At 62.5% G+C, this 115,343-nt stretch carries 94 protein-coding genes (2 of these 94 only partly in view); 48 read left to right on the forward strand and 46 right to left on the reverse strand.

Annotated features, from left to right (window positions below; genetic code table 11):
- Together QTJ18_RS06260 and QTJ18_RS06265 are read right to left on the reverse strand one after the other, a co-directional pair.
- On the reverse strand, positions 1–104 hold the beginning of the coding sequence (locus QTJ18_RS06260; RefSeq protein ID WP_252754988.1) for an SIS domain-containing protein. Its footprint begins 448 nt before the window's first position; the window shows 104 of its 552 coding nt (coding positions 1–104); the start codon lies at positions 102–104; its stop codon lies beyond the left edge, outside the window.
- 105 nt (positions 105–209) lie between these two features.
- Positions 210–1,559, reverse strand: coding sequence for an ABC transporter substrate-binding protein (locus QTJ18_RS06265; protein ID WP_252754987.1), 1,350 nt, complete (start codon positions 1,557–1,559; stop codon positions 210–212).
- Between the two features lie 316 nt (positions 1,560–1,875).
- Between QTJ18_RS06265 and QTJ18_RS06270 the strand changes: the two genes are divergently transcribed.
- Positions 1,876–2,679: an inositol monophosphatase family protein gene (locus QTJ18_RS06270; RefSeq protein ID WP_252754986.1), complete on the forward strand. Its 804-nt coding sequence runs from the start codon at positions 1,876–1,878 to the stop codon at positions 2,677–2,679.
- 69 nt (positions 2,680–2,748) lie between these two features.
- Complete coding sequence (locus QTJ18_RS06275; RefSeq protein WP_489667265.1) at positions 2,749–3,891, forward strand: tyrosine-type recombinase/integrase; 1,143 nt, start codon at positions 2,749–2,751, stop codon at positions 3,889–3,891.
- 118 nt (positions 3,892–4,009) lie between these two features.
- Here the strand turns inward: QTJ18_RS06275 and QTJ18_RS06280 are convergent, their stop codons facing one another.
- The 4 genes from QTJ18_RS06280 to QTJ18_RS06295 all read right to left on the reverse strand — a co-directional run bounded on the left by QTJ18_RS06280 (position 4,010) and on the right by QTJ18_RS06295 (position 8,083).
- The gene (locus QTJ18_RS06280; protein ID WP_489667264.1) at positions 4,010–4,987 is read right to left on the reverse strand and encodes an aliphatic sulfonate ABC transporter substrate-binding protein; all 978 of its coding nucleotides are present in this window, start codon (positions 4,985–4,987) and stop codon (positions 4,010–4,012) included.
- A gap of 38 nt (positions 4,988–5,025) precedes the next feature.
- Positions 5,026–5,796 (reverse strand): ABC transporter ATP-binding protein, encoded by a 771-nt coding sequence (locus QTJ18_RS06285; RefSeq protein ID WP_252754984.1) that lies wholly within the window; start codon positions 5,794–5,796, stop codon positions 5,026–5,028.
- A complete protein-coding gene (locus QTJ18_RS06290; protein WP_252755035.1) occupies positions 5,793–6,527 on the reverse strand; it encodes an ABC transporter permease in 735 nt (244 codons plus the stop codon). The genes QTJ18_RS06285 and QTJ18_RS06290 overlap by 4 nt, the downstream gene beginning before the upstream one ends.
- Positions 6,528–6,646: 119 nt before the next feature.
- The gene (locus tag QTJ18_RS06295; RefSeq protein ID WP_252754983.1) at positions 6,647–8,083 is read right to left on the reverse strand and encodes a sulfatase family protein; all 1,437 of its coding nucleotides are present in this window, start codon (positions 8,081–8,083) and stop codon (positions 6,647–6,649) included.
- A gap of 159 nt (positions 8,084–8,242) precedes the next feature.
- Between QTJ18_RS06295 and QTJ18_RS06300 the strand changes: the two genes are divergently transcribed.
- Complete coding sequence (locus tag QTJ18_RS06300) at positions 8,243–9,274, forward strand: LacI family DNA-binding transcriptional regulator (RefSeq protein WP_252754982.1); 1,032 nt, start codon at positions 8,243–8,245, stop codon at positions 9,272–9,274.
- Between the two features lie 15 nt (positions 9,275–9,289).
- Here the strand turns inward: QTJ18_RS06300 and QTJ18_RS06305 are convergent, their stop codons facing one another.
- The 4 genes from QTJ18_RS06305 to QTJ18_RS06320 form a co-directional block, all read right to left on the reverse strand.
- On the reverse strand, positions 9,290–10,789 hold the full coding sequence (locus QTJ18_RS06305) for a sulfatase family protein (protein WP_252754981.1): 1,500 nt from the start codon (positions 10,787–10,789) through the stop codon (positions 9,290–9,292).
- A 44-nt stretch (positions 10,790–10,833) separates the two neighbouring features.
- Complete coding sequence (locus QTJ18_RS06310; RefSeq protein WP_252754980.1) at positions 10,834–11,841, reverse strand: LacI family DNA-binding transcriptional regulator; 1,008 nt, start codon at positions 11,839–11,841, stop codon at positions 10,834–10,836.
- A 166-nt stretch (positions 11,842–12,007) separates the two neighbouring features.
- A complete protein-coding gene (locus tag QTJ18_RS06315) occupies positions 12,008–12,892 on the reverse strand; it encodes a formylglycine-generating enzyme family protein (RefSeq protein WP_252754979.1) in 885 nt (294 codons plus the stop codon).
- A gap of 265 nt (positions 12,893–13,157) precedes the next feature.
- Positions 13,158–13,814, reverse strand: a complete 657-nt coding sequence (locus QTJ18_RS06320; RefSeq protein ID WP_252754978.1) for a GntR family transcriptional regulator — start codon at positions 13,812–13,814, stop codon at positions 13,158–13,160.
- 91 nt (positions 13,815–13,905) lie between these two features.
- Between QTJ18_RS06320 and QTJ18_RS06325 the strand changes: the two genes are divergently transcribed.
- The 4 genes from QTJ18_RS06325 to QTJ18_RS06340 all read left to right on the forward strand — a co-directional run bounded on the left by QTJ18_RS06325 (position 13,906) and on the right by QTJ18_RS06340 (position 17,996).
- Positions 13,906–14,532, forward strand: a complete 627-nt coding sequence (locus QTJ18_RS06325) for a TRAP transporter small permease (protein WP_252754977.1) — start codon at positions 13,906–13,908, stop codon at positions 14,530–14,532.
- A gap of 1 nt (position 14,533) precedes the next feature.
- A complete protein-coding gene (locus QTJ18_RS06330; protein ID WP_252754976.1) occupies positions 14,534–15,802 on the forward strand; it encodes a TRAP transporter large permease in 1,269 nt (422 codons plus the stop codon).
- 36 nt (positions 15,803–15,838) lie between these two features.
- On the forward strand, positions 15,839–16,837 hold the full coding sequence (locus tag QTJ18_RS06335; RefSeq protein ID WP_252754975.1) for a TRAP transporter substrate-binding protein: 999 nt from the start codon (positions 15,839–15,841) through the stop codon (positions 16,835–16,837).
- 187 nt (positions 16,838–17,024) lie between these two features.
- A complete protein-coding gene (locus tag QTJ18_RS06340) occupies positions 17,025–17,996 on the forward strand; it encodes a dihydrodipicolinate synthase family protein (RefSeq protein WP_252754974.1) in 972 nt (323 codons plus the stop codon).
- A 316-nt stretch (positions 17,997–18,312) separates the two neighbouring features.
- Here QTJ18_RS06340 and QTJ18_RS06345 read toward each other — a convergent pair whose 3' ends face one another.
- On the reverse strand, positions 18,313–20,484 hold the full coding sequence (locus tag QTJ18_RS06345; RefSeq protein WP_489667263.1) for a TonB-dependent siderophore receptor: 2,172 nt from the start codon (positions 20,482–20,484) through the stop codon (positions 18,313–18,315).
- Between the two features lie 190 nt (positions 20,485–20,674).
- A complete protein-coding gene (locus tag QTJ18_RS06350; RefSeq protein WP_252754973.1) occupies positions 20,675–21,556 on the reverse strand; it encodes a helix-turn-helix domain-containing protein in 882 nt (293 codons plus the stop codon).
- Between the two features lie 224 nt (positions 21,557–21,780).
- Here QTJ18_RS06350 and QTJ18_RS06355 point away from each other — a divergent pair, with 224 nt between their 5' ends.
- Positions 21,781–22,596 carry an ABC transporter ATP-binding protein gene (locus QTJ18_RS06355; protein WP_489667262.1) on the forward strand — a complete coding sequence of 272 codons (816 nt, stop codon included), beginning with the start codon at positions 21,781–21,783 and terminating at the stop codon, positions 22,594–22,596.
- A 16-nt stretch (positions 22,597–22,612) separates the two neighbouring features.
- Here the strand turns inward: QTJ18_RS06355 and QTJ18_RS06360 are convergent, their stop codons facing one another.
- A complete protein-coding gene (locus tag QTJ18_RS06360; protein ID WP_252754972.1) occupies positions 22,613–23,545 on the reverse strand; it encodes a LysR family transcriptional regulator in 933 nt (310 codons plus the stop codon).
- Between the two features lie 197 nt (positions 23,546–23,742).
- Between QTJ18_RS06360 and QTJ18_RS06365 the strand changes: the two genes are divergently transcribed.
- The 8 genes from QTJ18_RS06365 (at position 23,743) to QTJ18_RS06400 (ending at position 33,368) form a co-directional block, all read left to right on the forward strand.
- Positions 23,743–25,854, forward strand: a complete 2,112-nt coding sequence (locus tag QTJ18_RS06365; RefSeq protein WP_252755032.1) for a TonB-dependent siderophore receptor — start codon at positions 23,743–23,745, stop codon at positions 25,852–25,854.
- Between the two features lie 61 nt (positions 25,855–25,915).
- On the forward strand, positions 25,916–26,752 hold the full coding sequence (locus QTJ18_RS06370; RefSeq protein WP_252754971.1) for an ABC transporter substrate-binding protein: 837 nt from the start codon (positions 25,916–25,918) through the stop codon (positions 26,750–26,752).
- A complete protein-coding gene (fhuB, locus tag QTJ18_RS06375; RefSeq protein ID WP_252754970.1) occupies positions 26,745–28,733 on the forward strand; it encodes a Fe(3+)-hydroxamate ABC transporter permease FhuB in 1,989 nt (662 codons plus the stop codon). Before QTJ18_RS06370 ends, fhuB begins: the two co-directional genes overlap by 8 nt.
- Before the next feature lie 53 nt (positions 28,734–28,786).
- The gene (locus tag QTJ18_RS06380) at positions 28,787–29,761 is read left to right on the forward strand and encodes a siderophore-interacting protein (RefSeq protein ID WP_252754969.1); all 975 of its coding nucleotides are present in this window, start codon (positions 28,787–28,789) and stop codon (positions 29,759–29,761) included.
- Between the two features lie 418 nt (positions 29,762–30,179).
- Positions 30,180–30,821: a response regulator transcription factor gene (locus QTJ18_RS06385; protein ID WP_252754968.1), complete on the forward strand. Its 642-nt coding sequence runs from the start codon at positions 30,180–30,182 to the stop codon at positions 30,819–30,821.
- Between the two features lie 84 nt (positions 30,822–30,905).
- Positions 30,906–31,277: a response regulator transcription factor gene (locus tag QTJ18_RS06390; RefSeq protein ID WP_252754967.1), complete on the forward strand. Its 372-nt coding sequence runs from the start codon at positions 30,906–30,908 to the stop codon at positions 31,275–31,277.
- 45 nt (positions 31,278–31,322) lie between these two features.
- Positions 31,323–31,628 (forward strand): UBP-type zinc finger domain-containing protein, encoded by a 306-nt coding sequence (locus tag QTJ18_RS06395; protein WP_252754966.1) that lies wholly within the window; start codon positions 31,323–31,325, stop codon positions 31,626–31,628.
- 54 nt (positions 31,629–31,682) lie between these two features.
- Positions 31,683–33,368 (forward strand): FAD-dependent oxidoreductase, encoded by a 1,686-nt coding sequence (locus QTJ18_RS06400; RefSeq protein ID WP_252754965.1) that lies wholly within the window; start codon positions 31,683–31,685, stop codon positions 33,366–33,368.
- 180 nt (positions 33,369–33,548) lie between these two features.
- Here the strand turns inward: QTJ18_RS06400 and QTJ18_RS06405 are convergent, their stop codons facing one another.
- A complete protein-coding gene (locus QTJ18_RS06405) occupies positions 33,549–34,127 on the reverse strand; it encodes a helix-turn-helix domain-containing protein (RefSeq protein ID WP_252754964.1) in 579 nt (192 codons plus the stop codon).
- Positions 34,128–34,461: 334 nt separating this feature from the next.
- Between QTJ18_RS06405 and QTJ18_RS06410 the strand changes: the two genes are divergently transcribed.
- Together QTJ18_RS06410 and QTJ18_RS06415 are read left to right on the forward strand one after the other, a co-directional pair.
- Positions 34,462–35,097 (forward strand): response regulator transcription factor, encoded by a 636-nt coding sequence (locus tag QTJ18_RS06410; protein ID WP_252754963.1) that lies wholly within the window; start codon positions 34,462–34,464, stop codon positions 35,095–35,097.
- 109 nt (positions 35,098–35,206) lie between these two features.
- Positions 35,207–35,560 carry a response regulator transcription factor gene (locus QTJ18_RS06415; RefSeq protein WP_252754962.1) on the forward strand — a complete coding sequence of 118 codons (354 nt, stop codon included), beginning with the start codon at positions 35,207–35,209 and terminating at the stop codon, positions 35,558–35,560.
- 117 nt (positions 35,561–35,677) lie between these two features.
- Here the strand turns inward: QTJ18_RS06415 and QTJ18_RS06420 are convergent, their stop codons facing one another.
- Complete coding sequence (locus QTJ18_RS06420) at positions 35,678–36,433, reverse strand: AraC family transcriptional regulator (protein ID WP_252754961.1); 756 nt, start codon at positions 36,431–36,433, stop codon at positions 35,678–35,680.
- A gap of 323 nt (positions 36,434–36,756) precedes the next feature.
- On the opposite strand from QTJ18_RS06420, the gene QTJ18_RS06425 reads away from it, so the two are divergent.
- Positions 36,757–38,352 (forward strand): sensor histidine kinase, encoded by a 1,596-nt coding sequence (locus QTJ18_RS06425; protein WP_252754960.1) that lies wholly within the window; start codon positions 36,757–36,759, stop codon positions 38,350–38,352.
- 44 nt (positions 38,353–38,396) lie between these two features.
- On the opposite strand, the gene QTJ18_RS06430 is transcribed toward QTJ18_RS06425, so the two are convergent.
- From QTJ18_RS06430 to QTJ18_RS06455, 6 genes are all read right to left on the reverse strand, one after another.
- Positions 38,397–39,653: a glycerate kinase type-2 family protein gene (locus QTJ18_RS06430; RefSeq protein ID WP_252754959.1), complete on the reverse strand. Its 1,257-nt coding sequence runs from the start codon at positions 39,651–39,653 to the stop codon at positions 38,397–38,399.
- Positions 39,654–39,828: 175 nt separating this feature from the next.
- A complete protein-coding gene (locus tag QTJ18_RS06435) occupies positions 39,829–41,115 on the reverse strand; it encodes an MBL fold metallo-hydrolase (RefSeq protein WP_252754958.1) in 1,287 nt (428 codons plus the stop codon).
- 93 nt (positions 41,116–41,208) lie between these two features.
- Complete coding sequence (locus QTJ18_RS06440) at positions 41,209–42,714, reverse strand: tripartite tricarboxylate transporter permease (protein ID WP_252755031.1); 1,506 nt, start codon at positions 42,712–42,714, stop codon at positions 41,209–41,211.
- A gap of 15 nt (positions 42,715–42,729) precedes the next feature.
- Positions 42,730–43,197, reverse strand: a complete 468-nt coding sequence (locus QTJ18_RS06445; RefSeq protein ID WP_252754957.1) for a tripartite tricarboxylate transporter TctB family protein — start codon at positions 43,195–43,197, stop codon at positions 42,730–42,732.
- A gap of 71 nt (positions 43,198–43,268) precedes the next feature.
- On the reverse strand, positions 43,269–44,354 hold the full coding sequence (locus QTJ18_RS06450) for a tartrate dehydrogenase (protein ID WP_252754956.1): 1,086 nt from the start codon (positions 44,352–44,354) through the stop codon (positions 43,269–43,271).
- A 146-nt stretch (positions 44,355–44,500) separates the two neighbouring features.
- Positions 44,501–45,469, reverse strand: a complete 969-nt coding sequence (locus QTJ18_RS06455; protein WP_252754955.1) for a tripartite tricarboxylate transporter substrate-binding protein — start codon at positions 45,467–45,469, stop codon at positions 44,501–44,503.
- A gap of 146 nt (positions 45,470–45,615) precedes the next feature.
- On the opposite strand from QTJ18_RS06455, the gene QTJ18_RS06460 reads away from it, so the two are divergent.
- The 4 genes from QTJ18_RS06460 to dinB all read left to right on the forward strand — a co-directional run bounded on the left by QTJ18_RS06460 (position 45,616) and on the right by dinB (position 50,550).
- On the forward strand, positions 45,616–46,347 hold the full coding sequence (locus QTJ18_RS06460) for a GntR family transcriptional regulator (protein ID WP_252754954.1): 732 nt from the start codon (positions 45,616–45,618) through the stop codon (positions 46,345–46,347).
- A gap of 321 nt (positions 46,348–46,668) precedes the next feature.
- The gene (locus tag QTJ18_RS06465) at positions 46,669–48,735 is read left to right on the forward strand and encodes an ATP-dependent helicase (RefSeq protein ID WP_252754953.1); all 2,067 of its coding nucleotides are present in this window, start codon (positions 46,669–46,671) and stop codon (positions 48,733–48,735) included.
- A 13-nt stretch (positions 48,736–48,748) separates the two neighbouring features.
- Positions 48,749–49,420: an SOS response-associated peptidase gene (locus tag QTJ18_RS06470; protein WP_252754952.1), complete on the forward strand. Its 672-nt coding sequence runs from the start codon at positions 48,749–48,751 to the stop codon at positions 49,418–49,420.
- 92 nt (positions 49,421–49,512) lie between these two features.
- Positions 49,513–50,550 (forward strand): DNA polymerase IV, encoded by a 1,038-nt coding sequence (gene dinB / locus QTJ18_RS06475; protein WP_252755030.1) that lies wholly within the window; start codon positions 49,513–49,515, stop codon positions 50,548–50,550.
- Positions 50,551–50,592: 42 nt separating this feature from the next.
- Here the strand turns inward: dinB and QTJ18_RS06480 are convergent, their stop codons facing one another.
- From QTJ18_RS06480 to QTJ18_RS06495, 4 genes are all read right to left on the reverse strand, one after another.
- Positions 50,593–52,458, reverse strand: coding sequence for a YbhB/YbcL family Raf kinase inhibitor-like protein (locus QTJ18_RS06480; RefSeq protein WP_252754951.1), 1,866 nt, complete (start codon positions 52,456–52,458; stop codon positions 50,593–50,595).
- A gap of 229 nt (positions 52,459–52,687) precedes the next feature.
- Positions 52,688–54,286, reverse strand: coding sequence for an MFS transporter (locus QTJ18_RS06485; RefSeq protein ID WP_252754950.1), 1,599 nt, complete (start codon positions 54,284–54,286; stop codon positions 52,688–52,690).
- Positions 54,283–54,726: a DoxX family protein gene (locus QTJ18_RS06490; RefSeq protein ID WP_252754949.1), complete on the reverse strand. Its 444-nt coding sequence runs from the start codon at positions 54,724–54,726 to the stop codon at positions 54,283–54,285. Before QTJ18_RS06490 ends, QTJ18_RS06485 begins: the two co-directional genes overlap by 4 nt.
- A gap of 212 nt (positions 54,727–54,938) precedes the next feature.
- Complete coding sequence (locus tag QTJ18_RS06495) at positions 54,939–55,628, reverse strand: hydrolase (RefSeq protein WP_252754948.1); 690 nt, start codon at positions 55,626–55,628, stop codon at positions 54,939–54,941.
- A 345-nt stretch (positions 55,629–55,973) separates the two neighbouring features.
- Between QTJ18_RS06495 and QTJ18_RS06500 the strand changes: the two genes are divergently transcribed.
- Positions 55,974–56,873: a LysR family transcriptional regulator gene (locus QTJ18_RS06500; protein WP_252754947.1), complete on the forward strand. Its 900-nt coding sequence runs from the start codon at positions 55,974–55,976 to the stop codon at positions 56,871–56,873.
- Positions 56,874–56,889: 16 nt separating this feature from the next.
- On the opposite strand, the gene QTJ18_RS06505 is transcribed toward QTJ18_RS06500, so the two are convergent.
- Both QTJ18_RS06505 and QTJ18_RS06510 read right to left on the reverse strand, forming a co-directional pair.
- On the reverse strand, positions 56,890–57,630 hold the full coding sequence (locus QTJ18_RS06505; protein ID WP_252754946.1) for a gamma-glutamylcyclotransferase: 741 nt from the start codon (positions 57,628–57,630) through the stop codon (positions 56,890–56,892).
- Between the two features lie 180 nt (positions 57,631–57,810).
- On the reverse strand, positions 57,811–58,647 hold the full coding sequence (locus tag QTJ18_RS06510; protein WP_252754945.1) for an alpha/beta fold hydrolase: 837 nt from the start codon (positions 58,645–58,647) through the stop codon (positions 57,811–57,813).
- Positions 58,648–59,126: 479 nt separating this feature from the next.
- Here QTJ18_RS06510 and QTJ18_RS06515 point away from each other — a divergent pair, with 479 nt between their 5' ends.
- Complete coding sequence (locus tag QTJ18_RS06515) at positions 59,127–60,098, forward strand: AraC family transcriptional regulator (protein ID WP_252754944.1); 972 nt, start codon at positions 59,127–59,129, stop codon at positions 60,096–60,098.
- A gap of 33 nt (positions 60,099–60,131) precedes the next feature.
- On the opposite strand, the gene QTJ18_RS06520 is transcribed toward QTJ18_RS06515, so the two are convergent.
- A complete protein-coding gene (locus QTJ18_RS06520; protein ID WP_252754943.1) occupies positions 60,132–61,121 on the reverse strand; it encodes a mannonate dehydratase in 990 nt (329 codons plus the stop codon).
- Positions 61,122–61,321: 200 nt separating this feature from the next.
- On the opposite strand from QTJ18_RS06520, the gene QTJ18_RS06525 reads away from it, so the two are divergent.
- Entirely contained in the window at positions 61,322–63,211 is a 1,890-nt protein-coding gene (locus tag QTJ18_RS06525; RefSeq protein WP_252754942.1) for a diguanylate cyclase, read from the forward strand.
- Positions 63,212–63,372: 161 nt separating this feature from the next.
- The gene (locus tag QTJ18_RS06530) at positions 63,373–65,064 is read left to right on the forward strand and encodes an FAD/NAD(P)-binding protein (protein ID WP_252754941.1); all 1,692 of its coding nucleotides are present in this window, start codon (positions 63,373–63,375) and stop codon (positions 65,062–65,064) included.
- A 9-nt stretch (positions 65,065–65,073) separates the two neighbouring features.
- Here the strand turns inward: QTJ18_RS06530 and QTJ18_RS06535 are convergent, their stop codons facing one another.
- Positions 65,074–65,811, reverse strand: coding sequence for an MOSC domain-containing protein (locus QTJ18_RS06535; RefSeq protein WP_252754940.1), 738 nt, complete (start codon positions 65,809–65,811; stop codon positions 65,074–65,076).
- 164 nt (positions 65,812–65,975) lie between these two features.
- On the opposite strand from QTJ18_RS06535, the gene QTJ18_RS06540 reads away from it, so the two are divergent.
- On the forward strand, positions 65,976–66,458 hold the full coding sequence (locus tag QTJ18_RS06540; protein WP_252754939.1) for a pyridoxamine 5'-phosphate oxidase family protein: 483 nt from the start codon (positions 65,976–65,978) through the stop codon (positions 66,456–66,458).
- A 104-nt stretch (positions 66,459–66,562) separates the two neighbouring features.
- Here QTJ18_RS06540 and QTJ18_RS06545 read toward each other — a convergent pair whose 3' ends face one another.
- A complete protein-coding gene (locus QTJ18_RS06545; protein WP_252754938.1) occupies positions 66,563–67,276 on the reverse strand; it encodes a GntR family transcriptional regulator in 714 nt (237 codons plus the stop codon).
- Positions 67,277–67,511: 235 nt separating this feature from the next.
- On the opposite strand from QTJ18_RS06545, the gene QTJ18_RS06550 reads away from it, so the two are divergent.
- The 6 genes from QTJ18_RS06550 (at position 67,512) to QTJ18_RS06575 (ending at position 73,400) form a co-directional block, all read left to right on the forward strand.
- On the forward strand, positions 67,512–68,603 hold the full coding sequence (locus tag QTJ18_RS06550; protein WP_252754937.1) for an ABC transporter ATP-binding protein: 1,092 nt from the start codon (positions 67,512–67,514) through the stop codon (positions 68,601–68,603).
- 36 nt (positions 68,604–68,639) lie between these two features.
- On the forward strand, positions 68,640–69,926 hold the full coding sequence (locus QTJ18_RS06555) for an ABC transporter substrate-binding protein (protein ID WP_252754936.1): 1,287 nt from the start codon (positions 68,640–68,642) through the stop codon (positions 69,924–69,926).
- Between the two features lie 116 nt (positions 69,927–70,042).
- Positions 70,043–70,948 carry an ABC transporter permease gene (locus tag QTJ18_RS06560; protein ID WP_252754935.1) on the forward strand — a complete coding sequence of 302 codons (906 nt, stop codon included), beginning with the start codon at positions 70,043–70,045 and terminating at the stop codon, positions 70,946–70,948.
- Position 70,949: 1 nt separating this feature from the next.
- Positions 70,950–71,768: an ABC transporter permease gene (locus QTJ18_RS06565; protein WP_252754934.1), complete on the forward strand. Its 819-nt coding sequence runs from the start codon at positions 70,950–70,952 to the stop codon at positions 71,766–71,768.
- Positions 71,769–71,787: 19 nt separating this feature from the next.
- Positions 71,788–72,534, forward strand: a complete 747-nt coding sequence (locus QTJ18_RS06570; RefSeq protein WP_252754933.1) for an aspartate/glutamate racemase family protein — start codon at positions 71,788–71,790, stop codon at positions 72,532–72,534.
- On the forward strand, positions 72,531–73,400 hold the full coding sequence (locus QTJ18_RS06575; protein ID WP_252754932.1) for a GNAT family N-acetyltransferase: 870 nt from the start codon (positions 72,531–72,533) through the stop codon (positions 73,398–73,400). Before QTJ18_RS06570 ends, QTJ18_RS06575 begins: the two co-directional genes overlap by 4 nt.
- Positions 73,401–73,456: 56 nt before the next feature.
- Here the strand turns inward: QTJ18_RS06575 and QTJ18_RS06580 are convergent, their stop codons facing one another.
- Positions 73,457–74,368, reverse strand: coding sequence for a LysR substrate-binding domain-containing protein (locus QTJ18_RS06580; RefSeq protein ID WP_252754931.1), 912 nt, complete (start codon positions 74,366–74,368; stop codon positions 73,457–73,459).
- Positions 74,369–74,650: 282 nt separating this feature from the next.
- Between QTJ18_RS06580 and QTJ18_RS06585 the strand changes: the two genes are divergently transcribed.
- From QTJ18_RS06585 to QTJ18_RS06600, 4 genes are all read left to right on the forward strand, one after another.
- Positions 74,651–76,255: an ABC transporter substrate-binding protein gene (locus QTJ18_RS06585; protein WP_252754930.1), complete on the forward strand. Its 1,605-nt coding sequence runs from the start codon at positions 74,651–74,653 to the stop codon at positions 76,253–76,255.
- A 62-nt stretch (positions 76,256–76,317) separates the two neighbouring features.
- The gene (locus QTJ18_RS06590; protein ID WP_252754929.1) at positions 76,318–77,424 is read left to right on the forward strand and encodes an NAD(P)/FAD-dependent oxidoreductase; all 1,107 of its coding nucleotides are present in this window, start codon (positions 76,318–76,320) and stop codon (positions 77,422–77,424) included.
- A gap of 84 nt (positions 77,425–77,508) precedes the next feature.
- On the forward strand, positions 77,509–77,865 hold the full coding sequence (locus QTJ18_RS06595; RefSeq protein WP_252754928.1) for a RidA family protein: 357 nt from the start codon (positions 77,509–77,511) through the stop codon (positions 77,863–77,865).
- A 63-nt stretch (positions 77,866–77,928) separates the two neighbouring features.
- Positions 77,929–79,053 carry an alpha-hydroxy acid oxidase gene (locus tag QTJ18_RS06600; RefSeq protein ID WP_252754927.1) on the forward strand — a complete coding sequence of 375 codons (1,125 nt, stop codon included), beginning with the start codon at positions 77,929–77,931 and terminating at the stop codon, positions 79,051–79,053.
- Between the two features lie 72 nt (positions 79,054–79,125).
- Here the strand turns inward: QTJ18_RS06600 and QTJ18_RS06605 are convergent, their stop codons facing one another.
- The 10 genes from QTJ18_RS06605 to QTJ18_RS06650 all read right to left on the reverse strand — a co-directional run bounded on the left by QTJ18_RS06605 (position 79,126) and on the right by QTJ18_RS06650 (position 94,461).
- Entirely contained in the window at positions 79,126–82,278 is a 3,153-nt protein-coding gene (locus QTJ18_RS06605) for a PAS domain-containing protein (protein WP_252754926.1), read from the reverse strand.
- A 102-nt stretch (positions 82,279–82,380) separates the two neighbouring features.
- Entirely contained in the window at positions 82,381–83,436 is a 1,056-nt protein-coding gene (locus tag QTJ18_RS06610) for a response regulator (protein WP_252754925.1), read from the reverse strand.
- A gap of 1 nt (position 83,437) precedes the next feature.
- The gene (locus tag QTJ18_RS06615) at positions 83,438–84,004 is read right to left on the reverse strand and encodes a chemotaxis protein CheB (RefSeq protein ID WP_289852195.1); all 567 of its coding nucleotides are present in this window, start codon (positions 84,002–84,004) and stop codon (positions 83,438–83,440) included.
- The gene (locus tag QTJ18_RS06620; RefSeq protein ID WP_252754924.1) at positions 84,001–84,840 is read right to left on the reverse strand and encodes a CheR family methyltransferase; all 840 of its coding nucleotides are present in this window, start codon (positions 84,838–84,840) and stop codon (positions 84,001–84,003) included. Before QTJ18_RS06620 ends, QTJ18_RS06615 begins: the two co-directional genes overlap by 4 nt.
- Complete coding sequence (locus QTJ18_RS06625; RefSeq protein ID WP_252754923.1) at positions 84,837–88,271, reverse strand: response regulator; 3,435 nt, start codon at positions 88,269–88,271, stop codon at positions 84,837–84,839. Before QTJ18_RS06625 ends, QTJ18_RS06620 begins: the two co-directional genes overlap by 4 nt.
- 393 nt (positions 88,272–88,664) lie before the next feature.
- On the reverse strand, positions 88,665–90,194 hold the full coding sequence (locus QTJ18_RS06630) for a sulfatase (RefSeq protein WP_252754922.1): 1,530 nt from the start codon (positions 90,192–90,194) through the stop codon (positions 88,665–88,667).
- A gap of 28 nt (positions 90,195–90,222) precedes the next feature.
- The gene (locus tag QTJ18_RS06635) at positions 90,223–91,278 is read right to left on the reverse strand and encodes an ABC transporter ATP-binding protein (RefSeq protein ID WP_252754921.1); all 1,056 of its coding nucleotides are present in this window, start codon (positions 91,276–91,278) and stop codon (positions 90,223–90,225) included.
- Positions 91,279–91,288: 10 nt separating this feature from the next.
- Positions 91,289–92,119, reverse strand: coding sequence for a carbohydrate ABC transporter permease (locus tag QTJ18_RS06640; RefSeq protein WP_252754920.1), 831 nt, complete (start codon positions 92,117–92,119; stop codon positions 91,289–91,291).
- Positions 92,119–93,000 carry a carbohydrate ABC transporter permease gene (locus tag QTJ18_RS06645; protein WP_252754919.1) on the reverse strand — a complete coding sequence of 294 codons (882 nt, stop codon included), beginning with the start codon at positions 92,998–93,000 and terminating at the stop codon, positions 92,119–92,121. Before QTJ18_RS06645 ends, QTJ18_RS06640 begins: the two co-directional genes overlap by 1 nt.
- A gap of 99 nt (positions 93,001–93,099) precedes the next feature.
- Complete coding sequence (locus QTJ18_RS06650) at positions 93,100–94,461, reverse strand: extracellular solute-binding protein (protein ID WP_252754918.1); 1,362 nt, start codon at positions 94,459–94,461, stop codon at positions 93,100–93,102.
- A 176-nt stretch (positions 94,462–94,637) separates the two neighbouring features.
- Here QTJ18_RS06650 and QTJ18_RS06655 point away from each other — a divergent pair, with 176 nt between their 5' ends.
- Together QTJ18_RS06655 and QTJ18_RS06660 are read left to right on the forward strand one after the other, a co-directional pair.
- The gene (locus QTJ18_RS06655) at positions 94,638–95,624 is read left to right on the forward strand and encodes a LysR family transcriptional regulator (RefSeq protein WP_252754917.1); all 987 of its coding nucleotides are present in this window, start codon (positions 94,638–94,640) and stop codon (positions 95,622–95,624) included.
- A 96-nt stretch (positions 95,625–95,720) separates the two neighbouring features.
- Positions 95,721–97,106 (forward strand): sulfatase family protein, encoded by a 1,386-nt coding sequence (locus QTJ18_RS06660; RefSeq protein WP_252754916.1) that lies wholly within the window; start codon positions 95,721–95,723, stop codon positions 97,104–97,106.
- Positions 97,107–97,235: 129 nt separating this feature from the next.
- Here QTJ18_RS06660 and QTJ18_RS06665 read toward each other — a convergent pair whose 3' ends face one another.
- Positions 97,236–98,189, reverse strand: coding sequence for an alpha/beta hydrolase family protein (locus QTJ18_RS06665; protein WP_252754915.1), 954 nt, complete (start codon positions 98,187–98,189; stop codon positions 97,236–97,238).
- A 92-nt stretch (positions 98,190–98,281) separates the two neighbouring features.
- Between QTJ18_RS06665 and QTJ18_RS06670 the strand changes: the two genes are divergently transcribed.
- The 8 genes from QTJ18_RS06670 to QTJ18_RS06705 all read left to right on the forward strand — a co-directional run bounded on the left by QTJ18_RS06670 (position 98,282) and on the right by QTJ18_RS06705 (position 111,086).
- Complete coding sequence (locus QTJ18_RS06670) at positions 98,282–99,175, forward strand: AraC family transcriptional regulator (RefSeq protein ID WP_252754914.1); 894 nt, start codon at positions 98,282–98,284, stop codon at positions 99,173–99,175.
- 164 nt (positions 99,176–99,339) lie between these two features.
- Complete coding sequence (locus tag QTJ18_RS06675) at positions 99,340–100,905, forward strand: sensor histidine kinase (protein WP_252754913.1); 1,566 nt, start codon at positions 99,340–99,342, stop codon at positions 100,903–100,905.
- Positions 100,898–101,575 (forward strand): response regulator transcription factor, encoded by a 678-nt coding sequence (locus QTJ18_RS06680; RefSeq protein ID WP_252754912.1) that lies wholly within the window; start codon positions 100,898–100,900, stop codon positions 101,573–101,575. The genes QTJ18_RS06675 and QTJ18_RS06680 overlap by 8 nt, the downstream gene beginning before the upstream one ends.
- 351 nt (positions 101,576–101,926) lie before the next feature.
- Positions 101,927–102,859, forward strand: coding sequence for a cellulose biosynthesis protein BcsN (gene bcsN / locus QTJ18_RS06685; RefSeq protein WP_252754911.1), 933 nt, complete (start codon positions 101,927–101,929; stop codon positions 102,857–102,859).
- Positions 102,860–102,929: 70 nt separating this feature from the next.
- Positions 102,930–105,110, forward strand: a complete 2,181-nt coding sequence (gene bcsA, locus QTJ18_RS06690; RefSeq protein WP_252754910.1) for a UDP-forming cellulose synthase catalytic subunit — start codon at positions 102,930–102,932, stop codon at positions 105,108–105,110.
- A 437-nt stretch (positions 105,111–105,547) separates the two neighbouring features.
- A complete protein-coding gene (locus QTJ18_RS06695; protein ID WP_252754909.1) occupies positions 105,548–107,701 on the forward strand; it encodes a cellulose biosynthesis cyclic di-GMP-binding regulatory protein BcsB in 2,154 nt (717 codons plus the stop codon).
- Positions 107,701–108,747: a family 8 glycosyl hydrolase gene (locus QTJ18_RS06700; RefSeq protein WP_252755028.1), complete on the forward strand. Its 1,047-nt coding sequence runs from the start codon at positions 107,701–107,703 to the stop codon at positions 108,745–108,747. The genes QTJ18_RS06695 and QTJ18_RS06700 overlap by 1 nt, the downstream gene beginning before the upstream one ends.
- 59 nt (positions 108,748–108,806) lie before the next feature.
- The gene (locus QTJ18_RS06705; protein WP_489667267.1) at positions 108,807–111,086 is read left to right on the forward strand and encodes a tetratricopeptide repeat protein; all 2,280 of its coding nucleotides are present in this window, start codon (positions 108,807–108,809) and stop codon (positions 111,084–111,086) included.
- A gap of 142 nt (positions 111,087–111,228) precedes the next feature.
- Here QTJ18_RS06705 and paoC read toward each other — a convergent pair whose 3' ends face one another.
- The 4 genes from paoC to QTJ18_RS06725 all read right to left on the reverse strand — a co-directional run.
- Complete coding sequence (gene paoC, locus QTJ18_RS06710) at positions 111,229–113,427, reverse strand: aldehyde oxidoreductase molybdenum-binding subunit PaoC (RefSeq protein WP_252754907.1); 2,199 nt, start codon at positions 113,425–113,427, stop codon at positions 111,229–111,231.
- A gap of 3 nt (positions 113,428–113,430) precedes the next feature.
- Positions 113,431–114,381 carry an FAD binding domain-containing protein gene (locus QTJ18_RS06715; protein WP_252754906.1) on the reverse strand — a complete coding sequence of 317 codons (951 nt, stop codon included), beginning with the start codon at positions 114,379–114,381 and terminating at the stop codon, positions 113,431–113,433.
- Positions 114,378–115,028, reverse strand: coding sequence for an aldehyde dehydrogenase iron-sulfur subunit PaoA (paoA, locus tag QTJ18_RS06720; RefSeq protein WP_252755027.1), 651 nt, complete (start codon positions 115,026–115,028; stop codon positions 114,378–114,380). The genes QTJ18_RS06715 and paoA overlap by 4 nt, the downstream gene beginning before the upstream one ends.
- A gap of 157 nt (positions 115,029–115,185) precedes the next feature.
- A protein-coding gene (locus QTJ18_RS06725; RefSeq protein ID WP_252754905.1) for a sugar-binding transcriptional regulator crosses the window boundary here: on the reverse strand, positions 115,186–115,343 show its 3' end. 844 nt of this gene lie beyond the right edge of the window; only the last 158 of its 1,002 coding nucleotides appear in the window; the start codon falls outside the window, past its right edge; it ends in the stop codon at positions 115,186–115,188.

Consider the following 115,343-nt stretch of genomic DNA (forward strand, 5'->3'; position numbering starts at 1 on the left):
CGGGCCTCCGCAATCTCTGCGACGGCCTCTTGGAACCCTGCCTGGCCGATGTGGCCGAGGCAAGTCGCAAGTTCGGCCAGCGCTTTCTCATGAAGATGAAGCATGATGTGGTTTCGCTCGATGATGCTGAAGGCAGGGGCAGATGGCGGCGAGCCTGTCGCCGCCATCTGCCCCGCTTTGCGCCCGGGAGATGGGAGGCGCGCGGCGGACTATTGGAGAAGCTTCTTCTTGCCGTCGTAATAGCCTTCCTGCTTCAGGATATCCTCCATGCGCGTGCCGATCTCCTTGGCGCCCGCCTCGACGGAGACTTCGCCCAGCATCATCTTTGAGCCCCATTCGGCGACCACTTCCGAAATGGCCGGCCAGGCAGGGAAGCGCGGACGGAATTCCGGGACGCCCTTCTGCCAGGAGGCGACCATGGGTTCGACGAACTTGTACTTCGCCTGGATCGCCGGATCCTTGTAGATGGACATGCGGCCGGAAACGCCGCCTGCTTCCACATAGGCCTTTGCGATATCTTCGGAGGTGGCCCATTGGATGAAGAGCCAGGTTGCCTTCTTCTGCTCTTCGGACGCCTGCGAGGCCACAGCGAGCGAGAAGCCGCCGAGTGCCGGCAGACGACCCGCCGGCCCGGCCGGCTCCGGCGCAACTGCCAGGCAATCGCCGATCTTCGACGTCGCCGGATCCACCAATGTGCCGTAGAATGCGGACCATTCGGTGATCATCGCGACCTGACCCTGTGCCAGCGCATTGACCGCTTCGGCATGGTCGAAACTGACAATGCCGGGCGGCATGTATTTCATCAGCGCCTGGCGGAAATTCAGCCCGGCCTGGCTTTCCTTGCTCATCAGATTGGACTTGAACTGCGCGTCCAGCAGCGAGCCGCCGAATGGCCACAGGAACCGCATGAAGCTGTCGGCGGACTGCGTCTCGCCGCGCAGCGACTGCAGGGCGAAAGCATACTGGTTCTTGGAGGCGTCCGTCAGCTTGGGCCCATAGACATTCATCACCTCGTCCCAGGTCGCCGGGGGCTTGTCGAAACCTGCCTCCTTGAGCTTGCACGAATTGTAAAACAGCAAACCGGAATAATTGTCGAAGGGCAGGCCGTAGGTCTTGCCGCCCCAGGAGCCGAACGCATTGAGAAGAAGCGGGAAGAAACCGTCCAGCTTCAGGTTCGGATCGGTGATCGAGGCATCCTTGGTAAAGGTCTCGATCGGCTCGATCCAACCGTTCTCAGCGAATTCGCCGATCCAGACCAGATCGACCAGGGCCATGGTCAGGTCGCCCTGCGAGGTGAAATTGAGGACCTCCTTCTCACGCGTATTCTCGTAAGGGACGATCTCGTAATTGACCTTGATGCCGGTTTTCTTTTCGAACTCCGGCAGCAGCTTGATGATCGCGCGGTAGCCCGGCCGGTCCAGGAAAATGCCGCTGATCTCTGTTCCCTTCAAGGGCTTGGCAGCATCCTCCAGCCAGTCGGCCTGCGCTGCCACCGGCAGGCTTGCCGTCGCGGCGGCGAGAGCCAGAACGCTTGCGCATACAGTCCACAGACGTTTCATTCCATTCCTCCTCAGGTGCCGGCCGCCCTGCGGCAGCCATTGGTGTGGCATGCGATTGACGGAGCCTGACCTGTCGCAAGCGGCGATGACCTGGGCAGGCCTCCCCGTTCCTTGGACGCCGTTTCGGCGTCCCCCGACCGAATTACAGGCATAGCTTCGCCCTTCGCTGAAGGGCGAAAACATTCAAGATTACAATGCATTAGGTTTTGCGCCTTCCTCCGACAGCGCATTCAATCGATACATCTGTATTTTTCATTTTGCAATAGCATTTTTCGCGCCGCTATGGTCTTCTTTGGTCAAACGGTAAGGGGGAACCATGGGCGAGCAGCAACCGCTTCCTGCTGACATAGAGGCACGCGGACATGTGGCGGCGCGGATCGCGAAAAGCGCTGGTGTCAGGGCAAAAGCTTTCCTGAAGGACAGGAGCAGCCTGACACCCTCCCAGAAGTCGTCGTCGCAAGACCTCGTCAGCGCGGTTGACCGAGCGACGGAGGCACATTTGCGGCGGATGATCCGCAAGCATTTTCCGCAGGACGGGATTGTGGGTGAGGAGGCTGGACGAAGCGAGGGAACGACCGAGTTCGTCTGGGTGATCGACCCGATTGACGGGACGATGGCCTATCTCGTCGGCCAGCCGAACTGGACCGTCTCGATCGCCGTGCTCCACCGGGATCAGCCCGTCATCGGCGTTGTTCATGCGCCCATCCTGCGCGAACTGTATGTTGCAATGAAAGGAAAGGGGGCCACGCTCAACGGCCTGCCGCTTGCGATCAACGAGAGCTGGTCCATACGGTCGACGACGATCGGTTATGGCGGAACCGAAAGGGCCGATCCGCGCGAGGTCGGCGCCTTCGTGACGCGGCTTTATGAGGAAGGCGGGGTGCTGTTCCGGGTCGGTTCCGGCGCGCTCATGCTTGCCTATGTGGCCGCCAACCGGCTGGCCGGTTATTACGATCCGACGCTTTTCTGCTGGGACTGCCTGGCGGGGATGGTGCTCATTCGCGAAGCGGGCGGAAAGGCGGAATTTGCCGGGGACCTGGCCTCGCCCGGACCGATCTGGGCCGGCAATGCGCAGGTCTTCAGCGACCTGAAACGCCTCAGCGGCGGAATGGAGGCCTGAGGGAACGGCCGGTTGCCCCCTTTGCCAAGGGCGTGGCAAACAGGCGGAGACATGCTAGGGTCGATCGAAATGAGCACCATGTCCCCAGACACAGGCAGGCGCGCCGAAGCGCTTGACACCATTGCCGCCGTACTCCCTGTCGAAAGACGGGACGAACTGGCCAAACTCCTGACGGATCAGGATATCGAGACCCTGCGCCATCTGGTGAACGAAGGCATGGGTGCCAATACCTTGCGGGCACTCACTTCAGACCTGGCTTACCTGCAGGCCTGGTGCCTGGCGGCGACGGGATCTCCCCTGCCCTGGCCGGCACCGGAAGCGCTCTTGTTGAAATTCGTGGCGCACCACCTCTGGAACCCGCAGGAACGGCTCGTGCAGGCGCAGCACGGCATGCCGGCGGAGGTCGAGGACATATTGCGCTCGCGGGGCTTTCTCAGGGCATTGGGCCCGCATGCGCCGGACACCGTCCGCCGCCGGCTTGCGAGCCTCTCCACGCTCACCAAATGGCGTGGCATGACCGGCGCCTTCGGCTCGCCGGCCCTTCGATCGGCCATCCGGCTCGCTATCCGCGCGACACCGCGGATGCGAAAGCGCAAGAGTGCGAAGGCCGTGACCGGGGATGTCCTGTCGCGCCTGCTCGCGACCTGCCGGAGCGACAGCCTGCGCGACAGGCGGGACAGGGCCATTCTGATGGTCGCTTTCGCCTCCGGCGGCCGGCGGCGCAGCGAAATCGCCGGCCTGCGCATCGAACAGATCAGGCTGGAGGATCCGATCACAAGCGAGGACGGCAGATCGCTTCCCTCGCTCGCCATTCATCTTGGCCGCACGAAAACCAGTGGATCGCAGAGCGACGAACTCGTCTATCTCACCGGCAGGCCTGTCGACGCGCTCAATGAGTGGCTCAAGGCGGCGCGGATCACCTCCGGCAGCGTGTTCCGCGCCATCGATCGCTGGGGCAATCTCTCCCGGCGCGCGCTGGAACCGAAATCGATCAATGACATGATCAAGCAGCGGGCGGTGCTGGCAGGGCTTGATCCAAAGGACTATTCGGCGCACGGGCTGCGATCGGGCTTCCTCACCGAAGCCGCCAATCGCGGCATTCCGCTGCCCGAAGCGATGGAGCAATCCCGCCATCGCTCGCTCCAGCAGGCATCCAGCTACTACAACAATGCGCAAAGGCGCAGCGGACGTGCCTCGCGGCTCCTCGACTGATCGACGTTTGCGACCCGGCCCCCGGACCTTGGCCCGCTTCGCTCGCGCCACGCGATCACCGGCACCCGGACATTGCCGGACACCGGTGATCGGTGCGCAATAGGGTGAAACGCCGGCGTCAGGCGCTGGTGAACAGGTCCGCCGTATAATAATCCTTCGGCGAGAGAGGCTCCTTCACCGTCCCGAATTCCTGGAACATCTTGTTGAAGTCGGTCAGCCAGTTGTTCACCGTGCCATCCTTGGTGAAACTGTCGAGCTCCTGCGATGTGAGGATCTTGCGGCTTCGGGCAACCTTTGCCGTCACTTCGGCCGGCGCATTCAGGAAGTGGGTGGTGATCTCGATCGACCGATCGAGATTGGCGGCCCGGTAATCCATGGCCTTCTTCATGACCCGCAGGAAGGACTTCACCACATCGGGCTTTTCCGCCACGATCTCGTTCCGCGCCACGAACGTATTGATGAACGAGGTCTGCGGATAGAAATCCTGGTTGGAGGCAAGCTCCTTCATGTCCGGCACGCGCGGCTTGATCGTGTCGATCAGCGGGTACCAGATTCCCGCGGCATCGATCTGCTTGGACGTGAAGGCGGCAACCACGGTGGACGGATCCATCGGCACCACTTCGATATCCTTGATCGACATGCCGGCTTTGGTCAGCGCCATGCGCAAGATCATGTCACCGGATGTGCCTTGCGGAACGCCGACCTTCTTGCCCTTGAGGTCCGTGATGGAATTGATGCCGGCCTGCGCGATCACCCGGTCAGAAAAGCCGATGTCGTTGACGCCGATCACCTTCGCCTTGCCGCTGGCCGGGAGCCAGAGGGCGCCGGGGCCGATCGTGCCGAAGTTCAGACTTCCAGCGCCCATGGCCTGGATCTGGATCGGCCCGTTGGTGAAGACCTTGACGGAAGGGGTAATGCCTTCCGCCTCCCAGAGCTTCTGCTCCTGCGCGATGGCCAGCACGCTGGCATTCGGGAAGTCGGCAATGTAGCCGATCGTCATATCAGCGGATTGTGCCAGCGCCCGCCCGCCAATGGCAAAGGTGCTTGCGGCCGTCATGGCCGCCGTCGTCTTCATAAGGTCTCGTCTCGTCAGCATGTTCATTCCTCCTCTAGACAGCCGATGAAAGCCAGGTGTCAGGCCGCGACCGGGTGATAGACCGATCGCCAGACCTCGTTGCGCAAAGCCGAAAATTCCGTGGATAGACGCATCTCCTCCGTCCGCGGATAAGGCAGATCGACGGGAACGATCTTGTGCAGCCTTCCCGGTCGGGCAGCCATCACGATGACCCGGCTCGCCAGATAGACCGCTTCGTCGACATCATGGGTGATGAACATGACCGTGCGGCGCTCCTGGCTCCATGTGGCGAGAAGCTGATCCTGCAACTGGACGCGGGTCAGCGCGTCGAGCGCGCCGAAAGGCTCGTCCATCAGCAGGATTTTCGGGTTGACGGCATAGGCGCGGGCAATGGCGCATCGCTGCTTCATCCCGCCCGACAGCGTCTTCGGCAGCGAATCGGAGAAATCGCTCAAGCCGACGAGGCGGATGAAATGATCCGCGATCCTGCGGCGCTCGGCGCGGGGGTGCCCGGCCACCTGCAGCCCGAATTCGACATTCTGGCGCACCGTCAGCCAGGGAAACAGCGCATACTGCTGGAAAATCACGCCGCGTTCGGGGCCAGGCCCGGAGACCGGCACCTGGTCGACCAGCACCTGCCCGGCAGTGGGCGCCGTCAATCCGGCCGCGATGTTCATGGCCGTCGATTTGCCGCAACCGGACGGTCCGACAACCGTGATGAACTCGCCATCCTCGATGTCGAGGTTCAATCCCTGCAGGGCCTGGAATGACGACTGTCCGGCGATGGTGAAGGTCTTCGATACGTTCTGGAATGAAATCTTGGGCGTCATAGCTTTTCCTGCCAGGCGGTCAGCACGGCATCGAGGGCCTGAACGATACGATCCATGGCAAGACCGAGAACGCCGATTGCGATGAGGCTGACGAAGATGGTGGGAAGATCGTAGTAGAGTTGCGCCTGCTGCATGCGGAAGCCAAGGCCGGACTGGGCGGCGATAAGCTCCGCGGCGACGACGGTGGCCCAGGACGAACCGAGCCCCACCCGCACGCCGACCATGATATAGGGCAGCGATGCCGGCACGATGACCCGGCGGAAAATGGTGAAATCATTGGCGCCCAATACGCGCGCCGCATTGATGAGCGTCTTGTCGACATTGACCACGCCCTGGAAGGTTGCGACGACGCTGGTGAGAAAAGAGGCGAGGAAGATGACGAAGATCTTCGGCGTTTCGTCGATCCCCATCGTCACGATGGCCAGCGGGATAATGGCCAGCGGTGGAATGGTGCGGAAGAACTGGACATAGGGCTCGATGAGCCCGCGCGCCAGCCAATACCAGCCCATCAGGAAACCGACCGGGATTGCCACCATGATGCCGAGCGCGAAGCCAGTGAAGACACGCGCCAGGCTGGACAGCGCATCCGTCCATAACAGGCCACTTTCGGCCTGGATGACGGCCTGCTTCGCAACGGCAAGCGGCGTCGGCAGCCCGACGACGCCTTGGGAGGTGACCAGGGCCCAGAGAAGGATGCCGAGCACGACCGCGGCAATATTGAGGGCGAACATGCCGAGAGGGCGCGACAGCAGCGATTTCTGCGGCATGGAGGAGGACAGACCGTCGGATGCATCGACGGAGACGATCGTGCCGCCGTTACGCCCTGCTTTGACAGGATCCTCGCGCATCGTCATCTTGCACCTGCCATCACGTCACGCGTGCGGAAATTGGATTCGATCAGCCAGTCGCGCATCACGTCAAGCAACTCGCGCTTCTGGTCGGCATAGGCCGGATCGTTCCACAGGTTTCGAACCTCCCCCGGATCTTTCTCCAGATCGAAAAACTGCCCGTCGGACGACCCCTTGAAATGGACGAGCTTGTAGCGGTCGCTGCGCACCCCGGTCATGAATTCGACGCCGCCGGCCATTGCGACATCGCCGATCTGTTCGCAGAAAACATGCGGTCGCGGTGTCCAGTCCCGCCCCTCCAGCGCCGGTTTCAGGCTTCGCGCCTCAAAGCTCTTCGGCGGCTCGATCCCCGCATATTCAAGAATGGTCGGGCCCAGATCGAAGAGCTGGCACAGGCCCTCGATCACCCGCCCGCCTTCGAACCGGCCCGCGGTGGACCAGATCACCGTCGGAACGCGGGTCACGACGTCATACATGGACCATTTCTGGATGAGGCCGTGTTCGCCGAGGCATTCCCCATGATCGGAGGTGAAGATGACAATCGCATCCTCCAGATAGCCGCGGGCCTGGAGCGAGGCCAGAAGCTCGCCGACCTTCTCATCGATCAACGTTACATTGCCCAAATAATGCGACCAAAGCCGGTGCATCTGGTCTTCCGTGGGCGCGAGATCCCAGACGACAGAATCGTGGTCGACCTCGACATCATGCTGCCGCTTGTCCTTCAGCTCCTGGTGCAGGCCATCCAGCTCCTCCTGCGTCGGCCTTGGCAGCGGCAGATCGTTGCGCTCGAGATAGGGTTGCGAGTAGCGCGCCGGGGGATCGAAGGGAGGATGCGGCCCGGGAAAGCCGACCTGCAGGAACAAGGGCTCTGTCGGCGGATAGGTATCGACCCACCATTTGGCCATGTTGCCGACAAAGGCATCAGAATGCAGCGCCTCGGGAAGCTCCCAGTCGAAACAGCCCAGGCGCTCGCGATAATCCGCGCGCTGGCGGTATTGCTCGCGCTGCTGCTTGACCAGGCCATTGGCGGCAAGCGCCTTGTCCCATTCGTCGAAATACCAGCGCCCTTCCATGTAGCGGTCTTTGTTTTCCACCACATACCGCTCGTGAAAGCCGGAATCCGAATTATAGGGAATGGTGTGCATCTTGCCGACATTGACGCAGCGATACCCTGCATCCCGCAATTGCTCGACCCAAGTTCGCTGCCAGGCCTGGCCATTGGCAAGGACACCCGTCGTATGAGGGTAATAGCCGGTGAACAGGCTGGCGCGTGAGGGTACGCAGCTCGGCGCGGTGATATGGCAATTAGCCAGCGCCACGCCCTTCTCGACAAGCGCATCGATATTCGGGGTCACTGCATAGGGAAAGCCGAGAGCGGCGATGGAATCGTAGCGCTGCTGATCCGTGATGATCAAGATGATGTTCGGCCTCTCAGCCATGCCTGCTTCTCCTCCTGCCGCGCAAGGGCCGACAGCCTCTCCGTTCGACTTCGAACAATCGTGTGCCCATCGTCTTCCGCTTGCCTCTCCCGCAAAACGATGGCACAAAGTGAACGTTAACGCAACGATCACTTTCGCCCGTTCTAACGTTTGGAATAGATGATGCGCCAGAGGGAAAAAGACGGCAAAATCGTGCCCACGCTGGCCTCCATCGCCGAACGGGTTGGCGTCTCGGTCAACACCGTGTCACGGGCAATGCGCGCGCCGAAAACTGTGCGGGCGGAGCTGCGCCGACAGATCAACGAGGCGATGGAGGAACTGAATTACGTTCCGAACCGGCTGGCAGGCGGCCTCTCGGGGACTCGCTCCGACATCGTCGGCGTTGTCGTGACCTCTCTCTATTACTCCGAATTCGCAAGCATCATCGATGGGCTCCAATCGGCATTGCTGGAGCACGATCTGCAGGTCATGCTCGCCAATACGCGCTATGATGCGGCGCAGGAATTGCGGCTCGTTCGCTCGATCCTCAGCTGGCGCCCGGCGGCCATGGCCATTATCGGCGTGGATCACCCGCCGAAGGTGGTTGAACTGCTCCAGGCCTCCGGCGTCCCGATCATCGAAATGTGGGATACCGGCGGGGCTGTCATCGACACCGCCGTCGGCTTCGATCACCGGCGGGTCGGCTTCACCCAGGCGCAACACCTGATCGCGAAGGGCTACAGGCGTCTGGCCTTTGTCGGCAGCCTGCGCGAGAACGACAAGCGGGCGCAGAAGCGGCTACAGGGGGCGCAGGAGGCCGTCCTTTCACACGGACTGCCCCCGATGGTCTGCCATACGGCACAGATGGGAGGGAGCCCGGAGCTTGGGGAGCGGCTGGCAGCCGAAGTGATGCAAGAGGAGCCGCAGATCGACGCGATCGTGTGCAACAGCGACGTCGTCGCGTTCGGCGTCCTGCGCAGCCTGAAGCGGCTTGGCCTGCATGTGCCGGAGGATGTCGGCGTCATCGCGTTCGGCGACAATGAGGCGGCCGCCTGCGTCTCGCCCTCGCTCACCACCGTGCGGCCCGCCCGCGAGCAGATCGGACGCCTGACGGCCGACGCGATCCTGTCACGCATCAATGGCGCAGCGCCCTTTACCGCGAGCGTGGACTGGACGCTCATGCAACGCGACAGCACGAACCGGGCCTCGTGACGTTTTGTTTTGACCCTAGCCCTGCCCGCCTTGTCTGGCCTGATTCTGCGGGGTCCGGCCGGAGCCTGGACCAAGCTGCATGCTGGCGAGCGTCCAGCCTTGCGTCTTCAACGCGCTCCGGATCCGCCATTTCAGGATCTCGTCGATCAGCTCCCGGCGTATCGACTGATGGGCAGGATCATCCCAGAGGTTCGCGCGTTCCTGCGGGTCGTCCTGCATGTCGAACAGCTGGCCCTCGGCACTGTCGACGAAATGGACAAGCTTGTAGCGGTGGCTGCGCACCATTGTCATGAAGGCGGCGCCATCGAAGATCCGGTCGCCGGCATGTTCGGAAAACACAAAGCGCCGCGGTTCGCACGCCTCTCCTTGCAGATAGGGCTTCAAGGATTGCGCCTCCATCCAGTCCGGCACCGGAAGCTCCGCCAGTTCCAGAATGGTCGGGGCGAAATCGAACAGCGAGACCAGGTCCTCCACCACATAGCCGGAGGCGACCCGGCCCGGTGCCCAGACAATTGCCGGCACCCGGACGCTTTCCTCATACATCGACCATTTCTGGCTATGTCCGTGATCGTTCAGGCTGTCGCCATGGTCGGAGGTGAAGATGAAGATCGTGTCTTCCAGAACGCCGCGTCGCTCGACCGCCTCGATCAGTCTGGCCATCTGCGCGTCGATCATCGACACATTGGCGAAATAATGCTGGCGCTGCCGGCGCAGTTGCTCCCTGGTCGGGTTCGGCAGATGCACCACCGCATCGTGATCGACCGAAAGATGCTGCTCGCGCAATCGTCGCAAGGCTGCCGGCTGGGCGGCGATATCCTCATCGCTCAATATGGGTTCGGGAAGATCCGCATCGGCATACATGTCGAGATAATCCTGCGTCGGATCATAGGGAGGATGCGGACCGGGAATGCCGATCTGCAGGAAGAAGGGTTCGGTGCCGGTATAGGAGTCCAGCCACATCCGGGCGAAGTCGGGCACGAAATTATCCGCATGCAGATCGGCAGGCAGTTCCCAGACGAAGGCGCCCAGAGCGCTGCGGTAATCCTCACGACGCCGATAAGTGACGCGGCTCGGTTTTTCGAAACCACGCGCCCAGATCGCCTTGTCCCAATGGTCCAGAAAGAATGGCAGACGTGCCGTCGCCCGGTCCTTGTTCTCCACCACGTGGCGCTCGTGGAAGCCGAATGAATCTTCGAAAGGCGACGTGTGCATCTTGCCGACATTGACGCAGCGATAGCCGGCTTCCGCCAGCAGCTGGACCCAGCTGAAGGCCCAGGGTTCGTCATTGCGGAAGACGCCGTTGGTGTGGGGATAGACACCGGTAAAGAGACTGGCCCGAGACGGCGCACAAGAGGGCGAGGTGACATAGGTCCGGCGAAAATAGGTGCCCTCCCGCACCATGCGATCCAGCGTCGGCGTTTTCATGTAGGGAAAACCGCCTGCGGCAATCGTGTCGTAACGCTGCTGATCGGTGATCACGAACACGATGTTCGGTCGCTTCTGGGTCTGGTTCACCTGTCTCTCCCTGCTATGCCGTTCCGTGACGTCCTGCCTGGTCTCTATCCGGAGGCGCGGACAATATGCTCGAAGCCGAGATTGATCGATTCCGGGCTACCCTCGCCGCGCACCCGTTGCAGCAGAAGCTCGCCCGCCTTGCGGCCGATCTCGCGATCGGGGGGCCGGACCGAACTCAGCGAGGGCCAAAGCGTTGCGGAAAAATCGAAATCGCCATAGCCGCAGAGCCTGATATCCTCCGGAACGCGGAGGGACAGACGCTGGGCCTGCGACAAGGCGCCGAGGCAGACCAGATCGTTGGAACAGAAAAGGGCCTGGGGCGGCTCGGGCCGCGCCATCAACTCTGCACACCCTCTGGCTCCGGCCGCTGCGGAGGCACGCTCCGCCAGGGTGAATTCGGCAAGATGCGCCCCTGCTTCGTCCACCGCCTCCCGAAAGCCGCGGGCGCGATCGGCGGCGCGGCCATCTCCCGGCACAGCCACCAGCACCTGCGCTAAATGCCGGATGCCGAGAGCCAGGAAATGGCGCGCCACCATGCGGCCCACCGCCAGATGGGAAAAGCCGATGGCACTATCCATGGCAGCATCGACCTGATCCCCCACTTCGACAAGCGGCAGCCCATCTTCCAGAAGGACCCGCAGGCTGCCGCGGCTATGATGGCGGCCAACCAGAACCAGGCCCGCCGGCGACCAGGAGAGCAGGGATTTGACCAGTTCCTCCTCGCGCTGCAGATCATAATCGCTGGCCCCAAGCATGACCTGATAGCCGCCCGCGTTCAAGACGGCGGTCAACTCTTCCAGCATCAGCGCAAAGACGGAATTGTTCAGCGTCGGTACGATCACGCCGATCGTTCTGCTGCGGGATGCGGCGAGACTGCCGGCCAGGACATTCGGAACGTAGGCGAGTTGGCGCGCCGCCTCAGCGACCCGCTGTCGAACCGTCGGGGAGACCAAGTCGGGCTCGTTATAGACCCGTGACACCGTCGTCAGAGATACGCCGGCCGCACGGGCGACATCTGCCATTTTCGGCCGGCGCGACAAGGTTGACCTCATGTGGATCCGATTTCTGAAAACGCTTTCATAACCGAAAATGCAATGGCTTCTCTTTTAAGTCAAGCCACTGAAACAAGGTGGCGAGCTTCGATGAAAGCGCTTTCAGCCATCGGCCTGCTGGATGGTTCCAGTCATTCAACAGGGCGGCCGGCGTAACAGATCCGGCCTAGGCAGGGTGACGATCATAGGCGACGCGAAACCCTGTATTGCTGGAGGCACTGTCGGCGGACAAAGCCATGCGAGCGGCAATGCGGTATCTGTAGCAATAGCTCTTGTGGCACAGGAAGGAGCCGCCTTTCAGCACCTTGTCCCTGCTCTTGCGGGCAGCCTCATTGCGCAGTTTGGCCCGCCGCGACAGGGAGCGGATGCGGAACGCATCGCCCGTCCATTCCCAGACATTGCCGCTGAGATTGTAGAAGCCCTGCTCTGTCGGCACGAAACTGCGGACAGGTGCTGTGCCATAATAGCCGTCTGCGAGGCTATTATGCTGCGGGAAACGTCCCTGCCAGATATTGCACAGGATCGTCTCATCCGTCGGCTCTTCATTGCCCCAGGGAAAGCGCCGGCGCTGGTTGCCGCCGCGCGCTGCATGCTCCCACTCGGCTTCCGTCGGCAGACGGCCGCCCACCCAGGCGCAAAAGGCGAGCGCATCATGATAGGAGACCTGGGTCACGGGATGATCCATGCGAGTCTCGATCGAGCTGCCCGGCCCCTCCGGGGCATGCCAGGTCGCTCCGTCAACGCGCGCCCACCAGGGCGTCTGCGCGACATTCTGCGCCACCAGGGCCTTGTCTGCGAGAAGACCAGTGAAGACGGCCGCGCAGCCGAAACGTTCCGCTTCCGTGACATAACCGGTGTCGCGCACAAATTCCGCAAAACGGGCATTGGTGACCGTTTCCGCTTCCAGATGAAAATCGGCCAGGACGACTTTTCGCTCCGGCCCCTCCCCGTCGACGGAAAGGACGGGTTCATCTGTGCCGACATAGCTCTCACCGCCTTTCACGGCGATGACGGTGCCGGCCCTGCCGCGCATGTCGGCAAACGGAGCCATCGGCTTCTGCCCGGCGTCTGCCGTTTCGCTTTGCCCGCTACCGTCCGCATTGCGACTGACTGCCGAACAGCATCCACTCATCTCGTCGATCCCATTTGTCTGGCGAACCGCTCTGCGAGCGGCCGTTGTCTCGTGGTCTGATTCTGACATGCCAGACCCCTCCCAGCACGGTCGAGGGAGAATGTCGATATTCCCGAGACCGTGGGCGATTCTATGACACCCGTCCGGCTTCGGACCATTCACCCGCGACAGATCTCGAGATCCGTCAGCGCTTGGCCAGCAACTGGATCAGATCCTCCCTGACGCTGCCGATGTGATCGGCCAGAAGCGCGCAGGCCTGATCGAACTGCCCCTGGCGCAGCAGGGCAATCAGCTGCGCATGTTCCGCCATGGCCTTGGCCATTGCCTCGCCGCTCGATAGCTGCAGGCGCGTGTAGCGGTCGCTGGTCTGCAGCAGGGAGGCGACGATCTGCTGGCTGCGCGGCATGTCCGCCCGGTGATACATGGCCATATGCAGGTCCGCGTTCAGCCGGCCGTAATCATGCACCTGGCCTGCGGCAATCGCCTTTTCATAATCCGCCTGCTTCTCGTTCAGCGCCGCCAGGTCTTCTTTGGTCAGCAAAGGCGCCGATTTGCGGAGCAGGCGCGGCTCAAGCAGAATGCGCAGATCGAAGACGTCGTCGATCTCGGCCGGAGACAGAGCCGACACCACGGCGCCCTTCTGAGGCAGGATCTTCACCAGGCCCTCGGCCTCCAGCTGAAACAGCACCTCGCGCACCGGGATCCGGCTGACGCCATAGGCTTCGGCCAGCGCCTCCTGGCGCAGTTGCGTTCCCGCAGCGTATTGGCCCGACAGGATAGCCTGGCGGATTTCGTCGATCAGCGCCCCCGAAAGGGTCTTGTGTCGCAGCGTCGGTTTCATGGCATCCAGCTACACCAAATTCGTCAAAAAACCAGTTGACTCGAAAAATGTATACATTCTACATTATACACAACAAAAGGGGAAGCAGAGAATGACCAATCACGGCTCCACGGGGCGATCAGGAGGATCGCCCTCCCTGCCGGCGCGAGGGCTGATTGCCCTGTCCGAAGGGGTTCTGGCACTGGAAAAACTGGTTGTGGGAGGGTTCATGGCACTGCTGCTCGGATTGATCCTCATCAACGTCATCACGCGCTACGCCGGCGCGCCGCTCTACTGGGTCGACGAAGCAGCGGTCTACAGCACCGTCTGGCTGACCTTTATCGGCGGCTCGGCCCTCACCAGACTGCGGCTCGATTTCGCGGTCACACTGCTCAGCGAAAGACTGTCTCAACGTCACGCGGAACGGCTGCAAATGCTGGCCACCTTCATCGCCTTTCTCTTCTCCCTGTCGCTCGTCGTCATGTGCTGGAACTGGATGGACCCGCTCGGCATTGCCGCCGCCGGCTTCGACGCCCGCGAATATGCAAGCGAGAGCTTCAACTTCCTCTACACGGAGCATACCCAGACGCTGAACTGGCCGACCTGGATTGTCAGCCTGGTCGTGCCGCTATTTGCCGTCACCATGTCGCTTCATACCGCCGCCAATCTGGTCGAGGAGATGGGGCTTGTGCCGAAGAAGGCGCGGGCCGGCTTCAGCGCGGCGGAAGGGGTGAACTGAGATGATCACGACTGCAGCCTTCCTCGCCGTGATGCTCGTCGGCGTTCCGATCGGTCTCTGCCTCTGCATCGCGGCGGCGATCTACATCTGGGCCACGGGCAATACGCTGCTGTTCCAGAGCTTTCCCGTCCAGCTTTTCGGCGGTGTCGACAATTACGGCCTGATCTCCATCCCGCTTTTCGTGCTGATTGGTGAAGTGATGAATGGCGGCGGCATTACCCGGCGCATCATCGACATGACCATGGCCATGATCGGCGCGATGAAGGGCGGTCTCGCTTATGTCAACCTGATCGCCAACATGTTCGTCTCGTCCATCCTCGGCTCGGCCACCGCGCAGGTCGCCATCATGGCGCAGATGATGGTGCCGGAAATGGAAAAGAAGGGCTATGACAAGACCTTTGCCGCCGGCCTGACGGCCTATGCGGGCATGCTCGGCCCCATCATTCCGCCTTCCATCATGTTTGTCGTCTATTCGGTTCTGGCGCAGGTCCCGGTTGGCGACATGCTGGCAGCCGGAATGATCCCGGGCGTGCTGCTGACGCTGATCTTCTGCCTCATCATCGCCGGCATGGGCTGGTTCGTCTATGACTACCCGCGCGGCGAGCGCCGCACCCTTGGCGAACGGGCAAGGATCATCCTCGGCGCACTCCCCACGCTCTCCATTCCGATCATCATCGTCGGCTCGATCCTTGCCGGCATTGCCAATCCGACGGAAGCGGCTGCCGTGGGCGTCGTCGCCGCAATCCTGGTCGGCCGGTTCTGGATCGGCGAGCTCTCCCTGGCGCAACTGCCGAAAATGCTGCTGCGCGCCGGCATCTATTCCGCCGTCGTCCTGCTGCTTGTGGCGGCTGCCGCGGTGTTCTCCTGGGTCCTGGTCTACGGAATGGTGCCGCAGAAAGTCGCGGAATGGGTGCAGACGATCGCTTCTGATCCGATCACCTTCATGCTGCTCGTCAATGTCATCCTGCTGATCATCGGCACGGTCATCGATGGCGCACCGGGTCTGATCATGACGGTACCGATCCTTCTGCCCATTGCGACGGAGGTCTATGGCATCGATCCGGTCCATTTCGGCGTCGTCGTCGTCATCAACCTGGTGCTCGGCTTCCTGTCTCCGCCGGTCGGCCTGTGCTTCTTCGTCGCTTCGGCGGTCACGGGAGCCAAGCCCGGCAAGATGTTCATCGTGACGCTTCCCTTCTTCTTTGCCGCCTGCGGCCTGCTGATCCTGTTGTCGATCTTCCCGTCGATCTCGACCTTCTTCGTCAAATAAGTGCCAGAACAACCACAAACTTCAGAGGATGAACGAATGACCCTTTCACGCAGAACCTTTCTTCGCACGGCCTCGCTTGCGACCGCAGGCGCCACGACGCTCTTCCTGCCGAACATCACCCGGGCGCAGGAGGCCCGGACCTTCCGGCTCGGCATCACCACGCCGCCCGGCCACCCCTGGAACAATGCCGCCCTGAAGGTCGGTGAAATGCTGAAGGCCGAGACCAAGGGCCGTCTGGACATCGCCGTCTTCCCGGCCAACCAGCTGGGCACCGAAGCGGCCATGCTGCAGCAGATGCAGGCCGGCTCGCTGGACTTCGGCTGGATCATGACCGCCGAACTGGGCTCACGCATTCCGTCCATCGCCGCGATCAACGCGCCCTATCTCGTCGATTCGACGGCGAAGGTCGCCAAGCTCGTCCGCGACCCGCTGGCGATGAAGATGCTCGATGTGCTGCCGAAGGAAACCGGGACCTTGGGCCTTGCCTGGGGCATCACCACCATGCGCGTCGTCTTCTCCGCCAAGGAGATCGGCGGCCTGGACGATCTGAACGGGATGAAGCTGCGCATCAACACCACCCCAGCCTATCGCGATTTCTACCAGCTGCTCGGTGCCGCGCCGACGCCGATCCCGACGCCGCAGGTCTTCGACGCCATGTCGAACGGCCAGGTGGATGGGCTTGAAGCCGATCTCGACTTCTCCTGGAACCAGCGCTTCGACCGGGTATCGAAGACGATGTTGAAGATGAACGCGATCTTCATGCCCTGCGTTGCCCTGGCATCCGGCCGCGTCTGGAAGGATGTCCCGGCAGCCGACCGGGAATTGATCACCCGGCTCACCAAGCAGGCGCTGGACGACCAGATCGATGCGACCGTTGCCAATGAGGCGAAGCTGCTGGAAGAGTTCCGCAAGGCCATTACCGTCAAGGAAGTCCAGGTGGCCGATGCCGGCAAGGTGATCGCCGAATATGACAAGATCTGGATGCCGAAGGCACCGATCCTCGCCGATCTGCGCAAATTGGGCGCGACGCTCTAATCGCGACGACCCAAACGCGGCAAATACCACTTCATGCAGGAAGGCGCGCCGGTCATTGGCGCGCCTTCGATCCGACCAAGGCCACTGCGCACCATGCGGCACCATCCGGCATGGCGCGGCGGGGCCTCCCAACACCCACCGATGGAAGCGGCCACGAAAGGCCGCCCTCTTGTTCAAGGACGAGACAATGAAAGCTAGTATATTCTCAGGTGTCGTTCCGGCACTCATGACCCCCTGCAAGAGCGACCGGACGCCGGATTTCGACGCGCTTGTCGCCAAGGCGAAGCAGCTGATCGCCACCGGCATGTCCGCCGTCGTCTATTGCGGCTCCATGGGTGATTGGCCGCTCCTGACGGATGCCCAGCGGATGGAAGGCGTTGAGCGATTGGTGAAAGCCGGAATTCCGGTCATCGTCGGCACCGGCGCCATCAATTCCGCATCGGCCGTGGCCCTTGCCGCCCATGCCCAGAAGGTCGGCGCCCAGGGCCTGATGGTAATCCCGCGCGTGCTGTCGCGCGGTTCGGTCATCGCCGCCCAGAAGGCCCATTTCAAGGCCATCCTCTCGGCTGCGCCGGACCTTCCTGCGGTGATCTACAACAGCCCCTATTACGGCTTTGCAACGCGGGCCGATCTGTTCTTCGCCCTGCGGGCCGACCATCCCAATCTCGTCGGCTTCAAGGAATTCGGCGGGCCGGACGACATGCGCTATGCTGCCGAGCACATCACCAGCCGCGACGATGACGTCTCGCTGATGATCGGCGTCGATACGGCCGTCTTCCACGGCTATGTCAATTGCGGCGCAACCGGCGCGATTACCGGTATCGGCAATGTTCTTCCGCGGGAGGTTCTGCACCTGTGCAATCTTTCGCAGGCCGCCGCCCGTGGCGATGCCGATGCGCGGGTTCGCGCCAAGGAACTGGAAAGCGCCCTTGCCGTTCTGTCTTCCTTCGACGAAGGTCCGGATCTGGTTCTCTACTTCAAGCACATGATGGTGCTGAAGGGCGATGCGGAATATGCCCTCAACTTCGTGGAGACCGACGTGCTGAGCGACAGCCAGCGCGGCTACGTCGAGGCGCAGCTCACCCTGTTCAGCAAGTGGTATGCCGACTGGAGCAAGCTTCCGGGTGCGGTTCAGTCCTATGCGGCCAAGGCCGCCTGAGGCAGCGCGATCGTCCCCGCAAGCCCGCTGGCCTGCGGGGGCAATCCCTGGAGCTTTCCCGATCGAAGCGGGATCACATGAACGGCTCCATCTGTTCGTTTAGCGAGGGTCCATCGCCCTTCGGCGTCGCCCAGCCTCTCCGTCGTCCGCAAGGCACATTGCGAGATCGTCCAGCATAGGCGCGCAGTCGATGTCGTCGCGAGCGAGGATGCGGTGCGCGGCCATTCATCCGGGACGCTGGCAGAAAGAGCACTTCTGGCGCCGAGTTGGCCTTGCCGCTGAGGCGCGGCAAGGGGAGTCGGGCGCTTGACGCGACCTACCAGGTCTTGCTGATCTTCAACGTGACGGTGCGGGCCTCCCCGTAGCCGCAGGTGAATTCGCCACCGCAGCCGCGCACATAGTCCTTGTCGAAGACATTGGCGACGTTCAGGGCAGCCTCCCAGCCGTTCTTCTTGTAACGGATCGCCGCATCGAAAACGGTGGCATCGGGGACACTACGGCTGTTGAGACGATCGGCATAGCTTTCGCCCTGGTAGCGAATTCCAGCGCCGAGGCTGAGGCCATCCAGAGGACCTTCCGTCACCGCATAATCCAGCCAGAGGGACGCCTGCGATTCCGGGACCAGGTAGGGCGATTTGCCGACATAGGCCGAGACGATATCCTCCTTCACCTCAAGATCAGTGTAGCTATAGGAGGCCAGCATTTTCCAGTTGTCGTCGAGGTTCACCTTGCCCTCCAGCTCTATCCCGCGCGACTGCACTTTTCCGATCTGTTCGGCCAGGAAGGTGGCGGGATCCGTCACCACGACATTTCGGCGCTCAAGGTGGAAGAGCGCGGCGGTGAAACTGCCGTCGAAAGCGGTGGGCTCGTATTTGAAGCCGATCTCATACTGTTCGCCTTCTTCCGGCTTGTTGTTGGGTGTCGCGCTCGGGGCAATCGTCGGATTGAAGAAGGTCCCGATACTGGCATAGGGCGTCAGGCCATTGTCGAACTCGTAGGCCAGACCGGCGCGGCCGCTCAAGGCCGTCTTGTCATAGTCATAGGATGATACGAGGCTGCTATAGGCTGTTGCGCCATTATCCGTTTGCGTATGGACGTAGTCGGCGCGGCCGTTGAGCGTAACCAGCCAGCCGTCACCGAACCGGATCTGGTCCTGCACATAAGCACCAACCTGCTGCTGGGTGATGTCCTGATCGAGATAGACCGCTGTCGGCCCCTGCGGCGTGCCGTAGATCGGGTTGATGGGGCGGATGGGTGTTGCCCCGCCGCTCGCCTGCCGGTGGTCGAGCCGGTAATATTTATAGTCCAGGCCGAGCATGATGCTGTGCTCCGCCCCACCCAGATCGACGACTGTTTCCGCCCGATTGTCCAGCGCCAGGCTATCGACCTTGGAGGTCTCTTCAAAACCGATGCGGTTGAGCGGGTAATCGGGCGCGGTCGGCGCACCGCCGACATAACCAAAGAGGTAGGGTCCGATCTCATGCTTGTAGAGATAGCTGTAGCGGGCATTGGAAGAGAGCGTCCAGCCGGTCTCGAATTCATGGCTGAAATCATAGCCGACCATTTCCTGGTTTGAGCGGCCCTCGTCGAGGGACGGCTCGCCATAGAAGGAATCGCGGGACAATTTCCCGAACGGCGCATCGACCACAGTCCCGACATAAGGGAAGAACCCATTGCCGGTATGAACCTGGTCGAGCGCCGATACATAGGCCCAGAGATTGAGTTCGGTCGCGTCATCCGGCTGCAAGGTCACTTGCGGCATGATGAACCCGCGCAGGTCCTCACTATAGTCAGAGTAATTGTCGCCACCGGCAATCTTGCCGGTCAGGCGATAGCGGGCACCAGCAATGTCGGAAAGCGGCGCCGACAGGTCGAAGCCGAAAAAGGCATTGCCATTCGAATTAATGCCCGCCTCCGTGTAGAAGTAGGGCTCACCGGTCGGCCGCTTGCGCACCAGATTGACGATGCCGCCGGCATTGCCGCCCCCATAAAGGACCGACGACGGCCCTTTCAGGACATCCACGCGTTCCAGCGCGAAGGGGTCGATCTGGAAGCCGCCAAAGCCGTAGGAATAGAGATTGAGACCGTCGAAGAATATGCCGGTCTGCGTCGCGTCGAAACCGCGGATATAGATCCAGTCCGTGTCCGGGTCACTGCCGAAGGGCTCGGTTGCAACGCCGGGGGTGTAGCGCAAGGCCTCATCCACCTTGTTGACGACGCCGCGGTCGTCGAGCTCGTCCCGACCAATCACCGAGACCGATTGCGGGATATCCCGCAGCACCGTATTGGTTTTCGATCCGGCGCTCGATCTGCGCGCCACATAGCCGTCCACCGGTGCATCGGCTCGCTTGGCTGAACCTTCCACGGCAATGCGCGGCAAGAGCAGGCTTGCCTCCTGCGCCAGGGCGCGCCCTGCCCCCATCACCGCGGCAACCACTACTAAGCCGTGTGCAACGCCTCTCGTCTTCATGCCATTCATCCCCATCATGTCGCAGCGGCTCCAGGATCCGCATAACATGAGTCAATAAATCCGCTATTCCTGCCATGCTTGTCCGGATCGGCGAGAATTGAACTTTTCTGGGCCGCAGGCTGTCAAAAGAGCCGAAACCGTTGCCCGATTGCCGCGATCATGCCCTTAGGCCTTTTCGTTGGAGCCTTCGACCCTGAAGCAGGCCCTCTCATCGGCGGGCGTTTTTCCACCGGGCCGGGGTCGTGCCGACAAGCTTGCGGAAGGAGCGGGTAAAATGGGCCTGATCAGCAAAACCGGCTTCCGATGCGACAGCCGCAAGCGGCATATGCTCCTCCGAAAGAAGCCGCTTGGCATTTTCGATGCGAACCAGCATCTGCCAGGCATGCGGCGCGACACCGGTGGAGGCCTTGAAGGCATGGCTGAAATGCGAAAGAGACAATCCGGTCAGGTCTGCAAGCTCCTGAAGGCGGATGGCGCGGCTGGCATGGGTGCGGATATAGTCCTGCACGCGCCGCAACTGCCAGGATGAGAGGCTGCTGCGCTGGCGGGACGCGGTCTTCACGACATTCAGCAGATCGATCAGCACGGCGAGCGCCAGCCCGTCGCCATAAAGATCGTGCAATGGCGTGTCCGAACGCATCTCTGCGGCCAGCAAAGCGGCAAGCGCCATGGCCTTCTCGCTGTGAAACAACAGTCGTGGAGTACGAATCTGCACGGGGTCGAGCTCCTCCCCCAACCGGGAGGCGATAAGATCCGCGTCGAAATGAATATCGAGGTGTCGCAGGCCCCGGACACCGGCAATATCGACCCACAATTCCATGCCGGCCGGCACATAGGAGATCGGGCTCGTCCGGCTGTCCTGCTGGCCGCCGGCGCTTGCGGGCGACATCTTGACCTGCGGGCGGCCGCTGCCCGACTGATCGAGAAGGATGAACAGCCGGGGATCCCGCGCGACATAGCGCCCACCGGCATAGGCGGCGCATTCGACATCCCAGAGATCGGCCACCATGCCGTTCCAGGCGCGGCGTCGCAGACCTCCGATGACGGAAAATCCCTGGATGCTGTTTTGCATCTGCGGCTGAAACGTCATGACGCCCGTCCTTTAAACATGTATGGCATTATCAAGTTTGCTCATGTTTGCAAATCCCGTCGGCACTACGAGCGGTGAAAAGAGCAGGATGTTCTGCTCAGGCCGGCGGGTCGGGGATCGGGCGATGGAAATCGGGCGATAGAAGCGGGCGGTGGAAATCGTGCGGTGGAAATTGTCGGAAAGCTGAGTTAGATGCTCTGGAATAACGCGATACGGATAGTTCCATGACGATGATGTCGCCCGCAATGACGGCCACGGCCCGCACCAACCCCGCCTTCACGCTGGAGGAGGTCGGTTTCCGCCTTGGCAGCCGCATGCTCGTTGAGGATGTGAGCCTTGTCCTTCCCGCCGGCCAATCCATTGCGCTGGTGGGGCATAACGGCTCGGGCAAGTCCACGCTTCTGAAAATGTTGGGCCGGCACCTGGTGCCGAGCAGCGGTCGGATCCGGTTTGGCGAACGGCCTCTCGACGACTGGCCGGGGCGGGCATTCGCCCGGCATCTGGCTTATCTGCCGCAGCATCTTCCGGCAACGCCCGGAATGACGGTGCGCGAACTCGTGGCGCTCGGCCGCTATCCCTGGCACGGCGCCCTCGGACGCTTCAGCGAGGAGGATGCCGGCCGCGTGGAGGAGGCCATGCAGGATACGGGCATTTCCGAATTCGAGGAACGGATGGTCGACACGCTCTCGGGCGGCGAGCGTCAGCGGGTCTGGCTTGCCATGCTGATCGCGCAGAATGCCGGCTGCCTGCTGCTGGATGAACCGATTTCCGCCTTGGACATCCGCCACCAGCTCGACGTGCTTTCCCTCGTCCGGAAGCTGACGGAGGAGCGGAGCATGACGGTGATCACGGTGCTCCACGATATCAATATGGCGGCACGCTTTTGCGACCGCATCGTTGCCATGCATTCTGGCCGGCTGATCGCCGACGGAACGCCGCACGAGATCATGACCTCCGCCACGCTTGCCCGCATCTACAATGTCGACATGCAGATCATCCAGAGTGCCGACAGCCGGCGGCTGACGGCGATTGCAGGCTGATCGCGGCCGTTTTTCCTCACGGTGACATCGACGCTATCGCACCGGATTCGGCCCGCAGATGCGCGAGAAATGCCCTCACCACCGGCGAAGTCTCCGCCCGCCGGTGGGCGACCGCCAGATCGGACGTGGTTGTCGTGGACGAAAGGGCGACATACCGGACGCCCGGCAATTGCAGACAGCGCAGCGACTGCGGAACGACCGCCACCCCGATCCCCAGCGCGACCATGCTGACAATGGTCGTGAAATCCCGTCCGACGGCGCTGACGCTTGGCTGGAAGCCGGCCTCTTCGCAGGCGCGTATGGTGTTGCTGTGAAAGCCGACATCCGGCGGCTGGCGCGGCGTGATGAATGTCAGGCTCTTGAGGTCGGCGAGGTCGAGGCCGGCCTGATAAGCCTGCGGATGATGCGCAGGCAGGGCGATCACCAAGGGCTCGCGGAGAATCGAATGCAGGGCGATGCCGCCGGGCAGCGGCGCCGGCGGGCGGATATAGCCGACATCGAGGCGGCCCTCTTCCAGCGACTGCAATTGCTGGCGCATCTCCACCTCCAACAATTGAAGCTCCACCTCCGGATAGTTCTTGCGAAACGAGGACAAGGTCTGCAGCAAGACCCCTGCATAGGCGGCGGAAGCGACATATCCCACGGAAATCCGCCCGCTCTCGCCACGTCCCACCCGGGTCAGCGCCGAAACGGTCGATTCCATCTGCGAAATGATCTTGCCCGCCTCCTCATAGAGCAATTGGCCGGGAACAGTGAGCTTCACGGCACGGCGCGACCTGTCCAGCAGGGACACGCCGAGGATTGTTTCGAGGTTCATGATCTGCTGGCTCAAGCCCGGCTGGGCGATGCCGAGACGCGCCGCGGCACGGGCAAAATTACGCTCTTCGACCAGAACGACGAAGTAGCGCAGATGGCGGATCTCCAGGCCGGGCGCCTTCTGTCTGATCAAGCGGTCATCCTCTCATAATCGTCACCGATGCCGGCAATCAAACTTCATAAGCCAAACTTCTGAAAAATCCATTCAGAACCTATTGGATTTCAATCCCTGATCTGACTATTGATGACTAATACAGTCTAGTATAAGCGACCCTTCATGGTCGCCCTGCACCGGAGACGTCAACCGTGTCACTTCTTCGCTTCCACACCATGATGCTCGCAGCCGGTGTTGCGCCCTATCTGGTTCTGGTTTCAACCACAGCGGCTGAGGAGCCGACCACGGTCCTGTCCCGGATCACGATCCAGGGTCAGGGCGGCGGGGACGCGAAGGGACCGACCCAGGGCTTCGTTGCCGAAAATAGCGTTTCCGCCACCAAGACGGGACGGGCCATCCTGGAGACACCCCAGTCGATCTCGGTCATCACGCAGGACCAGATCCGGCAGCGCGACGCCCAGTCGCTCGGCGAGGCGCTGAATTATACGGCCGGGGTGGTTGGGCAGCCTTTCGGCGCGGATCCGCGCTTCGATTCCCCCAATATCCGCGGCTTTGACGGCCGCCAGGCACAGTTCCTCAACGGCTTGCGGATGATGCGCACGTCCGGCGCGCCTGCGGTGGACGTGTATGGGCTCGAGCGCGTCGATGTGATCCTGGGGCCGAGTTCGGTCATGTATGGCCAAGGCAATCCAGGCGGCCTCATCAACATGATCAGCAAGCGGCCGCGATTCGAGAGTTTCGGCGAGGTGGGTGTCGGCGCCGGCAGCTTCGACAATTACCAGACCTTCTTCGATTTCGGCGGCCCGGTCTCCGAAGGCGGCAATGTTGCCTATCGCCTGACGGGCCTTGCCCGCAACGCCCACGCCCAGACCGACGGGCTGGACAATGACCGCTATCTCTTCGCGCCGTCGCTGACCTTCGAACTCGACGACGACACGAAGCTCACGATTCTGACCAGCGTACAGCACGATAATCCGAGCTCGCCCTCCGGCCTGCCCTATCAGCTGACGCTGGACGCCGGAGCTTACACCCTGCCACGCGACTTCACGGTGGGCGACCGCAGCATAGATCGATCCGACCGGACTTTGACCAATCTGGGTTACGAGCTGGAGCACCGCATCTCCGAGGATTGGACGCTGCGCCAAAACCTGCGCTACACCAAGTTCGACTGGGATTACACCGCGCTCGGCATGAGTTCGCTCGGCCTTGCCGCGGATGGCCGGACGATCCGGCGCATCGTGACGATCCAGAACGAAGACCTCCAGACCTTCAATGTCGACAACCACCTGCAGGGCGAGGTCTCCACCGGCAATGTCGATCACACGCTTCTCTTCGGTCTCGACTATCGCCACTTCGCCAATGACGTGACGACCCAATTCTGGAATGCAAGCTCGCTCGATGCCTTCACACCGCGCTATGGCGGACCGATCGCCCTCACCTCGCGCTCGGTCTACACGCATGTCAATTCCACGCTCAACCAGCTGGGATTTTACGCGCAGGATGAGATAGCGTTTGAGAACTGGCGCGCAACTCTCGGCCTGCGGCAGGATTGGGCAAGCACGCAAGGGACCTCCAGCAATCCCGCCACCGGAGCCACGCGACCGCTCAACAAGGATGACCAGAAGCTGACGGGACGGGCCGGCCTCAGCTATCTCTTCGACCAGGGCATCGCCCCCTATATCAGCTATGCGACATCCTTCGAGCCGGTTCCCGTCCCGTCCAGCGGCAATCTTCTGGAGCCCACCACCGGCGAGCAGGTGGAAATCGGCATCAAATATCGCCCGGAGGGATGGAATGCCCTGTTCACGGCCGCCGCCTATGATCTGCGGCAGAAGAATGTGCTGACGACCACCGTTGTCAACGGCGTGTCGCAGACGAGCCAGATCGGCGAGGTGCGGGTGAAGGGGCTTGAACTGCAGGCGGTGGCAAGCCTTGCCGAGGGCCTGGATCTCTCGGCCGCCTATACGCATGCCAAGGCGGAGATCGTAGGCGGCAGAGAGGACGGCAACCGACCCGACAACCTGCCGGAAGATGCTGCAAGCCTGTGGCTGAAATATACATTCCAGCCCGGCACCATGCTGGAGGGACTGGGTGTGGGCGGCGGCGTCCGCTATATCGGCCAGCGATACGGCAACACCGCCAATACGTTCGATCTCGATCACGTGACGCTGTTCGATGCCGGCCTGTCCTATGAGAGAAACGGCGTGCGCGCCTCTCTCAACGTGCAGAACATTGCGGACGAGAAATATCTGGCGAGCTGCAGCACGTTCGGATGCTTTTACGGCGACGGGCGCAGCGTGATGGGGAGATTGAGCTATTCGTGGTGAGACAGGTCATAGGCTGAGCCGGCGGCATTTTCTTGCGAGCGCTGCCGGCTCGATTCTTGCCATGCGGCCGACTTATGCTCCGGCATCCGCTGAGGAGCCCTTGCGCATTGCCGCCATCGACTGGGCCATGCTGGAGACGGTCATGGCCCTTGGTCTGATGCCGATTGCCGCGACCGAACTCATCCAGTTCAGGAAGGATGCCGTTGAACCGGCCATTCCCGACACTGTGACCGACCTCGGTCTGCGTGGCTCGCCGAATTTCGAATTGCTGCAACTCGCCGAGCCGGACCTCATCCTCAGCTCTCCCTTCTACACCCGCCATCAGCCGGCGCTGGAGCGGATCGCGCCCGTGTTTTCGCTTCCCTTCTATGTGCGCGGCGATCCGCCCCTTGCCAAGGCGCGAGATGCCCTGCAGTTGCTCGGCGACAGATTGGGCTTGCGGCAACAGGCGGACGACCGGCTGGTGGAGGTCGAGCGGCAATTCGACGGGATTGCTGCCCGCCTTTCACCCTACAGCCGGCGACCGACCTATCTGATCAATATCGGCGATGCCCGTCACTTCCGCGCCTTCGGCGCCGATAGCATGTTCGGCAATGTTCTCGACCGGCTCGCTTTGCCGAATGCCTGGACCGAGAATTCCCGCTTCAGCTTTGCGGCGCCCGTGCCGCTGGAGCAGATGGCGGCGGTGCCGGAGGCGCGCATCGCGATCATTTCCGACATACCGGTGGAAGCGCGCTCCGGGCTTGCCGACAGCATGATCTGGAACAAGCTCGACCCCGTGCGCGCCGGCCGCGTGGTAAACCTGGCAAATGTCAATCCATATGGCGGGATCACTGCTGCGATGAGGTTTGCGACACTTCTGGCGCAGGGGTTGGAAGAGGCGGGGCCAGATGTCTGACATCAGTCTCGTCCGATGGATCTGGCCCGCCTGTTTCCTCCTCGCGGCCTTCCTCTTCCTGGCCTCCCTCAATGCCGTCATTCCCTGGCCGGCCTGGCGCGCACTGTCGCTCGATCCCGGGCAGATGTCGATGGACGAGATCATTCTCGCTTACGCGCTTCTGCCAAGGGCAGCCGTTGCCCTGCTCGCGGGTGCGGCGCTCGGCCTTTCCGGCTTTCTGCTGCAGCAGGTCCTGCGCAATCCGATCGCCGATCCCTCCACGCTCGGCATTTCGGCCGGCGCCCAGCTTGCCATCGTCTCCGCAACGCTGTTCTTTCCGGCCTTTCTTGACGGTTACCGCTGGCTGGTGGCGACAGGCGGTGCCGCAGCGGCGGCCGCCATCGTCTTCTCCCTCGGCTGGCGGCAGCGCTTCGAGCCTGTCACGATGGTGATTGCCGGTATGCTGACCGGCATCGTCGCCGCATCCCTTTCGGCGGCCTTCACCCTCTCGCAGGGCGAATATCTGATGTCGCTGGTGACCTGGAACGGCGGATCGCTTACCCAGGCGGACTGGTCGCCGGCATCAAGCCTCTTGCTTCAACTGTTGCTCTTCGGAAGCCTTTCGCTGCTGCTGCTGCGTCCCCTTTCGGCGATCAGCCTCGGGGATGATGCGGCATCGTCCCTCGGCGTGCCTTTGGGTGTCATCCGCTTTGCCATCATCCTGATCGCCGTCGCGCTCTCCGCTGCCGTGGCCGCAACGGTCGGCCTGATCGGTTTCGTCGGTCTTGCAGCACCGGCCCTGGCACGCGCGACGGGCATACGCCGGCCGTTTCCCCTTCTCCTCGCCTCCGCGATGATCGGCGGCTTGCTGCTCTGGCTCTGCGACGGCGCAATCCAGGCTCTGGCGCGAGAAACGAGCGAGACATTTCCGACCGGCTCGGTGACGGCGCTGATCGGCGGGCCGATGATGCTGTGGCTTCTGCCGCGCCTGCGATCCTCCCACGCCGTATCGCCGAACACGGTTCTGCAGGACACACGCCGGCGAAATCTGCGCGCCATCGGGCTGCCGCTGCTCGGCGTTCTCCTCATAGCGGGTCTGTCGCTGCTCGTGGTGGCGCTTCCTCAGGGCTGGCGTCTTCTCGATCCCGGCGAGATGATGGAGCTCTTTCCCCTGCGCTGGCCGCGCCTGATCGGATGCGGCGCCGCAGGCGGCCTCCTGGCGCTCGCCGGCGCGATCCTGCAGCGGCTGACCGGCAATCCGCTGGCAAGTGCCGAAGTGATCGGCGTCAGCGGCGGTGCAGGTCTCGGCTATGCGGCGGTCCTGACCGGCTTCCCGGCAGCCTCAGCCCTCGGCCTCCTCGGCGGCGCGGCAACAGGGTCGCTTTGCGTCCTGCTTCTGGTGCTGCTCTTTTCCCTGCCGCGGCGCCTTCCGCGCGAGCATCTGCTATTGGCGGGAATCGCCATCGGCTCCTTCGCCACGGCCATCCTTTCCTCCCTGATGGCGCTGGGCGATCAGCGCGCCTGGCAGATCCTGGCGTGGATCGGCGGCACTGCCTCCGCCGTGACACCCGCGAGCGCCCTCATTCTCCTGGCGCTGCTGGCACTCTGCCTTTTGACCGCCTGCCTTTGCGCCCGATGGCTGACGGTACTGCCGCTCGGCGATTGCGTGCCCTCCTCGCTGGGCGTTCCCGTCAAAGGCAGCCAGTTGGTGCTGATCGTGACCGCCGCCTTGGCAACGGGCGCAGCCTCCATCCTCGTCGGTCCTCTCAGCTTTGTCGGCCTCGTCGCGCCGCATCTCGCCCTTCGCGCCGGCTTCCTGACAGCCCGCGACCATCTTCTGTCCTCGGCGCTGATCGGATGCGGATTGATGATCCTTGCCGACTTTGGTGCCCGCTCGGCAACGGCCCCCTACGAGCTGCCGCTCGGGCTTTTTGCCGCGCTGCTGGGCGGCCCCTACCTGATCTGGTCCCTCAGCCACTCCCGTCACAAAAGCTTAACTTGACAATTATAGTCATCTTTTTAGAAAGATCTTGCCGTGAAAAGGATGGGATCAACATGCATGGTTTGCTGAATACGAAAGGTTTTATTGAGGCCGATGCCGACGCGGTCTTCGACGCCCTTCGGCAGCGCGCCGCACTTTGGGACGTGCCATACGAGATGTCCGAGGATCTTGCCGTCTTTTCCGTCTGGAGCAGCGAAGCACGGCTGCAGAAGGTGGAGCGTGACGTGCATATCACCATCACCGCACCGGAGCGCCGCCTGCTTCTGACGCTCCAGGAATCGCTGGCGGAACTTTTCGACGAGAAAAAGCTCGCCGTGAAATGGGACGAGGTTGCGGATGGTGCGCTGGCGCCCGGCCTGTCTCTGATGTCGGTGAGTGCCGTGCAGCGTCGCTCGCCGAATTTCCTGCGGGTCTGCGTGGAAGCCGAGGATGCCGAGGATGCCGAGCGATTTGGAAGCGGCAGCCTGCATTTCCGCCTTCTCCTTCCGCCGAAGGGAAGGCAAGCGGTATGGCCGAGGATCAATGCATCCGGCCGCACCGTCTGGCCGGAGGGTGAGGATGCCTTCCACAAACCGGTCTACACGACTGTTGCACAGCAGGGGAACCGGCTGGAATTCGACGTTTTCCGTCATGATGGTAGCCCGACATCGGCCTGGGCGGAGAGCAACCCGATCGGCCAGACCGTCGGCATCATGGGGCCGGGCGGAGGATCCTGCCCGCCTGTTACGCCGCTCTTCCTGTTCGGTGACGAGACGGCGCTGCCCGCGATCATCCGCATGCTGTCGCTTTCCGCCCGACCCGTTGAGGCCTTTGTCCAGGCTTCGCCGGAGGATCTCTGCGAGCTGCGGAACGACCCGCGCGTCACGCGCGTGGACGACCTTCTGCAGGCGCTGGAAGCCTTCCCGCAGGACAGCGGCGGCTTCATCTGGCTCGCCGGCTCCGCCGAAGCGGCTCGCAGAGCCCGCATCATGCTGACAGAGCGGGGACTGACCAAGCGTGATTTCGCTGCGGCTGCCTATTGGTCCTGAGGCCCAGCCTCAGCAGACCTGACATCCTCGAATGGCCGGCGCAGGACCGGCCAGCGGTCGTCCCGCGCCTGCCAGGTCCTGCGGGGCTGCCCCGCCAGGCTATCCTGCCCCACAGTTCGGCGCGACCAATGGTGCCGGCCCGTCGGCTGACGATCCTCGGCCTTGCTCGCGCACCTTGGTCGCGCACCTTGATCCTCCGCCTTTATCCCGCACCTTGATCTTCCGACTTGATGCCGAAGCCAGCAACCCAAACCAATGTATAATGTCGTCGAGTTCTCGGTTCATTTAGCCTCCCGGAAGATAAAAGCTGTGCCTCTCTGCGTCTCGGCACGCATGCGAGGGAGCGCTTTCACAGAAGAAGGGATAGGCCATTGTCTGTCGTGCTTTTGAACCCGATCCGGGCCGGGAGAGGTTGTCGATGAATGATGCGCGAAAGCCTTCCCGTGGTCGGATGCAGGACGGCCCCGTCGTCTATGTCGTCGATGATGACCCCGGCATCCGCGAGGCGCTGGTCGATCTTTTCGCAACCATTTCGACGCAGGCCATTCCCTTCGAGACGGCACAGGATCTGTTGCAGAAGGCCGATCTGGAGCGGCCCGGCTGTATTCTGCTCGACGTCCGCCTGCCGGGCGGCAATGGCCTGGACGTCCAGCTGCATCTGGAAAAGCTCGGCAACCGGATGCCGATCATCTTCATGACCGGTCATGGCGATATTCCCATGACCGTGCGGGCCATGAAGGCCGGCGCCGTTGATTTTCTGGGCAAGCCCTTCCGCGATCAGGACATCATTGATGCGGTTGCCGCGGCCTTTGAGAAGGACCGCGAGAACCGCCAGCGCGCCGCCGCCAACAGCGCTGTCCTGGATCTTGCAAAAAGCCTGACGCCGCGGGAGCGGGAAGTCATGGCAGCGGTGGCGCAAGGGTTGATGAACAAGCAGATCGCTTTCCATCTCGGCATCAGCGAAATCACGGTCAAGCTTCACCGTGGCAATGTCATGCGCAAGATGGAGGCGCGGTCGGTCGCCGATCTGGTGCGCAAGGTGGAGATGCTGGGCCTATGACCAGCGGAACCTACACCCTTGTATGGTGCAAGGGCGGGATCTAAAGGCGCATAAGGGGGCAGTCAAACAAGAAGGCCCAAGCCATTGCCCAAGATACCCGTCATCGCCATTGTGGACGACGATCCGTCGATCAGGGAAGCCCTCGACGATCTCGTCCTGTCCTGCGGTTACGAAAGCCGGCTGTTTGCCTCCGCGGAAGCCTTTCTGGCCGATGCCGACCGCGCCCGGATCGACTGCATGTTGGTGGATGTCAGGATGCCAGGCCTTACCGGAATTGAGTTGCAGGCGGCGCTGAATGCGCAGACAGCGCCCAAGCCGCCGATGATCTTCATGACATCCTATCGCGACGAGCGGACCAAGGCCGCCGCCATGGATGGCGGCGCCTTTGCCTTTCTGGGCAAGCCCGTCGATTTCAATCAGCTGGTCCATTGCCTCGAACAGGCGCTGAGACATTGATGTTTTGGCGCTACGGTTGGGCGCCTCCAAGCAGGAGCACGGATCATGACCTACCGCTGTACCCATGTTGCGAGCATCGAAACCGTCAGTCCCCGGACGCTCGGCTGCGAGGAGTGTCTGAAGACGGGGCAGGTCTGGCTTCATCTGCGCCTCTGCCGAAGCTGCGGCCATGTCGGCTGCTGCGATCAGTCGCCCGGACGTCACGCCACCGCGCATTTTCACGCAACCGGCCATCCGATCATCGAAGGCTATGATCCGCCGGAAGGGTGGGGATGGTGCTATGTCGACGAGACTGTCATCGACCTCCCGGACCAGACGCCGCAGCGAGGGCCGATCCCCCGCTTCTATTGATCGGCCGGCAAAGCATTGGCCATGCGACGCGCAGACGAAAGTGAGGGACGACCGATGCCAGATCTGAGCTCACGGCACCACCAGATGTTTCCAGTCCTCACGCAGCAGCAGATCGAGACGGGAAAGCGCTTTGCAAGCGGCCCCGCGACGCGGTTTGAACCGGGCGCGTTCATCTACAGGGTGGGTGACAAGACGGCGCCCGCCTGGCTGGTTCTCGACGGCTCGATGGATGTCTTTCGGCATGAGGGGCTTTCCGGCGAGGCGCCGATCACCAGCCACGGCGCCGGCCAGTTGTCGGGCGAGGTCAACCAGTTGTCGGGGCGGCCGACATTTGCCGGCGCGCGTGCCGGAGCGAGTGGCTGCACGGCACTGCCTTTCGATGCCGCACATTTGCGCGCCCTGGTGATCAGCGCCGCCGAAGTTGGCGAGATCATCATGCGCGCGCTCATTCTGCGCCGCGTCGGCTTGATCGATGCCGGCGCCGGCTCGGTCCTGATCGGCGTCGCCGGCACTGCCGGGCTGTCGCGCCTGCAGGGTTTTCTGACGCGCGGCGGATTTCCCTACACGGTCCTCGACGCCTCTATCGAGGGCGAAGGCAAGGCGCTGATGGAACGGCTCGGCATCCAGCCGTCCGAATTGCCGCTGATGGTATGCCCGGACGGAAGCATCCTGAAAAATCCGGCAGATGCCGAAGCCGCAAGATCGCTCGGCATGACGCCTGACCTGCCGGCCGGCCGGATCTTCGATGTCGCCGTTGTCGGTGCCGGCCCCTCCGGCCTGGCGACAGCCGTCTATGCTGCATCGGAAGGGCTCGATGTCGTCGTCATCGATGAACGCTCCGTCGGCGGACAGGCGGGTGCCTCGTCACGCATCGAAAACTATCTCGGCTTTCCCACCGGAATTTCCGGCCATGCCCTGGCCGCCCGCGCCTACAACCAGGCGCTCAAGTTCGGCGCCGAAATGGTTCTCCCGGTGGCCGTCCAGAGCCTTCATCCGCCACAGGTGGTTGACGATCCGCTGACGCTGGAGCTTGCAGAGGGGCGCCGCGTTCAGGCCCGCTGCGTCGTGATCGCCTCCGGCGCCCGCTATCGACGCCCGGATGTGAGCGGGATCGCCGCTTTCGAAGGCGCCGGCGTTTCCTATTGGGCCTCTCCGATCGAAGCCAAGCTCTGCGCCGGTCAGGACGTGGTCCTGGTGGGCGGCGGCAACTCTGCGGGCCAGGCGATCGTGTTTCTGGCACCGCAGGTCAGAAACCTGCATCTTGTGGTGCGTCGGGGCCTGGAGGAAACCATGTCGCAATATCTGATCGACCGCATCCACGCCCTGCCCAACGTCATCTTCCACATACATTGCGAGGTGGAGGCTATCGCGGGCGAGCCTAGCCAGGGGCTGACTTCCGCCACGCTGCGCAATCGCCTCGACGGCAGCAGCACCACGCTGCCGATCCATCACATGTTCCTGTTCATCGGGGCCGATCCGAATTCCGGCTGGATCAGCGATCGCGTCCAGACCGATGCCAAGGGTTTCATCGTGACCGGCCAGTCCTTCGACAGCCAGTGCGGCCACAGCCGGCAGCCCCTCCCCCTCGAGACAAGCTTGCCGAATGTCTTTGCAATCGGCGATGTGCGGGCAGGCTCGACCAAGCGCGTCGCGGCGGCCGTGGGCGAGGGTGCGGCGGTCGTGTCACAGATCCATACAGCCCTCAGCGCGTCCAGTCATCGCACCGCATCGCATCCTTGAAATCCTGGGCGGCAGCGAGCAGGTGACGGTCGTCTCGGCGCGATTTGCCTTGTCGCCGATCAGCACAACGGGAAAGCCGCTCCTGCGGGGAGCGGCATGATCCAGAACGACAGGGATGGAAACCGTGGCTTTAGCCCGGCCGCCGGCGCGATGGGGCGGCAGCCTGGCCGGGCAGCGTCGTCAGGTCTCGGCTGCCCGATGGATCCTGCGCTGCCGCCTCCAGGCCGCTGGCGTCGTTCCCGTCACGCGGCGAAACACGCGCGAGAGGTGGGACTGGTCGGCAAAACCGCAATCGAGGGCGATTTCGCAAAGAGCGGCATTGCTCTCCAGCATCAGGTCCTTCGCACGCCCGACACGGCGGCGGCAGATATAATTGTGTGGCGACGTGCCGAACGAGACTTTAAAGGCGGCCGAAAAATAGCTCGTGCTCAGGCGGACAAGCCTCGCCAGATCATCCGAGGTCATGCGGGCTGCCGGATCGGCATCGATGAACCGTCTGACGCGCTCGGCCTGCCAGGGCGCAAGTCCGCCCTGCGGCTGGACGGCAGGGGCGACTGGACGATCAATGCCCGAATGCTGCCCGACAAGATTGGCCGCCCGCCTGACAAGATCCAGCGCGGCATCGCCTTCCCGCTCGGCCAGCGACATCGCCTTGGCCAGAAGATGGGCCACTTGATCGCCGGATCCCGTCAGCAGGGCCGCCGGATGGACCTCCCCGCCTCGTTCCATTTCGTTGACCCGGACGTGCATCGTGGACATGGTGACCTCCATTGGATTGTGGCTTATCTGCTGGAGATCATCCATGGTCCGGCCGGGCAAAGATATTGTACCGTGAGCGATAGACACCAGACGAGGGTGCTAGGCGCACATACCAAGGTATAGTTGCGGCACCGCAGGCCGGCGGCTAAGGAAAGATCTCTCGGCAAAAGGGCCTGGCGGGACCTGCCGGAATCCGGATCGCAGGCGGGGCTGAGGGCGCTGGCTCGCCGGGATCGGCAGCGATACCGGGACCTGCGATGGCTCACACTTTCCCTGTCGCGCGCGGACAGGGTGTCGCGCCACAGGCCAACCATCACGATCGATCGGTTCCAGCATGACGCAAACCCCTCTCGTTCTTGTTGTCGACGACGAACCGATCATACGAACCGCGATCGACAATCTGCTTCGATCCGTCGGCTACCGAGTGCGGTGCTTCGCCGCCACGGCGGATCTCTGTGACGACCCGGCCGGTCTGCAGGAGGCAGATTGCCTGATTCTCGACGTTCGCCTGCCCTTTACCAGCGGCCTCGATTTCCAGCAGACATTGGTTGCAATGGGCGTCGACATCCCGGTTGTTTTCGTGACGGGCCATGGGGATATTCCCATGTCGGTCAGGGCCATGAAGGCGGGAGCGGCCGATTTCCTGTCGAAGCCATATCGCGACCAGGACATGCTGGATGCAGTGGCCTGCGCATGCCGCAGGCGCGCCGCGACACGGAACGATATCCGTCTGGACGAGGAGCTCAGGGCGCGCTTCAGCTCCCTGACGGCACGGGAGCGGCAGGTCATGGAGCTGGTGACCAGCGGCCTGATGAACAAGCAGATCGCCGGTCATCTCGCCTTGAGCGAGATCACGGTGAAGGTCCATCGCGGCAAGATCATGCGCAAGATGCAGGCCCGCACATTTGCCGATCTGGTCAAGATGAATGAGGCGCTCACCCGTCTCAACGCAACGCCGGCGGCCGGTTAAACCCACGTATAATCGAAAGGCGTTTTGCAAGCGCATAAGGTGGCTGCAGAGGCAAACCGGCCACAGCCGGAGATTGGCAAACCAGGTGCAGATCCCCCGGCGCATTTGCGTGATCGATGACGAGGCCGAGCTTCTCCGCGCCACCAGCAGCCTGCTTCGCTCCTGCGGCTATTGCGTTGCGACATTCGTCTCGGCGGAAGATTTCCTAGCAGCCGGCCCTGTAGGCCAATGGGATTGCGTCATAGCGGACGTCCAGATGCGCGGCATGAGCGGTCTGGATCTTTACGCGGTGCTGCGCTTCCGGCAAGAGCGCGTGCCGTTCATCGTCATCACAGCCATGGCCGAAGGCGCGATCCGCGGCGCAACCCATGGCGGGTTATGCGTGCTGCAAAAGCCGTATCCTGCGGAACGTCTCCTCGCCTGCGTCGAAGAGGCCATTCGTTCATCAGGCAGCAGACCGTGACCAGGCCCTGTCACTTGAGAGCGAAGCATGCTTCGGCGACGGCTCGGCAGCCTTGCAATTCGAGCATGCGGGAAAACAGGAGGCGGAGGGAGCCGTTCGGCAGGATCATGACAGGCGTCAGCGCTTCGTCCTGCGATAGGCTCCGGGGGTCAGTCCGACATGACGACGGAAGGCGCGGCTGAAAGCGGCCTGCGAGGAAAAGCGACAGCGAAAGGCAATATCCGAGAGGGAGATGCCTGGCTCTTCAAGCAGCAACCGGGCATGGTCCAGGCGTCGGTCGGCAACATAATCGGACGGCGTCTTTCCCAGTGTCGCCTTGAAGGCCCTGGTGAAATGGTACCGGCTGAGGCAGGCAACGCTCGCAAGTTCGGCGACGGTAAAATCCGTCTCCAGATACGTCTCCACATAATCGATCACACGCTGCCGGCGCTCCTTGCTCAAGGCGCCGGCGCCTTCCTGCTGCGGGGCCCTGGGCAGGAAATTGCCCGAATAGGATGACAGGAGGTGAAGCGTCAGCGCCATCGACAATTGCTCGACGAGCATGTCGCCGGCCGCCGTTTCGCAGCGCATCTCGAGCAGGATCCGCTGACAGATCTGGCGGACGAATTCATCCTGCACATCCGCAAGATAGGCGATGCTGTCACAGCCGCCGGGCCGCGATGCAAGCTCGGATGCCGCGCGAAAGGGCTCTTCCGGAAGATAGAGATGCAGGACCTGCGGGATCGCCTCGGTCAACCGGATTGAATCCTCCTGAACGCCGACCGGACAAAACCACAGGGTTCCCGTCCGGGCAGGTGTCTTCTGGAGATCGCCATTGCCGCATCTCTGCACGATGCCGGACCGCGTGCCCTGCAGGGCCAGGGTGATCTCCATCTGGCTCCCACAAATCGCGGGTAATTCGCCTGCCGGGTGATTCCGCACTTCGGCGGCGAGGTTCCTCCATTGCCGGCTTCCCGAGGAATCGAGGACCCCGGCTTGGGGAAACTTCATTCTGCCATGATCATGCAATGACGACATCGGGGTGCCCGGAGTGAACCGGACGATCATAATGGCCCAAGGCTGGCGCCGCAATGCCGATCACCCCTCGGCATCAACAAGCAAACCGGGATCAAACATCAGCACATAAGGCAAAGACGCCGCCCCCCGGCTGGATGGTACAGATAGGGCCCGATTGTCCTGCCCCAGGTCGTGATGACATGCAGCCCCTGATCGTGTTTGGCGAAGACCCCGACGAGACCCTGCTCCGGACCGGCACCTGGAAGCCGGTGGCCGAGGGTGCGGACTGGGTTCTCTACGACATAGCACTGCCGCGCAAGTCCAGGCATCTAAAAGCCTTGGTCATGCCGTCCGATGCAAGCCTTGCCTCTCGTTTCGCCGAGGAGGCGGCCTCCCAGACCGGATCGAGCCGGCCTGGCGGATCGCCGGGCGCGGCAGGCCAGCCATTGACCCGGGCATCCGGACAGGAAAACTGTTTAGCAGACGGCGCGATGAGCCCTGCGCGCCGGGACACCGATGTCGAGACGGCGCTCGACATCGCGCTGACGCTAACGGAGGACATCCACCTCGACCGGTTGATCGAGACGCTGATGACCAAGATGCTTGACCATTCGGGCGCCAGCAGCGGCTGTCTGTATCGGATCTGCGACGGCAGGCTGCATCTGGAAGCAAGGGCCTTGCGCGACACGAACCGCATCCTTGTGAGCATGGCGGGGGACGAATGGCAGGCAGCCGAACCATCGCGAGCCCTGATCAGGGCGGCCCTGCAAAGCCGTACGCCCTTCATCGCAACGCGCTCCGAGCTCGGCTTTGCGGCTGCTGCAGAGAAGTCCGCCGCCGCCCGGGGCGATTTCCTCTGCGTGCCGCTGCTGCGTCGCGGCGACCTGACGGGACTTCTCTGCCTCCAGAATGACCGGCGCGACGGTGCCTTTGCCACGGATGCCCTCGCTTTGGTCAAGCTGCTCGCCTCGCAGGCCGCCATATCTCTCGAAAATGCCAGACTTCACGCGCGCCTTGTGCAGGAGAACGATTTGCGGGCGCGAAGCGAAGCAGCGCTTGCCTCTGCCAGAGGAGAGCTCGAAAGGAGCGCGCGCCTGACGATCCTGGGCGGCATAGCGGCGTCCGTGACGCATGAGATCGCCCAGCCCCTGGCGGCGATCGCCTCGAATGCGGGTGCCAGTCTCCGCTGGCTCCAGCGCGCGCAACCGGATCTCGAGGAGGCGGTCAGCAGCCTGAGCGCCATCTCTGCGAGCGTCGACCGTGCCCATGACATTATTCGTGCCCTGCGCGCGCTTGCAAAACAGGCACCCGGTGACGAACGGCCCGTCTGCCTCGACGATCTGATCGCCGACGTCATCCGGATCGCCGGCGCGGAGGTCGAACGACAGGGCGTCGAGCTCCTATGCGAGCTTGCGGCGCGGCCGGCAAAAATATGCGGCGATGCCACGCAACTGAAACAGGTGGTTCTCAATCTGCTGACCAATGCCATGGAGGCGGTAGAAGCGCTACCCAGGGAAAGGCGGCGCGTCATCCTGTCATCGTCCCTCTGCCAGGACACCATTGTCGTTGCGGTGCGCGACTTCGGCACGGGGATAGCACCCGCCTCCGCCGAGCGGCTCTTCGAGCCCATGTATACGACCAAGGCGAGCGGCATGGGCATGGGCCTTTCGATCTGCCGATCCATCATCGAAACACATGGCGGGCATCTGAAAGCCCTGCCGCAGGAACCCGGGAGTCTTTTCTCCTTCGAACTGCCGATCCTGCGCCCGACAGCGCGGCAAGACCGGCCTGCATGACCGGCGGTCTCGGCCGGAAAGCCCGTTTTTCTGCCTCCGCGATCCTATTCGATGACAAGAGCTCGAAAATCATTGACATTAGTGCCCGTCGGTCCGGTCACGAAGAGGTCGCCGAGCGCCTCGAAGGCGGTATAGCTGTCATTGCGCGCCAGCACCTGGCGCGCATCAGAGCCCGCCGCCCGCAGACGCTGGACTGTCGTGCCGTCGGCAAAGGCGCCCGCATGGGTTCCCGAGCCGTCTATACCATCAGTATCGGCGGCCAATGCGGAGATGGCGCAGCCATCAATGCCGAGGGCAAGAGCCAGCGCGAATTCGCTGTTGCGGCCGCCCTTGCCGCCCTTGCCGCGAATCGTCACCGTGGTTTCGCCGCCCGACAGAAGCACGGCCGGCCTGCGGAACGGCTGATTGTTGACGAGAACCTCGCGCGCCATTGCGGCGTGTACCGAGGCGACATCACGGCTTTCGCCTTCCATCGCATCGGAGAGAATGAAGGGCGGGAAACCATGGGCCTCCGCCACCGCCGCGGCGGCGCGCAAGGAGACGCCGGCCGAGGCGATGACGTGATGCTGGTGGCGAGAGAAGACGGGATCGTCGGGACGCGGGGCATCGGCAGCCGCCGATTGAAGATGCGCGATCATCGCCGGCGGCAGCTCCAGCCGGTAATTCTCGACGATCGCCAGCGCATCCTGGCGGGTGGTGGAATCGGCGACCGTGGGGCCGGAGGCGACGAAAGCGGGATTGTCCCCCGGAATGTCGGAGACGATGAGGCTGACGACGCGGGCCTTGGTCGCGGCAGCCAGGCGGCCGCCCTTGATCGTGGACAAATGCTTTCGCACGACATTCATGGCCGAGATCGGCGCGCCGGATGCCAGCAGCATTTCGTTGAGCGCGATCTCGTCCTGCAGCGTCAGTCCCTCGGGCGGCGACGGCAGCAATGCCGAGCCGCCGCCGCAGATGAGGGCAATGACCAGATCCTCCGGCTGGAGGTGCCTGACCATATCCCGCAGACGCCGGGCAGCCACCAGCCCCGCCTCATCCGGCACCGGATGGGCCGCCTCGACAATATCGATGGCGCGGGTCTTGCAGCCATAGCCGTAGCGCGTCACCACCAGCCCCGAAAGCGGCCCGCTCCACAGGCTTTCCAGCGCCGCGGCCATTTGCGCAGCCCCCTTTCCGGCCCCGATCACCACCGTGCGCCCCTCCCGCGGTGGCTCCGGAAGATGCCTGGCAATTCCGACCCGCGGATCCGCCGCCTCGACAGCCGCCCGATAGAGTGTCTCCAATAACGCGCGATGCTTCATGACGCCTCAGTCTCTTTTGCCCGGCAAGAATGGTCGTCCCGTTCTCAGTGTCCATCCCGATCGGGACATGCATGTGGCGACATAGACAATGACCGCCCGGTGCTGACAAGTGCAAGACCGCCCAAATCCGTTCGCGGGCAAAAGGCAGACCAGCCGGCCGACGCGGCACTTCGGATCAATGGATATGCACCTCACCGCCCGGCTGCTTGCACAACTGGTCGATCATCGTCTCCTTGCGTGGATCGTCCCAGACCGGATCGGTGGTGTCGAAGACGATCGGCTTCAGATAATCGGTCGGGTCGATCAGCCAGCGGATCGCCGGGCGCTGGTCCTTCGGCATGTTCATCAGGTCCAACTGCTTCAGGTAACCGGCATAGACGGACATGGAAGAGGCCTCGCGCGTCGCCGTACCGGTGGTCAGATGGTTTGGAATATAGATCCTGGGCCTCAGCGCATCCTGATACTGGATGAGGTCGCGCAATCCATTATTGTTGAAATTGCCGCTGGATGCTGTGCCCATATGCAGGTCCGTCGGCGGCAGCGCCTTCAGGATTGCCACGATACGCTGCCCATCTTCCGGCGTGCCGTCCCAGCCCTGCCCCTTGCCTTCCTTCAGCGCGCCGGCGCTGTTGTGCCAGACAAAGGAAAAATGACTGCCATTGCGGAGGATAAAGCTGAAGAACAGGCTTTCGCTGCCGCCGGGCTTGCCGATCGTCTTGAGGTTCATCTGGCCGGTGAGCGGCGAGGACGCCTTGTCGTCCGGGGTCAGCGCGACACCCTTGGGAAACAGATCGGCATCGCGCGGATCGACGATGATCTTGACCGGGGTTGGCGGAAAGGCGTTATCCGGCGGCACCGCGACCGAATGCAGGTGGCGGAAGGCGATCGTGCAGGCATTCGGCTCCAGCACGTCCAGCTGCAGGATCTCCGTGCCCGGCGTCGATCCCGCCGAGGTGACGGAAACGCAATCCACTTTCACCGAGGGGTCGAGCTTTGCCACCGGATCCTGCATGATCGCGGGATCGGCCTGCATGCGCTCAAGATCGCTGGCCATGACGCCGCAGGTTTCGCTGGTCGCGAAAATGCGCGCACCGGTCTTGGCGGCAATATAGGCGGCATTGTCGGCGTGGTCGCCATGACCATGGCCGAGCAGGATGGATTCCGGATCGAGATCCACCATGTCCTTGATGACGATCGGCGTGCGGCCCGGTTCGACCTCCAGCCGCGTGACGAAGGTATCGAGATAGACCACCCGGCCTTCGACGGACGCGGCAAAGGTCGAATTGGACAGCCAGGAGAACAGAACCTTGTTCTTCGGCAGCTCGCCGCTCACCGGATCGACATGTTCGACGCCGAAGATCTTCTGCCTAGCGGCAATCGTCTCGGCCGAACCCGCCATGGCATGGTCTGGCGGGAAAGCGGCAAGGGCCAGCAGCCCCATCACAGGCAGAACGTGTTTCATAGAAATCTCCTCCCATAAAGTGATCATATGCAGACGGCGAGCGATGGCGAGCCGCCTCGGGGCCGCCACAGCCTGGACCGGGATCGCCGGCAATCAGTCATCCTCGACGAATACCTGGTCTCGCTTGGAGCGGATCGAGGGCAAGAGGGCGATGACGACGCAGACGAGACCGACGGCCAGAAGCGACGCGGCGATGGGATTGGTCAGGAAGACCGTGGCATCGCCGCGCGAAATGATCATTGCCCGCCGCAGGTGCTCTTCCAGAAGCGGGCCCAGCACGAAGCCGAGCAGAAGCGGCGCCGGCTCGCAGCCGACCCGGATCAGCGCGTAGCCGATGAGACCGGCGACGATGATCGCGTAGACATCGAAGGGATTGTTGTTGATCGAATAGCAGCCGATCGAGGCGAAGATGACGATGGCCGGAAACAGCGCGCGATAGGGGATGGACAGCATCTTCACCCAAAGCCCGATCAGCGGCAGGTTAAGGATGACGAGCAGCAGGTTGCCGATCCACATGGAGGCGATAATGCCCCAGAACAAGGCAGGCTGGCTGGTGATGACATCCGGTCCGGGGGTGATGCCCTGCAGGATGAAGGCGCCGACGATGAGCGCCATGCCCGGATGGGCCGGGATGCCGAGCGTCAGCAGCGGAATGAACGAGGTCTGCGCCGCGGCATTATTGGCGCTTTCCGGACCGGCCACGCCCTCGATCGCGCCATGGCCGAATTCCTGCGGCGTTCTCGACAGGTTCTTCTCCATCGAATAGCTGGCGAAGGAGGCCAGCACATGGCCGCCGCCGGGTAGCACGCCGAGAATGGAGCCCAGTGCTGTGCCGCGCAGGACCGGGCTCACGATACGCGCAAGATCGGCCTTGCTCAGCCAGAGATGGGTGACGTGCTTCACGCCGACCTCCCGCTCCTGATCGCTCTGCAGATTGCGGAAGATTTCCGCCAGACCGAAGACGCCGACCGCAACGGAGACGAAATTGATGCCCTGCGACAGTTCCAGATAGCCGAAGGTGAACCTTTCCTCGCCGGTATAGATGTCTTGGCCCACCGTGCCGAGCAGCAGGCCGATGGAGATCATGCCGAGCGCTTTCAACACCGAGCCGTGCGCCAGCGAGATCGAGACCAGAAGGCCCAGCACGATGAGGGCGAAATATTCGGGCGCGCCGAATTCCAGCGCCACAGAGGCGAGCGGCGGCGCGGCAATGGCAAGCAGCAGCGTCGCGACGCAGCCGGCAAAGAAGGAGCCGAGCGCTGCCGTGGCAAGAGCCTGGCCCGCCCGCCCTTTCCGCGCCATCTGGTAGCCGTCGATGGCCGTCACCGCCGAAGAGGATTCGCCCGGCAGATTGATCAGGATGGCCGTTGTCGAGCCGCCATATTGGGCACCGTAATAAATGCCGGACAACATGATGAGCGAGGTCACCGGCGAGAAGGTGAAGGTAATCGGCAAAAGCATGGCAATGGTCGCCGTCGGGCGGATACCGGGCAGGACACCGACCAGCGTGCCCAGCAGAACGCCGATGAAACACCAGAATATGTTGATGGGGGTGAGCGCGGTGTCGAAGCCGAGCGCCAGGTTGGACAGAAGATCCATCATGCGGCTTGCTCCCTAGAGTTTGAAGATCGGGCCGAAGCTCGGCAGCGATACCGCAAGCCCCAGCTTGAAGACGGCGTAGCAGAGCGCCGTCATGACAAGGCCCATCACGAGGGCCGAGAGCGGTGGGTTCTTGGGGCTGGCAAGCGCCGTCAGGACGGTACAGAGGAAGACGAGCGGAACGAGGCCCAGCGTGCGGGCACCGGCAGCGAAAAGCACGAGCGCTGCGCAAATGAGCAGCATGGCGCGATAAGGTATTGGACCGCCGGCCGCTTCCGGCGGCTTGCGCCAGCCGCCGGCCATGACGAAGCCTCCCAGGAGAGCGAGCAGGCCGGCGAGCACGATCGGGAAGAAGCCGGGCCCCATCTGCAGGGCTGTGCCGAATTCATAGCGCCACCCTTCGATGGCAAAGAACGCCGCAATGGCGATGAAGATCGCACCGGCGATGACATCGTGACGGGTGCGTTTTTCGGTTCTGTCCATGGCTGTTCCTCCCGGTCCGGCCGCCCTCTGCCGCGCGCCCTTGCGTTGTCTTCAGGTCTTGGGATCCAGGGTCACAACCCGGTCAGGATGTTGGAGCCGGCGATTGCTTCGCACACGGCCTCCGTCACTTCCCTTGTATTGGCGGTGCCGCCGACATCCGGCGTGAGTATCCCGGCGGCGGTCACCCGTTCCACGGCCTGCATCAGGCGGGCCGCCGCCTCGCGCTCGCCCAGGTGCTCCAGCATCTGCGCCGCCGTCCAGAAGGTGGCGATGGGATTGGCAATCCCCTTGCCCGTAATATCGAAGGCGGAACCATGGATCGGCTCGAACATCGACGGGAAGCGCCGCTCCGGATCGATATTGGCGGTGGGCGCCACGCCAAGGCTGCCGGCCAGCGCGCCGGCCAGGTCGGACAGGATGTCGGCGTGCAGATTAGTGGCGACGATCGTATCCAGGCTCTGCGGGTTGAGCGTCATGCGGACCGTCATTGCATCGACCAGCATCTTGTCCCAGGTGACATCCGGGAATTCGCGTGCCACTTCGGCTGCAATCTCATCCCACATCACCATGCCGTGGCGCTGGGCATTGGATTTGGTGACGACGGTCAGGAGCTTGCGCGGACGCGACTGCGCCAGCGTGAAGGCATAGCGCATGATGCGGGTGACGCCGACGCGGGTAAAGATGGCCACTTCCGTTCCCACTTCCTCCGGCAGCCCGCGATGGGCGCGACCGCCATGGCCGGAATACTCGCCCTCCGAATTCTCGCGCACGATCACCCAGTCGAGGTCGCCGGGGCCGCAATTGCGCAAGGGCGGCGTGATGCCGGGCAGGATCTTGGTGGGCCGCACATTGGCATATTGGTCGAAGCCCTGGCAGATCGGCAGGCGCAGCCCCCAAAGCGTGATGTGGTCAGGCACATCCGGCGCGCCGACCGCACCGAAATAGATGGCATCGAATGCCTTGAGCGTTTCAAGCCCATCGGCCGGCATCATCACGCCATGCTTTTTGTAATAGTCCGAGCCCCAGTCGAAGCTCTGCGTCTCGATCGTGAAGTCGCCGCTTCGCTTGGCAAGCGCCTCCAGGACCTGGAGTCCGGCGGCAATCACTTCTGGTCCTATGCCATCGGCAGGAATGGCGGCAATCTTGTAAGCGCGCATTTTCGTCTCGACTGTTGAAGTTGCTGTGGTCAATGGCCGCCGCAAGGCGGATCGGAAGAACCGGCCCCGCAACGGAACCGGCGAAGCGCAGGGCTCATAGTGCATGGCGGCATCGGGCAGCATATCCCGCCCGATGCCCGGATCGCTTATTTTCCGGCTGCCGCGATCAGCGTCGTCAGACGCTCGACCTCCGCCTTGAACTTGGCATCGAGGGCTGCAGGCGTTGCCTGGCTTTCGGCAACCGGCGTGGTGCCGAGGCTTGCCATGCGCTCGATGACCACCGGATCCTTGAGGGCGATCTTGAGCGCCTCGGACAGCTTGCCGCGTACCTCTTCCGGCGTGCCCTTCGGCGCCCATAGCGCATGCCATGCGCTGAGCTCGAAGCCTGCAATGCCGCTTTCGGCGACCGTCGGCAGGTCGGGCAGGATGGAGATGCGCGATGATGTGGTGACCGCATAGGGTTTCACTTCACCCGCCTTGATCTGCGTTACCGTGTTCGTTGTCTGGTCGCAGGCAAGATCGATGCGGCCACCGATGAGGTCGGTCATGGCCGGACCCATGCCCTTGTAGGGGACAAGCGTCATCTTGGACTGCGTCGCATCCTGCAGCAGCATGCCGCACAGATGCGACACGGCGCCGGTTCCGGCCGTGCCGAACGTGACGGTGGGGCCGTTTTCCTTCAGATAGGCCAGAAGATCCGGAAAGCTCTTCGGCGCGAGATCCTTGCGGGCCACCACCGTCATCGGGACTTCCGTAATCAGCCCGATGCTGGAGAAATCCTCGATCGGCTTGTAACTCAGATTGGGGTAGAGGGCCGCGAAGGTCGCGGTGCCGATATGGTAGAGCAGAAGCCGATAGCCGTCCGGTTCTGCCTGCGCCACCGTGGCCGCGCCCAAAGAACCGCCGGCCCCGCCCATATTCTCGATCAGGACCTGCTGACCAAGGGTCTGCGACATGGACTGTGCAACCAGGCGCGCCACCGCATCGCTCGGCCCGCCGGCCGCGGCAGGGACCATGATGGTGATCGGTTTGTCGGGGTAAACGGCCTGCGCTCCGGCGGTGCCGGCGGCACCCGTTACAAGCACCGCGGCCAATGCCATGCGAATTATAGTCATCCTCTCCTCCTGTGGATCGTGATCCGCTGCCTCCACACCGGATGTCTTCCATGCTATCTTGCATGCAAGAAAGAATTTATAGAGGATTGGCTGCTTGTCAACGGCGTTTCGCGTAGAAGATGAATGTGCACATGAACGAGGCGGCCATGATCAGACCCAATGAAAACCTGTATGCCCCGATTGGCGATCAGGATGCGCCGCCTGCCGAGGCCTCGAGCGCCGGGCGTGTCACGGCGGCCTATCAGGCCATACGCGAAGCGATCCGCTCCAATGTCTTTCCGCCCGGCTACCAGGCGGCCGAGGTTGAAATCGCCCGCCAGCTCGGCATGAGCCGCACGCCCGTGCACGAAGCCATGGCGCGCCTTCAGGAGGATGGGCTGGTCCGCATTCTTCCCAAAAAAGGCATCATCATCCGGGCCCTGTCGGCAACCGATATCGACGAGATCTACGAGGTGACCATCGCGCTGGAGGGCGCAGCCGCCGCCCGCATCGCCTCTTTTCCTCCCGAACAGAGACAGCCTGTGGCCGAGCAGTTGCGCCAGGCCACCTCTGCCATGGATAAGGCCCTCATGAAGGAGGACCTGAAGGAATGGGCGCTGGCGGACGAACATTTCCACGAGCTGCTGGTGGCCAGCAGCGGCAATCGCCGCCTGATGCGGATGGCGGGCACGGTGGCCGACCAGTTGCACCGGGCACGCATGTTTACCCTGACGCTCCGGCCTCTGCCGTCTCAATCATCCAAGGAGCATCTGGCCATCATCGCCGGCATCGAAGCGGGCGACGCGGAAAAGGCAAGCGGCGCGGCACGCCATCACCGCCAGCACGCGCGCGACCAGCTCCTGCCGCTGATCGCGCGGCTGAACCTGCGGAACCTTTGAGGAGAGGCGGCAGGCAAGCCGCCAAAGCCCTGCGTGCTTTCGCCCATGGTCAGGCGAATGCAGCGGCTTTTGTCCCGCGTCTCCGGCGCCTTTCCGCTCGCCGACTGACACACCTTCGAAGTCAGGGCTTTGCAGCGGACGGCCATCCTGCTATGTTCGTTATTTGTTCCGACTATTCTAACCGAGGATCCGGGACAGGCGGTCGCCGCTTGGCTTCGGCGTCGGCCGGGTCTGCGGCGCATCCGCCCGCGAACGGCATTCAGCTGGCGGGGCAGATAGGCCAATCCGGCGGGATTTGTAGAGAGTGCATTCTGGGGACACATGACGGCATATCTTGAAAAGCTCAATGACAGGCAGCGTCTGGCTGTGGAGCATGGTGTCGGCCCGGAAAAGGGCGTCATCGGCGGTCCCTTGCTGATCATTGCCGGTGCGGGCTCCGGCAAGACGAATACGCTGGCGCACCGGGTGGCCCATCTCATCGTCAACGGCGCGGATCCCCGGCGGATTCTGTTGATGACATTTTCGCGCCGCGCCGCCTCGGAAATGGGTCGACGGGTGGAGCGCATCTGCCGGCAGGTTCTGGGAGACAATGCCGCAATCATGACCGATGCTCTCGCCTGGGCCGGCACGTTTCACGGGATCGGTGCGCGCCTCCTGCGCATCTATTCCGAGCAGATCGGCCTCGATGTCGATTTTACCATCCATGATCGCGAAGACAGCGCCGACCTGATGAACCTCGTGCGCCACGAGCTCGGCTTTTCCAAGACCGAAAGCCGCTTTCCGACCAAGGGCACCTGCCTTGCGATCTATTCGCGCGTCGTCAATTCCGAGAGCCCGATCCATGCGGTGCTGAAATCCGCCTATCCCTGGGCGGTCGGCTGGGAAGCGCAGTTGAAACAGCTTTTCGCCGCTTATGTGGATGCCAAGCAGGCCCAGAATGTCCTCGATTACGATGACCTCCTGCTTTACTGGGCGCAGGTCATGTCCGATCCTGATCTGGCCGAGGATATTGGCGGGCGCTTCGATCACGTGCTCGTGGATGAATATCAGGACACCAACCGGCTCCAGGCCTCCATCCTGCTCGGTCTGAAACCGGCCGGCCGGGGCCTGACCGTGGTCGGCGACGATGCCCAGTCGATCTATTCCTTCCGGGCCGCGACGGTGCGCAATATCCTGGATTTTCCTGCGTCCTTCTCGCCCGATCCTGCCGATGTCATCACGCTTGACCGCAATTACCGCTCGACACAGCCAATCCTGGCCGCCGCCAACGGCGTCATCGATCTTGCCCGCGAGAGGTTCACCAAGAACCTGTGGACCGAGCGGCAGTCGGAGCAGCGTCCGCTCCTGGTCACCGTCAAGGACGAGACGGACCAGGCCGGTTACATCGTCGAGCAGGTTCTGGCCAATCGCGAAGTCGGCATGCCGCTGAAGCAGCAGGCCGTGCTGTTTCGCACCTCCAGCCATAGCGGCACGCTCGAAGTGGAACTCACCCGCCGCAATATTCCCTTCGTGAAATTCGGCGGCCTGAAATTCCTCGACAGCGCGCATGTGAAGGATCTGCTGGCGACCATCCGCTTCGCCCAGAACCCGCGCGATCGCGTGGCCGGGTTCCGTCTCCTTCAGATGCTGCCGGGAATCGGACCGCAGACGGCCGCTCGCATCCTCGACACGATCGCACAGGATCCGGAGCCCCTCCACTCGCTGTCCGAAATTCCGGCGCCGCCCAAGACCGGCGAGGATTGGCCGGCCTTCATTGCGCTGCTGTCTGGCCTTCGCAAGGCGGACGGCGGTTGGCCAGGCGAGATCGGCCTGGCTCGGCAGTGGTATGAACCGCATCTCGACCGCATTCACGAGGATGCCGATACGCGCAAGGGCGACCTTCTGCAATTGGAGCAGATCGCAGGTGGCTATCCGAGCCGCGAACGCTTCCTGACCGAACTGACGCTCGATCCACCGGATGCGACGAGCGATCAGGCCGGCGTACCGCTGCGCGATGAAGACTATCTGATCCTCTCGACCATTCATTCCGCCAAGGGGCAGGAATGGCGGGCGGTCTTCTTGCTCAACGTGGTCGACGGCTGCATTCCCTCTGATCTGGGCGCCGGCACGACGGCCGAACTGGAGGAGGAGCGGCGCCTGCTCTATGTCGGCATGACAAGGGCGCGGGACAATCTTTCCCTCATCACGCCGCAGCGGTTCTTCACGCATGGGCAGAATGCCCAGGGCGACCGGCATGTCTATGCGTCCCGCACGCGGTTCATCCCGGCGACGCTGCTGCAGTTTTTCGAGGCGACCAGCTGGCCGAAACTATCGGCGGCCGCCGCCGAGCGCAGCGCCCGGCAGATCAGGATCGATGTCGGCGCGCGCATGCGCGGCATGTGGCAATAGCAGGAGAAGGTGCTTGTGCAATCTCTATAACATCACCACGACCCGGGAAGCCGTGCTGGCCTTCACCAGAGCGCTGACCGATCGGGCCGGCTGGAACGCTCCCTCGCTGGATGTCTATCCCGGCACGCTGGCCCCCATTGTTCGCCAGAGCGCCGACGGCAGTCGAGAGATCGCCAGTGCCACCTGGGGCATGCCGACGCCACCGGCCTTCATCAAGGGCAATTACGATCCCGGCGTCACCAATATCCGCAATGTCAATTCGCCGCATTGGCGCCGCTGGCTTGCGCCCGCCAGCCGGTGCGTCGTGCCCTTCACCTCCTTTGCCGAACCGGATCCCGCCGCCAAACAGCCGGGCGGTCGAACGCCGAATGCCTGGTTCGCCGGCGATGAGAGCCGTCCCCTGATGTTTTTTGCCGGCTTCTGGACCGCCTGGAAGGGGGTTCGCAAGGTGCGGGACGGAGAGCGGCAATACGAACTCTACGGCTTCATGACCACGGCACCGAATGCCGTCGTCGCGCCAATCCACCCGAAGGCCATGCCCGCCATACTGAAAACGCCCGAGGAGGTTGATCTTTGGCTGACCGGCGAATGGGACGCTGTGAGACATCTCCAGCGGCCGCTTCCGGATGACGGGCTCGTCCTGGTCGAGCCGCCCGCATCCATCGGAGCCGATCGTTTGCCGTGACTGTGGGCACCTTGGTCGAGAACAGGCAGAGTGACGGACGCGGCGATCCGCTGCAGGCGGGAGCAAGCGTGCGAAAGATCATCCATGTCGACATGGATGCCTTCTACGCCTCCGTCGAGCAGAGGGACAATCCGGACCTGCGCGGCAAGCCGGTGGCCGTCGGTGGCTCGGCGGCGCGCGGCGTCGTGGCGGCAGCCAGCTACGAGGCGCGCGCTTTCGGCGTCCGCTCGGCCCTGCCATCGGTCACGGCCAAGAGGCGGTGTCCGGATCTCATCTTCGTCAAGCCGCGCTTCGAGGTCTATCGTGCCGTCTCGGCGCAGATCCGCGCAATTTTTGCCGAACATACCGATCTCATCGAGCCCCTCTCCCTGGACGAGGCCTATCTCGATGTCACGCAGAACAAGCTCAATATTGCGATCGCCACCGAAATCGCGCGGATGATCCGGGCGCGAATCCTCGAGGTTACCGGGCTGAATGCCTCGGCAGGCATTTCCTATTGCAAGTTCCTGGCGAAGATGGCCAGCGACATCAACAAGCCGAACGGACAGGCGGTCATCACGCCGAAGATAGGACCGGAGTTCGTCGCGCAACTGCCGGTCAAGACATTCCATGGCGTCGGCCCGGCGACCGCCGCCAAGATGGAGCAGCTGGGCATACTGACGGGCGCCGACTTGCGCGCCAAATCGCTGGAGTTTCTCCAGGCACATTTCGGCAAATCCGGTGGATGGTATTACAGGATTTCCCGCGGCATCGACGAGCGCCCCGTCCAGCCGAACAGGCCGCGAAAATCCGTCGGTGCGGAAGATACATTCATGACCGATATCCTCGCGCTGATACCGGCCCAGGCCGAGTTGTCACCGCTTTCGGAGAAGGTCTGGTCCCATTGCGCCGCCAAGGCGATCAGCGGGCGCACCGTCACACTTAAGGTGAAATTCTCGGATTTCCAGCAATTGACCCGCAGCCGGACCTTTGCAAGGCCGATTGCGAGCCAGTCCGCCCTTCTGGAGGCGGCAAGCGGGCTGCTTGCGGATGTCTTTCCGGTGGAAAAGCCGATCCGGCTGCTCGGGATCACCCTCTCCTCGCTGGACCAGGGGGAAGATCGCGCAGAAGGGCAGCTCGCTTTGTTCTGACGCCTTTCTTCCCAGCCCCGGCTGGAGAACCATCCTCGGGCTTCAGGGATCCTGCTTCGGCCGCTCGAATGTCCCGACCAGCTCTCCTTCGGCCAGAACATGACCGTTCATGGCCGCCAGAACGGCGTCGCGCTTGGCACCCGGCTCCAGGCCAAGCGTTTCGACATCCAGGGCAAAGACCTGGAAATGGTAGTGATGGGCCGGATCGCCAACCGGCGGTTTCGGACCGGTATAGCCCGTGGAGCCCTGGCTATTGGCGCCCTGCTTGAGACCCTTCGGCGCCACCAGGATCGGCTCGGTCGGAAGACCCTCGCGCAGGCTCGTGACATTTGCGGGAATGTCATAGGCGATCCAGTGGACGAAGGGTTTCGGGGACTTGGAATCCGGATCGTCCACGATCACGACGAAGGACTTGGTCCCCTCCGGCGCGCCGCTCCAGTCGAGCTTCGGCGAGGCATTGTCCCCATCGGCGGCATGCGGCAGAGGAATGGCCGCATCTGCGGCAAAGCCGGAACGAACGGTGAGGCTCCGGCTGTCACGCGGATCGACAAGCTCCATGGCGATCTTGGAGTCGATCATCTCTTCGACCACATTCGGCGTCGCGGCATCCGGCTTTGCGGCCGTCTGATTGCCTGGCGCAGGCGATGCGGCGGCTGCTCCTTCCTTTGCGTCATGGCTGACCCGGTAGATCACGCCATTGCTGTCGTCCGCGACATAGAGGGCGCCATCCTTGCCGACGGCAATGCCGGCCAGCCGCGCGAGATAGCCATAGCTGCCATCCTGCTGGCGGATCAGGAAGCCCTGCAGGAAATGCTCGGCGCCGACCGGCTCACCGTTTTCGAACTTGATGCGCAGCACTTCATAGCCGCTGGGCGGACGGCGATTCCACGAGCCCCGCATCGCCACGAAAGCATCGCCCCGATACTCCTCCGGGAAGGCCTGGCCGTCGTAAAACGCCATCTGCATCGGCGCGCTGTGAGCGGTGTAGCCGATCTGCGGCTCCGTCGACTGCTTGGCCCATTGGTCCAGCGTCATTCCTTCCGGCGGATTGTCCTGCGGGTTGAACTCGCCCATACCATAGACATAGGGCCAGCCGTATTTCTTCCCCTGCTCTATGCGATTGACCTCTTCGACCTGCTCCTCGTCGCCGAGCCAGTCGATACCGTGGTCGAAACCGTAAAGGGCGCCCGTGCTCGGCTCCCAGTCAAAGCCGATCGTATTGCGCAGGCCGCTGGCGAAAATGCTGCGCGAGCTGCCATCCTTTTCGGCGCGCAGCATCGTGGCATTTTCCGGATTGCTTTCGTCGCACGCATTGCAGGTGCTGCCAACGGAGATATACAGCTTGTCATCCGGACCGATCGCCAGCGTGCGATTGGGGTGCTGGCCGGAATCCGGCAGGTCGTTGATGATGCGGGTCAGTTCGCCGAATGTCCCGTCTTCCTTCACTTCGGCTTTGTAGACATCGTTGACCGTGACCAGGAACACCGTGTTTCCATCGAAGGCGATGCCGTGCATGCCGGGCCGGCTTGCCACTGTCTGAACGCTTTCCGCCTTTCCGTCCTTATCCTCGTCTTTCAGCATGATCACGTCGCCGACCGATCGGCGCGTCGCATAGAGCGTTCCGCGATCGGACACGGCCAACATGCGCGGATTGACCAGATCGCGGGCAAACACGTCCACTTTGAAACCGGCAGGCGCCTTGATCAGGTCGGCCAGCTCCCGGTCGTCCCGAATCTCAATCTTGCGCGGCTCCAGGATAGATCCTTCGATGACCACATCCGAATATTCGCCCACTTTTTCCTGCGGCTGCGGCTGCGCCTGCGCGAGCGAGGAGGATGCCAGGAGGCCTGCGGCGGGAAGCAGTGCGGCGGGAACGAGGAAGGAAAGGCAAGCGAGACGGATGGGCATTGGCGGCTCCTGAAGCGCGGACGGATGCCCCCCAACCCCGCAGACATGCCATAGTTCCGGCCGCAGTTGAGATGCCCTCGATAAGATCGACGCCGCCCGCCTCGTGCCTCAAGCGCGCAGCTGAGCCTTTGGACAGGCTGGCGGGATCGCCGCGCGAACCGGTGAAGAGGGCGAGCCGCATCAGCAGCGGGGAAAGGCAGCCGGACTGCCTTCCCCCTCGGATGCTTGGTCAGGCGGCGCCAGGCCGGTTGATCGTCAGGAAGTGACGGACAACCGGCTTTTCCGGCCCCATGTGACAGGCGAGAACCTTGCCCTGCAGATCGGCATCGGCATTGGAAACCCGCTTGTGCTGACGCAGGTGCTCCGCCCAGGATTCCACCATGAACCATTCGACAATCTTTTCCGGATCCGCCGAATCTTCGGTCACGCCCCAGCCATAGGCACCATCGCGCCGACGTTCCCTCGACAGGTGATCGATGGCATGCAGGAAGGCGCTGCGATGCTGTTTCTCCACCCTGTATTCGATCAGGATGAGCACCGGGCCGCGATCATGGGCGATCGGCTCCGCCACGAGCGGTTCCGGCCAGTGGTTCGAAGGAACCATGTCCGCGTCGCCGGCGGGAAGCTTGATGCGATGCATGATGAAGCCTGCAACGAACAGGCCGACAGCGCCGATGACGAGGGTCGCCTGGATGCCGACAGCCTCGCCGACGGCACCCCAGCCGAGGCTACCGGCGGTCATGGCGCCGTTGAACACCGTAAGATAGACGGCAAGGCCACGCCCCCGCACCCAGTTCGGCAGGACGGATTGAGCGGCGCCGTTCAGCGTCGTCAGGGCCGTGATCCAGGCGCCGCCCAGAAACAGCAGGACGATGATGGCAACCCATTTCGGCGGAGCCGCGGCAAGGACGCCCATGACGGCGGCGGTCACGATTGCAGCCAGAAGAAGCAGTCCATCCGCATTGAGCCGATCGCGCAGCTTCGGCATTACCAGTGCCCCTCCGATTGCACCGGCGCCGACGGAGCCGAGAAGAACGCCGTAGAAGCTGGCATCGCCATCAAGAAGCTGCCGGGCAACGAGCGGAAGAAGCGCCCAGACGGCACTGGCAAAGGCGAAGAAGATGGCGGCCCGCAGGAGAACAATATGCAGCGGTCTGCTCGCACGGGTATAACGCAGGCCGGCACGAAAGGCGCCGAAGAAATTTTCCTGCAGAGCGTCGTTGGCATTCTTGGCCCTTGGCCACCAGACCAGCGCCGCGATGACGATGAAATAGCTCGCCACATCCGCGCCATAGGTGATGCCCGCGCCGAAGCCTGCCAGAAGTAGGCCGCCCGCGGCCGGGCCGATGGAGCGGGCAATGTTGATGCCGAGCGAATTGAGCGCCACGGCGCTCTTTACATCCTCGCGTTTGACGAGTTCCGGCACGATCGCCTGCCAGGTCGGCCCCATCAGAGCCGCACCAATCCCGCCGAGAAAGGTGAGACCGATCAGCGCGCTGACCGAGAGCATGCCGGTCTGCGCGAGGACCATCAGCGACAGGCTGACCGAGGCGAGCAGGATCTGCACGGCGATGAGAAATTTCCGGCGGTCGAGAATATCCGTGAGGACTCCGGCCGGAATGGCAAGGAGGAAGATCGGCAGGGTGCCGGCTGCCTGGACCATGGCGACAGCGGCCGGCGAGGCGGAAAGATCCGTCATCAGCCAGGAACTGGCGACGTCGCGCATGAAGCTGCCGGTATTGCCGAGGACTGTCGCGGCCCAGAGGACCGCGAAGACAGGCTGTGCGAGCGGAGCGAATGTGCCTCCTGATGTCTTTGCGGTATTCATCGATCGGTTTCCTTGGTCAGATCAAGCGCGGCAACGATGACGAAGGCGCCGGCGAGCCCGATATGTTCGAAGAAGGCATTGGTCGCCATCATGCGATCCATCCCGGGAGCCATCTCCCAGAAGCGCAGGGCGATGAGCGTTGCCAGAAGGGTGAAGCCCGCAAGGGCCAGTGCGCCGAGCCAGCGCAACAGGCCGGACACCACCATGGCCGAGGCCACCAGCTCGAACAGGATGACGGCGACGGCAAAGCCTGCGGCCGGATGAAGGCCAAAATGCTCCATTTCCGCCATCGCGCCATTGAAATCGAAGATCTTGGTGAGCGGTCCCTGGATATAGGCCGCGCAAAGGGCGAGAAGTGAAACGGTCTTCGTGACGGGGGACCGGACGAGCCTTGCCAGGCGGCTGCGGCCGGGCGACACGATGGGCGCTTGGTAGGTCATATCTGCTCCTGCAGGTTCGCCGGTCGGCTGTGGCGAGCGGCTGCTTTCGATGGAGACATGCTGATCGAGATCAGCTCCCTCGACAATTGCGATAATCATTGGGAATTTGTTGCGCTTCGCGAAACAGTAGTACAGTAGTGCTGCATGCCGATCTGCGGACAGGAGAGGACTGGCATTGGCAGTCCCTCTCCTGCCCTTGAATTTGCAACAGTTTACTTCGCCGGGTTCGGCCCGATCCGCTTGCCGTGCTTCACACGCTCTTCAGCGCCGTGGACCATGGTATAGGCATAGTCGATGCCCATGCCATAGGCGCCGGAATGCTCCTTCACCAGCGTGGTGACCGCGTCATAGGTTTCCTTGTGCGCCCAGTCGCGCTGCCATTCGAGCAGGACCTGCTGCCAGGTCACAGGGATCACGCCAGCCTGTACCATACGGTCCATGGCGCGATTATGGGCTTCGAGCGAAGTTCCTCCGGAAGCATCGGCCACCATGTAGATCTCGTAGTCTGCAACATCATGAAGCGCCGAAAGAGCGAAGGTCGTGTTGCAGACCTCGGTCCAGAGACCGGAGACGACGATCTTCTTGCGGCCTGTCGCCGCGTTTTTCGCCAGCGCATCCCGAACATTCTGGTCATCCCAGGAATTCATGGAAGTGCGCTCAAGAATGTCATTCTCCGGAAACACGGCCAGCAGTTCAGGGAAGGTGTTGCCGGAGAAGCTTTGCGTCTCGACCGTGGTGATCGTCGTCGGAATGTCGAAGATCCTTGCTGCCTTTGCCAGGCCGACGACATTGTTCTTGAGCGTCTGGCGGTCGATCGACTGGACGCCGAAGGCCATTTGCGGCTGCTGGTCGATGAAAATGAGCTGGCTGTTGGCGGGGGTCAGGACTTGGAGCTTGGACATTGGACTTTCCTCTTCAGTGGTTTTGACCGCGGCTGCGGCCGGTTGATGTCAGGCAGTGCAGGCAGCTCGGTAGAGCCTGCCTCTCGCGAGATTTTGCAGGACCGGTTGACCGTCTGGCGATCCGTGCTGCTCTTGTCTCGGCTGCTGACAGGGAAACTATCGCCGCGCCGGACGTTCGTGAATTGCAATATTCCTCTCGATTGCATTGCGTATTTTGCAATTATCTCATCGGTCTGGATTCGCGATTAAGGTCTGGCCAACGGGGCAAGCCTTGTTGTGATTGACTGACATTAGCCATGCCGCCATAGGTTTCTTGAACGATTGAATGGGAACGATCTAACGGCGATGAACGATTACAAGGCGCTCCGGACCTTCCTGCTGGCGGCCGAGAAACGGAATTTCGCGCAGGTGGCACGCGAGCTGGACATGACCCCCGCCGCGGTGACGCGTGCCATTGCGGCGCTGGAGGCGGAACTTGGCGTGCAACTGTTCGTACGCACCACGCGCCAGGTCTCGCTGACCACGGATGGCGCAGTCTTCGCTGCCCAGATCCAGCCTGCGGTGAAAACGCTGGAGGATGCGCGCCGCGAGGTGATGAACACCCATAAAGCGGATGAGGGGCGGCTGCGGATCAGCGCGCCGACCTGGTTCGGCAAGACAGTGCTGCCGCCGATCCTGTCGGGATTCAAGGACCGTTTCCCGAAGATGAGCTTCGAGATCTCGTTGTCCGACGGCTTGGTCAACATTGTTGATGATGATTACGACCTCGCGATCCGCATCTCGTCCCAGCCCTCCGACAAGTTCACGATCTGGCGGAAAATACAGATCGTGCCGCGAATCCTGGTGGCGGCACCGCAAAGCCGATTTGCCGAGATGCAGCACCCGGGCGAGTTGAGGCCCGACGACTGCCTTGCCTATAGCGGCGAGAGCCGGCGCGAGAATTGGGTTCTCTCGGATGGCGGCTCAAGCATGACGATCTCGGCAGGGCGGGCCTTCAGTGCCAATAGCGGCGAGGTTCTGGCCGATATGGCGGCAGCCGGAGCCGGCGTTGCCCTGCTTCCCGGCTTCAATATTGCCGATCATCTCCGCGATGGCCGGCTGATCCACGTCTTTCAGGGCTGGGCGCCGCCCGATCTGTGGCTGACGCTATATTACCCGCCCTATCAGGCTCTGCCGCCGCGCATCGCGTCCTTTTCCAAATATTTCGAGGAACAGGTGGCGGCCCAGATGGTCACAATGCGCTGAAGGTTGGCATAGCCGATCAGGGGCGCCGGGACGATGCCGGCCGGACCGGCAGATCCCGCAACCGGGCTGCAACCATGTCCTGCAGCAGCCAGAGGTTTCGATCGACGATGTTCCGCTCCGCGAGATCCTGAACGGTGCGGTGCAGATATTCCGCGCAGGATCCGGCCGGCCCGCAGGCCTGCGCAATCAGCGCGGCAGCGGCATCGAGCGGGATCTTCTCCGTCAGCACCGACTGGCGTTTGCTCGCCCAGAAGGTCAAGGCCCGGCGCTCTCCGCCGGGCGTCCGGACTCGGACCCAGCGAACCATCTCGCTCACCTCCGCATAGCGGATCTCACGCGCCAGGAGCGTGCGAAGATCCTGCCTGCGGGTTCTGGCTGGCAGTTTGAGGATCAGGCCTGTGCAGCTTCCTCCGGGCCGCAGCGCCAGCATGACGCCCGGCGCCTGCGAGTTGGCCCGAAACCGTTCTATCCTCAGCGCGAAGGCGCGATGCCATCCGAACGCCGTGGCATCCTCTCTGTCTTCAACCGCAAAGCCCGGATTCCACATCAGCGAACCATAGGCGAAGACCCATATCTCCTCCCCGGCCGCTTCCCGCTCGACCCTGTCGACAAGATCATCCAATTGCCTGTCGGAAATGGGCGTCCACTTTGGTTCCGGTCCCTCGTCCTCGACGATCTTTAGCGTCTTCTCCACCAGTTCCGCCGTCAGCGTCATGGCGGGGAGAGGACGTTTCTTGCCGTGCGGGATCTGGGACATGTCGATAACCATCTGAATGTGCCCCGCCGGCTCGAAACATTCGGCTCCGGCAGGGCTTGGTGTGCGTCGGTTCGGGTCGGAAAAGATGAGGCATGCAGGAAAGACGAGGGTCCCGGGGGACATAGCGTGGACATAGCGGGAACATCCGCATCCCTTGCCTTTCCTGCCATTGCGTAACGATCAGGCCTGGATGAAGGCCAGAAGGTCGGCATTCAGTACATCGGCATTGACTGTCAGCATGCCGTGCGAGAAGCCGGGATAGGTTTTCAGCGTGCCGTTCTTCAACAGCTTGACCGACTTCAGAGCGGAATCGGCGATGGGAACGATCTGGTCGTCCTCGCCATGCAGAACGAGCGTCGGCACGGAAATGGCTTTCAGATCTTCGGTCTGATCTGTTTCGGAAAACGCCTTGATGCCGTCGTAATGGGCCTTTGCGCCGCCCATCATGCCCTGCCGCCACCAATTTTGAATGACACCTTCATGAACCTCGGCGCCGTCACGGTTGAAGCCGTAGAAGGGTCCGGCCGGTACATCACGGAAGAACTGGGCGCGGTTGGCCGCCAGCGCGGAGCGGAAGCCGTCGAAGACGTCCATCGGCAGACCCTCCGGATTGGCCTCCGTCTTCAGCATCAATGGCGGAACCGCCGATACCAGCACGGCCTTGGCAACCCGGCCGGCGGGTTCGCCATGCTTTGCCACGTATCGCGCAACTTCGCCGCCGCCTGTGGAGTGACCAATATGCACCGCATTGCGCAGATCGAGATGCTCGACAACCGCAAACGCATCGGCAGCGTAATGATCCATGTCATGGCCATCGGCTACCTGTGACGAGCGTCCGTGGCCGCGCCGGTCATGAGCGACGACGCGGTAGCCCTTGGACAGGAAATACAGCATCTGCGCATCCCAATCATCCGACGACAGCGGCCAGCCATGATGGAAAACGATCGGCTGGGCGTCCTTGCTCCCCCAGTCCTTGAAGAAGATCTCGACGCCGTCCTTGGTGGTGAGCATTGCCATGTCCTTGTTCCTTCGGTTTCAAGGTTGATCTGATGGGGAGACAATGCCCGAGATGCAACAGGCAGACAATTGCACCAATTCTTCCCAGTTAGTTGTGGAATTTGCAACAATGCCTCGCCGCGCATCCGCTGCTCGATGAGGCTTCAACGCGGAATGATTGCCCTTGCGGCAAAGCGAGGCAGGAGCGGATCGGAGCGAAGCGGATCATGGTTGATGCCGCGCAGAGCAGCGGGCCTGCCGAACCCATGACGGGAAGAAGATCGAGGGGCGAACCGACCTTATCGCTCCGCCCCCCATCGAGACGACGATCTTATCGGCCATCGTCATCGCCTCAACCTGGTGACCCGCCTTCAGCCTGTCTGAAGCCTATACACCTTAAAATCAGCGTGTTTTACCCCGGTGCGAACCAGTATAACGTCATTGGTAGCTGCGCCTGAAATGGCTGGATAGACGACGGTTGTGATATCGCGGGTAATTTCATGCTGAATTCCCTTGTTGAGAGAGGGCCGTTCCGGACGACGATCTCCTTCCCGCGCAGACGCGAAGGCTTCCATGTCATGGCGACCAGCGCCGGTCATGAAGTGGCCGAAAGCCCTATCTATGACTGGGATGGCCGAAAACGTGGCAGCACGCCCTTCTCCATCCTGCAATATACCATCGGCGGCACCGGCCAGCTCCGTTACGAGCGGCGAACCTGGCGGCTGGAGGGCGGCGACGCCATGCTGATCACCGTGCCGCATGACCATCGCTACTGGGTGCCCCCCGGTCACAGCTGGTCGCTGTTCTGGATTGCCATGAGCGGCAAGGAGGTGCTGCGCCTGCACCGCACCATCCTGAAATCGGTGGGGCCGGTGTTCAAATTGCGTCCCGAGACCGTCGACGAACTGGCAGGCATCTGCCTCTCGCTGAACAGCCCGTCACTCAGCGCCGCACGCGCCTCAAGTGACGCCTACCGTGCGACAATGGCGATCTATGACGATCTCATCAACCGGTCCGAAAGTCCGCTGGACGAGCCCGATCATCAGGCGATCAGCCGAGTTGTCGCCTATATTCGCAGCAATCTGCACGAGCCGCTCGGAGTTGATATGCTTGCTGCGACAGCCGGTCTCAGCCGCGCCCATTTCAGCCGATCCTTTGCCCGAACCTACGGCCTGCCGCCCTCCGAATTTGTCCAGCGAGAACGCATGGAGCGCGCGGCGCGGCTGCTGATCAATGGAGAGCTCAGCATCAAGGCCGTCTCGACCGTCTGCGGTTTTGACGACCCCAATTATTTCGCCAAGGTCTTCCGCCGCTCCTACGCCATCAGCCCCTCGGCCTTTCGAACCAACGGCATGTATTCCGCACAGACGGGAGAACAGAGATGGGAACAGCCAAGGGAACAGGCCCGAGAGGAGCGGCCGATGCCCGATCTTTCGCCTCTCCGATCGGTTGAGCCGGAAGATCGGGCGTGACGTCGGATTTCGGGGCACGCGATGCCGCGCCGGCTAGGTCGAGGGCTGGCGCGAACTCTCCAGCACCTGCAAGAGGGCCGTGATATAGCCGTAGGTGAAAGCGAAGGCCGTGTTTTCCGGATCGGTTCCGGCGATGCGCGGCACATGATCGGGCATCACCATGTAGCGATAGCCGACCTCGGCATAGGTCTGGAGGGATTTCCACATGTCCATGTCGCCCTCTTCCGGAAAGGTCTCCATGAAAGAAAGCTTGCCACCGCGAATATTGCGGAAATGAACGTTGAAGAGCTTGCCCCGCTCGCCGAACCAGCGGATGACGTCGAAAATCTCCTCTGCAGGATTATCGAGCATTTCGCCGACGGTCCCCTGGCAGAAATTAAGGCCGTGATAGGGGCTCTCCCGCATCTGCACGAAGCGCTTCAGCCCCTCGACGGTGCCCAGCACCCGCGTCACGCCGCGATAGCCGGGCGGAGTATAAGGATCGTGCGGATGACAGGCGAGCCTCACCCGGTTGGCCTCCGCCACCGGTACGACGCGCTCCAGGAAATAATCGATCCGCGCCCAGTTCTCGTCTTCATCGATCACCCCCGCAATCGTCGGCGGCGCGTCATGATCGGCCTTTTCCCAGCGAAACGCTTCGTTCAACGAACCGCCGCGGCCGATTTCAAGCTCCGTGCGGGGAATGCCGATAATGTTCAGATTGTATTTGACGGCCGGAATGCCGACCCGCGCGGCGTTCTCGATGAGGCGGCAGATGGAATCGATCTGCCGGTCACGATCGGGCCCCTTGCTGAGAATGTCCGGACTGTACTGGTCTTCGATAACCCGTGAACTCAGCGGCAGCTGGATCATGTCAAGGATAAGGCCGAAGCTTTCAATGTGTTCGCGGTGAGCGGACAGCACGTCGAAAGTCCAGTCATGCGGATTGCCCTCCGGATCCGCATTGACATGGCGGATGCCGAGCTGGGCCATGACCCGGTAGTCGTCGTCATTGCGGGCGCGAAACTGTGTACCGATATACATTGTCAGTGTCTCCTGGTCTGTCTGAAATCGGACGGCAAAGCCGGCGCAGTCTGGCAGACCATGCTTCCGGCCAGGAATTACGGGATCAGGTCCAGTCTGGGGCATTTGCCCCGGGCTTTCAGCAATTGCTTAACCACGTCTCCTTATCGGTTTGTTAGCAGTCACTGATATTTGTGACAACTTGTCATCTGGAGGCGGACATGCTGTCAAAACTCCGACTGTCTGCATCTGCCGGCCCGATCGCTGCGGCCGCGCTGTGTGCGATCGTCGTCTTGTTCATCTGGTCGGAATATTCCAACTGGAAGAGCCAGGTCTACAGCGTGGAGGCGAGCCTCGCCCAGACGGCAGAGGCCATTGCCCAGCATGCGGACGATGTTCTGGAGCTGTCCCGAGCGCCTTTGGCGGCCATGCTCACCGAGATCACGGGCGGTGATAGCGCCGTCACGCGACCGGATAAGATCACCGCGCTGATCCGTCGCCAGATGCTGGCATCGCCGACACTGGATTCTCTCTCTTACATCGATGCAAGCGGCGCCCTTGCCGCCTCCTCGGCCCGCAACGTCAAGGCGGGACTCGACTTCAGCGAGCGGCCGTATTTCCAGTATCACCGATCGAGGACCTTCGTCCTTCCTGTGCTTGGAGGGCCGATCAGGAGCAAATTGTCAGGCGACTGGATCATTCCGGTGACGCAGAGAGTGTCGAAGCCGGACGGCTCCTTCGGCGGGATCGTCATATCCACGGTCAAGGTCGGTCACTTCATCAACTTCTTTCGCAGCTTCGAAGTGGGACGCGACGGCACCTTCCTGTTGACCAGGGGCGATGGGCTGGTTCTCGCGCGCGGTCCCCTGGAGGACAGCTTTCTGGGGACGAGCATTGCCAGCCACGAGTTGTTTTCCGTGTTGCTGAAGAAACAGACCGCGGGCGCCTATCATTATCTGTCGCCGGTCGACGGCACGCGGCGGATCGGCGGCTTCTATCAGAGCCGGGTCACTGGGCTGGTGGTGCTGGCAGGCGCTTCCAACGAATATGTCTTCGAGACCTGGGTGAGCTCGGCCAAGGCGCGCTGGATCTATGCGACCCTGCTCCTGATCGCCAGCGCCCTGGTTGCCCTCTACTGGCGCAAGCAGAACCGCATGCGTCGCGACCATGCCGCCCTTCTGGCGGCACGCGAGGCGGAGTTCCGCATGCTGGCGGAGGCATCAAGCGACGTGATAGCGCGTTTCGATGAAGCCGGCCTGCGCGAATATGTGTCGCCCTCCTCGCTGGACGTGCTTGGCTATCCGCCGGACGTATTGATCGGGCGAAGCATCTATGACGGTCTTTCGCCCGAGGCGGAACAGGTCGTGCGGCAGGCTGCAAAGCGCCTGCGGCAGGGCGCCACGAAAGATACCGTGCTGATGCGCCACCGAAAACCCTCGGGCGAGATGATCTGGCTGGAGACGGCGCTCAGCAAACTGCCGACGACGAAGACGACGGCGGCCACCCGCGTCGTCGCCATTTCCCGGGATGTCACACGTCAAAAGGACATGCAGGATCGCCTCGATGCGCTGTCGAATACGGATGAGTTGACAGGTCTTCCCAATCGACGGGCCTTCAATGCCAAGCTCGAGCAATTCGTCAAGGCGGCGGAGCGGACCGGTGATCCCTTGTCGGTCCTGATGATCGATGCCGATCGGTTCAAGCGCTACAATGATACCTATGGTCATGTCGCAGGCGACATCTGTCTGCAGACCCTTTCGGCCGCCATTCGCGGATGCCTCAACCGCACCGCCGATTTTGCCGCCCGTTTCGGCGGCGAAGAGATCGTCGTGCTGCTGCCGGGAACGGGGCCAGAGGGCGCATGCATGGTCGCCGAGCGCATTCGCCAGCAATTATGGGACCTCGATGTGCCGCATTCGGAAAACGAGCCCTTTGATCGCGTCACCGTCAGCATCGGCGTGGCGACAATGCAGAACGGAGAGCCGGATGCAGGCCGCCTGATTGAAAAGGCCGACGCGGCTCTCTATCAGGCCAAGACCATGGGCCGAAACAGGGTCATGTGCGCCGATGCGGGAACGCATTCCTCTCGCAGGAGCCTTCAGTCCCGTTAGCACCGCTCGCCAATCCTCAGCGCCCGGAGGTCGGATCATGGCCATGCAACTGGCGTTCCGGCGCATGGCCCGCTTGGAATCGTCACCAAGCGGAACCCTTGGGGGTGTTGCGGATTGAAGGAGTTCTCACCTCTCCTTCCCCCCAAGGAAAAAGAAGCTGCATGACCTCGAATATCGCGATCATCGGGTCCGGCCCTACCGGTATCTACACGCTGAAGGGCTTGATCGAATCCGAAAAACCCGTCGCAATCACCATTTTCGAGAGCGAAGCAGAGCCCGGCAAAGGCACACCCTATCATCCCGACATCAATGATCGGGCCATGCTGTCGAACATTGCCAGCATCGAATTGCCGGCGATCTGCGACAGCCTGACCGGCTGGCTGCGCGCGCAATCGGATCGTAGCCTGGAGCTTCTCGGCGTAGATCGCCTTGCCATCGACGAGCGGACCTTTTATCCACGGATCGTTCTGGGAGAATATTTCCAGTCGCAATTCCTGCAACTGGTCGAAGCCGGCCTCGCGCGCGGACACAGCATCGATATTCGCGCCTCGCACCGGGTCGCCGACATCGAGCTCCACAAGGACGACATCGCCCTGACCGTTCAGTCGGGCGAAGGCGAGGTCTTGCATTATCTCTTCGATCACGTTGTTCTGGCGACGGGTCACGATTGGCCGGAAACCACGGAAATCAAGCCGGGCTACTTCATCTCTCCCTGGCCGGCGCCCGTTCTGAAGACCATCCCGCCGGAGAAGATCGGCATTCTGGGCACCTCGCTGAGCGGCATTGACGCCTTGATCACAGTCGCCACCAAGCATGGATCCTTCCTTCTCGACGAGCAGGGGGATCTCCAATATCACCCGCTGCCGAATACGGACGGTTTCCACGTGACCATGATGTCGCGAAAGGGTGTTCTTCCCGAGGCCGATTTCTATTGCGAGATCCCCTATCGCCCGCTGAAAATCTGCACGCCGGATGCTGTCGAGGAGCTGATCGCCAGTCGCAAGCACGGGCTGCTGGACGCGCTGTTCGAGCTCTTCCGGGCGGAACTGGCTGAAAGCGATCCGGACTATGCCTCTGACATCGGCCTGTCGCCGCTCACCATCGAGAGCATCGCCCCGGCCTATTTCCGGGCGCGCGAGGAGGCCGATCCCTTCACCTGGGCCTCACGCAACCTTGCCGAAGCCGTAGCCAATAAACGCAATCGATATACGGTGGAATGGCGCTATGCCATCCTGCGCATGCACGAAGTGATCGCCCGCGCGATCCCGCATCTCGACGAAGAGGATCTCAAACGGTTTCACAAATATTTCAAGACCGTCTTCGTCGATGATTACGCCACCGTCCCGCATGAATCCATCCGCCGGCTGCTTGCCCTGCACCGGGCGGGCAGGCTCGATATCATGGCGCTCGGCCATGATAGCGAGATCGACAATGACGGGGTGGAAAGGGGCGCCGTCATCCGCAAGGACGGAGAAACGATTGCCTTTTCCTCCTTCATCGACGCAACAGGCCAGCACACGCTCTCGGCCCGCGACATCCCGTTTCCGACCTTGAAGGCTCAGGGTGTCATCCGCAGGGCGACGACCACGGCCAGGGGACCCCTGGAGGGAGACGGGGAGGCGACCGTGCGAACCGGCGGCGTCGATCTTGACGACAAGTTCAGGCCGGTCTTCCAGGATGACCTGACGAACCGTCTGTATTGCGGCTCCATTTCCTTCCTTCTGCACAAGCTTCCCTTTGTACAAGGCATCACAAGCGCAAGGGATATCGGCGCCATCATTTCGCAGGCCATCCTCAGCCAGGCACCCGGCCCGGTCATCCTTCCCCAGACCGCCGCCCTGATCCGCGAATGACCTGCCCGGTCAGTCATCAAGCAGGGTGGCAAGGTCACCCAGCCTGATGGTTCCGGGCTCCACCACCTCACAATAGACACCGAAATTGCGTCTATTGTGCCGCAGGACAGACCGGAGAATTTCGGGCTCCTCCGGCAGACCGGGCTGCGCGATGAAAGTCATGCCGCAGCGTTTGGTCTCTTCCGTCACCCGCAGCACGGCATTGCCGAGCTTTACCCGGCGGTCGAGCCATTGCCTTTCCTGCAGCGCTTCGCCGCCGTCATTCTCAAGGACGAAATTGGGCCGGAAACGTCGGCTGCTGACCGTATCGGGGCCGACTTTGTCTTTCAGCCATTCGAGCGATGCGGATGTGACGAGATGCACAGGGCTTGCCGCATAGCGGGTGGTGGCAAAACCATCCCTCGGCTCTAGCCCTTCCTCCGGCGAGCGACTGGGCAGCATGGCCGCTTCAAAGCCGAAATACCGGCTCAGCCTGTCGTCAAGCTCCGGCGCATCGATGGCCAACCAGGTGCCGTCCGGAAACCCGATCTCGCCGCCCTCGTCGTGCCAGCGCGCCACAAGGGCCAGCGCCGGATGCCAGCGTGCCTCCTTTTCCGGCGCGGCCGCGCGGTTTGTCTGCCGGTCGATGATCGTGAAGCGGCGGTCTTCGGGGAGGCCCGATCCTGCGAGCTCTGCCGTCGAAACCGCCTCGCCCGCCACCGAGCTGACCGGATACCGCCAGATTTCCGCAACCGATCCCAGTCTCATAGGCTTTGCTCTCCTGACTTGCATACCATCCAGGAACGTCGCGCTGGCAACCCGGTTCCGCACGACGGCTGGCGGATTCCGGCATGCCACTATCGCCTTTGCGATCGGCGGAACTTCATCCTGCCGCAGCCGTTTCCCGTCATGACTTTGAAGAGGAGCACAAGATGGCGCATAGTGAAAACGACCAGGATAAAGTTTGGGATCTGGCCAAGGATATCGGCTTCTGCATGTTGACCACCCAGTCCGGCAGCGATCTTCGCGCGCGGCCCATGTCGGCGCATGCTGAGCGTGAGGAAAACGCCATTTACTTCCTGACCGATGTCGCCAGCCACAAGGATGAGGAAATCGCGCGCCATCCGGCGGTGTGTCTTGCCTTTGCCGATCCGAAGGGCCAGACCTATGTTTCCATTTCCGGCAGGGCCGAGATCCAGAATGACCGCGAGAAGATCAAGGAACTCTTCGCCATTCCCGCCAAAGCCTGGTGGGACAGCCCGGATGATCCGTCCATCCGCATCCTGAAGGTAACGCCGAGCTCCGCTGAATATTGGGACAGCCCGGGAACGGTGATGAGCTACATCAAGATGGCGGCCGCGGCGGTCAGCAGCGCCAAGCCGGATATGGGCGACAATGCCACGGTCAGGCTTTAAGGTCAGCTGAAACAGCCTGATCTCAAAAGCCTCCCGGCGTCAAACCCCGCTTCTATATGACGCCCTGGCCTCCGCCGGGGCGTAAACCTCGCGTGGCGGCGGCCTTACGCTTCCGACAAGACGTCCTTCAACGCGCGCCCTTCGCGTGGCTGGAGGTCGAGATCGGCTTCCACATGGTCGATGTGGTGGATCATCAAGGCTGTGGCTCGGTCGACCTCACCCTTTTCCAGGGCATCGACGATCTGCGAGTGCTCGCTATGACCGCAGCTGGAGATGCCGGAGCGCCCGTACAGGGCGATGACCAGCGAACTGCGGGCCACCAATTCCTCCATGAACTTGCGCAAGATGGCATTGCCGCTGACGGCCGCCAGCAGAAGATGGAAATCGCCTGAGGCCTTGATCTCGGCGCGACGCGCCGAGGACCCGCGCTCATTCATATAACCGGCTTCTTCCTCCAATTGCCGGCGAAAGGTGACGACGTCGTCGGGCGTCATATGCTCGATGGCGGCGGCGATGATGCCGGGCTCGATCAGGCGGCGGGACGCGAAAATCTGCCGCGCCTCCTCCGGCGACGGATTGGACACGAAGGCGCCGCGATTGCGCTCGGTCCTGACCAGACCTTCGAATGTCAGCATCTGCAGCGCCGCCCGTGCCACCGTGCGGCTTACCTCGAACAGCGTGCCAACCTCGCTCTCCGTCAGTTTCGTTCCCGGCGCAAGCCTTCGGTCGATGATCGCATTGCGCAGGGCCTCGCGGATCGCCAGCGCGCGGTCTTCGGGATTGGAATCGGTGAAGATGATCTTGTCGCTGATGCTCATGGCCTGACCCGCTATGATCCCCTTCTACCGCTGCCGGCCACCCATGCCAAGACGATTGTTTTCGATCGCCTGCTTGATTGCATACAATTTCGCCATGCCTGAAAAACAATCGCTTGAATATTAGGCGGTTCTTCGAGCGTGGATGTGTCTGCCGCGCAGAGCCCTCGGATTAACAAGAGCTTAAGCCATCTGGCATGGATGATGCATTGCAATATCCGACGCAAGGGGGCGCCGGATGAGCAAAGCTGCTGAGATCGACATTGTATCCGTTTCGAAGATTTACGGCGCCACGACTGCCGTCCATTCCATCAGCCTGAAAATCCCCGCCGGCACCTATTGTTGCCTCCTCGGTCCGTCCGGATGCGGCAAGACTTCGACGCTGCGGATGATTGCCGGACATGAGACGATCTCCGCCGGCGACATCCGGCTTGGCCATACCGTGGTCACCGATCTCCCGCCTGCCCGCCGGGGAACGGCGATGATGTTCCAGTCCTATGCCCTGTTCCCCCATCTCGACCTCATCGACAATGTCGCCTTCTCCCTCAAGATGAAAGGCGTGGCAAAGGAGGAACGGCGGGCCAAGGCTCTCGACATGTTGCGGCTGATGCAGCTGGAAGCCTATGCGACCCGCCGGCCGGCGCAGCTTTCGGGCGGCCAGCAGCAGCGCGTGGCGCTGGCCCGCGCGCTGATCACCGATCCGGAGGCCTTGCTGCTGGATGAACCGCTTTCGGCGCTCGATCCCTTCCTCAAGATCCGCATGCGCGCCGAGCTGAAGAAGCTGCAGGCAAGGCTGGGCATCACCTTCGTGCATGTGACGCATAGTCAGGAGGAGGCCATGGCGCTTGCCGATATCATCGTCATCATGAATGACGGCCGCATCGAACAGGCCGCCGCGCCCCGGCAGGTCTTCGAACGGCCGGCCACGGCCTTCGTCGCCCGCTTCATGGGCGATCACAACGTCATATCCGGCCGCGCGGCGCCCCTTGCAGGTGACGATGTCATGGTCTCGGTTCCTGCCGGCGGCGATTTTCTGGCAAGCGGCGCCACAGGCCAGGATCTGGACGACACAGTCGACATCGCCATCCGCACCGATCATGTGCGTCTCGGCCCGCCTTCCGAAAAGGGCCTCGGCTTCACCGGCTCCGTCACCAATGTCGAGTATCGCGGGTCTTCGGTGAAGCTCTCCGTCAGCGGCGCCGGGATCGACGATTTCACGGCCATCCTCAGCGACACCGCCTTCTTCGCCAATCCGGTGAAGGTGGGAGAGGCCATTTCTCTTGCCTGGGACAAGACCGACGCGATCGTGCTTGGCAGGCTGAAACACTGAATGCCACAAAAATCCAACCAGAGGAGAACAAAGGCAATGACTGAGACAAAAACCAAGCAAGGCCTGTCGCGCCGCGCACTTCTGAAAACGGCCTCCGCCGCCGCCGGCCTGGCCGCCGGCTCGGGCGCCATTACCGGCTTCCCGACAATCTGGGCGCAGAACCCGATCACGCTCCGCCAGTTCGGCACCGGCGTGTCGAACCTCAATGCGATTGCTGAGAAGTGCAAGGCCGACCTCGGCATCACGCTCGAGATGACGGCAACGGATTCCGACGCCGCAGCGCAGCGCGCCGTGACGCAGCCGAATTCCTATGACATTGCCGACATCGAATACTGGATCCTGAAGAAGGTCTATCCGGCGGGCGTCATCCAGCCGATGGATGTCAAGAAGCTGAAATATTACGACAAGGTCGTTCCGCTCTTCAAGACCGGCAAGCTGAAGCCCGACAGCGTGATCGCCCAGGGTACCGCGCCGCATACGGTCGGCTTTGTCGAGAAGCCGGGCACCAAGACCTTCGCCAAGGGTGAAACCGAATGGTTCACCATGATGCCGACGATCTACAATGCCGATACGCTCGGCATTCGTCCCGATCTGGTCGGTCGCGAGATTTCCAGCTGGGCCGATATCATGGACCCGGCCTTCAAGGGCAAGACCTCCATCCTCAACATTCCCTCGATCGGCATCATGGATGCGGCGATGATCATGGAGGCGATGGGCAATATCAAATATGCCGACAAGGGCAATATGACGAAGGAGGAGATCGACAAGACGATCGACTTCCTGATCAAGGCCAAGCAGGACGGGCAGTTCCGGGCCTTCTGGAAGAGTTTCGACGAATCCGTCAACCTGATGGCCTCGGGCGAAGTCGTGATCCAGTCCATGTGGTCGCCGGCCGTTGCTGCCGTGCGCTCCAAGGGCATTGCCTGCAAATACCAGCCGCTCAAGGAAGGCTACCGCTCGTGGGGCGGCGGTCTCGGCCTTGCCGCTCACCTGTCCGGCGCAAAGCTCGACGCCGCTTACGAATATATCAACTGGTATACGTCTGGATGGGTCGGCGCCTATCTCAACCGCCAGGGCTATTATTCCGCCGCCATGGAAACGGCCAAGCAGCATATGTCGGCTGACGAATGGGGTTACTGGGTCGAGGGCAAGCCGGCCCAGGGCGATATCGTGGCGCCCGACGGCAAGGTCATGGAAAAGGCCGGCGCCGTACGCGATGGCGGCTCCTTCGACGAGCGCATGGGCCGCGTGGCCTGCTGGAACTCGGTGATGGACGAGGACCGCTATATGGTTCGCCGCTGGAACGAGTTCATCGCAGCGTAAGGCAAAACCCTCCGGCCTGCCCTTCGATGGAGGGCAATGCCGGCCCGCATGGCGTCTCCCCCTTTGGGGGAGATGGCCGGCAGGCCAGAGGGAGAAACCCAAAGGAGAGACGACCCATGTCGACCATTCGATTTATCGGTGCAGGCACGCCGCGGCCGCAGCAGCCATTGCGCATCTCGCCGAAGCTCGTCTCCTATCTCCAGGCGGCGCCGCTTGCTGTCATTCTTTGCGGCTTCCTGCTTCTGCCGATCCTGATGATCGCCGTCGTCAGCTTCTGGGATTATGACTTTGCCCAGATGTATCCCGATTTCCTGACGATGAACTATGTCGAGACGCTCGGCTCCTGGGTAACCTGGAAGACCTATCTCAACACGCTGAAATTTTCCTTTCTCGTCTGGGCGGTCACACTCTTCGTCGGCTTCTGGGTCGCCTATTTCCTCGCTTTCCATATCCGCACCAGCGCCATGCAGATGGTGCTTTTCCTCGTCTGCACAGTGCCGTTCCTGACATCCAACATCATCCGCATGATCTCCTGGATCCCGGTCCTGGGGCGAAACGGCCTGGTGAACTCGAGTTTGATCAGCACCGGGCTGATCAGCGAACCGATCGAATGGCTGCTTTATTCCGATTTTGCCGTCGTTCTGGCCATGGTGCATCTCTACACGCTGTTCATGGTCACGCCGATCTTCAACACGCTGATGCGCATCGACAGATCGCTCGTGGAGGCCGCCCGTGACGCCGGCGCATCCGGCTGGCAAACCCTGACCAATGTCATCCTGCCGCTTGCAAAGCCCGGAATGGCCATCGGCACGATCTTCGTCGTCACCCTGGTCATGGCGGATTTCTCGACGGTTCAGGTCATGTCCGGCGGCCAGAGCGCCTCAGTGGCGCTGATGATGAAGAACCAGATGTCACTCCTGCAATATCCGGCCGCGGCGGCCAACGCGGTCGTACTGCTCGCCCTCGTTCTCCTGATGGTCGCGGGTATCTTGCGCATCGTCGACATCCGCAAGGAGCTTTAAGATGCATGCTGACAAACGCGGCCGCGAATTCTACCTCCTGGCGATCTTCTTCGCGCTCTTCGTGCTGTTCCTGTACGGACCGCTTTCCGCCATCCTCATTCTCTCCTTCCAGGGCCCCAATGGCGGCCTCACCTTCCCCTTGAACGGGGTGTCGCTGCGCTGGTTCGCCAATCTTTTCGAGACGCAGGCGGTCGGCGATTTCGGGGGTTCCTTCAGGCGATCTGCCGTGCTCGGCATCATGGTCATGCTCGTCACCGTGGTGGTGTCGCTTCTGGCCGGCCTCGCCTTTCGCCGCCGCTTCATCGGCGCGACGGCGCTGTTCTACCTGTCCGTCGCGAGCCTCGTCGTGCCCTCCATCATCATTTCGCTCGGGATCGGCGTCGTCTTCCAGCAGCTCGGCCTGCAGCCGACATGGTACACCTCGGCCTTTGGCGCACATCTCACCTGGACGCTGCCCTTCGGCGTGCTCATCATGTTTGCGGTCTTCAACCGCTTCTCTCCGGCCTATGAGGAGGCTGCCCGGGATCTCGGCGCGACATCCTGGCAGACATTTCGCCATGTCGTGCTGCCCATGATTGCGCCGAGCCTCGTCGGCGTCGGGCTGTTCGGCTTCACGCTCTCCTACGATGAATTTGCGCGAACCCTCATGACCGCCGGCACCTTCAACACCCTGCCCCTCGAGATCTACGGCATGACCACCAATGTCACCACGCCCGTTCTTTATGCGCTGGGCACGGTCACCACCGTCTTCTCCTTCCTTGTCATTGCCGGGACGCTCGGCCTCATCATCCGCCTCAACCGGCGCGGCCGCGCTTCGTGAGCGGGAAAGACGTGACCCCATGCGCATCTTGATCGTCAACCCGAACACCACTGCCAGCATGACCTCGACCATCGCCGATTCGGCGCGGCGGGTCGCCAATGGCGACACCGAGATCGAGGCGGTCACCTCGTCCATGGGGCCGGCCTCCATCGAGGGTTATTACGACGAAGCCTTCGCCGTGCCCGGCCTGTTGCTGGAGGTTGCCCGCGCCGAGCAATCGGGCGCCGACGCGGCGATCATCGCCTGTTTCGACGATACCGGCCTGGATGCCGCCCGGACGCTTGCGCGCATCCCGGTCGTCGGGATCTGCGAGGCGGCGCTTGCCTCGACTGCCTTCATCGCCCAGCGCTTCACCATCGTCACCACCATGGAGCGCTCGCGCCTGCCGCTGGAACATCTGGTTCATCGCTACGGCATGACGGGCCGCTGCAAGGTAAGAGCGGCCGATATTCCGGTTCTATCCTTGGAAGATCCGACCTCCAATGCCCGCGACCGTCTGTGCCGCGAGATTGCCGCAGCGCTGAGCGAGGATGGGGCAGAAGCGATCGTGCTTGGCTGCGCCGGCATGGCGGAGCTTACCGCCGAGCTTCGAGCGGAATTCGGGGTGCCCGTCGTCGATGGCGTGGCGGCCGCCGTCAAACAGGCGGAGGCGCTGGTCAAACTGGGCCTGGCGACTGCCAAGCGCGGCGCCTATGCCACACCGGTGCACAAGCCCTACAAAGGTCTGCTGGAAGCCTTCGCGCCACAGACGCTCGCCGCCTCATGAGCAAGGAACCGACGATACCCGCTGCAAACATTCGTGGCACGGTCCTGCGTCCGGTCGACGAGCAGGATGTCGAAATCCTGATCGACTGGGCCCGCCGGGAAGGCTGGAACCCCGGTCTAGCCGATGCTGAAGCCTTTCACGCCGCCGATCAAGAGGGCTTTATCGGGTGCTACCTCGGCAACCGGCTCGTCTCGGGCATTGCCGCTGTCCGCTACGGCGAAAGCTTTGGCTTCATCGGACTTTACATCACTGCGGAAGACTGCCGTGGCCAAGGCCTGGGTCGAGCGGTCTGGGACGCCGGAATGCGCCATCTGGAAGGGCGGACGATCTGCCTCGATGGCGTTGTCGAACAGCAGGCGAACTATCGGCGGATGGGCTTCGAGCCCGCCTACGACACTCTTCGCTGGAGCGGCCGGTGGCAGGGCAGCGCAGCCTCGGCCGAAGTCGTCCTGGCAGGCCCGGAACTGCTGGAGGCCATTCTCGCCTGCGACGCACTCTATTTTCCTGAACCCAGGCGTGATTTCCTGACCAGATGGCTGATGCCGCCAAGACAGGTGCTGGCGCTGGTCAGGAACGGGCGGGTGGAAGCCTATGGGGTCATGCGGGAAACGCATGACGGCTGGAAGATCGGGCCGCTCTTTGCCGAGACGCCCGAGGATGCGCAACAGATTTTGGCCAACGGCGCCGCCCGACTATCCGGGCAGGTGCTGCATCTCGATGTTCCGGAGCCGCAGCTGAGTTTCGCCGCCTTCCTGAAAGACAAGGGCTTCAGCCGCGGCTTCCAGACCACCCGGATGTATCGCGGTTCGCCCGCCGCGGTAAGGGCAGATGGCATTTTTGCCGTGACCACGCTCGAGCTTGGCTGATAGCATCGCCAAGCGTTGTGGCCGGATCCTGCGTCTCTCCATGAGCAAATCGCCGGTCAGGCGCTGGCCGCCTTTGCCCGCTGATCGAAGGGAGAGACGGCGGTGCGGATGAAATCCGCCAGCATTTGCGCGGCAAGCGAAGGCGCGCGGCCGCTTGGGGTGAGCAGCCACACATCCATGAAGGTTTCCGGCAGGAGCGTTCGCCGGACAAGCCGATCATTGGCATAGTCAATGCCGACAAAGGGCGGAACGATGGAAATTCCAACACCATTTGCGACCAGGCTGCAGGCGGTCTCCGAGAGCGGCACTTCGATCCGGTTGCGCTTCTGCACGCCCCGCATCTGGAAAGCCCGGTCGATCGTCATCAGCGAACAGTCGTCGCGCGGCAGCGAGACGAATAGTTCATTGCGCAGATCGTCGATCTCGATCACCTGCTTGCGGGCCAGCGGGTGCGCCGCCGGCAGCACGCAGACCATAGAAAACCGCATGATGATCTCCGACCGGATGCTCGGCTGATCGAACGGAAGAACGCTGAGACCGATATCGACCTGACCGGAAGCCACCAGTTCGCCGATCCGCGGCGAATTGCGGCTCAGCAGAGTCAGGTGGATATCCGGTTGTTCGGCAAGGAAGGGAGACAGCGCCTGAGTGAGATAGCGCGTGGCCAGCGCCGCCGGTGCCGCCAGTGTCACCTCGCCCCATTCCCGGTTGCGCACCGCTTCGGCCAGCCGGGCGATACGTTTGGTGCCGGCGAACATCCGATCCACCTCGGCGGCCAGCATCCGGGCCTCAAGCGTCGGCACCAGCCGGCCGCCGCTTCGCGTGAAGAGCGTGAAGCCGCAGGCATCTGAAAAGCTGCGCAAAAGCTTGCTGACTGCCGGTTGGGATACACCGAGCCGCTCGCCCGCCAAGGTGACCGATCCGGTCTCCATGGTCGCGTGGAACGCTTCGAGCTGCCTGATATTCATGGCCGGCTATTCCTCCGATCGGCAGAGACATTATGAGGTTCGGTTATAATGATGGGATAAGAAGCTATTTGACAATCATGTTGTCAAGGCGCTCTTATCACCATCAACCGTGACCGCACCCCTTTTTAGAAGATGCCTCGATGCGCCGGCAGGGGTTAAGGGCGGCAAAAAATCAGTCACGCTGTCGGAGCGGAAGCTCGGCTGACGGCCCGTCTAGGGCCGGCTGGTGATCGATCGCGCCAAGACCGCGGGCATAGCGGCATAACGAAGGGAACAGACCGTATGAAAACCAAACTTGTCCTCACACTCGCAGCGCTTTTGGCCTCGTCACCGGTCAATGCCGCCATGCTGTCGGTCTGCATCGAAGGATCGCCGGAGGTCTTCAATCCGCAGATGACCAGCAATGGCACGACATCCTTCGTGCTCGGACAAATCTATGACGGTCTCGTTTCGGTCAAGGCCGGCTCATCGGAAATCCAGCCGGCACTGGCCGAAAGCTGGACCGTCTCGGATGACGGCCGCACCTACACGTTCAAGCTGCGCCGCGGGGTGAAATGGCAGTCCAGCGAGCGGTTTACCCCGTCGCGCGACTTCAATGCCGATGACGTCATGTTCACCTTCGAACGCATGATGAAGGATGACCACCCTTACGCCAAGGTCAATGGCGGCACCTATATCACCTTCAACACCAAGCTCGCCGATGCTCTGGACGGGATCAAGAAGATCGACGATTACACCGTCGCCTTCACCCTCAAGCAACCGCTGGCGCCGTTCATCGGCATCATGGCGCATCAGTCTCTCGCCATCACCTCCGGCGAATATGCGGATCAGCTGCAGGCCGCCGCCACGCCGGAACTGATCGACCGCGAGCCGATCGGCACGGGTCCCTTCCAGTTGCAGGCCTATCAGCAGGATGCCATGGTCCGGCTGATGCCGTTCAAGGAGACCTGGGGCGCGCAGATCAAGGATCCGGCCCGCACACCCATGCTCGACACCATCGTGATGGCGATCGGCGCAGACGCCTCGGTCAGGCTCCAGCGGGCGATTGCCGGCGAGTGCCAGATTGCCCTTTACCCCAATCTCGCCGACCGTGCGATGATCGAGGAGAGCGGCACTTTGCAGGCTGTGCAGACCCCTGTCGCCTCCACCGGCTTCATCACCTTCAACTTCAAGGACGAGAAATTCAAGGATAAGCGCGTGCGGCAGGCGCTGGCACACGCCATCAATATCGAGCCGCTCGTTGCGCAGATCTATGACGGCATGGGCACCGTCACCGGTGCGGTCGTGCCGCCCTCGCTCTGGGGTCATGCCAAGGATGTCGGCGCCTATGCCTATGATCCGGAACGCGCCAAGAAGCTTTTGGAAGAGGCCGGATACAAGGATGGCTTCGCCACCGAATTATGGGCGGTCCCGGTCGCCCGGCCCTATATGCCGAACGGTCGCCGCGCCGCCGAGATGATCCAGTCGGACTGGGCAAAAGTGGGTGTGAAAGCCACCGTCGTCTCCTATGAATGGGGGGAATACATCACCCGTGCCCGCAAGGGAGAGGCGCAGGTCGGCATGTTCGGCGGCATTTACGACTTCCCGGATCCCAGCCAGATCCCGAACAATTACTTCACCTGCGATTCCACCGGCAAGCCAAGCCCTTCCAATATCGGCGCATGGTGCGACACGGAATTCAACACGCTGATGAACCAGGCCGGCACGATCACCGACAAGGACAAGCGTATCGAACTCTACGAGCAGGCCCAGAAGGAGTTCCACGCGGAAGTCCCCGCCGTCATTCTCGGCGGCGCCGATACGATCACCGCCGTTGCAAAGTCCGTCAAAGGCTATGTACCGGCCATCTTCGGAACCAGCCGGCTCTCCGGCGTGACCGTGGAATGACAGGAAAGGGGGACGGCCGCCTCTTGCTGCCGTTCCCATAGCATCAGGTTCAGGAATTCATTATGCGTGTGTTGATCATCGGGGCCGGTATTCTCGGCTCCAGTGCCGCCTATCATCTCGCCGCAAAAGGCGTGGATGTCGAGATCGTCGACGAGGCCCATCCGGGCAAGGCCACCATGGCCGGCGCGGGGATCGTCTGCCCCTGGGCGACCAAGGTGGAGGATCCGGAATGGTACAAGCTCTACGAGGCTGGCACCCGCTTCTATGACGGGCTGATCACCGGGCTGAAGAGCCGGGGAGAGACCGATCTCGGTTACGGCAAGGTCGGCGCGCTGGTCGTGGCGGAGGACCGGGCCGATTTCGAGGCGGCGAGCGAGCGGATTGCCCGCCGGACGAAGACTTCTCCCGAGGCCGGCGAGATCCGGCATCTTTCGCCAGGCGAGGCACGCGCCCTGTTTCCGCCGCTGCGTGAGGATCTCGATGCTATCCACATTCCCGGCGCGGCCCGGGTGGATGCGCGGCTGCTCTCTGCGGCCATGATCCGCGCGGCTGTCTCCATGGGCGCCAGGTTTCGCAGCGATTACGTGACGCTCAAGACGGAAGGCGACCAGATCCGCTGCCTCGACAGCACCGGACAGGCCATTCCGGCCGATCAGATCATTGTCACCGCCGGCGCCTGGGCCTCGCAGATCCTTCGGCCGATCGGTCTTGCCCATCCGGTTGCACCTCAGAAAGGACAGATCGTCCACCTGCGCCTGCCTGGAATTGCAACAGCCGCTTGGCCTGTCGTCTTGCCGATGAGCAGCCACTACATGCTCGCCTTCGATGACAGCCGGGTGGTGATCGGCGCAACCCGCGAAAATAATTCCGGCTTCGACTACCGCGTCACAGCCGCGGGCGAATTGGAGGTCCTGAGCGCCGGTTTGAAGATCGCGCCGGGCCTTGCCGATGCGACCCTGATCGAGACGCGGATCGGCTTCAGGCCGGCAGGCCAGACGATGAGCCCCATTCTCGGCCGCGTCCCGGGCTACAGCAATCTGACGATCGGCAATGGCCTCGGCGCAGGCGGCCTCACCATCGGTCCCTTCGCGGGCAGTCAGCTTGCCAGGATCGCCATCGGCGAACAGCCCGACATGCCGCTCGACCGTTATGCGCCGACGGCCGGCTGACATCCCTTTCCAGCTTCGAACCACCGACATCTCCGCCGCCTGCCGCGGCGGGGAGCCCTCTTCTCATGCACAAGGATAAAGCAAATGATCACCCGCCACCGCAAGCACCGCATCATGCACGGCGTCGTCGAACACAATGGCGTTCTCTATCTCGGCGGCCATGCCGCAAACGACATCACGGTGGGCATGAAGGAGCAGACCGAACAGACCTGCGCCAAGCTTCAGGACGTGCTCGAAGAATGCGGGTCGGACAAGCATCATATCCTGTCCGCCCGGATCTATCTTTCCGACATGTCCGGCAAGGAAGCGATGAATGAAGCCTGGCTGGCCTGGCTGGACGGCGACGACCTTCCCTCGCGCGCAACGATCGGCGGGGTTGATCTGGGCGATCCGAAGCGCCTGATCGAGATCGTGCTGATCGCGGCAAAGAAGCAGGATTAATCTCCGAAAGGGGGGCGGACGCAGGCGCCGCCCCTTCACGGTGGTTTGCAAAGGGAGGCGGTCATGACCGACAATTCGAGCCCAAACGTTCCGCAGCGTATCGATGACCGCTATGCTACGGCGGAAAAATACACGACCCTGCGGGGTATCTACCACGATGCCAGGCGGCGTCTGTCGGATATTGACTGGAATTACCTCTCCTGCGGGACGGGAGACGAGGTAACGCTGCGGGAAAACACCGCGGCTTTCGACAAACTGCGCTTCGAAGTCCCGCTCTTTGCCGGCATCAGCCATCCCGATACGCGAACCAGGGTCCTCGGTTTCGATCTAAGCTTTCCCGCCTTCATCGCCCCTTTCGGCGGCGGCGAGGCTGTATTCCACCCGGAAGGGCATCTGGCCATCGGACGTGCAGCGGCCGCTGTCGGCATCCAGCAGATGGTGCCCGTCGCCGCCTCGCATTCGCTGGAGGAGATTGCCGCAGCCTCAACCGTGGCGTCGATTTTCCAGATGACCTTTGTGGGCGATGAAGAGCATGTTCTGGACATGATCGGCCGGGCGAAAGACGCGGGCTACAAATATATCTGCGTGACCTATTCGCCGATCCGCCAGTGGCGTGAGAGGATGATGGAGGACCGGTTTTCGCTTCGCAACGAGGCTGGCCCCTCCAATTTCGGACCCGGCAAATCGGACCCGGCTCCCCTGCAGGAGCTGCTGACCTTCACCGAACCCCGCTGGACCTGGGCGCAGGCTGCGCGGGTCATTGGCCGGTCGCCGCTCCCCTGCATCGTCAAGGGCGTGTCCAGTGTGCGTGATGCGAAGGCCTCGCTCGATGCCGGCGCGGTCGGCCTTTACGTGTCGAATTACGGCGGGCGCACGATCGACCGGACACCCACGGCGCTGGAGACCCTGCCCGCCATCCGCAAGGCGGTGGGGGGCGCGGTGCCGATCATCCTCGACAGCGGCATTCGGCGGGGCAGCGATATCGCCGCTGCCATCGCGCTGGGCGCCGATGCGGTGGCTCTCGGTCGGCTGATCGCCTATGGCATGGCTGCCGACGGGGAATATGGCGTGCGCCGGACGCTGGAACTGCTGCAGCGGGAATTCTGGACGACGCTTGGTCACCTCGGCTGCTCCTCCGTCTCCGAGCTGACCGAGGACGTGCTGACAAAGAGCGCGACCTCGGCCTGATCATCCGGCTTGCGAAAAGGCTGCGGGGCCAAGACTGCGGGGTAACCACAGCCGGCCCGAGCGGCGGCGTGATCAGCTGGTCTTGCCGGCCTCGATCATCGACCTGATGCGTTCGGTCATAACATCCACTGTGAACGGCTTGGTGACGATCTGCATTCCCGGTTCAAGATGACCATGGCTCAGCACCGCATTGTCGGCATAGCCGGTCACGAAGAGGACGCCGAGGCCGGGCCGCATGTCCCGCGCGGCGTCCGCAACCTGCCTGCCATTCATGCCGTTCGGCAAGCCGACATCGGTCACAAGCAGATCGATGCGCGCGTCGGAACGGAGAATTTTCATGGCCTCCGGACCATCACCGGCTTCCAGCGCCTGATAGCCCAGATCTTCCAGAACGTCGACGATCAGGAGACGCACCAGCGGCTCGTCGTCCACCACCAGGACCGTCTCGCCATGCCGCGCCGAATGCGGATCGCTCATGGTGTCTTCAGCGGCGGCAATCACTTCCTCTTCCGTGTGACGCGGCAGGAAGAGCGTGACGGATGTGCCCTTGCCTTCCTGGGAGTGAATGCGGATCTGCCCGCCGGACTGGCGGACGAAACCGAAGATCATCGACAATCCGAGACCCGTGCCGACGCCGATCGGCTTGGTCGTGAAGAAGGGCTCGAACACCTTGTCGATGATGTCCGGCGCGATCCCGACACCGTTGTCCGAGACTGAAAGCGAGACATAGTCTCCGGCCGCCATGTCCTGCGTCGCCGCGATCCGGTTGTCGATCGTGCGATTATGCATTTCGATGATGATCTGGCCGCCATCCGGCAGCGCGTCGCGCGCATTGATGCAGAGATTGAGAAGGGCATTCTCGAGCTGGTTCTGGTCCACCAGAACCGGCCAGAGATGGGGGTGGGAAATCGTTTCCACCTCGATGCTCGGCCCCACCGTCCGCTGGACCAGCTCCTCCATTTCGAGGACCAGGCGGGAGACATTGGTTGGCGTCGGCGCAAGCGTCTGGCGACGCGAAAAGGCGAGCAGCCGATGTGTCAGGCCCGCCGCGCGCTTCACTGCGCCCATGGCCGCGGCGAGATAGCGGTCGACATCGGCCTGGCGACCCTGCGCGAAGCGACGCTCCATCATTTCCAGGCTGCCGGAAATGCCCGCCAGAAGATTGTTGAAGTCATGCGCCAGGCCGCCGGTCAGCTGGCCGACAGCCTCCATCTTCTGGGATTGGCGCAAGGCGGTCTCGGCGGCAGCGAGCGCGGCGGCCTGCTCCTTCTCGCCCGTCACATGGCGGCCGACGGCGAAGATCTCGTCCGGTCCTGGAGCTGCGACCCATTGCACCCAGCGATAGCTTCCATCCTTGTGGCGGATACGCACATCGAAACTGGGGGGAGCATCGGCACGCGCCGTATCGAGCGCCTGCCGCGCGAGGTCGAGATCCTCCGGATGGACGAGATCCAGGCCGAAGCGTCCTTCGAGCTCGCCGAATTCATAGCCCAGCAGCGTCTTCCAGGCCGGGTTCAGCCGCCGGTAGAAGCCCTCCGGCGTCAGAATGACCATCAGGTCCGGTGAGGCGGCCCACATCCTGTCACGCTCGGCGGTCCGTTCCTCCACCTGCCGCTCCAGGTTCAGGTTCAGCTCCTGCAGCGACCGCTCCGCCCGATGCCGGGCGGTGACGTCCTGGAAGACGACCGCCACCTGGCGCCGTTCGGCCGGCTCCATGCGAAAGGCCGCAACGTCCAGAACCCGATCCGTCTCATCGAAGGTTATCTGCAGGCGCCGCGGCAGTCCGGTGTCCAGCACTGTCCGGTAGAAGTCGATCCACTTATCCGCCTCCTGCGGAAACACGTCGCGGATGCGTTTGCCGGCAATACCGGATACGCCTGCCTGGCGTTCATAGGCTTCATTGTATTCCACATGCAGATAATCGCTGAGCGGACCTTCCGGCCCATCGACGAATTCGATGATGCAGAAACCCTCGTCGAGCGAGGAAAACAGGCTCCGGTACCGAAGTTCGCTTTCACGCACCGCCGCTTCGGCCTCCTGCACGCGGGTCAGATCCAGCATGGCGCCGATCATCCGCTGGGCCTGTCCCGCCTCGTCGCGAATGACATAGCCGCGGTCGAGCACATTGGCATAGCTGCCGTCGGCCCGCCGGAAGCGGTATTCGTCGCGCCACTCGCTGCCCGTGCCGTCGATCGCCGCGTGAATGGAGGCGTGAATCCTGCTGCGATCATGCGGGTGGATATGATCGATCCACCACTCGCCCGTCGGCTCCACCTGCGACAGTTCATGGCCATAGGCCTGGGTCAGCGCCTCGTTCCAGAGAACGTGATTGGAGGCGAAATCCCAGTCCCAGATGGAATCATTGGTGGCGCGGACCGCCAGTCGATAGCGCTCTTCTATGGCGCGGCGGCGGCTCTCTTCATGCTGTGCCTGGGTGATATCCTGCACCGTGCCGATGAGCCGGACGGCCTTACCGTTCTCGAAATAGGTCTTGCCCTTGGCTGCCACCCACCGGATCTGGCCATCGAAAGCCCCGACGGTCCGGTAGATGACGTCATAGGCGCCATTGCCGGCCGGGCTGAGCGCGGCCACGACCTCTGCGTCGATCCTTTGCCGGTCTTCCTCATGCAGCCCGCGCAGGAAGGTCTCGTAGGTGACCTGGCTTCCGGGCGGCAGGCCGAAAAGCTCGCGGCACCGGTCGTCCCATTCAAGACTATTGGCCAGGAGGTCGAAATCGAACGTGCCGATTCCCGTCGCATCGAGCGCCAGCGCCAGTTTCTGCTGGACCTTGCGCAGATTGTCGTCCGACTGGCGACGCGCCGTGACATCGCGCGCAATCCCGATAAAGCGCACCGGTCGGCCTTGCGCATCGTGCTGGAACTCGCCCTTCCTGGCGATCCAGCGGATCTCGCCGGTATCCTGCCGGCGAATGCGATATTCCACATCCTGTCTCGCGCTGCCGTCACGGCGGCTCTGGGCGTGAGAAACCACGCCATCGTCTTCCGGAACAACGAATTGCTCGAAAAAGGCGGCGGACCGGCTGTCGCTGTGATCAACGCCATAGAGGCTGGAGAATTCCGGCGTCGCTGCAATGATGTCGGACGCGATATCGATCGAGAAGGAGCCGATACCGCCCGCCGCTTGAGCGGCACTCAGCCGCTCTATGGTCGTGTCCGCAGTCTGATCCAGAGGCGATGCTTGCCGGTCTTGCTTGTCTTGTTCCACTCAATCGCCCGCTACATATCGCTTGTGGGTTTCATCAGCCAAAGTTGCGCGAGATCCCCCGAAAGGATCGGGCACATTTGCGACTACGGACTCTGAGCCGGATCAGACCACAAGTTTTCCGAGTGGAATCTGGACGTCGAGGGATAATCCGTCTTCCCGCCAGTTCCTGGAAATGGTTCCGCCGAGCCCGGAAAGTGCCGCCTGCTCAAGCCGCGTGCCGAAACCTTCGCGCTCGGGCGTCGCATTGATACCACACAAGCCATGCTCGTGCCATCCGATGGTCAGCTGTTCATCCAGGGCGGAGACATCGATGGTCAACCGGCCGGACGGGCTGGACAGGGCGCCGTATTTCGCGGCATTGGTGGTGAATTCGTGCAGCAGAAGCGCAAGCGATGTGAGAGCTGCACCCTTTAGCGGCGCGTCGGAGCCGGTAATGTCGACATGCGGCCCCTGCGCATGTTCGTGCGGCGCCACGATCGCCTTCAGCAAGGCCGAAACGGTTGTCGCGGTGCTGGTCGGATCGGCCGTCGGCCCGAAATCCGGCAGGGTGAGTGCATGCGCCCGCGACAGCGCGCCCATGCGCGAGCGCAGATCCGCCTCCAGCTCCTGGACGGATGTCGCCGGCCGCGCGCTCAGCGAGATAAGCCCGGTCGTGAGGCTGAACAGGTTCTTGATCCGGTGGTTGATCTCGTGCAGCAGAAGATCCTTGTGGCGGGCCGCATCCTTGAGAGCCTCGGCCTGTGCCGCCAATTCGTCGCGCTGCTCTGCCAATTGCTGGCGCTGCCGGTACAGCTCGAAGAAGACATCGACCTTGCTGCGCAGAATGTCCGGCTCGATGGGTTTCTGGATGAAATCCACCGCGCCCGCCTCATAGCCCCGGAAGCGCCGTCCATCGGCGGTGCCCGCCGTCACGAAGATGATCGGGATGCGGCGGGTGCGCTCGTTTCCGCGCATCAGTTCGGCAAGCTCGAAGCCGTTGAGCCCCGGCATCTGAACGTCCACCAGCGCCAGCGCCGCATCGTGCTGCAGCAGCAGTTCGAGTGCCTGATCGCCTGTGCGGGCCTTCAGCAGCAGCCGGTCATCGTGCTGCAGCAGGGCCTCCAGCGACAGGAGATTCTCCTCAAGATCATCGACCAGCAAAAAAGGGACTCGCCCCATCTCAGATCTCCCCGATGACATCGGCAATTGCCGAAAGCGACAAAACGCGCGCCGTTGGACAAGCCTTGATCGCAGCTTCGGGCATTGCCGAAGCGTAAGCCGTTTCCGGTTCCTGAATCAGTCCAAGCCCTCCAGCATCAATCACGGCACGCGCTCCTTTGGCACCATCATGATTGGCGCCTGAAAGCACAACCGCAACGAGACCCGCTCCATAGGCGTCAGCAGCGCTCTCGAACAGAACGTCGATCGACGGGCGAGAATATAACACTGGCTCATCATTAGAGAGCGAGAGTGTCTTATCCGCTTCTATGAGAACATGATAGTCGGGCGGGGCAAAATAGACGGTTCCCGCAAGCAGCGGCTCCTTGTCTTCCGCTTCCTTGACCCGCAGCCGGCACTTGGCGCTGAAAAGCTCCGCCATCACGCTATGTTTGTCCGGCGGGATGTGCACGACGACGACGATGGGAACCGGCAGAGTTGGCGGCAGGCCGGGCAGCAGCACGGACAATGCCTCGACCGCCCCCGCCGATGCCCCCACGACGACGGCCTTTTCGCTTGCTGTCGTCATTCGCCAAGCCTCTGGTAGATCTTTTCCTCCCGGACGAAATCGGTAAACTTGCCGGCGTGCTTTGAAAAGCGCAGGCTCTCCTTCGAACCGAGCCCGAGAAACCCCTTGCGGGCGAGCGAGTCGCTGAACAGGCCCAGCGCACGATCCTGAAGATCCCGATCGAAATAGATCATGACGTTGCGGCAGGAGATCAAGTGCATTTCGCCGAAGACGGCGTCCGTAACCAGGCTATGGTCCGAGAAGACGACATTGCGACGGAGCGTCTTGTCGAAGGAGGCGCCGCCATAGGCCGCCTGATAATATTCGGAGAGACTTGTCTTGCCTCCGGCCTTGCGGTGGTTCTCGGTAAACAACTGCACGCGCTCGAGCGAATAAATGCCCGCTTCCGCCGTCTGCAGCGCCTCCTGGTTGATGTCCGTTGCGTAGAAGATCGTTCTGTCTTCCAGTCCCTCCTCGCGGAACAGGATGACGAGGGAATAGAGCTCTTCGCCGCCACTGCAGCCGGCCACCCACACTTTGAGGGTCGGATAGGTGCGCAAATGCGGCACGACCCTTTCCCGCAGCGCCTTGAAATAGGTGGGATCGCGAAACATTTCACTGACCTGCACCGTCAGGTAGCGCAGCAGCCGCGGCAGCATTGTCGGATCATGCAGCAGATTTTCCTGTATAGCGGAAAATGTGGCAAAGCCCATCTGCTCGCGCGCCTGCTTCAGGCGGCGCTTGATCGATGCCATCGCATAATTGCGAAAGTCATAATGGTATTTGAGATAGAGCGCCTCCAGCAGAAGCCGGATCTCGATATCCTCGATCTTTTCGGATGCCTGCGGTTGCGTCATTTCGGCATCCATACCCGAACGAGCGACAGCAATTTATCGACGTCCAGCGGCTTGGCCATGTAATCATTGGCCCCGGCTTCGATACAGCGCTGCTGATCGTCCGGCATGGCCTTGGCCGTCAAGGTAATGATCGGCAACTTCTTCCAGGCAGGGTTCTTGCGGATCTCCTGGGTCGCGGTCAGACCGTCCATGATCGGCATCATCACATCCATCAGGACCAGATCAATGGCTGCACCGCCGCCGTTCGACGTCTTCTCCAGCGCCTCCAGCGCCTCGCGGCCGTTGCGGGCAATATCGACGATCGCTCCCCGCGGCTCGAGGATATTGGTCAGGGCGTAGACATTGCGGACATCGTCCTCGACGATCAGGATGCGCCGACCCTCGAGCACGGCGTCACGGTTGCGCGCCTTGCGGATCATCATCTGCTGCTCGTCCGGCAGTTCGGAAATGACGCGGTGGAGGAAGAGGCTGACCTCGTCGAGCAGCCGCTCCGGGGACTTCGCGCCCTTGATGATGATGGATTTGGAATAGCGCCGCAGCCTCTGTTCGTCATCGGCCGACAATTCGCGGCCGGTATAGACGATCACCGGCGGGAAGGCATAGGCGTCTTCCTGGCTGAGCGTTTCCAGAAGCGTATATCCCGAGGCGTCCGGCAAAGTGAGATCGAGGACCATGCAGTCGAACGTGCCCTGCTTGAGCAATTCGAGGCATTCGGCGACCGTGCTTGCGGTGACCGTTTCCACGTCCTGCGTGCCGAGCAGCGTCGCCACCGCTTCCCGCTGCACCGGATCGTCTTCCACGATCAGCACGCGGTGGACGCGCTGGGACAGGCGGTTTTCGAGCTTCTGCAGCACATCGATCAATTGGTCGCGGCTGACGGGCTTCACCAGATAGCCCATCGCGCCGAGTGCATAGGCCGTTTCGGTATGGTCGCCGCCGGACACGACGTGAACCGGGATATGACGGGTCTGCACGTCGTTCTTCAGCCGGTCGAGCACGGCCAGGCCCGACTGGTCCGGCAAGCCGACATCGAGCACGACGGCGCTCGGGAGATAGTCCTTGGCGAGGCGCAACGCCTCTTCTGCAGAGCCGGCCACGACCGCCTGGAAGCCGAGTTCGCGCGAGAGATCGCGCAGGATGCCTGCAAAGGTCTCGTCATCCTCGATGACCAGCAGGATGCGCTTTCCGGCCGTCAGCGTGTCACGATCGTCCTCAACCCGGCGGGCAAAGACGGTCGGGCTGTGCGGCGCGGCGGCGGCCGGAGCAGAGGCCGTGGCGACGGGAAGGCTCGGCCGCAGATCGCGGGGCGTCACCTTGCCCGGATCGTAGCGCTCGGGAACGGTCACCGTGAAGGTGCTGCCTTTGCCGGGCTGGCTCTCGAGATCGATGGCACCGCCGAGAAGGCGGACGAGCTGGCGCGAAATGGACAGGCCGAGGCCTGTGCCGCCGAATTTCCGGCTGATCGTGCCATCGGCCTGATGAAAGGCGTCGAACACGCTCTGCTGGTGCTCCGGTGCGATGCCGATACCGGTATCGGAGACGGAGAAGACGACCTGACCTGAGCCATTGCTGCGGATCGACAGCTTGACCTGACCCTTTTCGGTGAATTTGATTGCGTTCGACAGCAGGTTTTTCAGCACCTGTTCGAGCCGCTGCGGATCGGTCTCGATCGTCGCGGGCACATCGGCCCCGACATCGATCGCAAGATCCAGCGCCTTGTCTGCAGCCAGCGGCTGGAAGACCTGATGAAGCGTATTGGTCATGCGTTCGACCGGAACCGCTTCCGGGCGGATTTCGACATGGCCCGCCTCGATCTTGGACAGATCGAGAATATCGTTGATGAGATTGAGCAGGTCGTTGCCGGAGGACTGGATGGTTCTCGCATATTTCACCTGCTCGGCCGTCAGGTTGTCGTTCGGATTGTCGGCCAGGAGCTTCGCCAGGATGAGCGAGGAATTGAGCGGCGTTCGCAGCTCATGCGACATATTGGCGAGGAAATCGGATTTGTACTGGCTGGCCTGTTCCAGTTCGCGTGCCTTCAGTTGCACGGCGACATTGGCACGTTCCAGGTCGTCGCGCTGGATCTCGAGCTGCTGTGCCTGTTCCTCAAGCTGCGAATTGGTCTGCTCCAGCTCCACCTGCTGCTGTTCGAGGCGCGCCTGGCTCTCCTTCAGCGCCCGGCTCTGCTCTTCCAGTTCTTCGTTGGAGACCCGCAATTCCTCGCTCTGGGTCTGCAGTTCTTCGGACTGGCGCTGCGTTTCGTCGAGCAGATCCTGCAATTCGCTGCGATAGACGGCCGAACGCACGGCAATCGCGATCGCCTCCGACGCGCGCTCCAGAAGCTTCGTCACGTCGTCCCTTGTGGCATGCAGGAAGCCAAGCTCAATGACCGCATTGACCGCGCCATCCACCTGGCCGGGCAGGATGACGAGATGGCGGGGTTTATTAGAGCCGAACGCGGAGCCGAATTCGAGATAGCCGTCCGGCACCTGATCGATGACAATCGGACGCCGCTCCGCCGCCGCCTGGCCCAGAAGGCCTTCCCGGGTTCTGAACCGTTCGGGGATGACGGCATTGGGCGGCACGCCATAGGTGGCGGCCTTTTCGAAGCGGTCATGGGTGCCGGTATAGAGGACTCCGGCGACTGCGCCGACATACCGCCCCAGAAATTCGAGAATGCTGGTCCCCAGCTGATCGATCGGCTGATCGCCCATCATTGCCGCTGCCAGCTGCACTTCACCATTTTGAAGCCATTCGTCACGGCGGCGGGCAAGCGTCGTCCGACGCACGAGGAAGGCGATCGTCGCCGTCAGAAGCAGGCCCAGCGCACCGGACAGAAGCGTGCTGAGAAAGGCGGTCTGCTGCGCCGCGTTCATGTCCCGCAGGCGCTGGATGCGGACATCCGTCTCGCCACCCGCCATTGCCGAAATCTGCGCGCGGATCGCATCCATCTCCGCTTTGCCCCAATTCGAATTCACCACGAGCAAAGCGGCTTCAAGCCCGGATGTGCGGCGAATATCGATGGTCTGCGCAAGTTCGGCAAGCTTGCCATCGATGCGCTGACGCAAATTCGCCAGGCGACGATCCTGGCCTGGATTGCCGGCGGTCAGGGCGGCGACCTTGTCCAACTGGACCGGAATGGTCTCCACCGCCAGCCTGTAGGGGGCGAGATAGGAATCATCATTGGTCAGCAGGAAGCCGCGCTGACCGGTTTCCGCGTCCTGCACCTTGGAAAGCAGTTCGTCCAGGGCAACGATGGCGACATGCGTCTGGACCACCCGCTCATTTCCCTCGCGCAGCGCCTGGAGGTTCCAGTAGGCGATGAGGCCGCTGGCGATGAAAAACAGAAACGCACAAAGAAGACCGATCGCGACGCCGGGATCAAGGCCCAGGGCAAAGCGCGTCGTCTGGGGCGTTTGGCGTCGATCCATGGCGGCTCTCATCATCATCGGAAGGCGGGGGAAGGAAAAAGAGGGAGGTTTCGGCGGCACATAGGCAGGCAATCACTTAATTAGTCAATCAATTGCGGTAGCCGATCGATCATTTCGCATCAAGACAGTCCCCTTCCTGCACTGGATGCGAGATATCGTTACCCTGCGGCCGGAAGGAAAGGGCCTGTTCCAATTTTTTCAAGAAGCGATGGAACCGCGCCGACTGGCACGGTTTTTCGGGGGGGGGGTGTCGTGCGCGGTCAATGAGGTCTTAGCCCCCATCCTTGACCGGGTGCAACGCGGCAAGGTGGAGCCGGAGGATGCGCTGTCAGGCATCCGTGATCATGTCGCCGCAGTCATGGCGACGCATTAGCGAGGAAAGCTTGCGGCGGTTCAAGCCCCGGTCCCGCCGCTCCTTTCGCTGGCTGCCTGGGGGTCAAGTTTCAGCCGGGCGAATGCTTCCGCCGGCGCATCATTGGCAGCCATCAGGCGGCACATGTGAGCGATCATCATGGCCTCCGTCTCCGGATCGTCGAGCGGTTGTTCCTGACCGGGATCCTGTGCCAGGTCATAGAGACGTGTATCGTCTTCGAGCATGGCACCCGGGCCGTAATTGTTGAACATCGGCGAACGCTCGATCACCGGCACCTTCATCAGCGGCACATTTTTCGTCCAGCTGAAGGGGTCGGCCAGCGTCGTCCCGGCAAGCTCCTCGGGTGTGAAGGGCTTGGTGATGTGGGTAGGCATGACGGTGTACTGGTAGATCTCCTGCCGCTTCAGGTCCTCGGGATAGCGATGATAGGTGAAACGGCCATCCGTAACATTCACAGCGCCGCCGAAATAGCCGAAGATCAAGGCCTGCCGGTCATTGTCGCGCAACAGCGAATGGCCTTCGGTTTCGGCCGGCGGCGCCACGCCGTAAAGATCCAGGAAGGTCGGCGCAAGGTCGATCGACTGCGTCAGCCGGTCGACGCGTCCGGTCTCCGGCTGCCGCGGATCGTGGATGAAGAGCGGAATATGCACGATCTCCTCATACATATTCATCCGGTTCTTGGCCCAGAAATCATGCTCTCCCAGCAGGAAGCCGTGATCGGTAGTCACCACCAGCGCGGTATCCTTCCACATGTCGTGCCGGTCGAAATCGTCGAGCAGCTGGCCGAGCAGGAAATCGCAGAGCGAGACGATGGCGTAATAATTGGCCCGCAGCTCATCCGCCTCCTCGGGCAGTTCCTCCACCCGCCCATAGCGCGGCCAGTCTCGGATCGGGCCGTTCCAGCCGGTGGCGAAGGGCGCCTTGAAGCGTTCGGGCGCGAAAAAAGGTTCATGCGGATCAAAGGTCTCGATCTGGAGAAACCAGTCATCCTTGTCGCGGTTCATGTCGAGAAATTCCAGACCATGTGCGAAGCACTGAACTGACGGGAAATCCTTTTCCTCACGGATGAACTCCCGGTTGATCATGTAGGGACCGAATTTGTTGTTCTCCGCACCCTCGGTCTGCGCCGGATGGTATTTCTCGCGCAGCCGCTCCCATGGCGGCTGGACCATGGCCTTCCAGGGATCGGATTCCTGCCCGCGGACGAACTCGAACGTGGAATAGCGGTTGTGATAGGTCGCGCCGCCATCCTCCCAGTAATGATAGTGGTCGGTGATCAGATGCGTATGGGTGCCGTTCTGCTTGAGCAATTCGGGGAAGGCATTGTCAAAGGGTTCGAGCGGCCCCCAGCTGCGATGCAGGAAGGTGAGCCGCCCTGTCAACGCATCGCGCCTGGCCGGCATGCAGGGCAGAGAGCCGACATAATGCTTGTCGTAAATGCGGCTGCGTTGCGCCAGCCGGTCGAAATTCGGCGTCGGCACCCGGCTTCCGCCATAGCTTCCCAACATGTGCCGGTTCAGGGAATCGAAAAGGACAAAGACCGTTTTCATCAGACTGGTTTCCTGGCGGGTTCGCTGGTCAAAGACGCGCGCCGCTTTCGGCGTCGAAGACATGCAGATGATTGGGATCGACCCCGAGCGTAAGCACCTCGCCGATCCGGACACCCGCCCGTCCGGGCGTGCGCCAGCAGAGATCGCGGCCGGTGCCCGCATCGAAGAACACATAGGTCTCGGCGCCGAGATTCTCGATGACCTGCACAGTGCCGCGCAGCCCCTGTTCGGCCGGCTGCAGATGTTCCGGCCGGATCCCGGCCACCACATTGCCGCCATTGCGGTGCAGCGCCTCGGACAGAGCCGCACCCGCACCCGCCGTTCCCTGATCGATCGCGCCTTCCAGGGCCGCTCCCTTGATGAGATTGATCGAGGGGGAGCCGATGAATTCCGCGACGAAGCGATTGGCGGGCCGGTCGTAAAGATCCAGCGGCGATCCGACCTGGGCGATCCTGCCTTTGTCGAGAACGACGATCCGGTCCGCCATGGTCATGGCTTCGACCTGGTCATGCGTCACGTAGATCGATGTGGCGCCGATCGTCTGATGCAGTTTTCGCACCTCGGTTCGCATCTGCACCCGCAGCTGCGCGTCGAGATTGGATAGCGGCTCGTCGAAGAGGAAGACCTTCGGGCGACGAACGATCGCCCGTCCCATGGCCACCCGCTGGCGCTGACCGCCCGACAGTGCCCGCGGCAGCCGATCGAGATAGCTGTCAAGCTCGAGCGCGCTTGCCGTGCCCGAAACGGCCGCATCGATCTCCGCCTGCGGCGTCTTGCGCAGCGCCATCGAGAAAGCCATGTTGCGGGCCACGTCCATATGCGGATAGAGCGCATAGGATTGAAATACCATGGCAATGTCGCGCTCGCGCGGCTCCAGATCGTTCACGACCTTGTCGCCGATGGCGATTTCCCCGCCCGTAATCTCTTCGAGACCGGCGATCATCCGCAGCAGCGTGGATTTGCCGCAACCGGACGGGCCGACCAGCACGACGAATTCGCCGTCCTCGATCGTCAGGTCGACGCCCTTGATCACGTCGAGCGCGCCAAACCTCTTCTTCACCTTGTCGAGTGTGACCTTGGCCATCTGGGTCTCCTTATTTGACTGCGCCCATGGTCAGTCCCTGAACGACGAACCGCTGGCCAAAGAACATGAGGATCAATGCGGGTATGGTGGACAGGACCGAGGCCGCCGCCATCTGGCCGTACTGGACCTCATACTGCTCGGCGAATCTTGCAATGGCGACCGGCACGGTGGCGGTTGCGCGGCTTGTCAGGTTGAGCGCGATCGAGAATTCGTTCCAGGAAAAGACGAAGGCGAGAACGCCGGCAGCGATCAGCCCGGGCGTGACGAGCGGCAGAGAAATCTTCCAGAAGGCGTCGATGCGGCGGCAGCCATCGACCATGGCCGCCTCTTCGATATCCTTCGGCAGATCGCTGAAATAGGCCATCATCATCCAGATCGTCATCGGCAGATGCAGCGTGATATGAGTGAGGATGACACCCGTCAGCGATGCCGACAGGCCAAGCTCGCGAAAGATCAGATACCAGGGGCCGACCAAGGTCAGCGGCGGGATCATGTTGAAGATCAAGGTCCAGCCCAGAAAGGCGGCGGAGATCCATCTTTGCCATTGGAGCCTCGCCAGCGAATAGGCGGCGAGTGTCCCGACAATCAGCACGAAGAAGGTCGAGATCGCGGCAACGATCGCGCTATTGGTCACATTGGAGAGGAAATCCGAGCGCCTGGACCACAGGACGTCATTGTAGTTGAACAGCGTCGGCTTGAAGATCCAGGCACCCCTCAGGATGTCGATCTCATATTTGAAGCTCTGCATCATGATCCAGAGGAAGGGACCGAGGATGATGAAGACCCCAAGCATCAGCAGGCCATAGCCGACCCATTTCGAATATCCGCGCAGGACGAGCATCAGTTCTTACCCCCGAAGGCTGCGCTGGCCCTTTGGCCGACCAGCAGGAAGGCGATGGTGGCCGCGATCACCGCAAGCGACAGCATGGCGCCGTAACCCATGTCATTCTGCGCGAAGAAGACCTTGTAGAGGTGAAGACTGACAACCTCTGTCGAGGTGCCCGGCCCGCCCGAGGTGAGCAGGAAGATCTGGTCGAACACCTTGAAGGCGAGAATGGTGCGAAACAGCATGGCCACGGCAATGGCCGGCTTCAGCAGCGGTATGATGATCTTGAAGGTGATGTCGCGGTTCGTCGCGCCGTCCACCCGCGCAGCCTCGATGACCTCCTTGGGCAGGCCCTCCACCGCCGCGAACAGGATCAGGAAGACAAAGGGGGTCCAATGCCAGATATCGACGATGATGACGGAGATCAGCGCCAGCGAGGGTGAGCCGAGCCAGTTGACGGGGCCGTAGCCGATCCAGGTGAAGAACTGGTTGAACACTCCGAAATCATACGAATACATCAGTTTCCACATCGAGCCGATGGCCACGGGCGGCATCAGGACGGGAATGATCAGGACCGTGCGCATGATGCCCTTGAAGGCGGTGACCGAGGCGACGAGGATGGCGATCGCCAGGCCCAGAACGGTTTCGATGATGACGGAGGCGACGGCGAAGATGACGGTGTTGATCAAGGCGATGCGGAAGATCTCATCGTTGATGAGCGTCTGGAAATTTCGGTATGGCGTGAAAAGCCAGACCTCCTGCGCCTGTTCGAACCGAATGGTCGAAACCGCCATGAAGAAAAGGTTGATGATGGGGTAGACGGTCAGCAGCAGGAGCAGCAATGCTGCGGGGCCGAGCGTGAACCACTTGAAGTGACGATTGATGAAATCGGACAAAATCCGCCCTTTCGCATGCACGAGCGGCACGGCCGCCAGCGGCTTTGAAGGTCTTGATCCGGCGGCCGCCCCGAGGGCCGGTGGAGGCCGCCGGCGAGATCATTCGGCGAGCGGTTCAAGCATGGCCGTCTTCCGGCCGTTCTTGGCAAAAAGGTCATGGACCTCCTGGGCGATCTTGTTGAGTGCCGCAGCCGAGGTCATTTCGCCGATCAGCGCCTGATTCAGCCGAAGGCCCATGATCTGGTTGATCGCCGGTCCCTCATTGTAGCCGAGAAGCTGCTTGCCGTATTTGATCTCTTCAAGATAGGCGGGCATCCAGCGGAATTGCTCCTGGTCCTTGAGGTCGGATTCGAAGACATCGGTACGGACGGGAATGCCGCCGCCCTCGGCATAGGCATACTGCGCCTTGTAGGTCAGGAACCACTTGGAGAAGGCGATCGCGCCCTTCTTGCCAGCATCCGAGGCGTTCTTGGGAATGCCGAAGACCCAGGAGCCGATGGCAACGCCAGGCTCGCCCTCGGCGGTCGCCCGCGGCAGAGGTGCGGCATTGATCTGCCCGACCACCGCAGACTTTTGCGGATTGTCGAAGTTCGGGAAGGCGGCCACAACCGCATGGCTCTGCATGCCCTTGCCGGTCTGCATCAGCTGGATCAGGTCACCCTGGCCAAGCGTGGCGTAGTTTTCCGGCCCGCAGGCCTTGCCGATCTCGATGAACTTGTCGAGTGCCTGCTTCACCTGCGGGCTGTTGACGGTGACGGTGTAATCGCCATTGGCTGCATCTTTCTCGACGCTGCCGCCATAGGCCAGCATATAAGCCATGAAATCGTAATAGATGCTGTCGCCCCGCTCGCCGCGCTGCAGGTAGCCATAGGTCGCAGGCGGGCTGTGCAGTGCCTTGCAGTTGGCCAGAACGTCATCGAAGGTCGTCGGGACCTTCATTCCCTTCTCCTCATAGACGTCCTTTCGGTAATAGAAGAGCTGCACATTGCCGTTGGGCGCATAGCCCATGAGTTTTCCGGAGGCGCAGATGCGGAACTTCTTCGCCTCGTCCCAGCAGCCTGCATCGTTGAGACCCAGGACCTGCGGATCGAGCTTGAAGTCGGGATCGATCTCGTTGAGCGGCTGCAGGAATCCGCCTTCGTAGAATTCCACCGTGCTGATCGAGTTGATGTTGATCAGATCCAGAGGACTTGTCCCGCCCGAGCGCACAGCAGACCGTGCCTTTTCCAGCATGCCGTTGAAGGGCGTCACCTCCAGCTTCACCTCGTTGCCGGTCTGCTCCGTGTAAAGATCGACGACCTTTTCAAAGCCGTTATACCAGGGGGAGGCGTTGATCAGGATTGTGATCGGCTCCTGCTTGCCGACGTCGAGAAAACTGTCCTGCGCGAAAGCGCTGCCGGTGGCAAGCAGCAAGGCAAAAGTGGCCGGCAGAAGTGCCTGCGGGCGGTGCATGATGGCCATGTGATCCTCCTTGCGGCGGTGTCATTCCGCCTTCCCATTGTCCGCCAATCTGCGCAGCGATCGCCTCAGGGCGCCGCTCCTCACTCCCTATGACTGGCTGAGGCTCACCTTAATTACCGTTTGCAAATTCAGAAAATGATATCTTATACCTGTGGCAATAACCAAAAGGAATATCGATGGACCGCAACCTTCGTGCATTCCTCGCCGTGGCCCGCGCCGGGAACCTCACGGCAGCCGCAGATCAGATCGGGCTGACCCAGCCGGCACTGACAAAAACGATCCGTCGCGTCGAGCGCGAATTCGGCACACGTCTTTTCGAAAGAACCAGCCGCGGCATGACGCTGACCGATGCAGGCCGCCTGCTGCAGGACCGCTGCGAGAAGATCGAATTGCATTATCGCCAAGGCAAGGAGGAGATCGGCCTGCTGAAGGCGGGGGTTCTTAACGAATTCCGCATTGCCGCCGGCGTCGCCTATCATGTCTCGATCGCTCCCGACCTCGTGCGGCTGTTGAGCCTCGATTTTCCCAAGACGCGCTTCGTCCTGCACTTCCAGGTGGCAGGCCAGGCTATTCCCCGCCTGATGGCGGGCGAGATCGAAATGCTGCTCGGCGCGCTCGACAGCCTGCCGGCGGAGGGTATCGAGACAGTGCCGCTTTTGCATGTCGACATGGTCGTCTACGCCTGCAAGAACAGCGAGCTTGGCCGCATGAAGCAGGTGAAGCCCACCGATCTGGCGGGAAAGAAGTGGGTGGTCTATCAGCGCGATCCGGTGATGTTCAGCCGGCTCAACTCTTATGCTGCGGAAAACATGCTGCCGGAGCCCGAAATCTGCATGGAGATCGACAGTCTCATGGCCAGTTTTCGCGTCGTTCGCGGCACCGAATATGTCACCGCAGCAACATCGGTCGTGCGGCAGTCGGCCGAGGAGGAAGGCCTGCGCCATGTGAAACTCGACCGTGGCATCTGGTATTTTGAGTCCGGCGCTACCTATCGCAGCTCGCTGCGCAACTTTCCCATCATGAAACGGGCGATCGAACTGCTCAAGCAGCTGACCGCCGCCTATTCCGCCGATCATTCGTCCGAGCCTTCTCCCGAAGAACCCTCCGGGCCTGCCCCCCGCGCCAAATCCCAGCCCGTCAGCGATCATTCCGCAAAGTTATGACCAAGGGGCTGATTAGTCATTTTTCCGCGCCTGCCCGCCGAACTAAGAAAGGCGTGTAAGCCGTAAGCCTGCGGTTGAGACAATGAGGAGGCCCCGATGGCAAGAAAACCGAATGTCATTGTTTTCTTTACCGATCAGCAGCGGCATGACACGACGGGCGTGCATGGCAATCCCATGGGATTGACGCCGAATTTCGATCGGCTGGCGCGAGCGGGAACCCATCTCTTCCATTCCTTCACCAGCCAGCCGCTCTGTGGCCCCGCGCGCTCCTCCATGCAGACCGGCCAGTTCGCAACCGAGACCGGCTGCTTCAGGAACGGCATTCCGCTGGCCGATGACGCCGTGACGATCGCCAAGACCTTCGCGAAGGCCGGCTATGCCACGGGCTATATCGGCAAATGGCATTTGGGCGGCTCCGATCCGGTGCCCAAGACAGAACGCGGCGGCTACCAGAGCTGGCTCGCCGCTAACCTTCTGGAATTCACCTCCGATGCCTATGACACGGTTGTCTATGATGTGGATGACCAGCGCCGGAAATTGCCGGGTTACCGGGTTGATGCGTTGACCGATGCCGCCATCCGCTATTGCGACGACCATCAGGAAGATCCGTTCTTCCTGTTCGTCTCCTTCCTGGAGCCGCATCATCAGAACCACACCGATGCCTATCCGGCACCGGATGGCTATGCCGAGGAGATGAACACGCGGCTTTGGACACCGCCGGATCTTGCAACCTTGAAGGGAACAAGCACCTGGCATCTGGGCGGTTATTACGGGATGGTGAAGCGTCTCGACGAAGCCTTCGGCCGCCTCGTCGATGCCCTGAAGAGTCTCGACATGCTGGATGATACCATCATCATGTTCACCTCGGACCATGCCTGCCATTTCAAGACCCGCAATGGCGAGTACAAGCGCTCCTGCCACGAGAGCGCCGTTCGCGTGCCGACGCTGATCACCGGGCCGGGCTTCAATGCTGGCGGGCAGGTGCGGGCGCTGTTTTCCACCGTTGATGTCGCCCCAACCCTCATCGATGCGGCGGGCCTCGCGGTTCCGTCGGAAATGACCGGCACGTCGATCCTGCCGGTCATCCGCGATCACAGGGCGCCGTGGCGCGACGATATCTTCTTCCAGATCTCCGAGACGGAGACCGGCCGGGCCTTGCGTACGCATCGCTGGAAATACGGCGTCACCTCGGCCTATGACCAGGATGCGCCGCGCTCCGACGCCTATCGGGAAAGCTATCTCTACGATCTCGACAACGATCCCTATGAAATGGTCAACCTCGTCGGGCTGACGTCTTTCCGCGAGGTGGCGGACGATCTCAAGCGCCGGCTCCTGCGCTGGATCGCCGAGGTCGAGGAGGGCCAGCAGCCAGAGATTCGCGAGGCGAAGCCGCGCTTTCCGCGGCAATATCGCCTCAACGCCAGCGACCTGATCGGCGCTGTCGACCGCGAAAGGGAGATCGATCCTCTCGACGAGGCGTGATCCTCCCGAAGCCTCCCGAAGCCCCTATAAGCTTCTCGGAGCCGCCCGTATGCGCAGCTCCGGAAAGCCCGGCCGAGTTTCCGAAGCACGACCGGGCCTCATGCCACCCGCGCATTTGCAGGCGGATGATCAGGCCCTCGTCTTTTCGCTCAGGCGCGCAAGGCTGGCTGCCGGCCCGGACAGCGCGGACGAGGCGGAAGCCCAGGCGGCCGCATCCACATCAAGTTCCGTTCGCAGCCAGGCCAGCGTCATCCGCTTGACCGCTTCGAGCACATCCGGTGCTTCGATCTCGGTTTCCTTCGCATCAAGCCCGGCAATGCCGCCGAGCCCGTGACCGACGCCGGTAAGCGTCAACAGGGCCTGAACCGCTGCTGAGTCGTGATAGGCATCGGCATGCCATTCCGGCCCAAGTGGGGTGAAGTGCGGATTGTCATCTTCGCCGCAGACGACCAGGCTTGGGGTGGCGAGGCTGGAAAAATCCAGATCGAAGAAGGGGAAGCGTGCGGCGCTTTCCGGCGTCAGATCGCGGCCTCCGCGCCCGGGCGAGGCCAGCAGGATCCCGGCCTTGATGCGCGGATCGAAGAAACTTTCGCCATGCAGGCTGGCGCCGAGCAGGAGACCGACCGTGTGGCCACCAAAGGAATGGCCGGCGGCGGCAATCCGGCTGTGATCCAGGCGTCCGGCCAGCGCCGGGGCCAGGCGCTCGACCTCCGGCAGCCTGTCGAGAATGAGCGACATCTCCTGGACACGCTCGCGCCAGAAGAAGGGCGCGTTGGGCAGGTCGGCCGGAAGGCCGCCGACCCGCGACGACGCATGGGTCGGTTGCAGGACCGCAAAGCCTCTCTCCGCCCAAAACTGCGCCAGCGGCGCATAGCCGTCTTTGGACGGGACGTAATGGGATGGACCATAGCCGTGCGACAAGATGATGATCGGCACGCCGCTGCCGCTTGCCGGAGCGGTCAGGCGAAGCTCCAGCGGCTGGCGACCCTCCATCTCGAGCCGGATCGGTGAATAGGCGATGGTCAGAGCGGCATCCGGTGTCGCGATGTGGCGCGCAAGGTCAATAAGATTGTTCGTCGTCATTCGGTGATCTCCTATTTGCTGAAACAGGATGGACGCTAGAAGCCGGATTATCTATGCTTAGCTGTCCCGTTCTGTTTTGTGAGCGTCCAACAATGTCCGATCCTCTGGCTGAAATCGTCTCGCTGCTCAAACCCGTCCCCTCGATCGCCAAGCTGGTGATGGCAGGCGGCCCCTGGCTCGTGGAGCGCAGCGATATCGGCAACCCCTTTTACTGCGCTGTTGTGGAGGGATGCTGCCGGCTGACGATCCGCGGTCGGGAGCCGATCCTGCTCCGGGCGGGAGATTTCATCCTGGTTCCGGCGATCCATTCCTTCACCATGAGCAGCCTCACCGCTCCGCCGCGCGGTACTCTGCCGCAAAGGCTGGAAACGAGTCCCGGGGTCTTCAGGCTGGGCAATCCGGACACGCCGGTCGACGTCACCGCCATGGTCGGCCACTGCGCCTTCCTGACGGACGATCCGCATCTGCTGGTTTCGCTGCTTCCCGATGTCGTGCATGTCAAAGGCCAGAGCAGGCTGATGGATCTGGTGCGCATGATCCATGCGGAGACGGTCGATCGGCTGGCGGCGCGGGAGATGATCCTGTCGCGCCTGCTCGAAGTCCTGCTGATCGACGCCCTGCGCAGCGAAGGGGATGCGATGACAGCACCTGGCCTGCTGCTCGGCCTGAGCGATCCGAAACTGGCGCCTGCGCTTCGCCGCATCCATCGCGATCCGGGTGGCGATGTCGGTGTCGAAGACCTGGCCCGCGAGGCCGGCATGTCGCGCTCTGCCTTCTTCGAGCGGTTTCGGCGCCACCTCGGGCTAGCCCCGATGGAATATGTCACCGGCTGGCGAATGGCGCTCGCCAAGGATCTTCTACGTCGGGGAAATGTGCCGCTCGCCGATGTTGCCGGTCGCATCGGTTATGCCTCGCCGAGCGCGTTCAACGTGGCCTTTGCGAGACATGTCGGCGTGACGCCCGGCGCCTTTGCCCGCACCGGCTGACGCCGGCGACGCCTCATCACACCTAAGAGCGCGCAATGACACTGCACACCACGCAGCGGACACGTGCAGCAAGCCGCGGCACTACACCATTGTATAGGTCCGGCGGATATAATCAGTCGCTAATCTCGATCCCAAACAGAAAACGAGGGGACAAGGTGAAGAGCGTGATCTCCGCCCGACATGAGACGGGTCACTACAGGATCATATTCGGCCTTGCAGCTGTTCTGACGGCTGTCTCGGTCTTCGTCGTGGACACGTTCACGAGCATCGAGGGCGCGATCGCCGTCCTCTATGTCATCTCCCTTTTGATGGCTGCCGAAGCGCTGAACCGTGTCGGACTGGTGCTTTTGACCGGCCTGTTCATGGCATTGTCGCTCACCTCCTTCTTCGTCACCCATTCGCCGAACCCCGATCTGCCGACGAGTCTGCGTCTCATCGTGGCGCTCGCCGCTCTCGCCGTGACGACGGCCTTGCTCCTGCGCAATGATCGGGCGCGGGCGGCGCTCTTAGAAACCAACGAGGCCCTGCGGCATAGCGAGGCTCGGTACCGCTCGATCTTCGACCGGACGCGTGTCGCCCTGTGGGAGCGCGATTACTCGAGACTGCGAAGCTTTTTGATGGAGTTGAAGGCCAGCGGCGTGAGCGATATCAAGCTCTATGCCCGCTCGCATCCGGACGTCCTCGCGCAATGTGCCGGCATGATCGACGTCGTTGACGCGAACGAAGCGGCGATGGAACTGCTCGGAGCCTTTGCCGAGGACGGATCCTCCGGCATCCTGAAGCGGATCATTCCGAAAGACAGCGCAACCTTCCTGGCCGTCCTCCAGGCGATCCTGGACGGCGCGAACTTCTTTGAAGATCATGCCGAGGTCTACAACGAGAAGGGCGAGCGCCGCGTCGTGCTGCTCGGCATTGATTTTCCGAAGGATCCCTCCGCCTTCAACCGCGTCGTCGTCAGCATGGTCGACGTTACCCAGCGGGAGGAGGCGCGCAAGGCGCTGGCGGATGCGCAGGCCGAACTCGGTCGCGCCTCCAAGGCCGCGACGGTCGGCGCCTTGTCGGCCTCGCTGGCGCATGAACTGAACCAGCCTCTCGGCGCCATTGCCGTGAATGCCCAGACCCTGGTCCGCTGGCTCGATCGCGATCCGCCCGATATCGATGCGGCCAAGCGGGCGGCCGCCCGCATTCACCGCGACAGCAACCGGGCGAGCGATATATTCAAGAGCACCCGCGCCATCCTGCTTGCAACGCCGAAGGAGACGGAAGCCATCGATCTCGAAGCGCTGATCACCGATACACTTGCGCTGATGGAGCATGATCTGCAGAACGAGCGCGCGACGGTGGAGGTTATCCGGAAAAGGCCCCTGCCCCATTTGACGGCGGTTCGGGTGGAAATGCAGCAGGTGCTGATCAATCTGATTGCCAATGCGGCGCAAGCCATGAGCAGTTGCGGCGCGCCGCACCGTCTCGTGACCATCACGCTCGACGCGCCGACGGATGCGGATCACATCTCCATCTCAGTCCGCGACAGCGGCGCCGGATTGCCTGGCGATGCTGAAGACAAGCTGTTCAAGCCATTCTTCACCACCAAGGAGACCGGAATGGGGATCGGCCTTTCCATCTGCCGAAGCACGATCGAGGCGAGCGGCGGCACCTTGACCGGAGCCAACCATCCCGACGGCGGTGCGCTATTCGAGATCAGACTACCGAAGGAGACAGCCAGTGCCTGAGCGCAACGCCAAGAGCCAGGACCCGGATGCGCCGATCGTCTACATCCTGGACGACGACATCTCGATGCGCGAATCGCTTGTCGACCTCTTCCTGTCGATGCGGTTCGAGGCCAAAGCCTTTTCCAGCCCCACCGAATTCATGGCGCAGGCAGAGCTCGATCGCGCCGGCTGCATCGTTCTGGATGTCAGGCTGCCGGGGATCAACGGCTTGGATTTTCAGGGTCATCTGGAACGGGCCGGCAGTCTTTTACCGATCGTCTTCATGACCGGTTACGGCGATATCTCGATGAGCGTGCGGGCCATGAAGGCCGGGGCCGTCGATTTCCTCCCCAAGCCGTTCCGCGACCAGGACATACTCGACGCGGCTCTGGCGGCGGTGGAGCGTGACGCGGATCGCCGGCGGCAGATGCGCCGCCACCTGGACGTGACGGCGCGCTTGGAAAGCCTGACCGGCAGAGAGCGCGAAGTCATGGAGGCGGTGGTCGAGGGTCTCATGAACAAGCAGATCGCCTTCAAGCTCGGGATCAGCGAGATCACCGTCAAGCTGCACCGCGGCAATGTCATGCGCAAGATGCAGGTCAGGTCCGTTGCGGATCTGGTGCGTATCGCCGAACAGACGAGCAAGCTGCTGGCGCGGTCGCCAAAACCACTTTTCGGACGGGTGGCCTGACCGAAAGCGGGAGACGTCGCGGCCGCTTCCACAGATACCACATATCGTATTCGACACATCCCAGCTTTGCGAATCACCGGGACGCGGCCGCCATCCAACCCGGTTGCAATAACTCTCCGTCCCTCACCGAAAGCTGCAGCTTTTGGTTGCTTTTCCCGAAAGCTGCCCCGCATCGGGACCCGCATCCCGCTCTTCGCTTCGATGTTTACCATTGGTTAATCATAGCTGGGGCTAATGTAACCTCGGGCGGAGGGCGCGTATTGTTTTGCCACGTCTTTTTCTAAAATAGACGGGAAGGGCGACGACGTGTCGGCTGCGAGAGACTGGATGTTGCGTGTCTGCACAGGATTGATGATAGGGACGGCTGGAGCCGGATGCAGTTCTACGGGAACCGTCACGCGCCCGGTCACTCCCTCTCTGGTTGCCGACGAGCAGGCGCTGGCCCTGCCGCCTCCCGGCGGACCGGCAGTTGTCGGCGTGGTGGAGCGGCCGCGCGGCAATGGCGTCGAACAGGTGATCTCTCTGGCCACCACCGCACGCGTGACGGGGCAGAACTTTCTCAAAATCGAATTTTTCGGCGCCGATGTCTCGCGCGGTCCCACAGCCTCGTTTCGCACGGTGCAGGAAAGAGCAATTCTCAGGGAAGCGGCGGCGGCCATTCCGGGCGTACGCCTCGCGCGCCGCTCCACCTTCCTGCAGAACAGCTACGGCCCCTTTGCCTATGCCGCCGGCCGAAGCGGACTTGGCGACACCTGCATCTATGCCTGGCAGCAGATCCGTGCCAGCGCCACGCAGGGCGCGATCGGCCGCAATTTCGGCATGATCCAGGTGCGCTGGAGGCTTTGCGACAGCTTTGCCAGCGAAGAACAGCTGCTCAGCGCGGTCTATGGCTATACCATTACCGGCAGCTTCGAAGGGCAGGCCTGGAACCCCTTCGGCGAGCCAAACCCGGTTGATCCGCGCCTTGGCCGCACCGGCTATCCCATCTATCCGGGACAGGAGGCGTCCTCTGGCGCCCTTCCCATGGGCTATGCCGGCGGCATCGATCCGCGACGCACGGCAGCGATTTCAAGACCGCCTGCAGCGAGGCCTCTCGCGGCGTCCGCTCCGCCGGCACTGCCGGCCCCAGCTCTGCGTGAGACGGGACCGCGCGTTCCCAGTCCCGCCCGATGGACCAACAGCGCCGGTGCGGAGCCTTCCGCAGCGGCCGATCAGCAACCGACAGTGAAGCGGCCAGCCGTCACGGTGCCTTCACCGAAGGAAATCTCAACGTCCCGACCATGATGGCGGGCGTCAACAACAGGCGTATTTCCGGCGGCATCAGCGGCCGGCCCCTTCGCGCCGAAGGATGTCGATGCAGAAAGCCCGTAGCGTATTCTTGTGGGCGGTCGTGGCTATTTTTGAAATCGCCCTGATCACGCTTCCCGTCAGCCTCCAGGCGCAGTTGATCGCCGGCATCAGCGTGGTGACGCTGATGGGCGTCATCAAGATCCTGAACGCACAGGGCACATGGCGGCTGGTCTCGCTGGCGCTCGGCATCGGGATCGTGCTGCGCTACGTCTATTGGCGCACGACGGAGACGCTGCCGCCGATCGATCAGCTGCAGGACTTCATTCCCGGAATGCTGCTCTATCTGGCGGAGATGTACAATGTGCTGATGCTCGCTTTGAGCCTCTTCATCGTTGCCATGCCTCTGCCGCCTCGCCCGTCGCGCAAGGATGACATCGGTGATCTTCCGGATGTCGATGTCTTCATTCCCACCTATAACGAAGATTCCAAGCTGCTGGCCAATACCGTTGCAGCGGCGAAGGCCATGGATTATCCGGCTGACAAATTGCATGTCTGGTTGCTGGATGACGGCGGCACAGAGCAGAAGCGACATGCAACGGACGTTGCAGCGGCCGAGGCCGCCCGCGAGCGCCATCAGGACCTCTCCGAACTCTGCCGGACTCTCGGCGCGCATTACCTCACCCGCGAGCGCAACGAGCATGCAAAGGCCGGCAATCTCAACAACGGCCTTGCCCATTCCACCGGCGAACTCGTGGCGGTCTTCGATGCCGACCACGCGCCGGCGCGGGATTTCCTGCGCGAGACCGTCGGATATTTCGGCGAAGATTCGAAGCTGTTCCTCGTCCAGACCCCGCATTTCTTCATCAATCCCGATCCCCTGGAGCGGAACCTGCAGACCTTCGACAAGATGCCGAGCGAGAATGAAATGTTCTATGGCATCATCCAGCGCGGGCTGGACAAGTGGAATGCCGCCTTCTTCTGCGGCTCGGCAGCGGTGCTCAGCCGCAGAGCCTTGGAACAGACCGGCGGGTTTTCCGGCCTCAGTATCACTGAGGATTGCGAAACGGCGCTTGCGCTCCACAGCGCCGGATGGAACAGCGTCTATGTTGACAAGCCGCTGATTGCCGGACTGCAGCCCGCCACCTTTGCCAGCTTCATCGGCCAGCGCAGCCGGTGGGCGCAGGGCATGATGCAGATCCTGCGTTTCCGCTTCCCGCTCTTCAAGCGCGGCCTCAGCCTGCCACAGCGGCTCTGCTATATGTCGTCGACGCTGTTCTGGCTGTTTCCCTTCACCCGGGCGACCTTCCTGTTCGCGCCGCTTTTCTATCTGCTCTTCGACCTGCAGATCTTCATCGCCTCAGGCGGCGATTTTCTCGCCTATACGCTGTCCTACCTGATCGTGAACCTGATGATGCAGAACTATCTCTATGGCTCCTTCCGCTGGCCATGGATCTCCGAACTCTATGAATATGTGCAAACGGTCCATCTGCTGCCGGCCGTGGTCTCGGTCATGCTCAATCCCCGCAAACCGACCTTCAAGGTCACGGCGAAGGACGAATCGATTGCCGTCAGCCGCCTGTCCGAAATCAGCCGGCCCTTCTTTGTGATCTTCGCCGTTCTGGCGGCCGTCACGGTCTACGGCGTCTATCGCATCTATACCGAGCCCTATAAGGCCGACATCACCCTGGTCGTCACCGGCTGGAACATGCTCAATCTCGTCCTTGCCGGCTGCGCGCTCGGCGTTGTGGCCGAGCGGCGGGAGAGGGCGGGATCGCGCCGGGTGAAGCTGCAACGGCGCTGCGAAGTGGTGATAGACGATCGGCCCTATGTCGCCTCCATCGAGGATGTCTCGGTGGGCGGCGCCCAGCTGCATATCTTCGCCAGGCAGGTCCCGGGCATCGCCAAGGGCAAGACGGCCTTGCTGCGCTTCGAGCCGCACGGGCTGACCACGAAGGAGACCCTGCCGATCGTGGTGCGAAGCGTCGAACCCTCCGGCGACTTGACGATTATCGGTTGCCAGTATCAGCCGGCCGGGCCGCTGGATCATCGCTGGATCGCCGATCTGATCTTCGCCAATTCCCGCCAGTGGACGCAGTTCCAGGAGTCCCGGCGCAAAAATCCCGGCATCGTCAAGGGCAGCCTGATCTTCCTCAGCGTGGCGCTCTACCAGACCAGTCGCGGGCTCGTCTATTTCCTGCGCGGGCGAGGCAGCGCCAATGCCGCCGCACGGGAGACCGCAAGATGACGCTTGTCGTGACGAGAGCTCTGCCGATCCTCATCTGCCTTCTCGCTCTGCCGGGTCTTGCGATCGCCCAGACCCTGCCCTTCGACATGTCGCCGGAAAGACCTTCCGAGCGTGATCCGCTTCCGCAGATGCCGCGCCCGACACCCGTTTCTCCGAGGAACGACCCCCCATCCGATCGGACAGACGGTCAACCCCCCGGGCAACCCCCCGGGCAACCTCCTGAGAAACCCCGAGAGCCGTCGCCAGGGCAGTCCCCAGAGCAATCCACAGGACAGCCAACGGGCCAATCGTCCGGGCGGGGCGCCGAGCAGCCTTCTTCGCCGCAATCGGACGGGCCGGAGGCGCCTGATACTTCGCCACCGGTGACACGGTCGACGCCGCCGCGCCGGCCGGGGCAAACGGCACCACGCGAGGCCCCAACGCCACCGGCAGTGCTGGTGGAAGGCCAGCGCCGCTATCTCATACCGTCGGAGAGCGTCGCCCTTTCCGGGGAATATAGCCGGCGCGCCTGGTCCTTCTACCTGACCTCAGAGCAGGCAAAGGCTTCCTCTTCCCTGCATCTGGCCTATCAAAATGCGATAGTTGTCGCTCCGGAGGCGTCGACCCTGTCGCTCTTCATCAATAACCGACGCGTCGGCGAGGAAAAAATCAGCGCGCCGACAGGCGTAAGATCGGTTCGCTGGGTGATCCCTGCCGGCCTTCTGCGCCCCGGCAGCAACGACATCGAGCTGCTCGCCAACCAGAGGCATCGCACCGATTGCGATATTCGCTCCACCTATGACCTGTGGACCGAGATCGACAGCGCCGAGACCTATCTCCAGTTCGCACCGGATATTGCTTCGGCCAATTCCGCGGTCGAAGCCGTCAACGCGCTTGGCGCCGATGCCGAGGGGTTGACGCATTTCCAGATGGTCGTGCCGTCGATCGGCCCCATCGAGGAGCTATCGCCTCTCCTCAAACTCTCCCAGGGCCTGTCCGTGATGAGCGGCATGCCCAATCCGCAATTCTCCTTCCAGCAGGGCCTGCCGCAGCAGGTCGCCACGCCGGGGCGCCTGACCATTGCGATCGGCACGGCGGCGAAGCTGCAAACTGTCGTGCCTGCCATGCCGCCGGGTGCCGAGACCGGTCCGGTCAGCGCCGTGACGCGAGCGGCGGACGGCAAGAGCAGCCTTCTCGTCTTCACCGGGCCAACCTGGGCTGCCGTCAGCAGCGCCATCGATGCCTTCCTGGCACCGGTGACCCGCCCGCCTTCGCTGCGGCGGGACTCCATGTCCAATGAGCGGTGGGTCCGGCCCAATGCGCCCTTCGTCTTTGGCGGCGAACGCCTGTCCTTCGCGCAGTTAGGCATTCCGACGAGCGAATTTGCTGGCCGGCGTTTCCGCGTTGGCTTCGATGTCGCGGTGCCCTCCGATTTCTATGCCGGTGCTTATGGCGAAGCCACGCTCTATCTCGATGCCGCCTATGGCGCCTCGGTTGCGGCCGGCAGCCATATCGATGTCTATGTCAACGGAAACATCGCCTCCACGGTGCCGGTGACGGAGGAGGGCGGCGGCATATTGCGCCAGTCGCCGATCCGCATCACCATGCGGCATCTGCGCCCCGGCATCAATCACATCGAACTGGAAGCCATCCTTCTCTCCAAGGCCGACAGTGCCTGCGTTCCCGGCAGCAATGCCTCCGCGGATGCCCGTTTCGCACTCTTCGACACATCCACCTTCCACATGCCGGATTATGCCCGGATCGGCCAGACGCCGAACCTCTCGGCCCTTTCCGGAACCGGCTTTCCCTATAGCCGCCAGCAGGCCTCCACTGCGCTTTTCATGGACAGGATCGATGCCGACATGCTCTCGGCGGCGGCCAATTTCTTCGGCAAGACGGCGCAGATCTCCGGAGCGCCGATCCCCATCGAGCCGGTTTCGGCGGCCAATGCGGTGGGCGGCCGCAATGCGATCTATATCGGCTCGGCCGGACAGCTTCCGACCAATGTCCTTTCCCAGCTGAACCTTGATCCGGATCTCGCCGCAGGCTGGACACCGGCCAATGCGGAGGACCCGGCGGAAGGTGCCGGGACCGCCTCCATGGAAGCCTGGCGCAACAGGCTGCAAGGCGGCTATATCAGTCAGTCGGCCGCAACCTTCCAGGAATGGCTGCAGGCCAAGCTCGACTTTTCGGAAGGCGCCCTGCGCTTCCTGCCCGGCAAGGAAGTCGTCTTCCGGCCGGATGAGGATGACGATCTTCTTCTCGCGCAGGGTACCGGAGTGAACGGTGCCGGCATATGGACGGTTCTGACCGCCCCCAATTCCCAGGAACTGCGGCTTTCGACCAGCAAGCTGGTCCAGGACAGCATATGGCAGCAGATCGAAGGCCGCGTCTTCAGCTATGCCCGCGCCACCAATGAAGTTTCCGTGCAGGAGGCGAGAATGCTGTCCTTCCTGCCGCCGATCAATCGCACCCTGCAGAACTACCGGCTGATTGCTGCAAACTGGCTCTCCAGCAATCTTCTATCCTATGCGCTGGCAATCGTGCTGGCATCTTGTCTGCTTGGGGCGACCACCGCTACCCTGCTGAGATGGTTGGGGAGGCGAAGATGATGACGAAATGGCTGATCATGGTGCTGACACTGACAGGCCTCCTGGCATCGAACTTTCCAGCCGCCGCCCAGCAGGGCTCGCTGGAGAAGCCGCTCTGGCAGACCTACAAGACCCGTTTTCTCGATGCCAGCGGCCGCATCGTCGATAATGCCAATGGCGGCATCAGCCATAGCGAAGGACAGGGCTACGGCCTGCTGCTGGCCTTCTTCGCCGATAGTCCCTCGGATTTTGCACAGATCTGGTCCTTCACCAAGACCGAACTGATGATCCGCGATGATGGCCTTGCCGCCTGGAGATGGGATCCGGCAAGCGAGCCGCACGTGACGGATCTGAACAATGCCTCCGATGGCGACCTGCTGATCGCCTATGCTCTCGCTCTGGCGGGCGCGGCCTGGGACCGCGACGACTACCTGGCCAGCGCGGCAGGGATTGCCCGCGCCGTTCTGTCCAATCTCGTCGTCGAACGCGGAGGACGCATGCTGCTCCTGCCGGCGGCGCAGGGGTTCGATTCCGGCGACCGCGCCGACGGCCCGGTGATCAACCCCTCCTACTGGATCTTCGAAACCTTTCCCGTCATGGCCATACTGGCGCCCTCCGACAAATGGTCGAGGTTGGAGCGGGACGGATTGGCGCTCCTTCCCACCCTGGCCTTCGGGCCGCGCAAGCTCCCGGCGGAATGGGTCAGTCTTGCCCGGCAGCCAAAGCCGGCGGACGGTTTTGCCGCCGAATTCGGTTACAATGCCATCCGCATTCCGCTCTACCTGTTGCGCGCCGGTCCGGATCATCTCGCTCTGGCCTCCCGCCTGCAGCAGGCCATCACCGTGGATGGGACCATTCCCGCAATCATCGATCTCGAGAATGGCGCGCCGAAGGAGCGGCTGACCGATCCGGGTTATGCTTTCGTTAACCATATTATGGCCTGTGTTAGCAGTGGGACGCGTGTGCCGAACCCCGCCCGTGAGCTGACGTCAGAGTTCTATTATCCGGCAACTCTGCATCTGCTTGGTCTTGCTTATGTCGTGGAGAAACATCCGTCGTGTCTCTGAACCTCTCCATGCTGCTGGCCTTTGCTACCGTGTCTGCGGGCCTGGTCGTTCTTGAGCCGATGGTGCCCTGGGGATCCGGTGTCCCGGCCAAGGCACAGGCAGCGGAGGCAGTGGCTGCGGCGCCGCCGATTGCCAACAATGGGCCTGCCCTGTACCTCGTGGCAGAAGACGACCAAGCCTTGCCTGCGCTCGATGGTGTCGCACAAGGCATCCGCGCCCTGCGGCAGCAAGGGAGCATGACACGAGAGGCTGCGCCGGCCACGCCGGCTGCGCCTCTGCCGCTTTTCCAGGTCAGCCAGCTTGAGACGGCGCAAGCCGGGGCCGTTCCGCCGGCCGCTGCACCCCGTACCGGCACGGAGGTGGATGAAACGGCGCTCCGCTATTTCGCCGCACAGGGTGACACCGCCCGGTTGGCCGCCGAGATCGCGCGCCTGCGGCAGCTTTACCCGAACTGGACCCCGCCGGCCGATCCCCTCGCCGTTCCGCAAAACAACGACCGGCAATTGGAGGAGATGTGGCAGCTCTACGCCGAAGGACGCTATCCGGAGGTCCGCAAGGCGATCGTCGCGCGTCAGGCGGCCGATCCGGCCTGGGAGCCGCCGGCCGATCTTCTGGACCGGCTGCAGATCGCCGAAGCGCGCAGCCGCCTCGTCAACGCCTCCAATCTCAAGCAATACCAGACCGTCATCGATGTCGGCGCCGCCAACCCGCCGCTGCTGAACTGCAGCGAGGTGGATGTGCTCTGGCGCGTTGCAGAGGCATTTTCGCGAACGGAACGCCCACAGCGCGCCGTCGATGCCTATAGCTATATCCTCACCAATTGCGCCAATCAGGCCGAGCGGCTGGCAACGCTGCAGAAGGCAGCGGACACTCTGCCCTATGATCGTGTTCAGCCGCTGCTGGCGCTGGAAAAGCCGAACGAGGCCGGCGCCAGGGAATTCGACGCGATCCGCGACGACCTGGCACGTCGGTTCGTCGCCGCGGCGAATGAGGAGCCGTCGCTCCAGATTGCACAGGAGTATATCGATCGCCTGCAGGCATCCGCCAGGGCAGACGGCCCGGCCTCCGACTCCGTGCTGCTTGGATGGTATTTCCTGCGGCGGGACAATGCCGACGAGGCCGTGACCTGGTTCCGGCGCGCCCGCGAGCGGGAAGACAGCCCGAACGCCACGCAGGGCCTGGCGCTGGCGCTGCTGGAGCAGGACAAGCCAGCCGAGGCGGAGGGCGTGCTCTATCCGTCGCGCAAGGCGTCGAAGGACGCCATGGCGACCTATCTTGCCGCCACGGCCAACCTCCTGGCGCTCGATCCGCCGCCGACGATCGAGGAAACGATCCTCACGCGCATGGCTGAAACGGTGATCGCAGAGCGCTATGTTCCCTCCGCCCAGCAGTTCGGCTGGTACGCGCGGGCTTTCGATCAGCCGCAGACGGCTGCTCAATGGTTCGAAATGGCCCTGGAATGGGCGCCGCAGGACGAGCCTTCCGCCTATGGACTGGCGCTGACGCGGCTGCAGCTGAACGACCGGGCCGGTTTTGCGCAATTGCAGCAGAAATGGGCCAAGACCTCGGCGCGGATTGCCGATCTGGAACGCCCGCCGGTCGGCGCGGGCCGCACGCAGAGCGCCAATGCGCCTCGCGCCACGCAAAGGACGCAAAGTGCCCAGAGAGCGCAGAGTGTCCAGAGCGCGCCGAGTGTCGAACCGCTTCGTCTGTCGCAGCCTGCGGCATCACGTGAGGTCTCGGCTGCGCAGCGCGCTCCGTCTCTGCCGGCCACGGCGCCTCTGCCGGCCGCTGCCAATTCAGGCCGCTCATCCTCCTCCTGCGCCTCGGCCGGCCGGTCCTCAGCAGGCTCTGCCCGCCTCTCGGCCGGTGCGGCGCTGCAACAGGGCTGGTGCCTGATGGAGCTGAACCGGCCGCTCGAAGCCGCCGACAGTTTCGGCGTGGCGTTGTCCAGCCAGGATCGCAGCATTAGCGAAGATGCCGCCTATGGGCAGAGCCTCGCCTATCTCCGGCTCGGCCTGACCGATCGCGCTGCCGTAGCGGCGACGCGGGCGCCGATGCGGGCGGCAAGAGCGCGCGAATTGCAGGCGTCGATTCTCGCGGACCGCGCCCTGCATGCCTTTCAGTCCGACCGGTACCGGGAGACGCTGCTCTATCTCGACCAGAGGGCGCAGGTTCAGCAGGAGCCCGTCGACCTGATGGTGCTGCGGGCCTATAGCTATGTGAACCTCAACAGGACGAGCGAAGCCATGCGGCTGTTCGAAGCCGCCGCCGCCACCGGGAACCGCGACGCGAGCCGTGGCCTGGCGGATTTGCGCGATGCCCTCGATTTCAAATAAGGCTTTCACTTCGCGGGCCGCTCATGATCTTCGGCTCGATGCTTTGCGGCGGGCCGACCTTTGGCGGCCGGAGAGTGCGGCGTTCGCAATGTTGCCGGCGTCGCGCTTGCCACCGTCAAGCTAGCGCGACGCCGCTTTGTCGTCAGGCTAGCTCGGGAAGACCTGCAATCACTTTATCCAGCGTGACGGGATAATTGCGCACCCTGACGCCGGAGGCATTGTAGACGGCGTTGGCAATGGCTGCCGCCACACCGCAAAGCCCAAGCTCACCAACGCCTTTCGCCTTCATGGGCGAGGACATGGGGTCCGCCTCATCGAGGAAGATCACGTCCTGATGCGGGATATCCGCATGCACCGGCACTTCGTAGCCGGCAAGGTCGTGATTGACGAAAAAGCCGGCACGCGTATCGACGGCGAGTTCTTCCGACAGCGCACCGCCGACACCCATTGTCATGGCGCCGATCACCTGGCTGCGGGCGGTGATAGGGTTCAGGATGCGTCCGGCGGCGCAGACGGCCAGCATGCGGCGAATACGGCTTTCGCCGGTCGCGACATCGACCCCCACCTCGACGAAATGGGCGCCGAAGGTGGATTGCTGGTGCGTCTCGGTCAGATCGCCCCATTCCATCGTGTCTTCGCCCACCAGGCCCTCATCTCCCGCCGCCTGTGCAAGCGGGACCGACCGGTTGCCGGAGCGCACTTCGCCGTCGACGAAGACGACGTCGCCGGAGTTGAAGCCCAGCTTGGCGGCGACCGCTTCCCGCAATTTTACGCAGGCTGCATAGACGCCGGATGTCGAGGAATTGGCGCCGAACTGACCGCCGGACCCAGCCGAGACCGGGAAGCGGGAATCGCCGAGATGCACGGCGATCTTGTCGATCGGCAGGCCCAGCATTTCAGCAGCCGTCTGGGCGATAATCGTATAGCTGCCGGTGCCGATATCCGTCATGTCGGTTTCGACCGTGACGATCCCGTCGCGGTCAAGCCGCACGCGCGCGCCGGACGGCAGGACGAGATTGTTGCGGAACGCCGCCGCAACGCCAAGACCAATCAGCCAATTGCCCTCGCGCCGTGCGCCCGGCAGGCCCCGCTTCGACCAGCCGAAGCGCTCTGCGCCAAGCCTCAGGCAGCCGATGAGGTCGCGTTGCGAGAAAGGCCGCTGCGGCTTTTCAGGATCGACCTGCGTATCGTTGGCGATCCTGAACTGCACCGGATCCATCTGCAGCTTCTCGGCCATTTCGTCGATTGCAATCTCGAGCGCCATCAGACCTGGCGCCTCTCCCGGCGCGCGCATTGCATTGCCTTCCGGCAGATGCAACGTCGCCAGTCGCATCGCCGTCATCCGGTTCGCACCGGCATAGAGAAGACGGGTCTGGGCAACCGCGGTTTCCAGCTGTCCTCCCGGCTGGTCGCCCGACCAGCTCTCATGCGCGATGGCGGTGATCTTGCCGTCACGCTCCGCGCCGATCCTGATCCGCTGCACCGTGGCTGGCCGATGCGTGGTATTGTTCATCATGAGGGGACGGGGCAAGGCGACCTTGACAGGGCGCTTGGCCGCACGCGCGCCGAGCACCGCCAGGACGGCATCCGCCCGCAGGAACAGTTTGCCGCCGAAGCCGCCGCCGATATAGGGCGACATCAGGTGGATCTTCTCCTTGTCGATGTTCAGCGTGGTGGCGAGGTCGCTGCGCCACCAGTCGATCATCTGGCTGGAGGTCCACACCGTAACCTCGTCACCCTCCCAGACGGCGAGCGATGCATGCGGCTCCATCATGGCGTGTGACTGATCGGGGGTCGAATAGGTCTCGTCCAGCGTGACGGCGGCGCTGGCGAAGGCGGTATCGAAATCGCCGACCGCCGTATCCGGCTGCTGTGACTCCTCCGGCTTCTTAGCGGTCTTCATCGCCGCCTTCAGATCGAAGACACCCGGCTCCACGCTATAATCGACCTTGATGAGGCCGGCCGCGGCGCGCGCCTGCTCGAATGTCTCGGCCACCACCACAGCGATCGCCTGATGGTAATGCTGGATCTCGTCGCCGCCGAAGAGCTTGGCGGTATTGAATTTCCCTTTTTCGCGATCGCCGATTTCGAGCGTGGTGACCACCGAAAGAACTCCGGGCGCGGCCCGGGCAGCGGTGACATCCATGGAGGTGATGCGACCCTTGGCGATCGACGCTCCCACCGGATAGCCATAGGCATAGGCAATGCGGGGATCGTGCCATTCATAGGCATATTGAGCCCGACCGGTCGTCTTCAGCGGGCCATCGATCCGGTGGATCGGCTGGCTCACCACCTTGAGCTGATCAATGGGATTGGTTGTGGCTGGCGTGTCGAACTTCATGGTTCAAGCCTTCGCTTCTGCGATCACGGCTGCGAGCGTCCGCTCGACCAGATCGATCTTGTACCGGTTGTGCTCTGTCGGCCGCGCATCGGCCAGAAGCCTTGCGGCGGTCGGCTTGGCGCCGTTTGCGAGCTCTTCATCCGCCGCGTCGAGCCGCCATGGCTTGTGGGCGATCCCGCCGACCGCGACTCGTCCGCTGCCATCCGGCTGGATGATCGCACCGACCGAAACGAGGGCAAAGGCATAAGAGGCCCGATCGCGCACCTTCCGATAGATGTGACGGCCGCCAATCGGCGCAGGCAAAACGGCGGCAGTGATCAGTTCGCCCGGATCCAGCACCGTTTCGATGTGCGGCGTGTCGCCCGGCAGGCGATGGAACTCGGCCATCTTGATCGTACGACGGCTGCCGTCGGGCCGCATCGTTTCGATGACGGCATCGAGGGCACGCATGGCGACAGCCATGTCGCTCGGATGGGTTGCAATGCACGCGTCGCTGACGCCGACCAGACCGAGCTGCCGGCTGAAGCCGCCGATTGCCGAACAGCCGCTGCCGGGCTGCCGCTTGTTGCACGGCTGGTTCGTATCGTAGAAATAGGGACAGCGGGTTCGCTGCAGCAGGTTTCCTGCGGTCGTGGCCTTGTTGCGCAGCTGGCCGGATGCCCCGGACAGCAGGGCGCGCGCCAGCAAGCCGTAATCGCGGCGAACGATCTCGTTTGCGGCCAGATCAGTGTTGCGGACGAGGGCACCAATGCGCAGGCCGCCCTCTTGCGTCGGCTCGATCTTGTCGAGACCCAGGCCGTTGACATCGATCAGATGGGTCGGCGCTTCGATCTCGAGTTTCATCAGATCGAGAAGATTGGTGCCGCCGGCGATGAATTTGGCGTCCGGGTTGGAAGCAGCCGTCCTGGCCGCAGCCTCGATCGACGAGGCACGCTCAAAGCTGAAGGCTCTCATGCTTTCGTCCCCGCGACTTCGGAAATGGCATCCACAATGTTGGAATAGGCGCCGCATCGACAGAGATTGCCGCTCATGCGCTCGCGGATTTCCGCTTGCGTGACTGCGGCCCTGGCGGTGAGGTCGGCACTCACATGGCTGGGAATATTCGCCTCGATCTCCTTCAGCACGGCGACGGAGGAACAGATCTGGCCGGGCGTGCAATAGCCGCACTGGAAACCATCATGCTTGACGAAGGCCGCCTGCATCGGATGAAGATTGCCAGGCTCGCCCAGACCTTCGATCGTGGTGATCTCGTCTCCCTCATGCATGACCGCAAGCGACAGACAGGAATTGATGCGCCGACCATCGACCATGACCGTGCAGGCACCGCATTGGCCGTGGTCGCAGCCTTTCTTCGTGCCGGTCAGATGCAGATGTTCGCGCAGCGCGTCGAGCAAGGTGGTCCGGTTGTCGACGGACAGTTCGCGTCGCTCGCCATTGACGGCAAATGCGACTGAGGTCATGAGGCTCATGGAATTCCCCGGAGTTTGCGCGACCGCAATATGCGGCGAGGCGCCGGTCGCCGCGACAGCTGCGGCAGACGAGATAAGTAAGCTTCTCCTTGAGATTTCAAGTTGCGTCGGGCTTTGCATGGGAGGCTCCAGTTCCGAAGATGGACATCAGGCGCCACCATGGCGGCGCCTATTGGAACTAGGGCGGCAAAGGCCGATGATTAGGGATCAATAATATATTGAACCTATCCGAGGCCGATATGAATGGTCCGGCGGGGCGGAAAGCTCCGTCCAAGAGATGGCGATGCCATCAGCTCGGAGGGGGCTGGGCGCCCTTCGGACGGGCGGCGACGAGACCGGCGGCGATGCTGTGATCGATGACCAGCGTATTGGCAATCCCGGCATTCAGCAGAGCCAGCAGAGGCTTGGTCTTCGCCATGCCCGCGGCCACAACGATATTGTCCGCCT

Source organism: Rhizobium sp. SSA_523 (assembly GCF_030435705.1).
In the GTDB taxonomy this organism is placed as follows: Bacteria; Pseudomonadota; Alphaproteobacteria; order Rhizobiales; family Rhizobiaceae; genus Neorhizobium.

Bases quoted from the DNA above. Each gene is read 5' to 3' on its own strand.
- QTJ18_RS06560 (WP_252754935.1), top strand. From the start codon at position 70,043: ATGTCGACCATTCGATTTATCGGTGCAGGCACGCCGCGGCCGCAGCAG.
- QTJ18_RS06420 (WP_252754961.1), bottom strand. From the start codon at position 36,433: ATGGAGATCACCCTGGCCCTGCAGGGCACGCGGTCCGGCATCGTGCAG.
- QTJ18_RS06440 (WP_252755031.1), bottom strand. From the start codon at position 42,714: ATGGATCTTCTGTCCAACCTGGCGCTCGGCTTCGACACCGCGCTCACC.
- QTJ18_RS06555 (WP_252754936.1), top strand. From the start codon at position 68,640: ATGACTGAGACAAAAACCAAGCAAGGCCTGTCGCGCCGCGCACTTCTG.
- QTJ18_RS06655 (WP_252754917.1), top strand. From the start codon at position 94,638: ATGGACCGCAACCTTCGTGCATTCCTCGCCGTGGCCCGCGCCGGGAAC.
- QTJ18_RS06310 (WP_252754980.1), bottom strand. From the start codon at position 11,841: ATGAGGTCAACCTTGTCGCGCCGGCCGAAAATGGCAGATGTCGCCCGT.
- QTJ18_RS06280 (WP_489667264.1), bottom strand. From the start codon at position 4,987: ATGCTGACGAGACGAGACCTTATGAAGACGACGGCGGCCATGACGGCC.
- QTJ18_RS06575 (WP_252754932.1), top strand. From the start codon at position 72,531: ATGAGCAAGGAACCGACGATACCCGCTGCAAACATTCGTGGCACGGTC.
- QTJ18_RS06455 (WP_252754955.1), bottom strand. From the start codon at position 45,469: ATGACTATAATTCGCATGGCATTGGCCGCGGTGCTTGTAACGGGTGCC.
- QTJ18_RS06430 (WP_252754959.1), bottom strand. From the start codon at position 39,653: ATGAAGCATCGCGCGTTATTGGAGACACTCTATCGGGCGGCTGTCGAG.
- QTJ18_RS06480 (WP_252754951.1), bottom strand. From the start codon at position 52,458: ATGCCCATCCGTCTCGCTTGCCTTTCCTTCCTCGTTCCCGCCGCACTG.
- QTJ18_RS06460 (WP_252754954.1), top strand. From the start codon at position 45,616: ATGATCAGACCCAATGAAAACCTGTATGCCCCGATTGGCGATCAGGAT.
- QTJ18_RS06370 (WP_252754971.1), top strand. From the start codon at position 25,916: ATGCGGCCGACTTATGCTCCGGCATCCGCTGAGGAGCCCTTGCGCATT.
- QTJ18_RS06325 (WP_252754977.1), top strand. From the start codon at position 13,906: ATGACCAATCACGGCTCCACGGGGCGATCAGGAGGATCGCCCTCCCTG.
- QTJ18_RS06515 (WP_252754944.1), top strand. From the start codon at position 59,127: ATGCTGAATTCCCTTGTTGAGAGAGGGCCGTTCCGGACGACGATCTCC.
- QTJ18_RS06270 (WP_252754986.1), top strand. From the start codon at position 1,876: ATGGGCGAGCAGCAACCGCTTCCTGCTGACATAGAGGCACGCGGACAT.
- QTJ18_RS06540 (WP_252754939.1), top strand. From the start codon at position 65,976: ATGGCGCATAGTGAAAACGACCAGGATAAAGTTTGGGATCTGGCCAAG.
- QTJ18_RS06355 (WP_489667262.1), top strand. From the start codon at position 21,781: ATGACGATGATGTCGCCCGCAATGACGGCCACGGCCCGCACCAACCCC.
- QTJ18_RS06380 (WP_252754969.1), top strand. From the start codon at position 28,787: ATGCATGGTTTGCTGAATACGAAAGGTTTTATTGAGGCCGATGCCGAC.
- QTJ18_RS06650 (WP_252754918.1), bottom strand. From the start codon at position 94,461: ATGGCCATCATGCACCGCCCGCAGGCACTTCTGCCGGCCACTTTTGCC.
- QTJ18_RS06410 (WP_252754963.1), top strand. From the start codon at position 34,462: ATGACGCAAACCCCTCTCGTTCTTGTTGTCGACGACGAACCGATCATA.
- QTJ18_RS06505 (WP_252754946.1), bottom strand. From the start codon at position 57,630: ATGTCCCAGATCCCGCACGGCAAGAAACGTCCTCTCCCCGCCATGACG.
- QTJ18_RS06530 (WP_252754941.1), top strand. From the start codon at position 63,373: ATGACCTCGAATATCGCGATCATCGGGTCCGGCCCTACCGGTATCTAC.
- QTJ18_RS06595 (WP_252754928.1), top strand. From the start codon at position 77,509: ATGATCACCCGCCACCGCAAGCACCGCATCATGCACGGCGTCGTCGAA.
- QTJ18_RS06330 (WP_252754976.1), top strand. From the start codon at position 14,534: ATGATCACGACTGCAGCCTTCCTCGCCGTGATGCTCGTCGGCGTTCCG.
- QTJ18_RS06545 (WP_252754938.1), bottom strand. From the start codon at position 67,276: ATGAGCATCAGCGACAAGATCATCTTCACCGATTCCAATCCCGAAGAC.
- QTJ18_RS06610 (WP_252754925.1), bottom strand. From the start codon at position 83,436: ATGGGGCGAGTCCCTTTTTTGCTGGTCGATGATCTTGAGGAGAATCTC.
- QTJ18_RS06400 (WP_252754965.1), top strand. From the start codon at position 31,683: ATGCCAGATCTGAGCTCACGGCACCACCAGATGTTTCCAGTCCTCACG.
- QTJ18_RS06340 (WP_252754974.1), top strand. From the start codon at position 17,025: ATGAAAGCTAGTATATTCTCAGGTGTCGTTCCGGCACTCATGACCCCC.
- QTJ18_RS06365 (WP_252755032.1), top strand. From the start codon at position 23,743: ATGATGCTCGCAGCCGGTGTTGCGCCCTATCTGGTTCTGGTTTCAACC.
- QTJ18_RS06485 (WP_252754950.1), bottom strand. From the start codon at position 54,286: ATGAATACCGCAAAGACATCAGGAGGCACATTCGCTCCGCTCGCACAG.
- paoC (WP_252754907.1), bottom strand. From the start codon at position 113,427: ATGAAGTTCGACACGCCAGCCACAACCAATCCCATTGATCAGCTCAAG.
- QTJ18_RS06525 (WP_252754942.1), top strand. From the start codon at position 61,322: ATGCTGTCAAAACTCCGACTGTCTGCATCTGCCGGCCCGATCGCTGCG.
- QTJ18_RS06715 (WP_252754906.1), bottom strand. From the start codon at position 114,381: ATGAGAGCCTTCAGCTTTGAGCGTGCCTCGTCGATCGAGGCTGCGGCC.
- bcsN (WP_252754911.1), top strand. From the start codon at position 101,927: ATGATAGGGACGGCTGGAGCCGGATGCAGTTCTACGGGAACCGTCACG.
- QTJ18_RS06445 (WP_252754957.1), bottom strand. From the start codon at position 43,197: ATGGACAGAACCGAAAAACGCACCCGTCACGATGTCATCGCCGGTGCG.
- QTJ18_RS06500 (WP_252754947.1), top strand. From the start codon at position 55,974: ATGAACGATTACAAGGCGCTCCGGACCTTCCTGCTGGCGGCCGAGAAA.
- fhuB (WP_252754970.1), top strand. From the start codon at position 26,745: ATGTCTGACATCAGTCTCGTCCGATGGATCTGGCCCGCCTGTTTCCTC.
- QTJ18_RS06395 (WP_252754966.1), top strand. From the start codon at position 31,323: ATGACCTACCGCTGTACCCATGTTGCGAGCATCGAAACCGTCAGTCCC.
- QTJ18_RS06570 (WP_252754933.1), top strand. From the start codon at position 71,788: ATGCGCATCTTGATCGTCAACCCGAACACCACTGCCAGCATGACCTCG.
- QTJ18_RS06320 (WP_252754978.1), bottom strand. From the start codon at position 13,814: ATGAAACCGACGCTGCGACACAAGACCCTTTCGGGGGCGCTGATCGAC.
- QTJ18_RS06565 (WP_252754934.1), top strand. From the start codon at position 70,950: ATGCATGCTGACAAACGCGGCCGCGAATTCTACCTCCTGGCGATCTTC.
- QTJ18_RS06435 (WP_252754958.1), bottom strand. From the start codon at position 41,115: ATGAAACACGTTCTGCCTGTGATGGGGCTGCTGGCCCTTGCCGCTTTC.
- QTJ18_RS06290 (WP_252755035.1), bottom strand. From the start codon at position 6,527: ATGTTCGCCCTCAATATTGCCGCGGTCGTGCTCGGCATCCTTCTCTGG.
- QTJ18_RS06425 (WP_252754960.1), top strand. From the start codon at position 36,757: ATGCAGCCCCTGATCGTGTTTGGCGAAGACCCCGACGAGACCCTGCTC.
- QTJ18_RS06660 (WP_252754916.1), top strand. From the start codon at position 95,721: ATGGCAAGAAAACCGAATGTCATTGTTTTCTTTACCGATCAGCAGCGG.
- QTJ18_RS06635 (WP_252754921.1), bottom strand. From the start codon at position 91,278: ATGGCCAAGGTCACACTCGACAAGGTGAAGAAGAGGTTTGGCGCGCTC.
- QTJ18_RS06345 (WP_489667263.1), bottom strand. From the start codon at position 20,484: ATGATGGGGATGAATGGCATGAAGACGAGAGGCGTTGCACACGGCTTA.
- QTJ18_RS06450 (WP_252754956.1), bottom strand. From the start codon at position 44,354: ATGCGCGCTTACAAGATTGCCGCCATTCCTGCCGATGGCATAGGACCA.
- QTJ18_RS06600 (WP_252754927.1), top strand. From the start codon at position 77,929: ATGACCGACAATTCGAGCCCAAACGTTCCGCAGCGTATCGATGACCGC.
- QTJ18_RS06285 (WP_252754984.1), bottom strand. From the start codon at position 5,796: ATGACGCCCAAGATTTCATTCCAGAACGTATCGAAGACCTTCACCATC.
- QTJ18_RS06665 (WP_252754915.1), bottom strand. From the start codon at position 98,189: ATGACGACGAACAATCTTATTGACCTTGCGCGCCACATCGCGACACCG.
- QTJ18_RS06535 (WP_252754940.1), bottom strand. From the start codon at position 65,811: ATGAGACTGGGATCGGTTGCGGAAATCTGGCGGTATCCGGTCAGCTCG.
- QTJ18_RS06590 (WP_252754929.1), top strand. From the start codon at position 76,318: ATGCGTGTGTTGATCATCGGGGCCGGTATTCTCGGCTCCAGTGCCGCC.
- QTJ18_RS06495 (WP_252754948.1), bottom strand. From the start codon at position 55,628: ATGTCCAAGCTCCAAGTCCTGACCCCCGCCAACAGCCAGCTCATTTTC.
- QTJ18_RS06315 (WP_252754979.1), bottom strand. From the start codon at position 12,892: ATGGCTCCGTTTGCCGACATGCGCGGCAGGGCCGGCACCGTCATCGCC.
- QTJ18_RS06300 (WP_252754982.1), top strand. From the start codon at position 8,243: ATGATGCGCCAGAGGGAAAAAGACGGCAAAATCGTGCCCACGCTGGCC.
- QTJ18_RS06295 (WP_252754983.1), bottom strand. From the start codon at position 8,083: ATGGCTGAGAGGCCGAACATCATCTTGATCATCACGGATCAGCAGCGC.
- QTJ18_RS06705 (WP_489667267.1), top strand. From the start codon at position 108,807: ATGGTGCCCTGGGGATCCGGTGTCCCGGCCAAGGCACAGGCAGCGGAG.
- QTJ18_RS06700 (WP_252755028.1), top strand. From the start codon at position 107,701: ATGACGAAATGGCTGATCATGGTGCTGACACTGACAGGCCTCCTGGCA.
- QTJ18_RS06670 (WP_252754914.1), top strand. From the start codon at position 98,282: ATGTCCGATCCTCTGGCTGAAATCGTCTCGCTGCTCAAACCCGTCCCC.
- QTJ18_RS06630 (WP_252754922.1), bottom strand. From the start codon at position 90,194: ATGAAAACGGTCTTTGTCCTTTTCGATTCCCTGAACCGGCACATGTTG.
- QTJ18_RS06275 (WP_489667265.1), top strand. From the start codon at position 2,749: ATGAGCACCATGTCCCCAGACACAGGCAGGCGCGCCGAAGCGCTTGAC.
- QTJ18_RS06335 (WP_252754975.1), top strand. From the start codon at position 15,839: ATGACCCTTTCACGCAGAACCTTTCTTCGCACGGCCTCGCTTGCGACC.
- QTJ18_RS06385 (WP_252754968.1), top strand. From the start codon at position 30,180: ATGAATGATGCGCGAAAGCCTTCCCGTGGTCGGATGCAGGACGGCCCC.
- QTJ18_RS06520 (WP_252754943.1), bottom strand. From the start codon at position 61,121: ATGTATATCGGTACACAGTTTCGCGCCCGCAATGACGACGACTACCGG.
- QTJ18_RS06620 (WP_252754924.1), bottom strand. From the start codon at position 84,840: ATGACGCAACCGCAGGCATCCGAAAAGATCGAGGATATCGAGATCCGG.
- dinB (WP_252755030.1), top strand. From the start codon at position 49,513: ATGGATGCCTTCTACGCCTCCGTCGAGCAGAGGGACAATCCGGACCTG.
- QTJ18_RS06465 (WP_252754953.1), top strand. From the start codon at position 46,669: ATGACGGCATATCTTGAAAAGCTCAATGACAGGCAGCGTCTGGCTGTG.
- QTJ18_RS06585 (WP_252754930.1), top strand. From the start codon at position 74,651: ATGAAAACCAAACTTGTCCTCACACTCGCAGCGCTTTTGGCCTCGTCA.
- QTJ18_RS06615 (WP_289852195.1), bottom strand. From the start codon at position 84,004: ATGACGACAGCAAGCGAAAAGGCCGTCGTCGTGGGGGCATCGGCGGGG.
- QTJ18_RS06405 (WP_252754964.1), bottom strand. From the start codon at position 34,127: ATGTCCACGATGCACGTCCGGGTCAACGAAATGGAACGAGGCGGGGAG.
- bcsA (WP_252754910.1), top strand. From the start codon at position 102,930: ATGCAGAAAGCCCGTAGCGTATTCTTGTGGGCGGTCGTGGCTATTTTT.
- QTJ18_RS06265 (WP_252754987.1), bottom strand. From the start codon at position 1,559: ATGAAACGTCTGTGGACTGTATGCGCAAGCGTTCTGGCTCTCGCCGCC.
- QTJ18_RS06580 (WP_252754931.1), bottom strand. From the start codon at position 74,368: ATGAATATCAGGCAGCTCGAAGCGTTCCACGCGACCATGGAGACCGGA.
- QTJ18_RS06550 (WP_252754937.1), top strand. From the start codon at position 67,512: ATGAGCAAAGCTGCTGAGATCGACATTGTATCCGTTTCGAAGATTTAC.
- QTJ18_RS06640 (WP_252754920.1), bottom strand. From the start codon at position 92,119: ATGCTCGTCCTGCGCGGATATTCGAAATGGGTCGGCTATGGCCTGCTG.
- QTJ18_RS06625 (WP_252754923.1), bottom strand. From the start codon at position 88,271: ATGGATCGACGCCAAACGCCCCAGACGACGCGCTTTGCCCTGGGCCTT.
- QTJ18_RS06350 (WP_252754973.1), bottom strand. From the start codon at position 21,556: ATGACGTTTCAGCCGCAGATGCAAAACAGCATCCAGGGATTTTCCGTC.
- QTJ18_RS06490 (WP_252754949.1), bottom strand. From the start codon at position 54,726: ATGACCTACCAAGCGCCCATCGTGTCGCCCGGCCGCAGCCGCCTGGCA.
- QTJ18_RS06510 (WP_252754945.1), bottom strand. From the start codon at position 58,647: ATGGCAATGCTCACCACCAAGGACGGCGTCGAGATCTTCTTCAAGGAC.